Source organism: Syntrophaceae bacterium, assembly GCA_013177825.1.
Classification (GTDB): Bacteria; Desulfobacterota; Syntrophia; order Syntrophales; family PHBD01; genus PHBD01.
Genome location: JABLXX010000002.1, coordinates 1 through 115,343, shown reverse-complemented (window position 1 = coordinate 115,343; position 115,343 = coordinate 1). Strand labels below are relative to the sequence as shown.

Below are 115,343 nucleotides of genomic sequence, written 5' to 3'. Positions count from 1 at the left end.
TGGCGGGGTAGTTCGTGTACCAGTCGTCCGCCGTGAGGAACTTCGTGCTGTCCGCCGTGGCGAGGATCGTGACGTCCCGGCCCCGGATCTCAGCGCCCGTGGCGACGGTCACGTCCACGTCCGTCAGGTCGATGCTCAGGAAGGGCGTGAGAAGGGCGTCGTCGTCCACCGCCAGGAGGGAGATGTCGCCGCTGGTGTCCGTGGTGGAGCCCTGCGCCAGGAGCTGGGCGTTCGTGCCGATGTTGATGTGGTACCCGTCGAACTGAATGCTCCCCGCCTGCCCGGAGCCGTAGCTCGTAGAGACGGTCACGCCGCTGTTGACCGTGATCGTCTCGGCCTGGACCTTCAGGGTGTGTCCCGTGAGGTACAGGCTGCCCTCGATGACGACCTCGTCGGACCCGTCGAGGTTCTTGTTCAGGCTTCCGCCGTCCAGGGTCAGGTCGGCGCTGAAGTTCCCCAGTGCCTGCAGGTGGATGTACTCCGTCGTCGTGTAGGGGGCGTTGTAGTCGGTGTTGATCGTCAGGGACGACGTGGGATCCTTGATAACGACGGTCGTGATTCCAAGGTCCGAGTCATCGGTGATCGTGATCTTGCCGGCCTCGGGCCGGGAGACCGTGACCCGGTTGGCAGTGGCCGGCCGGGCGTTGAAGACGAAGTCGGCGATCGTGGCGGCATCGGCGGTGACCGTCTCGATGTCGGCGGCAAAGGCCACGTTGGCAAAGGTGCCCGATCCCAGCGTGAGCGAATCGGTCCCGTCGCCGCCCTCCACCCGGAGGCCCGCGGCGAAGGTGGTGATGCCCGCGGCGCTGATCGAGTCGTTCCCCGCCCCGCCCCGGATCGTGAGGGAGCCGCCCGTCCCCGGGTCGGCCAGGGTGATCGTGCCGAACGTCCCGGCGCTCACCGTGTAATTGGCCCCGGAGGAGGCGAGCGTGATCGTGTCCGCCCCGCTGGTGGCGTTGACGATGACGTTCCTGCCGCTCTCCATGTTGGCGTAGGCGAACTGGACGGCGCCGCCGAGCCGCACGTCACTGGCGCCGAAGGTGATGGACTTCGGCGTTCCCGCGACCGCGTCGACTTCGAGGGAAACGCTGTCCGTGCCGGTCCCGCCGTCGATGACCAGCTCGCCCGTCTCGGCGACCGCGCCGACGGTGATCGTGTCGTTGCCCGCCCCGGCGTTGAGGGTCAGCGTGCCCGTCGGGTCCTTGAAGGTGAAGTCGCCGAAGGTGCCGTAGAGGCTCGTGACGGTCCAGTTGGAGCCGTCCCAGTCGAGGTCGATGTGGTCGTCTCCCGTGGTCGCGAGGACGACGCTCTTGGTGACGCGGGCCGGCACCGTGACGGTCACGCCCGGCGTTGTCCCGTCGAGCCGCGAGATCGCGATGGCGCCGTCACCGTTCACATAGGCGGCGTAGCCATCGGCGGCATCGACCAGAGCGGCGAGCGCGGCGACGACCGACTCCAGGCTCTCCGTTTCCACGATGGTCGCGGAGCCGAGCGCGGGAAGGGACGTCGAGACATTCATTTCCACCCCGGCCAGCTTCGTGACGGCGATGACGCCGTTGTCCACGGAGGCCGTGAATCCGGCGACGGCGTTGATCTGGGCCGCCAGCGCGGCGGCGATTCCCGAGAGCGTGTCGCCGGCGGCAACCGTGTGGCTGTACCCGGCCCCGTCCACGATGAGCCACCAGACATCATTCAATGTCACCGTGCCGCTCAGGGCCACCGTCGAGGTCAGGGCCGTCGTTCCGTCGACGGCCGCCGCGGCGCCGGCCGTGTCCGTGACGTCGGCCGTCACGGTCATCGCGCCCCCGGCGAGCTTCACGACGGAAAGGACGCTCCCCTCCGCGACGGCCGCATAGCCGTCCGCCGCGTCGATCAGGGCGGCCAGGCCCGCCACGGCCTCATTCAGGCCTTCGCCGGACCCCAGCGTATACGTGTAATCCGTGGCTCCCACCCGGACCGTCCAGACGTCCCCTTCGACCGGCGCACCGCTGAAGGTCACCTTTGCCGTGGTGGCCCCCGTGACGACGTGGCTATAGGCGGTGCCGTCCACCGTGACCGTCCAGGTCTCGCCTGCGGCGGGCGTCGCGCCGAGGTTGACCGTCGCCCCGGCGGAGGTGAAGACGCGCGTCGTCGCCGTGGATGCATCCTCCACGGCCTCCATGTACCTGTATTTCAGGTTGTCGGTGTCGCGGGAGATCAGTCCCGCGTCCGATGAAAACACGCTGTAGGTCACCCGGGTGAAGGTGCCGCCGCTGAGGCGGACCGTGTCGGTACCGCTGGACACCCCGTAGACGTTGCCGCTGATCGTGCCGCTGATGCTCCCGGCGGCCGCAATGGCGAAGAGGTCGTCGAAGTCCGCCGCGCCGGTCAGGTTCTCGAAGGAGGTGAAACTGATCGTCCCGATGGAGTTGGAGAGGGTCCCCGCGTTCGCCCCGGTGATGGTCCAGGTGTTGGCCGCCATGGGCCCCGTCAGGGAGTCTTCCCCGGAGGTCCCGCCGATGATGGTGTCGATGTTCAGGATCCCGTTCGAGCCCGGGGCGTCGCCGGTGTTTTCCCGGAGCCCGTAAGCGGTGAGGTCGATCTCGACGGCCTCCGTCCAGGCGGAGTAGTCCAGGGTCGTCGTTCCGGTCCCGCCGTCGATGTACCCGTTGAAGACCGAATCGGCGGCGATGTCGAAATGGTTGACCCCCTGGCCGCCGATGATGTTGTCGATGCCGGTCCCGACGGTGAGCGTGTTGGCGCCGCTCGTCACCGTGAGGGACCCGTCGGCGAGGATGGAGAAGACCAGGTTCGTCGTCACCGCCGAGAAGTCGAGGGTGTCGTAGTCCATCACGCCGGCGTTGGTGATCGTGTCCGTGCCCCAGCCGTTGTGGAAGATGAAGGTGTTGTCGGTGGTCGACCCGCTCAGGATTTCGCTGCCGGAGCCCAGGTTCACGTTCTCGATCTCGCCGATCCCGTCGGTTCCCGTCGCCGTCCCCGCCGCGAGGTCCACCGCTACGGCGCCGGCATAGCCCGTATAGTCCAGGGTGTCGCTGCCGTCGTCGTAATCGCTCCCCTCCGTGATCGTGTCGGTCCCGCTCGTGGCGGTGATCACGTAGGTGTCGTCCCCGGTCCCGCCAGCCAGGGTGTCGTCTCCCAGGCCACCGGTCAGGACATTGTTGCCGGCGTCGCCGGTGATCGTGTCGTCCTCGGCACCGCCGGTTACGTTGTCCATGTGGACGACGCCGCTCGTCCCCGTGGCCGTTCCCGCGCCCAGGTTGACGGTCACCGCCGTCGTATAAGCGGAGTAGTCGAGGGTGCTCGTGCCCAGAAGGCCGCCGTCGAGGATTCCGGCAAAGGCGGCGCCGTCCTCGAAGACAAAGCGGTTGCTCCCCTGGCCGCCGACCAGCTTGTCGATGTTCCCAATACGGTTCAGGGCGTTCGTGCCGTCGGTCACCGAAACCGTGCCGTCGGTGTGAAGGGTGAAGGTCAGGTCCACCGTCACGGCGGAGAAATCGAGGGTGTTGCCCGTCGTGCCGGGATCGCTGATGGTGTCGGTCCCCCAGCCGTTGGTGAAGGAATAGACGTTGTTCCCGGCCGCCCCGGTCAGGGCGTCGTTGGCGGAGCTTCCAATGACGTTCTCGATGCCGCTGAAACCGCTCGTCACCCCCGTTGCGGTCCCCGCGGTCAGGTTCGCGGAAACGGATCCTCCCGTATAGCCGGAGTAGTCCAGGGTGTCGCTGCCGCCGGAATCGCCGATCGTGTCGGTCCCGCCAGCCGCCTTGATCACGTAGGTGTCGTTCCCGGCCCCGCCGGTGAGCACGTCGTTTCCGGCCCCGCCGGCCAGGATGTTGTCCTCCGCGTCGCCGGTCAGCGTGTCGGCCCCGGAGCCGCCGATCACGTTCTGAATGTTGCCGACGGTGGCGGTGACCGCGCCGGCCAGGGCCGTCCCGGCCCCCAGGTCGACGACGACCGCCGTCGTGTAGGAGGAGTAGTCGAGGGTGTTCGCCCCCGCCCCGCCGTCGAGGGTGCCGGAGAAGGTCGCCGCGTTGGCGAAGGCGAAGCGGTCGCTCCCCTGGCCGCCGGCGACGCTTTCCATCCCGGTGATCCCGCTCAGGGCATTCGTGCCGTCCGTCACCGATAAGGTGCCGCTCCCGGACAGGGTGTGTGTCAAGACGGCCGTCACGGCGGAGAAGTCGAGGGCGTCGGTGCCTGCGGAATCGGTGACCGTATCGGTCCCCCAGCCGTCTTCGAAGACATAGGTGTCGTCGCCGTCCCCGCCGGTCAGGGTGTCGTTCCCGGACCCGCCACTCAGAATATTCGCATTGGCGTCGCCTGTGATGGTGTCGTTCCCGGACCCGCCGGTCACGTTCTCGATGTTACCGACGCCCGCGGTGCCCGTTGCCGTCCCGGCGGTCAGGTTGACCGCCACGGCCGTCGTGTAGGCGGAGTAATCCAGGGTGTCGCTGCCGCTGTCCGCGGCCTCCACGATCGTGTCGGTCCCGCCGCCCGCCGCGAAGACATACGTGTCGTCGCCGGCTCCGCCGCTCAGCGTGTCGTTGCCCGCACCGCCGGCCAGGACGTTGGCGCTCGCATCGCCGGTCAGCGTGTCGGCCCCGGAGCCGCCGGTCACGTTCCGGATGTTGCTGAACTTGCCGGCCGCGCCGCCGCCGATGCCCGTCGCCGTCCCGGTGGACAGGTTCACCGATACCGCGGTCGTATAGGCCGAATAGTCGAGGGTGTTCGTCCCGCCCGTGCCGCCGTCGATGGTGCCCGCGAAGGTCGCACCGCTCTCAAAGGCGAAGGTGTTATTCCCGGAGCCGCCGACGATCCGCTCGATGTTGGAGGTGACGGTCAGGTCGTTCGTGCCGTCGGAGACGGAGACGGTCCCGTCGGCGTTGAAGGTCACCGTGAGGTCCGCCGAAACGGAGGAGAGGTCGAGGACATCGGTGTCGGCCGCGGAGGCGTCGCCGACGGTGACGGTCCCCCAGGTGTCGGCGATGGCGATCGTGTCGCTCGCGGTGCCGCCGACGACCTTGTTGATGCCGGTGACCCCGCTGGTTCCCGTCGCCGTCCCGGCCGGCAGGTTCACCGCCACGCCGGCGGTCCAGGCCGAGTAGTCGAGGGTGTTGGTGAGTCCGTCGCCGCCGTCGATGGTCCCGGCGAAGGCCGCGCCGTCCTCGAAGACAAAGGTGTTGTCCACCTTCCCGCCAATGAGCTTTTCGACATCGGCAATGCGGCTCAAGGTATTCGTGCCGTCCGTGACGGAGACCGTCCCGTCGGCGTGGATGGTGAAGGTCAGGTCATAGGTTACGGCCGAGAAGTCCAGGGTATCCGTTCCGGCGGAATCCGTGATCGTGTCGGTTCCCCAGCCGTCCTTGAAGATGTAGGTGTCGTTCCCGCCGCCGCCCGCCAGGATGTCGTTCCCCGCCCGGCCGGCGATGTAGTTCGCGTTGGTGTCGCCGGTGATCGTGTCCGCTTCGGTGCTGCCTACCACGTTCTCGATGTTGCTGAATCCGTTGACGACATCCGTCGCCATCCCGGTCGCCAGGTTCACCGTCACGGAGGCGCCGTATTCGGAGTAGTCCAGGGTGTCGCTGCCACTGCCCGCGGCCTCGACGATCGTGTCGGCCTCCCCGTCGACGAAGAAGTAGTAGTAATCGTCGCCCGCGCCGCCGGTAAATACGTTTGCGTTCGCGTCGCCGATGAACATGTCGGAGCCCGAGCCGCCGGCGGCGTTCCGGATGTTGCTGACGGCTCCGCCGATCCCCGTCGCCGCACCGCCGAAGAGGTTCACGATCACGTCGGTGGTCCAGGCGGAGTAGTCGAGGGTGTTCGTCCCACCGGTGCCGCCGTCGACGGATCCCGCGAAGTTCGCGCCGGCCGCCAGGGTGAAGGTGTTGTTCCCGCTCCCGCCGACGATCCGCTCCGCAACGGCCACGTTGTTCAGGGCATTGGTACCGCTTGTCACGGAGAGGGCGCCGCTCGCCAGGACCATAACGGCCAGGTTCGCCGAGACGGCTGAGAAGTCGAGCACGTCCGTATCCGTCACCGCGCTGGAATCGACGATGGTGTCCGTCCCCCAGCCGTTTCCGAAGGCGTAGGTGTCGTTCCCCGTTCCGCCGACGAGGATGTCGTTGCCGGCGCCGCCTTTCAGGATGTTGGCGTTGGCGTCGCCGGTGAGGACGTCGTTCCCGGCCCCGCCGGTCAGGTTCTCGATGTTGACGAGGCTTCCGGAGACGCCCGTCGCCGCACCGCCCAGTGTGGCGGTCACGGCTGCCGCATAGGAGGAGTAGTCGACGGTGTCGCTCCCCTCGGCGGCGTTCTCGGTAATGGTGTTCATCGAGCCGGACGTCAGCACATAGGTGTCGTCATCCGTGCCGCCGGACAGGGTGTTCGTCCCGGAACCGCCCGACAGCGTGTCGTTTCCCGCCCCGCCGGACAGCGTGTCGTCGCCCGCGCCGCCAGCCAGGACGTTGGCGTTCGCGTCCCCGGTGATCGTGTCGTTCCCCGTACTGCCGATGACGTTTTCGATGTTGCCGACGCCCGCCGTGGCCGTCGCCGTCCCGGCCCCCAGGTCCACCGTCACCGCCGACCCGTAGGCGGAGTAGTCCAGGGTGTCGCTCCCCTCGGCGGCACTCTCGAGAATCGTGTCGGTCCCGCCCCCCGCCGCAAATACGTAGGTGTCGTCTCCGGCCCCGCCCGCCAGCACATCGTCATCGGCCCCGCCGCTCAGCGTGTCGTTGCCTGCACCGCCGGAGAGGACATTGGCCTTGTCATCGCCGGTGAGGACGTCGTTCCCCGTACCGCCGGTCACGTTCTCGATGCTGGTCACGATCCCGGAGACGCCCGTCGCGGCCCCGCCGAGCGTCACGGTTACACCGGTGGAATAGGCCGAGTAGTCGAGGGTATCGCTCCCTTCGTCGGCGTATTCGACGATCGTGTCGGTTCCGCCGGCCAGCATGTACGTGTCGTCTTCGGTTCCGCCGGTCAGCGTGTTCACGCCCGTGCCGCCGCCCAGCACGTCCGCGCCGCCGCCGCCGGTGATCGTGTCGTTTCCGGCACCGCCGTACAGGACGTTGGCGTTGGCGTCCCCGACGATGACGTCGTTTCCCGCCCCGCCGGTCACGTTCTCGATGGAAGCGACGCCCGCCGTATCCGTCGCCGTCCCGGCCGTCAGGTTTGCCGTCACGGCCGACGTGTAGAGCGAGTAGTCGAGGGTGTCGCTGCCTTCGCCGGTCACTTCGACGATCGTGTCGGTCCCGCCGCCGTCGGTGATCCGGTACGTGTCGTCCCCGGCTCGGCCCGTCAGCGTGTCGTTCCCGGCGCCGCCGGTGAATGCGTTGGCCTGGCCGTCGCCCTTCAGGGTGTCGGCGGCCGAACCTCCCCGGACGTTCCGGATGTTGCTGACACCCGACGTCCCCGTGGCCAGCCCGCCGGCTAGGTCGACCGTGACGGACGTGGTCCAGGCCGCGTAGTCGAGGGTGTTCGTCCCGCCGGTCCCGCCGTCGATGGTCCCCGTGAAGACCACGCCGTTTTCGAAGACAAAGGTGTTGTCCCCCGACCCTCCGATGATCCGTTCGATGTTGGCGACTCCGCTCAGGGAGTTCGTGCCGTCCGTCACGGAGACGGTACCGTTCGCATGAATGGTGAAGGTGAGGTCCGCCGTGACGGCGGAGAAATTCAGGGTGTCCGTTCCGGTCGCGCCGGTCTCGCTGACGACGTCGGTACCCCAGCCGTCGGAGAAGATGTAGTTATCGCCCGAATTGGTGCCCGTCAGGGTCTCATTGGCCGTCGTGCCGACGAAGTCCTGCATCAGGTGTCGGTACCCGCCGTCTCCGGATGCAAAGAGGGCCGCCGCCTCAATTGCGCCGGTCCGATATTCCAGGTCCCAGTCGCCGCCCGCTTCAGCCGCTCCCGTCTTGTCCGTCGAGGCGGCCACGTCCGCGCCGGTCAGCGAGGACAGGGTCCGGACGAACTCAATGCCGGTCCCTCCTGCCGCCACATCGCAGCCGTACAGCAGGACATCGGCGCCGTCCTTCAGGGAATCGCCCCAGGCCGCAACTTCCGCCGCCCTCTCCTGCAGCACTCCCTGAAGCACCGCCGTCGTCCCGAGACTGATCTCGCCGGATGCGCCATGGGACAGGATATACACGGCGTCGAGGTTCGTGTACTGCTTAAGGATGTCCGTTACCTGCCGGACGCCGTCCTTGTCGGAATCGAGATAGTAAATAAAAATGCCGGATTTGTCGGTCGTGTCCGAAGCGGAGGAAGCGGAATCGCCTTGCCCGCCGGAGAGGGGCGCCACTGACGTCCCGTCTTGGCCGTCGTCCACGACGGACGCCACGGACCATTCCTGCCCGGACTCCTTGAGAAGGGTCTCGATGAGGGACTGGGCGTCGGGAATGGACGGATCGACGATGATGATCTCGCAGCGGCTGTCCTGGGCGGTCGGGACCGCGGCCGGAGAGGAATTGTCCGTGGCGGAGGCATCCGTCGTCGCGGTCGGAACCTTGACGCCAGCCTCCGCTGCCTTGTCACTGCCGGTGGTTTCCACCACCGCTGCCGGATCCAGGTTATCCGCGGCCTGAACGGCTTCTGTTTCGGCGGGGGCGGCCTCCTCGACGACCACCGGAAGGGTGCCTGCAATCGCGTTGAGATCGTCAACGGGAATTACGATATCCGCGGAAAGGAGCAGGCGCGGCTCCAGGGCCTCGAACTGGTACGGCCGGGGCTTTTTCCCATGACCGTTCCCGGATTTTCCTGCCGCAGCCGTTCCTTTTTTCCTGTTTTTCAGTCGCCACATCGGTATTGCCTCTCAGGGAGTCCGCAAAGTTCCCGGCACGGACCTCCGGGATGAAGGGGAACGGACTCACAATATCAAAAAAAGCGTCCCGGGACGGGATGCACATCCGCTCCCGGCCCGGCAGGATCAACGATGCCCTCTGCGAAGGCGGCGTCGATGCTCTTTTTTAATCTCGACGGCCTCACCGCTCCTTGACGAACCAATCGTTGATGGAGGCGATATCCCCGTCGTTCAGGGTTCCCACCGCCTTCTTCAGGCGGAGACTGTTCATGATGTAATCGTAACGCGCCACCGCGTAATCCCGGCGCGCCCTGTAGAGATCCCGCTCCGCATCCAGTACGGCCAGAACCGTGTAGAGACCGGACCGGTATCCTTCCCTCTTGGCCTCCAGGACCATTTGCTGCGCCTCCACGGCCTCCCGGAGGGCCTTCACCCGATCGATGGCGCTGACGACGCCGAGGTAGGCCGCCCTCGTTTCCTTCCTGGCGGCCCTCGTCTGGCGCTCCTCTTCCTGGACGGCAGCCTGGTGGAGGCTCCTGGCCTCCCGGGTGCGGGAATTCACGATGCCGCCCTCGAAGATCGGTACGCTGAGGCGAACAAGAGCATAGGCCGTTTCGACCTCGCTCCCGCCCCCGAAAAGAGTGCCTTCCGTCTTGGTCCGGTCGTATTCCGCTTCCAGGTTCAGGAAGGGGTAATGCCCGGCCTGCTGCCTCCGAATTTCATGCTGCGCCTCTTCCACGGCCTGGCGCTGCATCTCCAGGGAGGGATTCTGCTTCACCGTGGCATCGATCCAGGTATCGATATTGTTCGGATCCGGATGCACCAGCGGCAGGTCCTCACGGATAGGGGCCAACTTCACGATGTCCTGGCCGACAATTTCCCGGAGCGACTGAAATGCATCGTCCTGGTTGCTCTGGGCTGCGATCTTTCTGGCCTTCACATCCGACAGGCGTGCCTTGGCATCGAGAAAATCCGTCCTCGACGTCAGGCCGGAGCTGAATCTGCCGGTGACCAGGTCGTGATAACGGCTTACCGCTGCCTCTTCGACACTGATGAATTCCAGGTTGTCGCGGGTTGCCAGGGCGCTGAGGTAGGACCTGGCCAGACGGACCATCAGATCCTGCTTGGCCGTTTCCAGTTTCAAATCCGCGCCCTTGACCGTTGCCCGGGCACGCTTCAGGCTGGCCCAGGAAGCCATGTTGAACAGGGGCTGAACAAGCGTAATGGAATACTCCGTCGTGGGAAAGGTCGATGATCCCTGGCCGTAGACGGTGTTGTCGCTGCTGATGATATTCTGCCTCGTCTGGGTATACACGCCCTCGGCCGTCAGCTTCGGCAGGAGCCCCGCCCTGGCCTGGCTCAGTTTTTCAGCCGAGGCGTCGCGCTCATAGCGTGCGCCGACGAAGCGGGGATCGTTCTTGAGTGCCAGCCCGTACACCCCGAGCAGGTCTTCGGCAAAAGCGGTCGTAGAGCAGACAATCAATGCCAGGATCACGAGGGCGCCGGCTCCTCCCGGGCCAAGCCGGACGGTCCCTCTCCTGCGAATGCACCGAAAAATCATGCCGTTTTTCATGAATTTACCCTTTCCCATGTTATGTTCAGACAAGATGCCCTTCCCGTGACAGCTGATCCGCTACCGATACAAAGACACCGTCCTTATGCTGCTGTACCGACGTTCATTTTTCGATGCGGCCTAAACCGTTCATTTCATATCGCTTCTGAGAAGTGTCTTTCGTCTGTCTCTTTTACGTATCATTATACAAAATCGCGACCCACAGATGACTCACAGATTGACAAAGAATCACTGCCGACCGGACATTCGTTTCTCGGAGTGGCCGGACCTGCTGATTGCGATTCGCTTGTTACCAAAATGCTCCTGACCGCTCTGAAAACCCTTCCCGGTCTTGTCCGCCTCCGTTCCCGCCGGGTCTCGAACGCTCCCAGCCTCCGCTTCTTCCGGCATCGAGCCGGATCACGCAGCCTGTACCCCGGTTGCCATCATAGGGAAAACCCTGAACGTCACCCTCTTCGAGAAGATCACAACCATCCGGAGACTTTCAAATCCCTGGCACAACCTCAACCCTTCTGCGACAGCAACTCATTGATTTTGTACGACAAACATCAGAACGGCATTGCGTCCATGCATACCAGAATCAATGCAATATATTGGAACAAATCGATTTTGAGGTGCTATGGCAGAAGCGATTCTCCCAGTGATGGAGTGATTGCTGTACACGGGGATCCACAACACCCGTTGGCAGGCACAGCGATAATCATAGCAAACAGCTTGAAGAAGAAGTCCCGTTCAGCTGCCGGGTGGATGGACTTTGCCCGGCGGAGTGACAAATGTCAAGTTTCTTAAGATATGTTTACTTAAGCAAATGCTCATGGAAACACGATTCATGTCATTAATGTCATTACGTAAAAAATAGACACATACAATTCCCCTTGTCCTTTTGTACCAATTCAATCATAAGCGTATGCCAGGTATTAACGGGGTATAAAAAAGGAATGAATTGTGAAAAAAGCATACGCTTTTCTTATCGCTCTGATCTTGCTCACCGCCGCGAAGCACCCATCCGGAAGAACAACGAAAACCTGATGATGATCCGGCAATACGTATAAGGTCAAAATGAAGTCATTGTCATTCTTCGCGCGATGAGCCCTTCGCGGGATTACCCGCTTTACGAGAAAATGAGAAAACGGTCGCCTCGGGCCGCCGCCTGGTGGATCGTGGGCGACCGCCTTTATCATACGGGGCTTTTGATGACGATGCTCTGCATCCCGGCGCTATTTTTCGCCTATGCACAGAGTGACTCTGCGGGCGACTGGATCACCTGGCTCGTCATCGCCCTGGTTGCTTCCGTCGGCATCTTCGGCCTCGGCATCTATTGCAAGGGAAAATCCTACCGGCTTGCGATGCAGGTTGGAATCGACATCGACAAGTTCTAGGGGACGTGCTGTTGAAAAAGGATCGTCTGCGGCGTGCTCCTCATCCTTCGCTGTTCAGCGTACCTGGAGTGCACCTTGCAGCCCGGGACGTCGGGGGCCTTGCATCCGGCCATTTTTTTTAACAGCCCTCTGACAAACTTCATCGGACAGATTGAAAAGGGGACGGATTTGAAATCCGTCCCCTTTCTTACTCCATCCCGCTTCTGTCCACGGAAGCCCCCGTGACAGCCCCCGCGCCCCGGACAAGCCGATCATCCGCGGGAGCGCGGCCGTTATACTCTCTCGAAGATCGTCGCCGGAGCCATTCCGCCGCCCGTGCAGAGCGAGACCAGGGCGTATCGGGCCTGGCGCCGCCGAAGCTCATGGATCGCCGTGACGGACAGCCGGCATCCCGAGTTCCCCACCGGATGCCCCAGGGCGAGCGCTCCGCCGTTCACGTTGAGCTTCTCCGGATCCGCCTTCAGCTCCTTCACCCAGGCCAGCGGAATCGGCGCGAAGGCCTCGTTGATCTCGAAAATGTCGATGTCGTCCATCTTCATCCCCGCCTTCTCCAGCACCTTCGGCGTCGCGTAGATGGGGCCCGTCAGCATGATCTGCGGCTCCGACCCGATCACGGCGTTGGCCACGATCCGGGCCAGGGGCGTCAGCTTCAGCTCCTTCATCCGCTTTTCGCTCATCAGGACCACGGCGGAGGCCCCGTCGGTGATCGTGCTCGAGATTCCCACGGTGATCCATTTCGTGTTCGGCAGGACCTTCAGGGAATTGAGGGTCTCGTGATTCGTCGAGGGGCGGATGGGCTCGTCGGTGTCCTGGACGACCGCATTCCCGTCCTTGTCCAGGCCCTTCATCGGCAGGATCTCCTTCTTGAAATACCCGCCGACGGTCGCCTTGTGCGCCTTCTGGTGGCTCGCGATGGCGAAGTCGTGGCACTCCTCCCGGGTGATCTCCCATTTGTCGGCGATCATCTGGGCCGCTACGATCTGGTCCGCCCGGCCGTACTTCTCCGTGTACCATTTCCCGAAGGGGTTCCCCATGGGCTTGCCCGTGTACAGCGTCCCGTTCAGGTCCGAAAACATCGTGTACTTCGTCATGAACTCGCACCCGCTGGCGATCACGATGTCCATGGTCCCTGAAGCGATCATGCCGTGGGCGATCTGGATCGCACTGAGGCTGCTTCCGCACTGCCGGTTCACCGAAATGCCGGGGACGCTGAAGGGGAACTTCTTCGAGGCCAGGATCCCCGAGCGGGCCAGCGTGAAGCCCTGCTCCCCCACCTGGTAGACCGTCCCGCTGACGACGTCGTCCACCAGGACCGGATCGAGATCGATCCGGCGGGCCACCTCGTCCAGCACCGCCCCGAGCATCTCCGGGGCCGTCCACTCCCGCAGATAACCGCCCTGGCGCCCCACCGGCGTCCTTACCGCACTGACAACAAAGACATCTTCCATCCCCATTTGCTCCTTTCTCGGTCTGGATTCACAGAACGGTTGTATTGCACGCGCCATCCGGAATCAACGCTCCAGCTTCTCCGACAGGGGCTCCCCCACGGCCCCCGTGTAGAAGACGATGAGCCGGACCGGCTCTTTCCCGATGTTGACCCCGTTGTGGGCGGTGTTTTGGACCTCCAGGATCGCCTGCCCCTTTTCAAAGGTGAGCGCGGTTCCGTCGCCCATGAGGACCTTCAGGGTTCCCTCCAGCACATAGGCATAGACGGGAACCCGGTGGAGATGCCATCCAGTCTGCGCTCCGGGAGCGATCTCGACGACGGCTGCCGTGACCTCGGGCCGGTCCGTCCGCATGTATTCCAGCGGTTGACCGTTGCCGGCGGTGGTCGATTTCAGGACGGTCCGCACCTTGACGCCATTGTCGTAGGACCAGCCTGTGGAGATGGGCCCGCCAAGGACCAGCAGGCACAGAACGATGATCAGACCGCAGGACTTCCCGCTCATGGCTTCCTTTCCTCCTCCTTGCTGCTGCCGGCCCGATTGCGGTTCCGGGACAAAAGAACGGAACCCTTCGCAAAAGAAAACAGATCGGACCCTTTCATTTCTGCCAGTCAGCGAAAGCCCCCGGGAAATCCTTTGTAAAGCCGTGATGCCCCGTAAAGACCGCCTCCACGCCCTTAAGCGCTGCGATCTTCCCGATGGAGCCGATCTCGGTCGCCGTATCCATGTTGAACAGCTCCACGAAGGGACCCGCCTTGCCGTCCTTCAGGCTGATCGTGTCCCCCGTGAAGAGCCAACGGCCGTTGACGAGATAGCAGCGCGAGCCCGGCGTGTGTCCGGGCGTACGGAACACCTGCACGATCAAGCCGCCGCTGTCGACCGTCTCGCCGCCGGCGAGGAGCCTGCGCCGGTCCGGCAGCGAGTTTCGCATGAAATACATGCGGTACTGGGGACCCTTGATGATCCGTTCTTCCTCGGACCCGACGAAGAGCGGGACGTCTCCGAGTACCTTCAGGGCCGCACTGTGATCGCTGTCGGAATGGGTCAGAAAGACGGCGCTGATCCTGTCCTTCGGAATGCCGAGTTGACGGAGGCCTTCCTCGACGGCGGCGGCTTTATCGCCCCCGTCAATCATGACATAGCCGTCCTTTCCCTTGATCAGGTAAAGGTTCACGTAGTCGTCCTGAATGGCGAACACGCCCGGAACGACCTCGCCGGTGGGCACCGGCGTCATCTTCCGGACCTCGATCAGGAACCGTCCAAGCACGTAGCCGGCAACCAGGATGACAATCGCGGCCAAGATGCCGACAACCATCAGGATTTTCTTTTTCATAGGATTCTCCCGGGCGGTTTTCCGCACCTGTCAAAGGGGAAACGGGAATATGGCTCGGAACCTGACATCGCACAGGCTGAACGGCGCCGGATCGGCGATCTCGCCCTGCGGGCGGGAGTATAAGGGGGAAGGCTTCGCATGTCAATCGGACGGATTGATGTCGAGTGGCGAGGGACCAGGGATAAGAAGCAGACGGGTATTTTTCAACAGTCCGGCAGCGGTTGCATCCGGAGCGGCTTCTCCAGGTGGTTGACCTTGAGGAGAGCCTCGTCACGGAAGATCTCCGCGGTCGGACCGTCGGCGGCGACGCGCCCGCCGTTGAGGACGATCGTGCGTTCGCAGACGTCCAGAACGAGATCGAGATCGTGGGTGGCAATGATCTTTGTGTGCCGGAAGTTCATGAGGAGCCCGATGAGCTGCCTCCGGGAAAGGGGATCGAGCCCGGAGCTCGGCTCGTCCATGACCAGGATGTCCGGCGACATGGACAGCACCGTGGCGATGGCGGCGGCGCGCTTCTCTCCCCCGGAGATCTTGTAGGGCGGCCGGTCGGCCAGGTGGTCCGCGCCGACCTGCCGGAGCGCGTCATGGACGCGGATTTCCACCTCCTCCCGCGGCAGTCCCAGGTTCAGGGGGCCGAAGGCCACGTCGTCAAACACGCGGGGCATGAACAGCTGGTCGTCGGGATCCTGGAAGACCATGCCCACCCGGCGGCGCACGTCGTCCACGTTTTTCCGGGTCAGGGGATAATCGCCGACCTGCACGGTTCCGCCCGCCGGGAAGAGGCATCCGTTGAGATGAAGCAGCAGCGTCGATTTACCCGCCCCGTTGGCGCCGATCAGCCCGACGGACTCGCCGTGGACGATCCGGAAGGAAACCCTCCGGAGCGCCGGTGTTCCGTCCGGATACGCAAATTCAACGTCCCTCAATTCGACGATATGATGGCTCATGCGCTGCTCCCGAGAACGAACGTCCCGATCCACAGGGGGATGTTGTAAAGACGCACGAACAGGAAAAACGAGATCCAGAGAAGCGCGAAGAGGACGTCGCCGATCCCGAGGGATCGCTCCCGCAGAAGGCGGATCCGGCCGGAAAATCCTCTGGAGATCATGGCGTTGTAGATCCGCTGCGCCCGGTCGAGGGAGCGGAGCAGGAGCTGTCCCGCCAGGGAGCCGAAAACCCGGATGGACAGGCCCTCCCGGCGGAAGGACCGGAGCGCGTGAGCCCGCAGCATGCGTCCCGCTTCGTCCGCCGCCACGTGGATATACCGGTTCAGGAACAGGAGCTGGGAGACGAAGATCTTCGGCACCCCCATTTTTTCCAGTCCGAAACACACGGCGTCGAATCCGCAGACCGCCACCAGGATGAGCGCGGCGCTCACCGTCAGCAGAAACTTGACCAGGATGGAAGCGAAGGAAATCCACCCTCCCGAAACGGCGAAAGGACCGAGCTCTGCAACGATGCGGCTGTCGAAAACGGGATTGAAGATCCCGATCATGACGGCGAAGGGGGAGACGATGAGAAGCCGCAGGCCGATCCGCCGGAAGGAAACGCGCCCCAGGGCCATAAGGGACACGGGATAGAGGGTGAGCGGAAGGAGCCCGAGGAGGTCATACTTGCCGAAGGAGGAGACAACGGCAATGAAGAGAAACGTCGTGACGATCATGGCGCGGGGATCCACCCGAAGGGCGGAGGCATCCGCCCTGCCGAGGCCTTCCAGACCCCTCATGGAACCGAGGGCCTGACCGGCGCCGCTCATGGGAGCGCTGCTCCCGCCGGCATGTTTTTCTTCCGATATCCCGCTGGCATAACGCGATCCCTCATCGTTCGGACGTCGGCCTGCTCCTTCCGGGCTGGCTCGCCCGCCTCAGGACGATCCCGATCATGCCCGCCAAGAGCAGGGTCAAGCCGCCGCCGACGATTCCCGCCACGGAGCGGCCCGCACGGACGCCGGGCCACGATTCTCCCTCGCGGGCCCCCGTCTTGCCTTCCACGGGCGCTGCCCGGAATCCGTAGTCGGGCAGGATCGCGATTTTTTCCTGGATGCGTGCAAGAACCGAATGGGCGGAGCTTCCGGAAGCGGACAGCTCCTCCTTCCCCGCCGTGCGAAGCATGGACCACTCGAGTCCGTCGGGGTTTGTAGAGGCAAACCAGGACAGGACGCCGCCGGTGAGCACGGCGACCACCGCGAGGCCGACCAGGATTTTCTTCATGGGAAAACCGGCGGCATGGCTCCCCGAGGCAGCCTGCAGCACTTCGGGCCGGGCGTTCCAGACGAACGTAATGACTGCGGCGGTCGCCAGACCCTCCACGACTCCGATGGCCAGGTGAATCGGCTGCATGAGGAGGACAAACGTGGTGAAGGGCAGCTCGCTGATGCCCGAGGCGACCGTCTCGAGGACGACGGCGAAGGCCCCCAGCTGCAGGGCGATGATGGAGGACACGGTGGCGCCGGCCAGAATTTTCCCCGGCGTGGGGTTTTTCCCGAGAATCTTTCGGCACAGCAGGGGATAGGCGACGAAACAGGGGAAAAAACCCAGATTGAAGATGTTGCATCCCAGAGCGAGAAGGCCGCCGTCGGCGAAAAAGAGGGCCTGGACGGCCAGGACGGAGGCCATGGTGAGAAAGGCGGCATGGGGACCCAGCAGCATCGCCAGGATCATTCCCCCACCGAGATGACCGCTGGAGCCCGTGGCCGGGATCGTGAAATTGATCATCTGCGCCGCGAAGATGAAAGCCCCGAGTACGCCCATGAGAGGAATCGTCCGTTCGTCCATGTTCGTTTTGATCTTCCGCGCCGAGTAAGCCGTCAGGCCGGCCGTCGCCGCCCACATGGCCCCGCCGACGGCGGGGTTTATCAACGCATCGGCCATGTGCATGATCCGGGTGCTCCTTTTGTATTCCGTCTTTTTCTGCAGCTTCGTGTAACATGAACATGGATTTCGTGGCAACACAAATACATCCCCTCCGGGCTGCGGGGTCTCCCCCGAGGCGTGATGCGAAATTGCATCGTCATAACCGGCACATTCATGATGTCATCCCGTTTGACGGAGGGACGGAAATGTGGTAGGCGGTCATTCTCCTGTCCCCCCATACGAGGTTGCACCATTAACCGTAACTGCCCTGCAGGGGCAAGCTTCCGCCGGGAAGGTGGATGGCATGCGGCTTACGTTCCGGAGGTGGGGGTATCGCCAAGACTTCAAATCCTGAAAAGGAGGATTATCATGATGAAGCGCTTTCTTCTCGGAGTATCCGCACTTTGTCTCGTTTTTGCCCTGGCCGGCCCGGCCCCGGCCGCCGAGACGATCAAGATCGGCGTGGCAGGCGCCCACAGCGGAGACCTGGCTTCCTACGGCCTCCCGACGGTGAAGGCCGTCGAGCTCGTGGTCAATGACATCAACGCCAGGGGAGGCGTTCTGGGCAGGAAGATCGAACTCCTCATCGAGGATGACGTCTGCAAGCCCGAAGTGGCAACCAACACGGCCACGAAACTGGTCTCGAGAAAGGCCGACGTGGTCATCGGCCATATCTGCAGCGGAGCGACCAAAACGGCCCTGGGAATCTACAAGGACGCCAAACTGATCGCCGTCTCGCCCTCGGCGACCAACCCGGAGCTGACCCAGAGCGGAAGATATCCCAACTTTTTCCGCACCATCGCCTCCGATGACGCCCAGGCCAAACTGGGCGTCGAGTTCGCTGTGAACAGACTGAAGGTGACCAAAATCGCCGTTCTCCATGACAAGGGGGATTACGGCAAGGGCTTCGCCGAGTTCGCCAGGAAATTCATCGAGGACGGGAAAAAGGCCCGTGTGGTCCTCTTCGAGGGGGTCACCCCCGGTGCCGTGGATTACTCGGCCGTGGTCAACAAGATCAGGCAGTCCGGAGCGGAAGCGGTGATTTACGGAGGATATCATCCCGAAGCCTCTTCCATCGTCGCCCAGATGAGGAAGAAGAACATGAAGACCCTGTTCATCTCCGACGACGGCGTGAAGGACGACACCTTCATCAAGGTGGCCGGCAAATACGCCGAGGGCGTCTATGCCTCCGGACCGAAGGACACGAAGAAGAACCCCCTGGCCATCGCCGCCATCGCCGCCCACAAGAAGGCCTACAACTCCGACCCGGGCGCCTTTTTCCTGGAGGGGTACGCCGCCGCCCTGGCGGTCGTGAATGCAATCCAAAAGGCGAAATCCACGGAATACAATGCACTCGTGAAGGCTCTCCGGACGAACTATGTGAACACGCCCGTGGGCAAGATCCGGTTTGACAACAGGGGCGACGCCATCGGCGTCGGCTTTGCCATGTACGAGGTGAAAAAAGGGACTTACGTAGAAGTCCGATAAACGATCCGAAGGGGTTCTCCGCCGTCCGCGGGGAACCATGAACAGGGGCCTTCCGGCCTTGCGCGCCGGAAGGCCCTTCTTTCCGTGAGGACCATGGATTATTTTGTCGAACTGTTTGTCGGCGGTCTGACCCGGGGCAGCATTTATGCATTGATCGCCCTGGGCTATACGATGGTGTACGGTATCATCGAACTGATCAACTTCGCCCATGGCGAGATCTATATGATCGGGGCCTTTACGGCCCTCATCGTGGCCACTGTCCTGGCCATGAGCGGCATGAGCGGCATATCCGTGCTGGTCCTGGCGTTTCTCGTGGCGGTCCTGTATTCGGCCTGCCACGGCTTCACGGTGGAGAAGATCGCCTACAAGCCCCTCCGCGGGGCTTCCCGGCTCTCGCCCCTCATCAGCGCCATCGGCATGTCCATCTTTCTCCAGAACTATGTCATGCTGGCCCAGACCTCCGATTTCCTTCCTTTTCCGAACCTGCTTCCGGAACTTCCGTTCATGGAGCCATATGCGCACATCATGGGCTCGACGGAGTTCATCATCGTCGCCACCACGGCGGTCGTCATGATCCTGCTGACGATCCTCATCAAGTTCACGAGGATCGGCAAGGCCATGCGGGCCACCGCCCAAGACCGGAACATGGCGATGCTCGTAGGGGTCAATGTGAACCGCATCATCTCGATGACCTTCATCATCGGCTCCTCCCTGGCCGCCGTCGGCGGCGTCCTCATCGCCTCCCACATCGGCCGGATCAACTTCTACATCGGCTTCATCGCCGGCATCAAGGCCTTCACCGCCGCCGTTCTCGGCGGGATCGGGAGTATCCCCGGCGCGGTCCTCGGTTCGCTTGTCCTGGGGTGGACCGAGAGTTTCGCCACGGGCTACGTCTCCAGCGACTACGAAGACGTCTTCGCCTTCGCGCTCCTGGTCCTGATCCTCATCTTCCGGCCCTCGGGTCTCCTGGGCCGGTCCACCACGCAGAAGGTATAGGGGGGATTCATGAAACGGCTCGCCGAACTCCGTGAATCCATCGTCATCGCCTTCTGGTTCATGTTTCTCACCTTCCCCATCCTGGTCATCCAGGTGAACACCATCGAAAAAACCATCATCTGGCGCTGGCAAAACATGTTCTACGTGGGAATCGGGAGCTTCGTCCTGTCTTTCGTGTGGCGGTACTTCATCGGGAAGGCCGCGTCGGGCAAGCGGAATACCGGGGAGGGAACAGCGGAGAAAAAGAGCTTCCTGCTCAGGATCGCCCGGGACGCCCGATTCTCCCGGGGTGCACTGCTTTTCACGGCCGTTGTAGCCATCGCATTCCCCTTCCTCTCATCCACCTACCAGGTGAACATCATGACAACGGCCCTGATGTACGTCGTCCTCGGCCTGGGCCTCAACATCGTCGTGGGCCAGGCGGGGCTCCTCCACCTCGGTTACGCGGCCTTTTACGCTGTGGGCGCCTATACCTACGCCCTGCTCTACCAGCACTTCGGAATCGGCTTCTGGACGGCCCTGCCCCTGGGCGCGCTGATGGCGATGATCTTCGGCCTGCTGCTGGGCTTCCCGGTGCTGCGCCTCCGAGGCGACTATCTGGCCATTGTGACCCTGGGATTCGGCGAGATCACCCGGCTCGTCCTGGAGAACTGGAGCGAGTTTTCCTCCGGTCCCAGCGGAATTTCGGAAATCCCCCGTCCGGGGTTTTTCGGCTTGGAGCTGAATCTGGAAGAAGCCACGATCTACCTGTATTTCCTCATGATCGCCTTTGTACTGTTCACCATTTTCGTCACAAACCGTCTCCAGAACTCCCGGATCGGCAGGGCCTGGCTCGCCCTCCGGGAGGACGAAGTGGCCTGCGAGGCCATGGGAGTGAACAAGACCATGGCGAAGATGACGGCCTTCGCCCTCGGCTCCACCTGGGCGGGCATGATGGGGGTCGTCTTTGCCGCCAAGACGACCTTCGTGAATCCCGCAAGTTTCACGTTCCTGGAATCGGCCATGATCCTCTCGATCGTGGTCCTGGGAGGCATGGGCTCCACCCTGGGGGTGATTCTGGCCTCCTTCCTCCTGATCCTGATGCCGGAATACCTGCGGGCCTTCAGCGACTACCGGATGCTGCTGTTCGGAACGATCATGGTCGTCATGATGATCTTCCGTCCCCAGGGGATCATCACAAATATCCGCCGGACCTACGAATACCATTTCGACCGGAAGCAGAACGGCGCATCCGGCACGCCGGCTTGAGAAGGCCATGGAAACGATCCTGGAAACGAAAAACCTGACCATGAACTTCGGGGGCATCAAGGCCCTCGACCGGGTGGACCTGGAGGTCCGGCAGGGGGAAATCTGCGCCCTCATCGGTCCCAACGGCGCCGGCAAGACGACCTTTTTCAACTGCATAACAGGCATCTACCCGCCCAGTGAAGGAGACGTCTTCATCTCCCCGTCGGCGGGAAAGCGGAAGCGGATCAACGGTATGCCGGTCCACAAGGTGACGGCCCGCGGGCTTGCCCGGACGTTCCAGAACATCCGACTGTTCCCCGACATGACCGTCCTGGAAAACGTCATGGTGGGGCGCCACTGCCGGACGAAGGCGGGCGTCCTGGGTGCCGTTTTCCGGAACCGGGGCACCCGGAACGAGGAAAAGGCCGTCGTAACCCGGAGCTACGCCATCCTCGAACGGATGGGCCTGGCCGACTCGGCGAACGCCCTGGCCCGCAACCTCCCTTATGGAGACCAGCGGCGCCTGGAGATCGCCCGTGCCCTGGCGACGGAGCCCTTCCTTCTGCTCCTGGACGAACCGGCGGCGGGCATGAATCCCCGGGAGACGGCAGACCTGGAGGAGCTGATCCTGAAGATCAAAAACGAGGAAAGGATCGCCATTCTCATGATCGAGCACGACATGAGAATGGTCATGAGCATCTCCAACCGGATCTTTGTCCTGGACTACGGAAAGAAAATCGCCGAGGGAACCGCGGCGGAGATCTGGGAAAATCCGGTTGTGATCAAGGCATACCTCGGGGAAGAGTTCGATGCTTGACGGGATCGGCAATTGGTTTTATAGCATTTTCCTGCTATACGGATCGGCGGGTTGAATTCATGCTGGAATTGAGAAACGTCCAGACGTATTATGGCAACATTCAGGCCCTGAAGGACGTGAACATGATCCTCCGGGAAGGGGAGATCATCACCCTCATCGGGGCCAACGGGGCGGGAAAAACGACGACCCTGATGTCCATCTCGGGAATCGTGCCCCCGCGTTCCGGGGAGATTCTGTTCATGAACCGGCCGCTCACACAGCTGAGTCCCGACGCCATTGTCGCCCTGGGGCTCTCCCAGGTCCCCGAGGGGCGGAGGATCTTTCCGCACCTGACGGTCACGGAGAACCTGGACATGGGCGCCTTTCTGCGGAAAGACCGGGACGGCATCCGGAAGGACCTGGAGTACGTCTTCGACCTGTTCCCGATTCTCGCCCAGCGCCGCCACCAGCCCGGCGGGACCTTGAGCGGCGGGGAACAGCAGATGCTGGCCATCTCCCGGGCGCTCATGGCGAGGCCGCGCCTGCTCCTGATGGACGAACCTTCCCTGGGACTGGCGCCGATGTACGTGAAACTGATTTTCGAGATCATCCGGAAAATCAACCACGAGAACGGAACACCCATCTTCCTGGTGGAGCAGAATGCCCATATGGCCCTTCGGGTGGCCCACCGGGGTTATGTTATGGAAAACGGCCGGATTACGCTGGAAGGAACGGCGGACAACCTGCTCCACAACGAAGAGGTCAAACGGGCCTACATAGGAGCCTAAACCATGAATAAAAGAAGTTCAGCGGTACTGGAAAAGCAGTTTAAGGAATTGATCGCCATGGCCATGCGGGAGGGCTATTCGGATATTCACATCTGCGGCGGTTCCCCCCTGGTCTTCCGGAAGAATGGACGCATCCAGTTCGACCACCGTCTCAGCTGGACCCACGAGGACATGGACAACCTCATTGCCTGGCTGGTCAAGGGGGAACTTCTCCACCGGCTCAGAACACGCCTGTCCGTCGACTTTGCCCGGACCGTCAGCAATTCGCGTCTGCGGATGAACGCCTTCGTGACCCTCCGGGGCTTCAGCCTCGCCGTCCGCCTGCTGCCGGGAACGGTACCGCGGCTGAACAACCTGAACATCCATCCCACCATCCAGCAGTACTGCCACAACGAGGCGGGACTGATCCTTGTCTGCGGTCCCACCGGCAGCGGAAAATCCACAACGATCGCGGCCATGGTGGAAGAGGTCAACGAGACCCGCCCCGTCCACATCATCACCCTGGAGGATCCCATCGAGTACCGCTTCACCTCCAAGCGCTCCTTCGTGGAACAGCGGGAACTGGGGACCCACATGATTTCCTTCGAGCAGGGACTCCTGGACGTCCTGCGGGAGGACCCGGACGTCATCGTCGTCGGCGAGCTCCGGGAACGCCAGGTCATGCGCCTGACCCTCGACGCGGCCGAGTCGGGACACCTGGTCATCGCCTCGCTGCACTCCGCCACCCCCGAGGAGGCCATCTACCGCATCTGCAACGCCTTCCCCATCGAGGCCCAGACGGAGGTCCGCAACCAGCTCTCGACGAGCCTGCTCCTGATCGTCGTTCAGCACCTGCAGTTCCTGGAAAGCACCGGCTTCCAGGTCCCGCTGCTGACGATCATGCGGAGCAACCAGGCAATCCGTTCACTCATCCGGGACAACAAGGTCTCCCAGATCGAGAGCGCCATGCAGACCGCCAAGGGTGAAGGGATGTTCACCAGTGAAGCCTACCTGACGGATTATCTGAACTACCGGAACCAGTTTGTACCCCCCTCGTCGGTCTTCCGTCCCTCCGCACTGCCGCCGGAATCTCCCGACTACACGCCGCCGATCCTCCGTTCGGGAACAGCCCGACGGCAAACGCCCGCAGCGCCTGTACCCGGCGAAAATGAGCAGGAGACGCTCTTTCCCATCACGCCACTCAAGGAGACCGGTCAAGCGGCGGACGCAGAGGCGGGAGACTACCATCTCACCATCGAAGAGAATTCCTCCCTCGAGGACCTGATCGCCCAGATGCAAAAAACCAAGTAAGGCGGTCATCCATTTGATTTTCATACGGAACCTCCGCCTCTCCTTCGGAGCCAAGGTCCTCTTCGGCGGCATCGACTGGACCATCACCGAACGGAGCCGGATCGGGCTCGTAGGGGACAACGGAACCGGCAAAACCACGCTGCTTCGGGCCATCCTGGGCCAGGTCGAGCCGGACGAGGGTTCCATCGACGTGGCCGGCCGCCGGGACCGGGCCGTCGGATACCTTCCCCAGGACCTGGTGGAACTCGAAGCGGTTCCTCTGACGGACTACATCAAGGACCGCACGGGCATGGGGGACCTGGAACGTTCCATCCGTCTCTGCGAAGAGGAAATCTCCAGCCATTCTTCCCCCCCGACGGCCGTCCTGGAACGATACGAAAACCTGCTTACGGTGTTCCGCAACCGGGGCGGCTACGGCTTCGAGTCCCGGGCGCGGCAGGTTCTTCGCGGCCTCGGCTTCCGGGAGAACGATTTCGGCAAGGCCTGCTCCGATTTTTCCGGCGGCTGGAAGATGCGGATCCTCCTGTCGGTCATCCTTCTCTCCGATCCGGCCGTCATGCTTCTGGATGAGCCGACGAACCACCTGGACACGGAGAGCATGGAGTGGCTCGAGGGGTATCTCGGGAATTACCCGGGGACACTGATTACCGTCTCTCACGACCGGATTTTCCTGGACCGCATGGTCGACCAGATCGCAGAACTGGCAGGCGGCAGGATATCCGTCTTCAAGGGCGGCTACACGGCATTCCTGGCTGAACGGGAGCGCCGGAGGGAAGCCCTGGAGCAGGAGCGGCTGCGCCGGGAGGGCGAGATCCGGCGGACCTGGGAGTTCGTCGAGCGCTTCCGCTACAAGGCCACCAAGGCCAGGCAGGTCCAGAGCCGCATCAAGCGGCTGGAGCGCCTGGAGGTCTTCGAGGACCCTGGAGATGCGCGGACGGTCACGATCCGTTTCCCCGAAGCGCCCCGGAGCGGACGCGAGGTCCTGACCGTCCGCGATCTCTCGAAATCCTACGGCCCGCTGGAGGTTTTCCGCGGCCTCCGCTTCACCGTCGCGCGAGGCGACCGGATGGCCCTGGTCGGCGTCAACGGTTCCGGGAAATCCACCTTGACGAGAATCCTGAGCGGAGACGAGGAGCCTTCGTCGGGCGCCGTCGACCGCGGCCTGAACGTGCAGATCGGCTTCTTTTCCCAGGAGAGCGCGGAAAACCTGGACTACGGGCGGACCGCCTGGGAAGAGGTCCGCGACGCCGGGACCCGCGGCACCGACCAGGAACGAAGGAACCTCCTGGGGGCGTTTCTCTTTTCCGGAGACGACATCCACAAGCCCGTCCGGGTTCTCTCGGGCGGCGAAAAATCCCGCCTGGCCCTCCTGAAGCTGATCCTCCAGGACACGAACCTCCTCATTCTCGACGAGCCGACGAACCACCTGGATGTCAAGACAAAGGATTTGTTCCAGGACGCCCTCCTTCAATACTCGGGCTCTGTCATCATCGTCTCCCACGACCGCTTCTTCCTTGACCGCATGGTGAACCGGGTCCTCGAAATCCGGGACGGATGCCTCCACGAATATGCTGGAAACTACTCGTATTTCATCGAGAAGCGGGCGATCGAGCAAGCCGGGGAAAAGGATGGGGCGGGACCGACGGCGGAGGGAATCCGGGAGCTGCCGCAGAAGGAAGCACGCCGTCTCGCAGCGGAGGAGCGGAACCGCCTGTATCGCACCCGGAGCGCCCTGAAGAAGGAGTTCACGCAGACGGAGGAGCGAATCGGCACCCTGGAGGCGGACAGAACGTCCCGCGAGGAGATGCTGTGCGACCCCGCGGTCCTCCGGAACGGGGACCGGGCGAAGATTCTCCATGGCGAATTGCGGCGCCTCCAGGTCGACCTGGAGGCGCTTTACGAACGCTGGAGCGACCTCGGCCAGCGGATCGAGGCGCTGGAAACGGCTTCTCCGGCATCCGGGCCGGAGGAAGAAGGGCCGCGAAACCCGTGAAGACAGGGCCGCGTTGTGGTATAGGAACGGGCATCCGCACCCGCGGTCAGGAGGATGCATCCATGGCACGGCAGAATGAACACCCCGTCATGCACTGCGGATTGCTGAAGGCCGCCCGTCTCTGGGTCTGCGCCGTCCTGCTTGTCTTTTTCTGCTCCTCACCGGGAGCGCTTGCTGCGGCGGTCGCCCCGGCAGCGGACGGCGCCTTCAGCATCCACATTTCGTCGTTCCGGCAGGAAATCCATGCGATCAAGCACATCCGGCAGCTGGCCGCAAAAGGATGGCCGGCGTATTCCCGGAAAGTCGTCCTGCCCCGGAAGGGAACCTGGTGGAGGGTGTACGTGGGACCGTACGCCGACGAAGCGGCGGCCGGGAAGCAGGCGATTCGCCTGAAAGAGCAGGGAGTTTCCAAATATACGGCGGTTGAGCGGACCGGAGTGTCGACGGCGAAATCCCGGACGCCACCGGTGGCGGCGAAACCTCCGGCTCCCCCGCCTGCGGAGCGGGCGACCCCCGCCCCGAAGCCGGAAACCTCCGCAAAAGGCAAAATTTTCTTTCCCGATGTAACGAGCACGGAACCGGTGGGGCCGCCCAAAGCGGCCGAAGCGGTCCGGCAGCCCCCCGCCGCCGAACCCGTCAAGTCGGCCAAACCGGCCGAACCTTCACCGGCGGTCCCCTGCCGCAACGATGTCTGCAAGCCGAAGCCCGGACCGGCGGCGCTTCCCACGTGGACGGAACCGCCCGCGAACGCCTCGAAGGCGGCCCAGCCGGCGGCCCTCTCCGTCAGGAGAGCACCGGCGTCAGGCGAGGCAAAGAACGGACCGGTAAAAAAAACGGGCGGGATTACCTGGGGAGAGCTTCAGGAAGAACCTGATCCGGAAGAAGCCATCCGGACCGCGCCGCCTCCCGTTCGTCCGGACCCCCCGGCGCCGGCGGTCGAGCCGCCGCGCGTAAGCCCCGACACGGAATCCGCGCCGCGGCGGGAGCCGCTGACGACGGCCCCCGCGCTTCCCGGCGACCGGGTGGAGGCCCGGAAATACTTCGAGAAGGCCAACGAATATTTGGCAAAGGGAATGCTGGAGATTGCCGTGGCGAACTACAGCCGTTCCATCGAACTGGATCCTACATTCGCAGAGGCTTACAACGGACGCGGCCTGACGTATGAAGCGATCCAGCGCGCCGAACTGGCCATCTCCGACTACGACGCCGCCCTGCGGCTGAAACCCGACTACAGCGATGCCATTTACAACCGGGCCCTCGCTTGCCGGAAATCGGGCCGCTTCGATCAGGCTAGGCGGGACCTGGAGAGCGCCTGCGTTCTGAAGAACCGGCGCGCTTGTGAACTGTTGTCGGAGATGAAGGGAGCCCGGAAGTAACGGAACCGGCCATTCGAACTGCCGGGCCATCCTTCCTGGTCATCCCCCGTCGAGACCGCCCTTCTCCCTCATTCGGAACCAGCCGGCCGGATCGGCCAGGTATTCCTGCGTATCCTTCAGCGAGACGAAGTGTTCGTGCTCGATGTCGGCCAGGAGGTTGAAGAAGGCTTTCTCGCGGGGATCCGTCACCTGGTCCCGGAGCCGGGCGTAATAAAGCGCTCCGTTGGCCTCGAACTCGATCGCCGTCTCGAGGGCCTCCATGTCGCCTTTGTCGCCGGCAGGCCCCCGGCCGGCCTCCCGGACCATCTTCGCCAGGACGTCCTTCACCGCCGTGTCCTTCACGTTCAGGGGCACGGTCTCGGGCCACTTTTCTTCCTTCAGCCATTTCCCGTGCAGCTCCCTGAGCCGCGCATAGTGCTCCATTTCTTCTGCGGCGATCTGCTCGAACATCGCCCTTCCCACGGGATTCGTGCTTTTCCGGGCGTGTTCCAGGTAGAACCGGTGCTCCTGCATCTCGTTGTTCAGGGCCACTTCCAGTGCATTCAGACGCTCTTTCATCTCTGCCTCCTCTCCGCCGGCCGGTCCGGATAAAACGCGGGGCTAGTCCCCGCGGTCCTTTTCATACCGATCGTAGGTGTCGATGTCTGGCGTGTACAGGAGCACCGTTTTGTCATCCAGCATCCGGGCCCCCGTCCGGGCCGGAAGGATGGAATACCAGATCCCGATCCGCTCCCCCCGGTCGTTGAGGATCGAAAAGCCGTAAGGCATCTGGCCGACCTCCCGGGCCCTGTCCTGGACCCCGGTCACCAGTTCGCGGCACGTTTTGGGATTCATTTCCAGCCGCCGCCACAGCGTGTCGTCCACGAGCTTCAGGTCCTTCCGGATCCCGATGATCGCATTCGGATACGTGTGGGAGCCGCTTGCATACCAGGCATAATCGGCACGGCAGGAGTCCGCTTCGAACATGCGGGCCGCCTCCACGTCCGCCTTGATCTGGCCGGCCTTCCCGGCAAAGGCGGCACAGCCGCACAGAAGCGCCAGGACCATTGCAACCGCTGCCAGGCTTCCGATTCGTTTCATGTCGTTTCTCCTTTCATGCTCCATGGCCCATCCCGGTGCCGTCCACCGATCTTCTTCCGACCCGGTCCGCCGGAATCCGTCAATCCTGCGGGATCCCCTCCGGCCGCCTGGGAATGATGAGCCACATGGCGATATAGGCCAGGATCCCGAATCCGAAGGAAAACAGGGTCAGCAGAACAAAAAGGATCCGGATGAAGGTGGGATCCCGATCGAAATATTCCCCGACCCCTCCGCAGACACCGCCGATTTTCCGGTTCGTTTCCGACAGGTACAGCTGCTTCATGAACGAGTCTCTCCCTGTACAAAATAGTTGTTCAAAGGTACCCGAAAGGGCGGACGTTTTCAACCGTCTTTCGGAATCCCGGCTTTCGGGATCCTCACAGGTAGGTGCGGGAGAACGTCAGCTCCGCGTCCGGGGTACCGATCAGGATCAGCTCGGAGTTTTCCTCCACGAGCAGGAACGGATCCGGATTGATGGTCACATCGCCGCCTTCTTTCCGGATGCCGACAACGGTGCACCCCGTAAGCGGGCGCACCCGGGACTGGGCGAGGGTTTTCCCCACGAGGGAGGGGGGCGTGGGAAGCCGGAAAATATTGAGTCCCTCCGCGAGGAGGAACATGTCTTCCCTTCCCATGTAATGGAAGATGGCATCGGCCCCCAGGGAGGCATAGGACATGACGAAATCCGCTCCCGCGCGGTGCAGGGTCGAGATGTTCCTGTCGGCGTTGGCCCGGCAGATGATCTGCATGTCCGGACGCAGGCTCCGGAGATACTTCGTCAGGTAGATGTTCGTCGCGTCGTCATGGGTGGTGATCAGGGCGGCGGGAGCCTTTTCGATCCAGGCCTTTTTGAGGGTTCCGATGTCCGCGGCGTCTCCGGTGATGTAAAGGGCGTCTTCCTCGGTCCGCCGGGGGTTCTTTTCAATGATGAGAAAGTCCACGCCCCGCTCCTTGAACTGCTCGCCGATGGCTTTCCCGACACGCCCGCCGCCGATGATGATCACCGCATCGCCGGCATGGCGACTCAGTTGATAGAAAGAATACACCTCGTCATAATGGGCGATCTGCTCCTCCGTGCCGGCAAACAGCAGGGAGGTGGAGCGCTGGATCACCGTATCCGGTCCGGGCACCTCGATCCGGCCCCGCTCCCAGATGGCGACGACGGCCACTCCGATCTTCTCCCGAAGCCGGCTCTCGGCCAGGGTCTTTCCCACCAGGGGAGTGCTGACGGCGGGGGCCTGGGCGATCAGGAGGTTGTCGAAACGCCCCAGGATGTTGGACCGGAAGTCGCCGCCCAGGGTCCACCCCGCCAGGGAGCGTCCCAGAATCTCCGTCAGTTCGAGGACCCGCGAACACCCCGCGAGGTAAAGGATGTCCACGGAATGGGGGGAATCGGCGGTGGCGATGATGGGGACCGTCTCGTTCAGTTCCCGGACGGTGAAGGCAATGTTGGTATTCACCTCGTCGCGGTTGGTGGCGACAACGAGGGCGGCCCGGTCGGCCCGCATCTTCCGGTATGTCTCCGGGTCGTCGATGTGGCCGATGGCGACCCGCACGCCTGCGTCGTACAGGTCCTTGGACTTTTCGTACTCATCGACGACGACGACATATTCCCGCTTGTAGGTCTTCAGTTTCTCGATCAGCGCCGCGGTGACCGCATCGTGGGACGTGATGATGACGTGGTTCCTCGTTCCCGGCGGCAGCTCGCGGGGATAGCGCTTGCGGGTCTCCGCCTCGATCCAGGGTGCGAAGAAGAACTTGATGAACGTGAAGGGGAGCAGGACCAGGAGGAAGATGACCCCGGAGAAAAGGACCAGGATGGAGAAGAGGCGCCCCAGGTCCGAATGGAAGGTGATGTCGCCGAACCCGAGGGTGCTCATGACGACCAGGGTCCAGTAGAACCCGGTGATCCAGGAATGATCCTGTCCCTCCGCCGCCATGATCAGATGGAAGATCACGCTGTAGACGGTGACCATGGTGAACAGGACGAGGCAGTAGCGCAGGAGCATCCGGGTGTTTTGCCGGGTGCTCTCGCTGTCGAGAAAGGAGCTGAGGACGGAAGGAAGAAATTTCATGGGTGTTCCCTGCTGTGCCCCCGTTGACGGCCGTCTTCCCTCACGTCGCTGGAAGGGCGGCCGGCCCCCGGGCCGTCCGGGCGACAATGGCCATGAGAGCCGCCGAGGCCAGCCTCGTCCGCACGGAGTCGGCCCGGCTGGTGAGGATGATCGGGACCCGGGTTCCCAGCACGATCCCGGCGCCTTCCGCCCCCGCCAGGTAGGTGAGCTGCTTCAGGAGCATGTTGGCCGACTCGATGTCCGGTGCCAGGAGGATGTCCGCCTCGCCGCTGACGGGGGATTCGATTCCCTTGGTCTTCGCGGCCCGGGCGCTGATGGCATTGTCGTAAGCCAGCGGTCCGTCGAGGATGCCGCCCCGGATCTGGCCCCGGTCGGCCATCTTGCACAGGGCCGCCGCGTCGAGCGTGGAGGGGATCCGGGAGGTGACCGTCTCCACGGCGGAGAGGATGCCCACCCGCGGCGTCGCGATCCCCAGCACCACCGCCAGATCGATGGCGTTCTGGATGATGTCCCGCTTGTCCTCGAGTCCGGGAAAGAGGTTGACCGCCGCGTCGGTCATCATGAGCATCTTGGGGTAGGCGGGAACATCCAGGATAAAGGCGTGGCTGATCCGCCGTCCGGTCCGGAGTCCCGAGGCGGACGGCACGACGGCCCCCATCAGCTCGTCGGTGTGGAGGCTCCCCTTCATGATCGACTCCACCTCGCCCCGGCGGGCCATCTCGACGGCCTTCGCCGCCGCCGCGTGGCTGTGGGGCACCGCGACGATCCGCTGGCCCCCCAGGTCGATCCCCGTCTCCACGGCGGTGTGGCGAATTTTCTCCTCGGGGCCGACCAGAACCGGGATGATGATCCCCCGCTCGGCCGCCAGGAGGGCCCCCGCAAGGGAGTCGCGGTCGCAGGGGTGCGCAACGGCGCAGGTGACGGGTCCGCAGGCACTGCAGGCCCGGAAAAGGTTCACGAAGACGTCCCGCCTCCGCAGTTCCAGGTGGGCCGGCGCGACTTCGTTGTAGGCAAGCCTTTTCTCCGGCGCCTCCACGACCGTTGTGCCGGCAACCAGCTCCCGGCCCTCCTGGTTGACGACCCGGCAATCCAGGATGACGCGGCGGCCCGTGTCGTGCTTCGCCGTCACGGTGACCCGGGCCGTGAGCGAATCCCCCACCCGGACATCGCCGGCATATCTCATGTCCCGGCTCAGGATCTTCGTCCCGGGGCCGGGAAGGCGCGTTCCGATCAGATCGGACAGCAGGGCCTCGGAGCCGGCGGCCTCCGTCGTCTCGATCCGCTTTGGGTCTCCGCCGCCCGTCTCCGGGGCCAGATGAAAGGAATCCACATCCCCGGAGACGAGAGCCATCAGATCGACCTGCGTCCGGTTCAGGACGACCGTCCACTCCTCGGCTGCGCCGACCCGGATTTCCTCGAATGGCACGTTCGTGACGCTGCGATGGGACTCCATAGCTACCCCCTGTTCCGGATGGATGCTCCGCCCTCACGCCCGCCCCTCATCGGGAACGGAGACGTCCCGGACGGCTCCCGCCTGATCAGTTCTCGTAGAATACCTTGATCGTCTTCTTTTCCAGGCGCGACGCCAGCCAGCCGGCGATTTTTTCCGGTCCGCTTTTCTGAGTGAAGCCCTACTGATTTTGAATACGATCACGTCCTGCTTTTCCGGCGCTTCGGCACCGTGGCGATGGCGAACTCGGGAATGACGTTTCCCTTGGACTTGCTGCTGATGGCCACGATAATGGCGAAGGCCAGGATCCAGAGGTTGGTCCCTTGAAGATGACGTCTCTTTCGATGGTTGCGTGGATGACCTCGCAATCCTCGATGTCGCTGTCCAGTTTCAGGGAATGCATGATTTTCCGAACCATATTTCGACTCCTCACTCCCTAGGCATTTCCTTGATGTGGATGTCCCGCTGGGGAAACGGAATTTCGACACCCGCCTCCCGGAACCGCCGGGAGATCTCATAGTACAGATGGCTCTTCAGGACTCCGGGACGGTTGACATATTCGCTCGTCCAGACCCGCAGATTGAACATCAGCGCGCTGTCCCCGTACTCGGTGAACAGCACGTCCGGTCGGGGCTCTTTCAGGATGCCGGGATGATCGAGGGCGATTTCCAGCAGGAGTTCCCGGATCTTCAGGGGATCCTCCCGGTAGGATACCCCGACGGGGAAGTTGAAGCGGACGCTGCGGTCCGTGTGACTCCAGTTGATGACCGTCGAGGATATGAACTCCGAGTTCGGGACGATGATGGAGATGTTGTCGTTTGTGACGATGGTGGTGGCCCTCATGGAGATGTCCACAACGTCCCCGGCGATGCCGGACACCTCGATCCGGTCGCCCACCTTGATGGGCCGCTCGAACAGGATGATGAGCCCGCTGACGAAGTTGTTCGTGATGTTCTGCAGGCCGAAGCCGATGCCGACGCCGAGGGCCCCGAACAGGATGGTGATGCTGCTCAGGTCGATCCCCGCAGTCTGCAGGATGATGACGAAGCCGATCGTCAGGAGGGCATACTTCACGATGGACCCGATGGCGATCCGGACGCCCAGGTCGATCCGGCTGTTCGCCAGGATCCGGTACGCGACGATCCGGTTGATCCTCGACGCCGCGAAGACGAGGAGGACGGAAAAGAAGACCAGGTAGACGAGCATCCAGAGGGTGAACGTGGATCCGCCCAGGGAGAACAGGGGAATGCTCAGATGATCGACGATACGGTCCGCGATGTCGGAGATCGTGTTCATGGTCCCTCCTGAAAGGGGAAGAAAACGGGGATGAAGATCGTCGCCAGGATCCAGAAGATCAGGTTCAGCGGCGTCCCCACCTTCAGGAAATCGGCGAACCGGTACTGGCCCACGCCGTAGATCATCGTGTTCGTCTGGTAGCCCACGGGGGTCATGAAACTGGCGGAGGCGGCAAAGGTGACGGCCATCAGGAAAGGCTTCGGGCTGACCCCCATGGTGCCCGCCGCGGTGATGGCTATGGGTGCCAGAAGTACGGCGGTTGCGTTGTTGGACATGGCACTCGTAAGCAGCATGGACAGAAGATAGAGTGCGGAAACGATCGCCACGGGACCCAGGCCGGCGAGGAGATCGATCATCCGATTGGACAGGAACATGGCCGCCCCCGTCTTCTCCAGGGCGACCCCCAGGGAGATGATCCCTCCGAGAAGGAAGATCACCTTCCACTCGATGGCCTCGTAGGCCTCCTCCAGGGAAAGGCATCTGGCCCCGACGAGGAGGATGGCTCCGATGATCGCCCCGATCATGATGGGCAGAATTTCCAGGCTCGCCGTGATGACTACCGCGGCGATGATCGCCAGGGCGGGCAGGATCTTTTCCTTCCGGTACTGGGGCGTCTCGATCTCCGAGACGACGACGAAGTTCCGGTCGTTCCGGATCGCCCCGACATTTTCCCTCCGCGCCTCCACCAGGATCGCGTCACCGGCCCGGAGGCGGGTCTCGGAAAAGCCGGTGTTCATGAGTTGGCCGCGATGCCGCAGGGCCAGGGCCGTGGCCCGGAAAACGTTGCGGAACCGGGCCGACTTGACCGTTTTCCCCACGAGGCTCGAGTTCGGGGCGATGACGACCTCCGTCAGGATCAGGTCTTCGCACTGGAAATCGCCGTCATGAAGCTGGCAGTCCGAGATCATCCGGATCCCCAGCCGCTCCTTCAGCTTCTGGAGCTGCCGGATGTCGCACCGGACCCGGAGGAGGTCGTTCTCCTGGAGCACGACCTCCTCCAGGGGCGTCAACAGGCGCCTGCCGCCCCGGATCACTTCGATGATATCGATCTCCACCTCCCGGACGAGGGGGGATTCAGATACTTTTCTGCCGACGGACTTCGCCTCGGGAAGGAGAATGATGTCCGTCAGGTACTCATGCATCTGGAATTTTTCCGTCAGGTCGGCCGCGACGCTCCGTTCCGGGATCATCCTGACGCCGACGACGACCATGTAGACCATTCCGGCTGCGAAAAAGACGAGCCCCAGGGAGCTGAACTCGAACATGCCGAAGGCCGGCAGGCCATACTGAACGGCGATGGAGTTGACCAGGATGTTGGTCGATGTCCCGATGAGCGTGCAGACGCCGCCGAACATGGAGGCGAAGGAGATCGGCATCAGGAGCCGGGAGGGGCTGATCTTGTTCGCCGTTGAGAGCCCCAGCAGGATCGGGATGAACACGGCCACGATGGGCGTATTGTTGATGAAGGCGGACATGGCGCCGACGGCAAGCATGGTTCCGACGAGGCCGACCCAGAAGTTGAAGCGGAAGATCCTCGACGTCAGGTCCCCGAGGAAATTCACCGCCCCGGTCTTTGTCAGCGCGGCGCTGAGGATGAACATGGCGGCGACGGTGACCGTGGCGGAGTTGCTGAAACCCGAGAGCCCCTCCGCGGGCGTCACGATCCCCGTCACGAGGAGGATGCACATGACGAGAATCGCCGTGAGATCAACGGGCAGCTTCTCCGACGCGAAGAGAGCGACGGCCAGCGCGATCACTCCCAGTACGATCAGCATGTCGAGGGTCATGACAGCTCCCGGTGTTCCTTCTTATCTTTTCAATAATACGCTGTTTTTAGCATTGCTACTATACGGAGGCGGACCCTTCGTGTCAAGCAGGGAGGGAGCCTGCGCGGGGAGCAGGCCAAACCGCGATTCATCCGGCAGCACCGGCCGTCTTGACACCCCCCGTCGTTTTCCATACAGTCGGGCCAGACAGAAAACGGCTCCGGAAAGGACCCGCCATGACCGATCCGCACCTGGAAAAATTCCGGTTTTTCCTCAAGGACACGATCCGCCGGCACACCGACTTCTCCCGGACCGACCAGAACCGGGGCGTCCCTCCCCCGCCCGTCGAGAAGCCCTGGCCGCCGGATGCCGCCCGCATCACCCTGCCGTCCGTCCGGCCCGGCGATTCGACCCCCGCCTGCGACCTCGCGGGGGCCATGGCCCGCCGCCGGAGCCGCCGGGACTTTCTTCCGGAGCCGCTCTCCCTGGAGACGCTCTCGTTCCTTCTCTGGGCCACTCAGGGCGTCCGGAAGGTTCTCGACCGCGGCCACGCCCTCCGGACGGTCCCCTCGGCAGGCTGCCGCCACGCCCTGGAGACGTATCTGTGCGCCTTGAATGTGGCGGGCATCGATCCCGGGATCTACCGGTATCTTCCGCTGGAGCACGAACTCCTGCCGGTGTCCCGCGAGGAGAGCCTGTCATCGGAACTCGTTGCGGCGGCCTTCGGCCAACCCTGCCTCGGCCGGTCGGCGGTCACCTTCGTCTGGACCGCGATTCCCTACCGGATGGAGTGGCGCTACGGACGGGCGGCCCACAAGGTCATCGCCCTGGATGCCGGCCATGTCTGCCAGAACCTCTACCTGGCCTGCGAGGCCGCGGAACTCGGGACCTGTGCGGTGGCCGCCTACGACCAGGAGGCCATGGACCGCCTGCTGGGCGTCGACGGGGAGGAGGAGTTCACCATCTACCTCGCCCCGGTGGGGAAGGCGCGCGACTGAGGGGGGGCGGATACGTCGCCCTTCGGACTATTGATGAGGCCTCGAACACACGATTTGCGACATTCATGGCATAGCCCCTTGACATACCAAATCAATCTCCCTATGCTCCTCGGCGGAATCGAGGAATCCCTGATATTCTTCTAACAAGCTCAACTTCTCATTCCGTTTCGATTTCCACGTTCTTGAAACGGTTTACACTTCGGGACTCCGGGGAAGGATGCCGCGTGAATAAAAAAGACCTGAGCGAGCGGGACATCTGCACCAAGTTCATTACCCCGGCGATTGTCAAAGCAGGCTGGGACGTTCATTCCCAGATCCGCGAGGAAGTCGGCTTCACCAAGGGCAGGATCATCGTCCGCGGAAAGCTGGTAACCCGCGGCAAGGCCCGACGAGCCGACTACATCCTCTACTACCAGCCGAACATCCCCCTTGCCCTCATCGAAGCGAAGGACAACAACCACGCCGTCGGCGGCGGCATGCAGCAGGCGCTGGAATACGCCGCGGCCCTGGACATCCCCTTCGTCTTTTCCTCGAATGGCGACGCCTTCCTCTTCCATGACAGCACCGGCCTTTCCAGCCCGATCGAGACAGAACTTGCTCTCGATGCCTTCCCCACCCCGGAGCAGCTCTGGAGCCGCTACCGAACATGGAAAGGGCTGAGTGCGGAACAGGAAGAAACCTTCCTGCAGAGCTATTACGAAGACGGCGGCGGGAAAGAGCCGCGTTATTACCAGCGCATCGCCATCAACCGAACCATCGAGGCCATTGCCAAGGGCCGGGATCGAATTCTCCTGGTCATGGCCACCGGAACCGGCAAGACATACACGGCCTTCCAGATCATCTGGCGCCTGTGGAAGTCAGGACGGAAGAAGCGCATCCTCTTCCTTGCCGACCGCAACTTCCTGGTCGACCAGGCCATGGTCAACGACTTTCGGCCCTTTGGAAAGGCCATGGCAAAGCTCAGCACCCAGTCCAAAACCATCGAGCGCGAGGACGGCACAAAGGTGGACCTGCCGACCGCTGTGGATAAGAAATACCGGCGCATCGACACCTCCTATGAAATCTACCTGGCCCTCTACCAGGCCATCACCGGCCCGGAAGACCGGCAGAAGCTGTTTCGGGAACTGTCGCGGGATTTCTTCGACCTGATCGTCATCGATGAGTGCCACCGTGGTAGCGCCGCCGAGGACTCCGCCTGGCGTGAAATTCTCGATCATTTTTCCTCGGCCACACAGATCGGTCTCACCGCCACCCCAAAAGAAACCGAATACGTTTCGAACATCCATTACTTCGGGCCACCGGTTTATTTCTATTCTCTGAAGGACGGCATCCGCGACGGATTCCTCGCGCCATACAAGGTCGTGAAAATCCACATGGACGTCGATATCGAGGGCTACCGGCCGACCCGGGGGGAGGTCGACAAATACGGCAATGAGATCGAGGATCGCATTTACAACCAGAAGGATTTCGACCGCAGCCTGGTCATCGACGAGCGCACCAAGCGGGTGGCCGCCAGGATCTCTGATTTCCTGAAAGAGAGCGGAGACCGTTTTCAAAAGACCATCGTGTTCTGCGTCGATACGGAGCACGCTGCCCGGATGCGCCAAGCCCTGATCAATGAGAACGAAGACCTGGTCAAAAAGAACACCCGCTACGTCATGCGGATCACCGGCGACGATACGGAGGGAAACGCCCAGCTCGGCAATTTCACGGATCCCGAGGCAACCTTCCCGGTGCTGGTCACGACCTCCCGCCTCCTTGCCATCGGGATCGACGTGCAGACCTGCCGCCTCATCGCGCTCGACCGCGAGGTTGGCTCCATGACGGAGTTCAAGCAGATCATCGGCCGCGGGACTCGTGTCCATGAAGACACGGCGAAGTACTACTTCACCATCCTCGATTTCCGGAAGGCCACCAACCACTTCGCCGATCCCGATTTCGACGGCGAGCCGGTGCAGATTTACGAACCCGGTGAGGGTGATCCGGTGACTCCGCCGGACGATGTCCCGCACACGAGCGACGGGGAGGATCCGATCCCGCCCGAGCCCGGCAACGACGAGACGGTCATCGTCGATCCGGAACCGCCGGACATCACGATCCCGCCAGGAAGCGACAGGCGCTACAAGTTTTACATCGAAGGGAAACCCGTGGAAGTCGTCGCTGAGCGCATTCAGTACCTGGATGAGAACGGCAAGCTCGTCACCGAGTCCCTGCGGGACTATTCAAAGCGGACACTTCGCAAACGATATGCCAGCCTGGATGAATTCCTCCGCCGTTGGAAGGAATCCGAACGCAAGCAGGCGGTGATCGACGAACTGGCAGAGGAAGGCCTGCTCCTGGAGCCGTTGGCCGAAGAGGTGGGAAAAGACCTGGACCCCTTCGATCTCATCTGCCACGTAGCCTTCGACCGGCCGCCCCTCACCCGCCGTGAGCGGGCCGACAATGTCCGCAAGGGAGATGTCTTCGCCAGGTATGGCGATCAGGCCCGCGCCGTGCTGGAGGCCATCCTCCAGAAATACCAGGACGACGGCGTCACCGACCTGGACGATCCGCAGATCCTCCGGGTCGCCCCCTTCGCCTCCATGGGAACCCCCATGGAACTGATCAAACGGTTCGGCGGCCGCGCGGGATTCGAGCAGGCCGTCCATGAGCTCCAGAACGTTCTGTATCGGGAGGTTGCCTGATTCATGTCCGTCCGCAACACCGTCAAATCCATCCAGGACATCATGCGCCAAGACGTCGGCGTCGACGGCGATGCCCAGCGCATTTCCCAGCTCTGCTGGATGTTCTTTCTCAAGATCATCGACGACCAGGACGAGGAATTGGAGATGATGCGGAAGGGTTACCGCTCGCCGATTCCCGAAAAGCTCAAGTGGCGTTCCTGGGCCGCCGACCCGGAGGGCATGACCGGTGATGAGCTTCTGTCCTTCGTCAATGACAAGCTTTTTCCCACCCTGAAGGAACTCTCCGGTTCCGCCCAGGACGGCCGCCGCCGCGTTGTGCAGAGCGTTTTCGAAGACGCCTACAACTACATGAAATCCGGCCAGCTCATGCGGCAGGTGATCAACAAGATCAACGCCATCGACTTCAACAACCTCAAGGAGCGCCAGCACTTCGGCGACCTGTACGAACAGATCCTCAACGACCTCCAGAGCGCCGGGAACGCAGGGGAGTATTACACGCCCCGCGCCGTCACGGCCTTCATGGCCGACCGCATCGACCCGAAGCCCGGCGAGATCCTCTTCGATCCCGCCTGCGGCACCGGGGGCTTCCTCACCTGCGCCATCGGGCACATGCGCGATCGCTACGTGAAGACCCCGGAGGACGAGGAGCGGATGCAAAAGGCCCTGCGGGCCACGGAGAAGAAGCAGCTTCCCCACATGCTCTGTGTCACGAACATGCTGCTCCATGGCATTGATGACCCCTCCTTCGTCCGTCACGACAACACCCTGGCCCGGCCGTATGTCAGCTATTCCAAGGCGGACCGCGTGGACATCGTCCTCACCAATCCTCCCTTCGGCGGCCGCGAGGAGGACGGCATCGAGACCAACTTCCCGAAGCACTTTCAGACCCGCGAGACGGCGGATCTCTTCCTGGCCCTGATCGTCCGCCTGCTCAAGCCCACTGGCCGCGCGGCCGTGGTGCTCCCCGACGGCACCCTATTCGGCGAGGGCGTCAAGACCCGGCTGAAGGAGCACCTGCTGGAGGATTGCAACCTCCATACGATCGTCCGCCTTCCCAACAGCGTCTTCAAGCCCTACGCCTCCATCGGCACGAACCTGCTCTTCTTCGAAAAGGGAACGGAGACGAAGGAGGTCTGGTACTACGAGCACCGCGTGCCCGAGGGCCAGAAGGCCTACTCCATGACCCGGCCCATCCGCTTCGAGCACCTGAAACCCTGCATCGAGTGGTGGGACCGGCGGGAGGAAAACGAAGTTGCCTGGAAGGTGACGATCGATGAGATCCGAGCCCGTAACTTCAACCTGGACTTCAAGAACCCACACACCGTTGAGGAAAACCACGGCGACCCCGCAGAACTCCTCGCCAAACTGGAACAGAGCGAGACCGAAACCGCCCGCCTCCGCGACCGCCTGAAGGCCATCCTGGAAGAGGCCCTCCTGCGATGAGCCCCGAGAGCCTGCTGAAACACTTCCACCGGATTGCAGAAGACCCCGACGCCATACCCCGTCTGCGGCGCTTCATTCTGGATCTTGCTGTGAGGGGAAAGCTTGTGGAGCAGGATCCGAATGATGAATCGGCAGCGGAGTTATTGAAGCGGATTGAGACGGAAAAAGCTGGTTTGATTCAAATGGGCTTATATCGCCAGCAAGACACACCATCGTCAAACACAGAAGAGGTACCGTTTGACATTCCAACTGGGTGGCAATGGACACAGATGGCAAAAATTGGTGTAGTCAACCCAAGATGCAAAGCAGATGACACAACCGATGTGTCGTTCATCCCAATGTCGTTGATTACTGTTGAATATGGGAACCCAAGTGGTCATGAAATCCGACCGTGGGTAGAGATTAAGAAAGGTTTCACTCACTTTGCAGAAGGTGATGTAGGCTTGGCAAAGATCACTCCTTGCTTTGAAAACGGAAAATCAACTGTATTTCGTAACCTTACGGGGGGCCTCGGTGCGGGGACAACAGAGCTTCATGTATTAAGACCAATAGATGTCTCACCAGATTATGTCTTGATATTCTTGAAGTCACCTCATTTCATCGGAGGCGGAATACCTAAGATGACTGGAACTGCGGGACAGAAACGTGTCCCGAAAGAGTACTTTTCTTATTCGCCGTTTCCCCTTCCCCCGCTCGCGGAACAACACCGCATCGTGGCAAAGGTGGGTGAACTGATGGCACTCTGTGACGAGTTGGAGGCGGAACAAACGAAAAGGGAAAGGCGCCGCGACCGGCTGGTGGCGGCAACCCTTCATGGCATCAACAACGGCGACGCAAGTCCGGAACCCGGTGCCCACCCATCTTTTAAAGAAAGCGCCCGCTTCTATTTCAGACACCTCCCGCGCTTCACAACACGTCCCGAACACATCCAGCAACTCCGCCAGACAATCCTTAGCCTCGCAGTCCATGGGAAACTTGTACAACAAAACAAACATGATGAAACAGCCGAAGAACTGATAAACAATATCTTGTTCTCAAAAAAAGGGTTGGTAAATAAAAAAACATCTAAGAAATCAAATCTAGTAAATTCGGTTTGCACTGATAATACGAATTTTGATATTCCAAAACAATGGACATGGACCAAACTTGGAACCATATATGATGTGCGAGATGGCACACATGACACACCTAAATACGTAAATAATGGTTATCCACTTATTACAAGTAAAAACCTCTATTCTGGGAAACTCTCCTTTTATGACATCAAATTCATTAGTGAGCAGGACTATTTAAAGATAAACCAAAGGTCCGCTGTTGACAAAGGAGACATCTTGTTTGCTATGATTGGAAGCATTGGGAATCCAGTCATTGTTGATACAGATCGTCCTTTCAGTATAAAAAATGTTGCTCTATTCAAATATTTTAATAGGGACTTATCTAATCCCGGATTCCTTAAGCTGTTTCTTCAATTTGCTTCTAATCAAATGCGAAAGGTAGCAACTGGTGGACTTCAAGCATTTGTGTCACTTGCGTTCCTAAGAAACTATCCTTGCCCCCTCCCCCCCCTCGCCGAACAGAGCCGCATTGTGGCGAAGGTAGCTGAACTGATGGACGTTTGCGATGAATTGGAGGTCGGCCTTGAAGCGAAAGCCACAACCCAGCGCCAGTTTCTCGAAGCCAGCCTGCTGGAATCTCTGTTATAACCGTTTAATTTCATGGTATTAAAAATTTCAATGGAACCAAAAAGCCTTTCGGGCAAAATTCTTCTTGACGAAAAAAACACCAATTGGTATGAGACAAGCCAAGACGAATGGAGTCTTCATGAGCAGAACCCTTCGGGAACAATTAGCCGTACAAGTCGTCATTAAGGAAATTCAAGAAGCGTATCGGCAGAGAAAACTCATCAAGACAGGTGATTGTATTGATGACATGCTTCGGGATAGCCTTTTTGAGGCAGATGTCGAAAAAGTGATCCTGAATGCTACCTCCATCGAAAAGGTTATGCCCGCCACGAGTTCCAGAGCAAGCAGTCCTAAAAACACGCACTATGTAATACCCGGCGAAAGTACGAAATGCATTAAAATCTTTTGTAAAGTTTGCTCCAATTATCACCCGGAAACGGGTGAATTCATGATGTGGCGCCTAACATCCTTTTGCATCAGCAAATAAGAGGATTGATTGATGATTTGCGCAAACTGTTTCGAACACGATTATCAAACGACATTGGTTTCAAAGGAGGCCATGATCAACGGCCGGTTGCAGGTCATCCCGGATTTGGAATGTGAAAAGTGCCCGGGCTGCGGCGACACTGTCTTCACCCATGAGCAAAGTCTCGCAATGGACAAGAAGCGAATCAACATGGAATTCAGTTCCAAACCAACCTTGACGCCGCAGCAGTTGAAACTGCTTCGGCAGATACTGAAGATGAGTCTGGAAGAAATCTGCGATCTTCTCCACATCGGACGGAACAGTTACGGCCGTTGGGAGAGGGGAGAAGTTGATATCTCCCCGTCGATGAATCTCCTGATTCATCAGTTTATCGAACGGTTTCCAGAGGCAAGGGTCAACCTGATTGAGACGGAAATGCAGGCCGAGATTGAGAAAGCGAGGCCCCGTTTTTTATCGGATTCCGTGTCCCTGGGTGAGTTTGTCAGAAATATGATCGCGGCTACAAAGATCACGGCTGACGTTGTTGGTATAAAGCTGGGGATCGGCACGGGCGAACTTGAAAAGATTGAAAACAATGAAATCCCTCCCGAGAACATCCCAATAGGAATTGCCGCCAACATTGTGAGATTCTTTCGTATTACAATGGACAACCTCAAGCAGTTGCTTGAAAATACTTTGAAAATACAAGGTTTGAGAAGCCAGGTCTCCTTTATGCACGCCCGGACGCCCGCCCATGGGAAGCCGGCGGAATCTGTATATGCCCGAAGCATGAACAAAATTCTTGAGAAATATGTCGTGGAAGATGCGCCGGCATCTCGACGCACGGTTAATCCGGAATACCTGAAAAAAGTCGGCGACTGCCTGCGATAGAGAAGAGGTGCTCGGAGGACTTGGCGCATGGAACCGAACACAAGATTTGCCAGAGAGATGGCAAGAAAGGTCCTGAAGGATTACTCATTGTCTGATATTCCGACCGATCTTACCAAGATCTTCGAGGGACTAAACCTGAAATACGTCGAACTCAACGACGCCGACGAGATCGACGGGGCCATTCTGGCGATCGAAGGCAAGCCGGCAATTGCGGTTATAAACAAGGCGAGGCCACTCCACAGACAGCGATTTACGCTCGCTCATGAACTGGGCCATATCTTTCTTCAACACTCCAAACGAGATATTTATGACCCCGAAGAGGTAAGAGAGCAGGATCTTTTTCAGGGAAAGAAGAAACCACCGGCAGAAATCGAAGCGGATACGTTCGCATCCGAACTTCTCGTTCCTTATGATCAGCTCAAGAAATTTGAAGGCAATCTAAGTGATGTCGACAAGCTTGCGAGGACTTTCCAGGTCAGCAATCAGGCCATGACATTGGCTATCATGAACTATTGGAAATACGGCGTTAAAAAGAAAAAAAAAGCCTGAAGGAGATCCGGCTAAATTTCTTTTTTCTCAATATTCAACGATGTCCAGAGTTTCCAGCTTCTCGCGAACCGTCTCGCTCTCGTAATGTGACACCATCTCATTTGCCTGACGCGCCATGATCTTCCGGCGCTCCTTAATGGGCAGCTTCATGAAAGCGCGTCGATCAGCAAGTGACAGGACATTGCTCTCTTTTTCCGCTTTAATCGGCATATGTATTATCTCCTCCTTCTTTTGCAGATACTGAGGCAGCCTCGGTGTCCGCCTGCATAGCTTCTCCTCGGAACAGCCGTTTGATGTCCAGAAATCTCCGTTAGCGGCGGGCATCTGTAATGAATTCAAGCCCAAGAGCCGGAATCCATAGATGCCTTCCTTTCGTACACGATCCGATGACTTTGTCAACCAACAGAAACAACAAGTGCGTGTTGCGCTGGAAGCATAAGAAAATTCAATCGGACATTAAGATCCACTCTATACCGAATGGAATCATACGACAATCCCTTGTCGACTTGGCCTTGAAAGCGCGGCCAAGCCATGGCAGAGTGCAGGCCATGCTTATCCATCCCCAAAAACGGACCTTCCCATGCCCGGCCTGATCCTGCACACGAGCAACCGCCTGGAGATCCTGGCGGACCGGCTGGCGGAGGCGCTGGACGCCCCGTCGGCGGACCCGTTCCAGGCGGAGGTGATCCTGGTCCAGAGCCGGGGCATGGAGCGGTGGGTCTCCCTGGAGCTGGCGAAGCGCCACGGGGTGGCGGCCAACCTTCGCTTCCCCTTTCCGAACCACTTCGTCCAGGAGGTTTTCCGGGCAGTCCTCGGAGACGCCGCCGGCGGTGGCAAACCGGACAGCTCCCCCTTCGACCCGGCCGTGATGGCCTGGGAGATCATGGGGCTCCTGCCGGCCTGTCTCGACCGGCCGGGCTTCGGGGATCTCCGGGGCTACTTGGGCGAGGCGGAGCGGGATCTCCGGCTCTACCAACTCTCGGGCCGCATCGCCGACCTCTTCGACCTCTACCTCCTCTTCCGGCCCGACTGGATCCGCAACTGGGAGAAAGGGGACGACAACCACTGGCAGGCCGCCCTCTGGAGGGAGCTGGCGACGAGGAAAGGCTCGAACCACCGGGCGACGATGTTCACGGCGTTCCGAAAAGCCCTGGCGAATCCCGCTTTCCGGCCGGCCGGCCTGCCCCCGCGGGTCTCGGTCTTCGGCATCTCGGCCCTCCCGCCGTTCCACATCGAGGTCCTGGCGACCCTCTCGGCCCATGCGGACGTCCACCTCTTCGTCATGAACCCCTGCCGGGAGTACTGGGGCGACATCGTCCCGGGACGCCGGCTCGCCCGCGACGGCGGGGACGGGACAGAGCTCCACCTGGAGGAGGGCAATCCCCTCCTGGCCTCCCTGGGAACCCTCGGCCGGGACTTCTTCGACCTCCTCGAAACCCGGGAAGTGCCGAAAGACGAATCCTACGAGGACCCGGGCGAAGGGACGCTGCTTGCAACGCTGCAGTCGGACATCCTGAACCTCCGGGAGCGGGGAAAAGACGGGGAGCGGACTCTCATCCCGCCGGGCGACCGCTCCGTCGAGATCGTCTCCTGCCACAGCCCCATGCGGGAGGTGGAGGTCCTCCAGGACCGCCTGCTCGCCCTCTTCGAGGAAAACCCGGGACTGGAGCCGAGGGACATCCTGGTTATGACGCCCGACCTCGGCCTGTATGCACCCTATGTCCAGGCGGTCTTCTCGCTGCCCCCCGGCGATCCCCGGCGCATCCCCTTCAGCATCGCCGACCGCAGCCTCCCCCAGGACAGCCCGGCGGCGGAGGCCTTTTTCCGCCTCCTGGACCTGGCGGGGAGCCGCCTCGGCGCACCGGACGTCCTCGACCTCCTGGAGGCGGCCCCGGTCCGGTCCCGCTTCGGCCTCTCCGAAGAGGACCTGGAGCGCGTCGCCGTCTGGATCCGCGAGTCCGGCATCCGCTGGGGCAGGGACGCCGTCCACCGGGCTGCCCTGGGCCTGCCGGAGATAGCCGAAAACACCTGGCGGGCGGGCCTCGACCGGTTGCTCCTGGGGTACGCCCTGACGGCCCGGGACGATGACGCCCCATTCCTCGGCATCGTGCCCTACGACCGCATCGAGGGAGGGGAGGCGGAGATCCTGGCAAGGTTCCTCGGCTTCACCGACGCCCTCTTCCGCATCGCCGCGGAGATCGATCGTCCCCGTCCCCCCGCGGACTGGTCTCGCTTCCTCGCGGAGACGCTGGACGCCTTTCTCTCCCGGGACGACGACCCCCTGGGAGAAATCGAGACGCTGTACCGGACGATCACCGAGCTGGAAGACCTGGCGGCGGTGGCGGGGTTCGCCGAACCCGTCGGCCCTGCCGTGGTCCGCGACCACCTCCGGGAGCGCCTGGGGGGAAAAGGGTTCGGCTTCGGGTTCCTCGCCGGCGGGATCACCTTCTGCGCCATGCTCCCCATGCGGAGCATCCCCTTCCGGGTCCTCTGCCTCCTGGGCATGAACGACGGCGCCTATCCGCGGGTCTCGGTCCCCCTGGGGTTCGACCTGATGGCGCAAAGCCCCCGCCGGGGCGACCGCTCCCGCCGGCAGGACGACCGGTACCTGTTCCTCGAATCCCTCCTGTCAGCCCGGGAAAAGCTCTACATCAGCTACACGGGCCAGGGGATCCGGGACAATGCATCCCGCCCCCCGTCGGTCCTGGTGAGCGAGCTCCTCGACGTGGTGGAATCCGGTTTCGTCGGCCCGGAGGGAGGGGATCTCCGGGACCGTCTGGTGACGCGACACCCTCTCCAGGCCTTCAGCCCCCTGTATTTCGGGGGCGACGAGCGCTTCGTCAGCTATTCCCCGGAAAACGGCGCCGCCGCCCTGCGCGCCGCGGGGAGGCGGACGCCGCCGGAGGATTTCCTGCCGTCGGACCTGTCGGAGCCGGAACCGGAATGGCGGACCGTGGACCTCAACGCCCTGGCTTCCTTCTTCGCCAACCCGGCGCGGTTTCTCCTGTCCCGCCGCCTGGGGCTCCGGCTGGTGCGGGAAGAGGAGCCGCTGGAGGAGGCCGAGCCCTTCGCCCTGGGCAGCCGGGAGCGATACAGTGTCCTGCAGTACCTGCTCGGGGCCGCCCGGACCGGGACGGACCCCGGAAACGCCCGGGATGCCCTGCGGGCCGCCGGGCTCCTTCCCCATGGAGCACCCGGCTTCTGCCGGTTCGACGACCTGTGGGGCGAGGCGGCGGCGCTCCTGGCGGCCGTGCGACCCCATACGGAAGGGGGTCCGGCGGAGCCGCTGGTCCTGGATCTGGCCATCGGGGAATTTCGTCTGACCGGCCGGATCGGAAACGTCTTTGCCGGAGGACCCGTGTCTTTCCGGCCCGCGAAGATTACGGCCCGGGACCGCCTGCGGGCCTGGATCGCCCACCTGGCGGGCCACGCGGCGGGCCGCACCGCCTGGCGGTCCGTTTTGGTGGGCCGCGACGGGAAGACCCGGTTCTACGGCGAACCGGAAAATCCGGAGGCGGCCCTTGCAACGCTCCTGGAGCTGTACGGGAGGGGCCTCCTGAGACCCCTGCCCTTCTTCCCCGAATCGTCCCTGGAATATGCGGTCCGCTCTGCAAAGACCGGGGACTCCGCCGCGGCCCTGGCCGCCGCCTTCGGCAGGTGGAACGCCTTCAAATACCCCGAAAAAGACGATTCCTGGTACGGCATCTGCTTCCGCGGGGCGTCCCCGCTGGAGGACGAGACCTTCGGTCCCACGGCCCTCGCGGTCTACAATCCCCTGCTGGAAAGCGAGGAGGCGTGATGGCGGATCCGCGGCCCTTCAACCTCCTCACCAGTCCCCTCGAGGGGACGAACCTCATCGAGGCCAACGCCGGAACGGGGAAGACCTACGCCATCGAGGCCATCTTCCTCCGGCTCCTCCTGGAAAAGGAACTGGAGGCCCGCGGGATTCTCGTCGTCACGTTCACGGAGACCGCCACGGAGGAGCTCCGGGAACGGATCCGGAACCGCATCCGCGAGGCCATGAAGGCCTTCGAGGCGGCGGGCACGTCGGGAGACTCCTTCCTGGACGGCCTGGTGAAGAAGCATCCCCGGCCGCTCCGGGCCATGATCATTCTTCGGGAGGCCCTGCGGGACTTCGACGAGGTCCCCATCGCCACGATCCACGCCTTCTGCCAGCGGGCTCTCCGGGAAAACGTCTTCGAGAGCCACAGCCTCTTCGGAACGGAGATGACGCCCGACGTCGAGGATCTCCGCCTGGAGATCCTCCGGGACTTCTGGCGCCGGCACTTCTACGATGCCCCGCGGGAGTTCGCCGCCTTCGCCGTGGCGGACCTTGCCGGTCCCGACGCCTTCCTGGAGCTGACGAGGCGCCGCTCCCTGGACCCGGCCCTCAGGATCGTCCCCGAGACCCCGCCGACCGCCCCGGCCCTCGACGCCCTGGAGCCGTTCCGGGAGGCCTTCACCCACCTGAAGTCCGCCTGGACGACGAGCCGGGAAGACGTGGCGGCTCTCCTGATGGCCCCGGGCCTGAGCAGGAGCAAGTACCGCAGTCCGGAGGGCCTGGTGTCCGCTCTCGACGGGTATGCCGCCGCCGGATCCGGCATCCCGATCCCGGACACGCTGGCCAAGCTCACCCCGGAAGCCCTGCGGGCGGGAACCAACAAGGGGAAAACCACGCCGGAGCACCCGTTTTTCGGCCTCTGCGCGGAGCTCCTGGAGCGGCACGCCGTTCTGGAGGCGCAGATGGCGGACCGCCTCCTGTTCCTCAAGGCCGAGGCGATCCGCCGACTCCCGGAGGAGCTGGCCGCGCGGAAGCGAAGGAGGAATCTCCAATCCTTCGACGACCTCCTCCTGGACCTGCACGGGGCGCTGGAGAGACCCGCGGGGGATCGCCTGGTCCGCCGCCTCCGGACTCGCTACAATGCAGCCCTCATCGACGAGTTCCAGGACACGGACCCGGTGCAGTACGCCATCTTCCATGCCGTCTTCGGGGACGGCAGGCATCCGCTCTTCCTGATCGGCGACCCGAAGCAGGCGATCTACAGCTTCCGCGGCGCCGACCTGTTCGCCTACATCCGGGCCTCCCGCGACGTGGCACGACGGTACACCCTGACGGAGAACTGGCGGTCCGAGCCGGACCTCGTCGCCGCCGTGAACGCCTTTTTCCGGAACGTGAAAAACCCGTTCCTGTACGAAAAAATCGATTTTCACGAGGCCACGGCGGGAGACATGCCGGACCGGGAATTCCTGACGGAGGACGGAAACAGGGAGCCCCCCCTGACCATCCGGTTCTACGGACACAACCGCCTGGCCGCGGCCGGCGTTGCCGGAAACAAGTCCGGAACGAAAGCGCTGATCACGCAGGCCCTGGCGTCGGAAATCTCCCGCCTGATTCGCCTCGGCCTGGACGGCCGGGCGCTGATCGGGAACAGGCGGCTTGGGGAGGGAGACGTGGCGGTCCTCGTCCGCAGCCGCTTCGAGGCCCGCGACGTCCGGGAAGCCCTCAGGAACAGCGGGATCCCGGCGGTGATCCAGAGCGACGAAAACGTCTTCGACTCCGGCGAGGCGGGGGAGTTGGAGCAGGTCCTCGCCGCGGCGGCGGAGCCGGGCCGCGAGGGATACCTGAAGGCCGCCCTGGCGACGGAGATGTTCGGCCTGAACGGGATCGAGATCGAGGAGGAGTTCAAGGAGGAGCGTCTCTGGGAGGCCCGCGCCGCCCGGTTCCGCGAATACGGGGAGATCTGGGACCGGGCCGGCTTCATGCCCATGTTCCGGGAGCTGCTGCGGACGGAGGGCGTCCGGGAGCGTCTCCTCTCGTTCCCCGACGGCGAGCGGCGTCTGACGAACCTCCTCCACCTGGGGGAGCTGCTCCACGGCGAGGTCTCCGCCCGGAAGCTCGGCCCGCCGGGGCTCATGAAATGGCTGTCCCGGCAGCGCAGCGAAAAGACCCGTCCGGAGGGCATCCGGGCGGAGGAGCAGGAGTTGCGACTGGAACAGGACGCCGAGGCCGTGAAGATCGTCACGATCCACAAGAGCAAGGGACTCCAGTACCCCGTGGTCTTCTGTCCGTTCCTGTGGACCGGCTCCCGCCTTCGGAAGGAAAAGACCTGGCTGTACCACGATCCGGACGACGACTGGCGACCCCTCCTCGTCATCGACCCGGAGCGGGCCGGCAACCGCAAACAGGCCCTGCGGGAGGAGATGGCCGAGAACATCCGGCTCCTCTACGTGGCCCTGACCAGGGCAAAGCACCGCTGCTGCATCGCCTGGGGCCCCTTCAAGGATGCCGGCACCTCGGCACTGGCCCGGATCCTCCACCTTCGCGACCATGACCCGGAGGACGTCTGCGACGCCGCGGCGGCCCGGCTGGATTCCCTCGACGACAAGGCGCTGCGGGGCGATCTCCTGGACCTTGCGGCCGACGCCGACGGAACCATCGCCGTGACGGAGCCCCCGGACCCGGACCGGGCGTCCGCGACACCGCTGCCTCCCCGGGAGCCCCCGGCACCTGTCCGCTTACGTCTGTTCACCGGCTCGATCCCCCGGGACTGGCGGGTCGCCAGCTACTCGTGGCTTACGGCGGACCGGGCGGACCCCGGTTCCCCTGCGGCCTGGGCTCCGGACTTGCCGGACCGGGACGGCGCCGCCCCCGGCGTCGAGGCTGCGGAAGAGCCGGCAGGCATCTTCGCCTTCCCCCGGGGCGCCCGTGCGGGAACATTTTTCCACGATCTTCTGGAGCACCTGGACTTCACGGAGAGGGACCCGGAAATCCGCGGCCGGCTGATCGAGGAGAAACTCCGCCGCCACGGCTTCGGCGCCGAATGGCGGGACGCCGTTGGGGAGACGGTCGGAAAGGTCCTGGCGGCGCCCTTCGCCGCGAGCGGCGCGGGGATCTTTTCGGAGATCCCCATGCAGGACCGCCTGACGGAGCTGGAGTTTCACTTCCCCCTGAAACCGCTGAGTCCCGGGCGTCTCGCGGAGATCCTGGACGGCCTCGCCGACATCGCCCCTTCGGTCCCGGAGCGGATCGGGCGGCTGCGGTTCGACCCTGTCCGGGGCTTCCTCAAGGGCTACATGGACCTGGTCTTCCGGGCCGAGGGGCGGTTCTGGCTGGTGGACTGGAAGTCGAACCACCTCGGCGGCCGGGTCGATGACTATGGCCCGGAGCGCCTGGCGGAGGCCATGGAGGAGGATCTGTACGTCCTCCAGTACCACCTCTACGTCGCGGCGCTGGACCGGTGGCTGGCCCGGCGGGTGCCGGGCTACGAATACGAGACGCACTTCGGCGGCGTCTGCTATGTCTTCCTCCGGGGCGTCGATCCGCGGAAGGGACCGGACTACGGCCTGTACCGGACGAGGCCCGCCAGGGAGACCGTGGCGGCCCTGGTCCGGGGTCTCCTGGAATGACGGGGTGAACATGTCCTTCGAGCGGGATGGAAATCAGGATTTTTCGGAACTGGACATCCAGTTCGCCCGGCTGGCGGAGCGGCTCGGCGGCGGCGAGGCGCCGGAGATCGCCCTGGCCGCGGCCCTGGCCAGCCGCGCCCGCGTGGAAGGGCACATCTGCCTGGACCTGGCCGAAGCAGCCTCCGGCAACCCCGTGCGGCAGAAAGGGGGCGCATGCTCCCCACCGCCCCTGGATCGCTGGCTGGAGATCCTGGCGAAGAGCCCTGTCGTGGGCGGGCCCGGAGACTGGAAGCCCCTGGTCCTGGACGGGACGAGGCTCTACCTCTACCGCTACTGGGACTACGAGCGGAAACTGGCGGAGGGACTCCGGGGCCGCGCCGCCGACGATCCCGGGGAGATCGACGAGGCGTTGCTCCGGGACGGCCTGAACCGCCTCTTCCCGCTCAACGGCGGCGAAACGGACTGGCAGAAGGCCGCCGCCTTCACAGCGGTGACGAAGCGGCTCTGCGTCCTCTCCGGCGGCCCGGGAACGGGAAAGACCTACACCGTGGCCAAGATCCTGGCGCTCCTCCTCGAGCAGAGCGACACGGGATTCCGCATCGCCCTGGCCGCCCCGACGGGCAAGGCGGCGGCCCGCCTTCAGGAGTCCATCCGGGAAGTCGCCCGCATCCTGCCCTGCCCCGAGTCCGTCCGGGCGTGCATTCCCGACGAGGCCTCGACGGTCCATCGGCTCCTGGGAAGCATTCCCGGGACGGCCTCGTTCCGTCACGACGCCGCCCATCCCCTGGCGGCGGACGCGGTGGTGGTCGACGAGGCGTCCATGGTGGACCTGGCCCTCTTCTCCCGCCTCGTCCAGGCCCTCCCGGCACGGACCCGCCTCATCCTCCTGGGCGACCGGGACCAGCTTGCCTCCGTGGAGGCGGGGGCCGTCCTGGGGGACATCTGCGACACCGGCCGCGACCACGGCTACTCCTCCAGTCACCGAATACGATACGAGAAGATGACCGGAGAGACGCTTCCCGCAGCGGAGCCGGGGGAAGAGACCTCCGTCCTGGGAGACTGCATCGCGACCCTCCGGAAGAGCTGGCGGTTCGGAGAGGGCAGCGGCATCGGAGCGGTCGGCCGCGCCGTCAACGAAGGGGATGGGCGGCGGGCCCTCGAAGCGGCCCGCAGCGGGCGCTTCGCCGACCTCCGCTGGCTGGACCTGCCGCGGCCCGAAGTCCTTCCGCGTCTCCTGGAGGAGCGCCTCGGGGAAATGCCGGCGGATTTCCGGGACGCCGCCGATCCCGAGGCGGCCCTCAAGCTCCTGGACCGGTTCCGGGTCCTCTGCGCCCTTCGGGAGGGTCCCTACGGAGTGGCCGCCGTCAACGACCTCGCGGAGCGGATTCTCCGCCGGCGTGGGCTCATCCGGCCGGAAGGCCGATGGTATCAAGGCCGTCCCGTCATGATCACCCGAAACGACTATCCGCTCAGGCTTTTCAACGGAGACGTGGGCATGATCCTCCCGGACCGGGACGCCGGAGGGGAGTTGCGGGCCTTCTTCCGGAGCCCCGACGGGTCGCTCCGTTCCCTGCCGCCGTCCCGGCTTCCGGAGCACGAGACGGTCTGGGCCACGACGGTCCACAAGAGCCAGGGATCCGAGTTCGACCGGGTCCTCCTGGTCCTGCCGGACCGGGACACGCCGGTTCTGACGCGGGAGCTTCTCTACACCGCCGTTACCCGCGCCCGCAACCGGATCGAGATCTGCGGGCGACAGGACGTCTTCACCGCCGCCTGCGCCCGCCGGACGGCAAGATTCTCCGGCCTCCGGGGCGCCCTATGGGGACCCCGTCCCTGAGGGGTGCCGCCGGGCCTCTCTCCCATCCCCCCCGGACCGCACGGGTCCGCCGGAACACGCGGACAGCACACAAATGACAGAGGCCGCTGCTCTTTCTGAGCAGCGGCCCTGTAAGGCACAGCCAAGGTGATGAGCCGGCGGCGTCCCCGGCCGCCGGCCGGTGAATGCAACGCTACGCGTAAAAAGACGTCGAGAAGCCGGATGATGCAGCCGCGCTGAAACCCTGCTGCATCGTCTCGAACATCCTGGCCCGCCAATCCTGGCCGCCGATGCCGCCCGTGCCGCCGTCGGCAAGACCGTTCTTCTCCGTTGACGCCATGCTTTCCCGGAACGCCTCATCCTCGGCCTCGGAGATGAGTCCGTCGCCGTCCGTGTCGACCCGGCTGAACAGCTCGCTGATGTCCCCTCCACCGTCCCCCAGGACGGCGGTGAGTTCATCCTCGGTGACGTAACCGTCTCCATCCGCGTCGGCCGTGTCGAAAACCTCGCCGGGCGGAGGCGGCGGTGCCGACATGCCGCCACCCTTCATCTGCTGATCCATCTTTGCCAGACCCGAATCATTCTCCAGCATGCCGATCAGGCCGCTCTGGTCTGTTCCCAGGGAAGAAGAAAGCGCGCCCGCAGACATGGACGAACTCTCCCCGGCATAGCCGGCCATCCCGGATTTGCCGGACGACCCGCCTTCGTTGCTGCCAATCCTCCTGAACATCTGCTGCCTCAACTCGTAAATTGAGGAGCTGCCGCTGCTGCTGATTCCACTTACCATGGCAACCTCCTTTCTAGGGTTGAATGGGCTCTTGTATCGGCCGTGCCCGAACGCTCGAAAGAGCAACCGATATGCCGATTTTGGTCGCACCAGCAGCGGAACTCCTCAACTTTACAAATGTTCACGGACTCGCAGAAAAATGGGGAGGCACGGCAACCTGGATCGGCAGACCGGAGTCAGCGGCACCCTCCTTTTCGAAATCCGTAGTTTCGGTTTGTGGAGATAGGTTTAGATTTTGCTTTACAATTTTTAACAATCCGTAGTCTCAATCTGTGCCATGAGACGTTATCTCCGGAGCGTGGGAGGAGGGACACTGCTTCCGCAGCCGGAAAAAGAGGACGGCAATTCTTGCCGGGCAGGAGGAATTCCATGACACCCATGAAAAAGCTCATTCTGGTGATCGACGACGACAGGGACCTGTGCGAGCTGCTGGACGAATACCTCACCCGCGAGGGATTCCTCGTCGAGGCGGCATATGACGGGGAAACGGGACTGGCAAGGGTGCTGGCCGGATCATACGGCATCATCGTGCTCGATGTCATGCTCCCGGGCGCGCAGAACGGTTTCGACGTGCTCAAGCGGATCCGCACCCACACCGACACGCCGGTCCTGATGCTGACCGCAAGGGGCGACGACGTCGACCGGATCGTCGGCCTGGAAATGGGAGCGGATGACTATCTCCCCAAGCCGTTCAACCCGCGGGAACTGGTCGCCCGGCTCCGCGCCATTCTTCGACGCTCGGGCGATCCGCCGGGAAAGTCCTCGATGGTCGCGGCAACGATCCGGCACCATGTGGGAGACGTGGAAATGGAGACGGGAACGCGCACCGTGCTTCGTGACGGCGAGCCCGTCAACCTGACCGCCGCCGAGTTCAGCCTCCTTGAAATCCTGCTGGGCAGGGCGGGGCATATCGTGACGCGGGATGAGCTGACCCAGACGGTCCTGGGCCGTTCCCTGACTCCGTATGACCGGAGCATCGACGTTCATGTCAGCAAGCTCCGGAAAAAACTGGGGCGGGAAAACGGAAACCGGGACCGGATCAAATCCGTCCGTGGCTCAGGCTACATTTACGTCCTGCCGGCGCATTCCGGATCGAAGGGCTGAAAGATCATGGAGCTGCACGGATGAACAAGTTTAGAAACAGCCTGTTTATCAAGATCTGCCTGTCCTTCTGGGTGACGACGGTCATCATGGTCGGGGCGGTGCTGGCTGTGGACTGGATGACCGGTTCGGGTCCTTTCCGCAAGGACCACCCCCCCATGCCCGTCCCTCCCCTGGCCGTGCATGCCCAGGCGCTGGCCTGGATCCATGAGCGGGAAGGACTCAAGGCCCTTCGCGAATTCGCCGGCCGCCTCCGGGAAATCCCCGGCGCCCCGGTTCGGTTTCTCGACGGGAGAGGCCGCGACCTCCTGAAAGGGCTCGAAACAACCGGATCGGAATCGGCGGCGGCCCCGGGGCGGATAGACGGACGGGACACCCCGGTTGCCGCCGGCGGCGAACGGCGCGAATCCTTCACGCTGCGGGGATCGGACGGCAGGACGTACACCCTGGAATCCACCATGCCCGGTCGGCCGCACCGTCCCAACGGTCCCCTGTCCCGGTCGGAAATCGCGGTCCGGCTGCTGGTGGTCCTCCTGGTATCGGGCTTCATCTGTTATCTCCTGGCGCGTTACCTGACCGTGCCCATCCTGAAGATCGGCGTAGCAGCCCGGGAATTCGCCGCCGGCAACCTGGAGGTTCGCGTCGCCCCCGCCCTCGGGAAAAGAAGCGACGAGACCTCCCGGCTGGCCCGGGATTTCGACCTCATGGCGGAGCGCATCGCCTCCCTGCTGAACGCCCAGCGCACGCTCCTCCGGGACATATCCCACGAGCTTCGCTCCCCCCTGGCACGCCTCAATCTGGCCCTTGAACTCTGCCGAGAAAAGGCGGATCGGGAAGCGGACAAATGGCTCGACCGGATCGAGCTTGAAGCGGGCCGCCTGAACGAGATGATCGGCCACATCCTGACGCTGAACCAGGCCGAAACGGGGATTACGGAAGCGGACAGGGCGGACGTCGACATGGTAGAGATGGTCCGGGAGATCGCCGAAGACGCTGCGTTCGAGGCGGAGGGAATCAGGCGGGGCTTGAAGATTACAGCCCTTGAACCCTGTTTCGTGAACGGGCACCGGAACCTGCTCAGGCGGGCCATCGACAACGTCGTGAGAAATGCCGTTCGCTACAGCAGGGAAGGAACCGACGTGGAGATCTCTCTCCGCTGCACGGAGATTCCTTCCGGCACCGAGGCCGTCATCGTCATCCGGGACCACGGAAAGGGGGTGCCCGAGGAAGCGATCCCCAATCTCTTCCGGCCCTTCTACCGCGTCGGGGAGGGGCGGGAAAGGGAAAGCGGCGGGACCGGCCTGGGCCTCGCCATCACGGAGAAGGCCGTCCGCCTTCACGGCGGCACCGTTCGGGCCGCTAACGCCCCGGGAGGCGGCCTTCTTGTGGAAATCTCCCTTCCCGCCGGCAACGGCGCCGCCGATCCCGGAAGAAGCACCTCCTGAAGACGTTCCAGCCGACGGGATGAATCCAATCCTTCCCGGCCCCCTCACGGCCCGCCATCCTCCGGGCATGGGACAAATGCGGCATTCGGGCATCGATGCAGAAGAAATCGCTGGAAATGGACGCGCCCGCTGTTGACACGGGGAAAAAAAGGGCTCATATCGTTCCGAAAGTCGGTATCGTCCATCATCACCCGATGCGACCGGACCGGAACCGTATTCCACGGGCGGGGCGGCCATTCATGCCCCCGGCGGAAGATGCCCGCAGGTCCCGGCGGCCGAATCCATCGCACCGTTCAAGGAGGATTTCATGCGAACCATCGCGAAGGCGTTCCTCATCTGCGGACTGGCCCTGCTGACGGCCGCCCTGTCGGCCCCTCTCGCGGAAGCCTGTTCCGTTTTCCGCGTCACCGCGAAGGACGGGACGATCATGAGCGGCCGGACGATGGAGTTCGGCAGCGACCTGAAACCCGGACTCATCCTGGTTCCCCGCGGCCGGAAATTTGTCAGCCCGGCGCCGGACGCCAAAGCGGGACTGACCTGGACGTCGCGCTACGGGTACGTGGCGACGAACGTTTTCGGCATCGAGGAGGCCGTCACGGACGGCATGAACGAGGCGGGTCTCACCTTCAGCGCCCTGTGGTTCGAGGTCGACACCCGGTACCAGGATGTGGGTCCCCGGGAGCGGGACAAGGCCCTGGCCCACATGATGGTCGGCTCCTGGATTCTCGGCCGTTTCGCCACGGTGGGGGAAGCGACCGAAGCAATCCGAAGCGTCAGGGTCTTTGCCCTGGAGGTGCCGCAGATGGGAAAGGCGCCCCCGGGCCACTTCATCCTTTACGACGTGAAGGGGGGCTGCGTCGTGGTCGAATACGAGCGGGGCGAGCTCCGGATCTACGAAAACCCGCTGGGCTTCATGACCAACTCCCCGAACTTTCCCTGGATGGTGACCAACCTCCGGAACTATGTCGGCATGACCAGCGATCAGCGGACAACGCAGAATTTTGCCGGCATCGAGACCCGGCCTACCGGGGGCGGCTCCGGGATGCTGGGGCTCCCCGGCGACATCACGCCGCCGAGCCGCTTCGTGCGCATGGCCGTCATGACCCGTTTCGCCGATCCCCCGGAAAACGCGATGCAGGCCCTCAACCTCGCCGAGCACATCGTCAGCGCTCTCCATATCGTAAAAGGAATGTCCGTAACCAGGGGACCCGACAAAAGCATCACGGCAAGCTCGACGACACAGTGGGCATCCTTCCGGGACATCACGAACCGGATCTTCTACTTCCGGACCTACGACAGCTATACCCTCCGGAAGATCGACCTGAAGCAGCTCGATTTCAGCGGCGGCAGGACGAAGATGATCCCGCTCTACGGCGATGCCGAGGTCGTTCAGGACATAACGGGACGGCTGAAATAGGGTTGGGTTTCCGCACCGGCTGCTATCGCCCTGGTTCCAGGTATCTCTTGAAGGCCCTGTACGGGTCTGCAGCATATCCCAGCCCTCGATAGAAGCCGGAAGCGCTTTCCCGCTTTACCGAGGAGACGAGCACGACGTACCGGCAGCCGGCAGAAGCAGGGAAACGGCCCGTCACGCCCGGCCGAGGACGATGGAGCGAAAGCTGTTCAGCGGGAACAGCGGCCCCGGGTCCACCTTCCGGCCGGGGCTGACGTCCTCGTGGCCCAACACGTCCGTGAAGCGATAGGAAGCGTTCAGCAGGACGGCGACCCGGCGCGCGGCGTCCATCTGCGCCTCGGTGTATTCATGCCACCCCGCTTCGGCGTTCTCATGCCGGTGCATCGCCGTCGACACCTCATCGGCCGGAATCACGCGATTCGCCCAGTTCACCCATTGCCCGTCGGCCCGCTTCCTCAGTTTGCCCGCGTTCACCAGCTCCATCCCGATGGAATACTGATTCAGCCCCTCCAGGTTGCCCCAGGCGCTTCTTCCGGCATGCCACGCCCGCCGGTTGAAGGACACCATCTGTACGACGGCTCCGTCGCGGCCGACAACCAGGTGCGCGGACGCCTGGGCCTCCGGATTCAGAAACCAGGAGACCGCTCCGTCCAGCGTCGTGCCGGCGGTGAAGTGCAGAATCAGGTACAGTGGTGATATGCTGCCGGACTGATTCGGGCTCTTCCTGAAAGAGATCGCCTCCCCGCTCTCCCCCACCAGCCGATGATTGGTGATCTTCACGGGAACCTCCTTTCTTTCTATGGCTCGAAGGAACGGGGAGCCGGGCTTGCCAGATCCTGCACGGCCTCGGCGATATTTTCACAGTGATCGCTGATGCGCTCCAGCCGGATCAGCATCTCGATGTAGAGCGGCCCCGCCTCGGCCACGCAGACCCCCCGGTGGAAACGCTCCAGGTGGCGGAAGCGGGCCAGCTTGACCTTTTCGTCGATCTCATCCTCCCGCCGGCTCATGGCCTGAATCCGCGGGAGGTCGAAATGCTCGATCAGGGCCGCCGCATCCTGCAGGTTCTGCATGACCAGCCCCTCGATCCCGTCCAGCTCCTGCCGGGCGAATTCCGTGAAGGCGATCTCCCGCTCCCTCTTATCCCGGGAAAGGTCGGCGATGATGAGAACGTGATTCCCGATCCGCTCAATGTCGTCCGCCACGGAGGTGTAGACAAAAACCTTCCTCGACTGCCCGGGATCCAGGGCCCGGCCGGCGAGCCTCCGGAGATAGTCGACGATCTCGCGGCGCAGGTTGTCTACGACAACGTCCAGGTAAGCGATGTCCCGCCGGAGCCCTTCCCGGTAGTCGAATACGAGGCTGCTTACCTGCTCCACCATTCGTTCCGTCAGCAGGACCTCCCGGCCCAGTTCCCGGCGGACATTCTCCAGGGCCTTTTCATGATTGTCCAGATCCCGCTCGTCAAGGAATTCGGGCCACAGGGGCAGCGCATCCTCCTGGCCGGGAACGATCCGCTCCACCAGGGCGGCAAAGGGCTTCAGGAAAAAGATGAAGACCGCCACGATGAAAACGTTGAACAGGAGATGGCCGAAGACGATCTGCTGGCCCACCAGCGGCGTGACGGCCCTCAGCAGATCTGACACCCACGGAAGGGCGGCCATGCAGACCACGGCGCCGCAGAGCTTGAACAGGAAGTGGGCGGCGGCTGTCCGGCGTCCGCTTACGGAGGACACCCAGGCGGCCAGCAGGGCCGTGGCGGTGGTTCCCACGTTGGCACCGAAGACGATGGGCAGGGCGTTTTCCAGGATCACCAGGTCCTGCTGGGCAAGGATGACGAGAAGGCTGATGGGAATCAGGGAGGCGTGGACCAGGGCGGTGAAGACGAGGCCCACGGCAAATCCCAGGAACGGGTTTTCCGCCTCCCGGAGGAACCGGACCACATCCCCGTCCTGCTTCAGCGGCGCCGTCGCCATTCCGGCCAGGTAGAGCCCGAAGAAGATCAGGCCGAAATAGAGAATCGTCTCCCCTGCCGTTTTCCAACCGCCCCGCCCGGAAAACCAGAGCGTTCCTCCGATAATCACGAGGATCGGCGAAAGGTCCGTCACCTTCCAGACAACGAGCTGGACCGTCAGGACCGTCCCGATGTCGGCGCCGAGAATGATGGCCAGAGACTGGTAGAAGGTGATGAGGCCGGCGCTCACCATGCCGATGGTGAGAACCGTTACGGCGGAGCTGCTCTGGAAGAAAACCGTCGCAGTGATGCCCGTCAGCAGTCCCGTGAGGGGCCGGCGGACGGCGTAGCGGATCAGCTGGCGGATGCGAACCGTGAACAGCCGCTGCACCTGCTCCCCGAGGCGCAGCATCCCGTAAAGGAAGATCAGAAGGCCGGCAGCCAGGAAGAGGAGGTCTTTCATGGGAAACGGGTATGCACGGGAACAGCCTTCCCCCCGCCTCTGTCCGGGTCCGGAGGGGAAAAGGGAGAATGCAGCCCGGAAGCCGCCCTGACGGCGGCCTCCGGGCCGGGATTACAGATCGGGGCCGGATTCGCCCTCCCCGCCGGGGAAAAGGGTCAATACTTGCCGGGGAAATTCGGTTTGCGTTTCTCCCGCTGGGCCAGGATTCCCTCCCGGGCGTCCTGGCTGCCAAACACGGGGATACCGATGTCCAGCTCCTTCTTGAAGGCCTCGGCCCAGGAGATGTCCCGGCTCTCCCGCCAGCAGCGGATGATCCCCTGGACGGCCAGAGGGCCGTTTCCGGCGATGCGCTCCGCCAGCTCCATGGCGTCCTTCATCATGCCGTCGCGGTCCGGGGCGACGCGGTTCAGGAAACCCCATTCGTACAGGGTCCGGGCCTTGAAGTTGTTCGCCGTCAGCAGGATCTCCAGGCCGCGGCAGGGCGTCAGCATCCGGGGCAGGTAGACGTTCGAGCCGCCGGTCGGCATGATGCCCAGGCTCGCCTCCCGCATCTGGAAGATCGCGTCCTCCGAGGCGACGCGCAGGTCCGCCCCCATGATCATCTCGAATCCCCCGGTGAGGCAGTAGCCGTTGATGGCGGCGATGACAGGCTTCTTGACGATGCTGGGCTTCAGCATCGCCTCGCCGACATGGGGCCCGACCTGGACGAGCCATCGCTCCGCCTCGTTCTCCGGTTCCCGGGCCTTGGTGAGGACGGGGATGGCCGTCCTGAGGTCCATGCCCGAGCAGAAGATCTCGTCCAGGCAGGAATAGAGGATGACCGCCCGGATGGAGGCATCCTGGTTGATGTCCTCCCAGGTCCGGTGCAGATCCAGCAGGATTCCGGGGTCCAGGGCGTTCTTTTCCTTCGGCCGGTTCAGTCCGACCTTGGCAATGGCACCTACCTTTTCGTACACAAGCGACGACATGAGCACCTCCTTGAACGATCATGGAATGACGGCCTTCCCGGCGGGCGGGGAATCGAAGACGGGTGGTTCCGGAAACCCCGGAAGTGCCGGAACGGCGTGAACTTATTGCGTGATTCCTAACAGATCCGCAGGGGGGCCACAAGGAAAATCTCAGGACAGGCGGCTCGCAAGAAGCCCCATCCCGAAGCTGAAGACAGTCGTCATGACGACCAGAAGGTATGTGACCAGACGGCTCGAATGGAACCAGCCGTCGAACTGGGCGGTGACGACGGCCAAGAGGCCGGCGTGAGGAATCAGCAGAAGCCACCAGGATGGAACAACACGACTCGCGACGGAAACCGCGACGAGAGACGCCAAAGCGATCATGGCCGCCAGGACGATGGCCTTCGTCGCCCCCACGCCGGCCACGACGGGCAGAGTCGGCACCTCGGCCGCCCGGTCTCCCGCCGCGTCGCGCATGTCCCAGACGATCTCGTGGGCCATAACGGCCAGGAACATGTAGACAGAGGCAAGCCAGAAAGGCCCGTCCAGGGAATGGCCCGCCCGCAGGGCGGGGTACACCAGGAGCCCCAGGGTCCAGCCAACGCCGGAGCTCAGGTTTTTCAGGATGAACAGATTCTTGATGCGCAGGGTGGCGCGGCCCGGCCAGGGAGAGGTGCTGTAGAAGAATCCGACGGCGGCCCCGGCTACCACGATGGCCGCCACGGGCCACGTGGGATCGGTGGCCAGGGCAAGCACAATGGCCGTCACTCCGCCGGCATAGGAAAAGAAGCGGATGCGGGGTTCCCGCTTCAGGGCCTCCTCCAGTTCCTCCGGGCAGTTGACGGCGTCTTCCCGGAGGTCCGTCAGGCGGTTCCACTGGCAGATGCAGGCCACCGCGAGCGGCACGATGAAATAGTCCACGGGCCGGACGCCGATGGAAAGGATGCGGTCCCAGCACCACAGCAGGGCCAGCGAGCTCAGGACGATGTGGAGGCGCTCGTTGAAAAAGCTTTTCCAGAGATTCCGCATCCGCTTCCCCGCAATAAAACAAAGAAACGGAGCGGGAGGCTCACGGGCCTCCCGCCCGCTCGAAAGATAGGGACACTTCCCCTATTTTCCCTAGAAGTTCTCCGCCAGGACCTCGTAATAAGACTGGGGATGCAGGCAGGCGGGGCAGCTCTTCGGCGGTTCCTCGCCTTCATGGACATAGCCGCAGTTGATGCAGTGCCACTTCACGGACTGCTTTTTCTTGAAGACTTCCCCATTGGCCACGTTGTTGATGAGTTTCCGGTAGCGGGCTTCATGGAAGCGCTCCACCTTGGCGATCTGCTCGAAGGAACGGGATACTTCCGGGAATCCCTCCTCTTTGGCGGTTTTGGCGAAGTCCTGGTAGAGGGTGGTCCACTCCATGTTTTCACCGGCGGCGGAGGCCTCCAGGTTGGCTTTCGTATTGCCGATTGCACCGGCGGGGTACATGGCCGTGATCTCCACGTCGCCGCCTTCGAGGTGCTTGAAGAACACCTTGGCGTGCTCCTTCTCGTTCTCCGCCGTCTCCAGGAAGATGTTGGCGATCTGCTCGAAGCCCTCCTTCCTGGCCGCGCTGGCGAAGTAGGTATAGCGGTTCCTGGCCTGGGACTCGCCGGCGAATGCGGCCAGCAGGTTCTTCTCCGTTCTGGTTCCCTTCAGCGATTTGGACATTGATTCAGCCTCCTTGTGGATTTTTTTCCTGGGATGCCCTGCCCTGAGGGCAGGGTGAAACGATGACGGTCCGGGCGGGCCGGTGCATCACCCGCCGGCATTGCGCTCCTGCGTCGCCGAATCGAAGATGGGGGCGACTCCGGGGTACGTCTTCATGCAAAATTCCCGATTGTGAACCGAATGACACTGTGAAATGGGGGCAAAGATCGCGCCCCCGCCGCTTGCTGTCTCAGGAATTTGGCCATCCCGGCCGGGTTTGTCAAGAATGCGGGCGGCTCCGGGGGAGGTCTCATCGCTTTCCCGCTCCGCCCGTTGAACCGGAAGTCCGGAAATCCGTTTCGGGGTACAGCCCCGGAGCCTTTCCGCGATCCATGGATCTTCTCCCGGAAGGACGCGGCCTCCGGACTCTTTTCGGGACACCGTGCAGGGTTGAATGCTATCATAACCATCCCTGAAAAGAAAACATCGCCTCGCGGCGGGAGGGTCGTCGGCCATTGAACGTCCCGGAACTGTCCTGTGGAATCGGCAGCTTGACCGTTGCGGCACGTCCTTCAATTTTCGCCCACTGAAATCGTCCGGCTCCCGGACTTTCCCGGGGAGTTCCGCTGGCCCGAGGGAATGAGCCTTCGGAAATGCTGGCACCTGGCGGGCAACGGCATCTCCGTTTTCGCCCTCCGGGAGGTCCTGCGGGTCCTCCCCGCTTTTTTTCTTGACAATAGAACGCTCGTTCTATATGGTCGCCCCATGGCCGCCAAACGAACGATACAGAGCGTCGAACAGACCATCGGCTCCTTTTACCGCCAGCACCGGCGGATGCCCACCTATACCGAGATGATCGAGATCCTGGAGGTCCGCTCCAAGAGCGTCGTCCACTTCTGGGTGAACAAGCTCATCCAGAGCGGCTTTCTGGAAAAGGACGGGAAAGGTTTCCTGAAACCCACCCGGATAACCTTCGGCATCCCCATGGCCGGTTCCGTCCAGGCGGGCTTCCCCACCCCGGAAGAGGAAGGGCTCTGCGACATCCTGTCTCTCGACGAATTTCTGGTGGCGCGCCCGGAATCCTCGTTCCTGCTCCAGGTGAGCGGAGATTCGATGACCGGCGCCGGGATCATGGAGGGAGACATGGTCGTCGTCGAGAAAGGCCGGGAGCCCCGGAACGGGGACATCGTCGTCGCGGAAGTGGACGGGGACTGGACGCTCAAGCACTTCCGCCGGCAGGGAAAAGAGATCTTCCTGGAGGCCGCCAATCCGAAATACCCGCCGATTGCACCGCGGAACGAGCTCAGGCTGGGAGGTGTCGTGACGGCGGTGGTCAGGAAATACAGTTCATAGAATGTCCGTTTCAGGGAGAAGGAGATGTTCGAAATGCAGGCATATGTTCCCGATTATCTGAGGTCCGAGGAATTGTTCCGGCTTCGCGCATGCACCGATGGCGGAAGCCTTCTGAAAAGGGTCCGGCATCTCGTCGAGACGACCGGCTGGGAGAGGGAACTGTCACGTCTCGAACGAGCGGCGGGACCGGTCTGCTGGGGCGTCATCGGCCTTTCGCTTCTCTACTTCATCCCCTTCTGCCTCCACATCCTGCACATCTGATCCGGATCATCCCGAGGCCCTGTTCCCGGATACAGTGACGGAAGCCCTCACCTGTACGACACCCCGGAGGAGAACGGCCACCCGGATCAGGCCGGCCGAAACTAATATTTTCGGCAGACGGCCCGCCTCTCCCGGATCAACTGTTGAGCCGGCGCGCCGGAGTAGCCGTTCCCGACCGCTCGATTTCCAGAACCTTCTGCTTCAGCACCTCCGGAACGGGCACCTTCTTCCCTCCCCGGTAGTCGAAGGCCACGATCACGCCCTCCCCCTCTGCGGCCGGCTTCCGGTGCTTTTTGCTCACAACGATGTAGTTCATGACGAACCGGTCGTCTTCGACGGAAACGACCTTTGCCCCGATCAGGACGCTGTCCGGGTAGGTCAGGGGGATCCGGAAACGGCAGGACGTCGTGGCGAGAATCGGTCCGATGCCCGTCTCTTTCATGTAGTCGATCAAACCCATCTTCTCGAAGTAGGCAATCCGCGCGCTCTCGAAATAGCGGAAATAGACGATGTTGTTGACGTGCCCCATGGCATCCATCTCGCCCCAGGCAATGGGCACCTCCAGGCTGACCGGATAACCCTTGAGAATATCGGCCATGTACACTCCTTTCGCGCAGGATGATTGTTCTCGGACGTGAACGGATCGCGCCACCGGAATCCGTCCTTTCAGTGTGCCAGACCGACCGGTCCCGGGCAAGAAAAAAGCCGCCTCGCCGACAACCTGGTCAGCGGGTTCGAGTCTCACCGGCCATGCCGCCGCCGGCCACGGGTGAACGTCCCGGGAGTTCGTTTCGGTATATCTCACCCCTACAACCGCGGGGGCGCGGCCAGGGGGTTCCAGAGGAGCAATTGGGACGCCCCTGCCGGAAGTATGGGGCGGGCTGTTCAAAAATGCCCGGATGCAAGACCCCCGAAATCCTGAGCCATGAGTCGTACCCTTTTCGGTACGTCGAATGGCGAAGGATGAGGGAAACGCCGCAGACGGGTATTTTTCAACAGCACGTCCGGAAACGTTTCCGCGACGGCGGCACGCCCCCGTGACAGCCCCCGCACCCCGGAACGCAAAGGGGGACAGATTTTCGTCTGTCCCCCCGGCGATTCCCGAGGACGGCCCCAAGCCGCCCCCCTTTGCCCTGATATCGAAGCCTCGCCGGACTCACGCCTCTCCGTAGAGCGCCTCGATCTCGGGCATGTGTTTGTCCAGAATCACCTTCCGCTTCATCTTCATTGTCTGGGTGATCATGCCGTTGTCCACCGAGAAGGGTTCATGGATAAAGACGAATTTCTTCGGGATTTCATAGCCGCCGTATTTCCCCGCCAGGGAGCGGCTGATTTCCTTCCCGATCATCTCCTGCACCGCCCTGTTCCTGGAAAGTGTTCCGGGGTCACCGGACAGATTGTGCGCCTCGGCGTACTTCTTCAGGGCGATCGGATCGGGCACCACCAGGCACACGGTGTACGGCCGGTTGTCTCCGTAGATCAGGGCGTTCTGAATCAGGGGATTCAGGGTGATGTCTTCCTCCATGGCGGCGGGAAAGACGAACTTTGCGTTCTCCAGCTTGAATTGCTCCTTGATCCGGCCCGTGATGTAGAGGAAGCCGTCCTCATCGAGGCGGCCCCGGTCGCCTGTCCGGATGCCGCCGTCGGGCGTCATCGCCGCCTGTGTCAGCTCGGGCTTGTTGTGATATCCCCGCATGACGTTCGGCCCGTAAACGACAATCTCGCCGTCCCGGGCGCCTTCCTCGACAACGGATTTGTCGATGACCACCTTGACTCCCATGAGGGGGCGTCCCACGCTTCCCTTCTTGTTGGCCGTCGGGGCATTGGCCGTGATACCCGGCGACAGCTCCGTCATGCCGTATGACTCATAGAGATTGATGCCGATATCGTCAAAGAAATAGGAAATCTCCGGACTGATGGCCGCGGCCCCCGTGAGGGCCTCCCTCAGGCGGCCGCCGAAGCGGTCCCGGATCTTCTGGAAGACGATCCGGTCGGCGAGGGCATAGACGATCCCGTCCATGACCCCGGACCCGCCGTTGCGGCGGGCCTTGGCGCTTTTCAGTCCCGCGAAGAAAAGGGCCTTCGCCAGGCCTCCCTTTTCGTTCATGGCCGCATGCAGATTTTCGTAAATCTTGTTGAACACCCGTGGCACCGCCACGACGAACGTCGGCCGGATCTGGGCCATGTCCTGCACAATCGTCGCCGTGCTTCCCATGATGCCGATGGATCCCCCGTTGATGGTGAACACGTAGAGCTCGACGGTCTGGGCATAGGAGTGGGCCCAGGGAAGGATGTTGATGCACCGGTCGCTGCCGGACAGGTGGGGGTAGCGGTCCAGGCAGGCCATGACGTTGCTGCAGAAATTCCAGTGGGAGATGAGCACGCCCTTGGGGTCCCCGGTCGTTCCCGACGTGTAGATGAGGCCGGCGATTTCGTCCCGGTCGGGATGCACGGCGTCCACCGGGTTCGAGGCGCCGGTCTTCTCCAGTTCCGCCATGGAGTCTTTCCCCTGTCCTTCGATGAGGACAATCTTTTCGAGGCTTGGGATCCCGCTCGGGAAGTCCTTCACCTTTTCGAAAATCTCCCGCTTGGAGACGAACAGGACCTTTACGGATGAGTCGTTGACGATATACCGGCACGTCTGGATCAACTCCGACTCGTACATGGTCACGTAGCGGGCGCCCAGGCTGTAGGTGGCGAAGGCCGCAATGACCCATTCCAGGCGGTTGTTGGCGATGATTCCCACGGCGTCTCCCCGTTTGACTCCGATCTTGCTGAGACCGCCGCGGAGATTGCGGATCCGTGCGTCCACTTCCCTGAATGTTACCCAGTCATACGTGCCGGAAGGATTCCGCGTCCCGATATAGGGACGGTCTGCATGCCGCGAGGCGGCTTTTTCCCAAAGCACGACGAGGTTGTCGATCTGTTCCTGTTGAACCATGCTGCTGAAACCTCCTTACCGATCCGGCCGCCGGTCGCTCGACCCAGGCGGCATTCCATATCGGAAGGCTCCTCGAATCCCGTGTTCGGGGGTCTTCCCTGTCATTTCCAAGTCATCGGGAACCCCTCTCACCCGCAGCACGCAAGAGCCCTCTGGGCATACTCCCGGGCCTGTTTCGCCATCCCGTCCAGAAGCTCGGCACAAGTCGGCACATCGTTGATCAGGCCGATGGACTGGCCCACCATGAGGGGCGCATAATCGACCTTGCCCGTTTCCCAGGCCTCCTTCACCTTCTGACCCGACAGAAGCGGGATCAACTCCTCGAAGGCGCCCCCCCGCTCCTCGATGGCGAGCACTTCCTGGAGGATCTTGGTGTTCAAGCCCCGTCCCTGCAGGCCGATGGACTTCCCGTAGATGACCGTCTCGAACTCCTGGCGCCGCACCAGCTCCTGCTTGATGTTCTCGTGAACCTCGCATTCCTTCGTCGCCACGAAGCGGCTTGCCATCATCACGCCGGAGGCCCCGAGGGCCAGCGCCGCGGCCAGGCCGCGCCCGTCCGCAATCCCTCCCACCGTCACGACGGGAATCTTCACGCTCTCCGCAATCCGGGGCGTCAGCACCATCGTCGTCACGTCGTCGTTGAGGGGATGTCCGCCCTCCTCGATGCCGGCCGCATAGATCCCGTCGTAGCCGACCTTCTCCGCGTGGACCGCGTGGCGGACGGAGCCGACCTTGTGAAAGATCTTCACGCCGGCCTTCTTCAGCATCTCGATGTATTCCATACCCGCTGCCTTGTCGGCGGGCGTGCCGGAGAATTCGATACCGTCCACCTTCTCCTCCGCGCAGACGCGGATGTACATCTTGTGGTGGTCGGCGGTGATCCGGACGGACGGCAGCATCGTGATGTTCACCATGAACGGCTTGTCCGTCAGCTTCCGCGTCTCCCGGATGGCCTCCCGGAAGTCCGCATCCGTGTCGTAGTTGCCCGCCGTCAGGTTGCCCAGTCCGCCGGCGTTGGAAATGGCGGCGCAGAACTTCGGCTTGCAGAGCCACATCATTGCCCCGCAGATAATCGGATACTTCACCCCGAACATCTCCGTAATCGCTGTCTTGAACATCCTACACCTCCTGCTGTTTTTTTATTGTGCGGCGTCCTGAATTCACGCTCTTGCGCTTGGTGAGGCTTTTCCGGATATTCTCCTGGACCTGCTGTCTGAAGAGTCTCTGCATGACGTAGTCGCGGAGGAAGTCGCCCACTTTGGACAATTCCACGGTGATCCGGATGTTTTCCCGGGCGGTCTTGTCGGAGACGATCTGCCGGCGAAGTTCCATTTCCCGCGTCACGATGGACTTGCCCAGATCCACGTAAAAGGCCAGCGACTGAAGATCCAGGCCGAAATCGACAATTCTTTTCAGGACATCCCGGCAGAACCGGACGTCGTCTTCATTGTAAAGGGGCTTCCCTCCCTTGACGGCAAAAGGGATCAGAATCCCGATTTTTTCAGCCTGCTTCACCTCGGCGTCGGTCAATCCGGTCTCGGCCATGAGGATGCCCCGCTCCACGAGATTCCCGGCCTTGCCTTCCGCGGGACTGAAAACGGCGTTCTCGACGGCCTCGGCCTCCTGCAGGCTCAGGCCCTCGTCCATCCTGCGCAGGATATTCTTGATGAGATACAGGGGAAAGTATCGTCTTTCCTGGAGATACTGAATGACCTTCAGGCGTTCGACACAGACATCGTCATAATGGGACATCTTCTTGTTGATTTTAACCGGAGCGGGAAGCAGTCCTTCCCGGACGTAATAGCGGATGGTGGAGGCGGGAACACCGCTCTGTTTTGAGATGTCGCCGATTTTTACGTTCATGTGCTCCAAGTAAACATTGAAGTTATACTTTAATCTAGGCCGGAAAAAAAAATCTGTCAATCCTTTTTCCGGCGGCCGGTCCGGCAATGCCCTGCAATTCAATTTTCTTCAATGAAATCGGTTTCCGAAGCGACGTTGAAGCGGCGGATGACGCCCTTCGTTGCCGGAAACAGGGAACGAACAGACGGCATGACCACCCATATCAATGCCGGCGATGTGTTGCGGGATCCAGGAAAACCGCCTCTGGTGAAGTGGCGAGCGGGATGAAAGAAGCATGGAGGGAGGCATCGGGAGTTGTGAAGGATCGGGATTGTGTACGGAACCGGCCGCCGCCGGCAGCCGGCCAGATTGAATCAGACTCAGCGAATCAGCGGAAATCGAAGGAGGAGACCGGGGGATGGCGCTCCCCCGGTCTCTGAAAAGCCGGGGATGCACGTTATCCCCGGTGATCATTCACACCTGTTCAGCAAAATGCGGCTGTTTCGGTGATGCTCTTTCTCACGCGCTTACTTCACCAACGGTTTCGGCACAAAATAAACCGCCTTGCCGTATACGGTATTGCACACGACCGCCCCGGCCAGGTAAATGCCGATCCAGCCGGCGATGATCAGGCTCCATCCCACGATGGGCTTGGCGGTCGCCGGCGTTCCATACCAGCCGCTGTCGAGGCCGACGATCAACCATAAAGCGACATCGACCAGGAGAACGAGAATGAAAAGGAGCAGGTTGCTTTTGGCGTAACCCGGCGTCACAGCGGTCAGGAAACCCGCTCCCGCCATCCACATCCATCCCTCGACATGGACCGCCTTTCCCATCATCGCGCCGACGGCCTTGCCGATCCCGGCTTTGGCCGCAGCGAGCTGCTCCGGGGTGAGCATTTTGACGTCCGCCACTCCGGCCGCCGCCACGGCTGCATCCATGGCTTCCTTGGCGGCCTTGGGTCCGAATACGAAACTGATCAGATACCACTTCGAAAAGACGCTGATCGCCGCTGCGAGCATGAAGAATGCCGAGAAGAAAAGAAACACGTTGCCACCGAGGATGTTGTGGTCTTTCAGTTCCATCACCGCGGTGGTGTACTGAACGAGACAGCCGCCGACCAGCCAGGCGGCCAGCAGGGGAAATCCCGATATATCCACCTTGCCCAGAAATACCGCCCCGAAACCGAAACACGCAACGGCAAGGGCCGCCAGCCCACCGGGGCCGGGAGACGCAAATGTATGCTCGTGTGCCATAAAACCCTCCTCCTTTTCACTCGTTTTAGAATTAGTCCTGCATGAAAACCTGATAAACTCGCCGCGAAATTACCCCCGCTCGACATCCCCCCTTTCCCGTCGAATTGTCTTTCCTATTGTGTAATCGTGAGGAGCCAGCCGTACCGGCGGCATGGCAAGACAGACATGCGCATCCGGAAAAATTGATTAGCCGAAACCATGCCATACTTTATTCCTTGCAATATCAAAGGATTGCCGAACAAGGATGAAATATGGTGAAATATCGCGCTGATAATTGCGATATATCGTCATTTTTGATATAGATTGCCGGATTTTGAAGGTTGCACGATAAAAGTCAGGGGGGGTGACGCCATGAGAGGAGGCGGTCAGGACTTTTTCCGGCAGGCGACCGTACGGCTATGCAGCAGCCTTGACATCGAGAAAGCGATGTCAAGCTGTCTTTCCTACCTTCACCAGCATATTCCCGCCTGGGAAATGCTGCTGACCATCTTCGATCCGAACACGCACCTGATCCACAATATTGCCATGGTGGACCTGGAAGGCATCAAACAGCCCTTCCCCTCGAAACCTCTGTCGGAGGAGGCCATCGACCGGATCAACCGGGACGCCGGCGCCTGGCACGAGATCAAGATCCTGGAACGGGCCGAGCTGCATCCGGCGGCCTGGACACTTTCCAGCAACATCGATCTGTCAAAGACATCGATCATGTACATGAGCCTGGTCATCGAAGGAAAATTCCTGGGATCCGTCGTTTTCCTGGCCGAGGGGAAAGGAGTGTTCCGGAAAGAACACGCCGCTCTCGTCTCCCAGCTGAGGGAGCCTTTCAATATCGCCGTCTCGAACGCGCTGCGCTACCGGGAGGTGATGAGGCTCAAGGACATGGTGGATGCGGAGAACCGGAACCTCACCCGGGAGCTGCGATACACGACGGAGGACGAAATCGTCGGCTCCGACGGCGGTCTCAAAGAAGTGATGGAAATGGTGAGGAAGGTGGCGTCCCTCAACAGCCCCGTCCTTCTCCTGGGAGAGACCGGCGTCGGGAAGGAGGTCGTTGCCAATGCCATTCATTACGCATCTCCTCGGAAGGACAAGCCGTTTGTAACGGTCAACTGCGGAGCCATCCCGGAGAGCCTGATGGACAGCGAGCTTTTCGGGCATGAGCGGGGTGCGTTTACCGGTGCCATTGCCCAGAAGAAAGGCCGCTTCGAAAGGGCCGACAGGGGGAGCATCTTCCTCGACGAGGTGGCCGAGCTTCCGCCCTCCGCTCAGGTAAGGCTGCTCAGGGTCCTGCAGAACAAACAGATCGAACGGGTGGGCGGCGCGGAGACGATCTCCGTCGATATCCGCATCATTGCCGCCACGCACAGAAATCTGGAAGAAATGGTCCGCGTCGGGAAATTCCGGGAAGATCTCTGGTTCCGGCTCAATATCTTTCCCGTCATGATTCCTCCTCTGAGACATCGTAAAGACGACATTCCCGCACTGCTCCATCACTTTATCCAGAAAAAATCCAGGGAGCTGAAAATTCACACCCCGCCGCCCCTGTCCGCCGCCGTGATCGATCGCCTCCGGAGTTATCACTGGCCGGGCAACGTCCGGGAACTCGAGAATCTCGTGGAACGCGAGCTGATCCGAAGCAGGACTCCCGAAGGGAACCATGCACTGACCTTCGAGCAGTTCCGGTGGCCTGATCATCCGCAGGATACATGGAGGCCGGCGGAGGGAAGGAACACGCTCCTGACACTTGATGAAGCGATGTCCAGACACATCCAGGAAGCATTAGGCCTGACGAAAGGGAAAATTTACGGGCCCGACGGCGCGGCGAGACGATTGAAGGTAAATCCCAACACGCTGAGAAGCCGGATGAAGAAACTGGGCATCACGAAAAAGAACAGGGAACATGCCGATGACAGCCCCTGGGAAACATATCGATACCATAACCTGACCGTCTGAAGGCCGCGGGAAAAACGAAACCGCATGGTACGGGACATCGTCCCGTCGTCAGGCAGCCTGGGTTCCCGTCTCCGGGCCGCTCCGCTCAGTCGCCCCCCGGATGATCCGGTACATCCCCGCTCGTCCGGAACGTTTTCAGGGAAAAGACAACGGGAATGAGGACAAAGCACATGGGACTCCACTGGGCGGCAAAAAAAGACAGGGACAATGCCAGGAGCGACACCGTCAGAAAAAGGATGCTCCGCTTTGTCCCCTTGCGCAGGGAACCCATGGCCAGGTCATGATGGACAAGCCGATAATCCTTGATGGCATAAACCCAGTTCACATGAAACAGTGCGGCCAGGACGACCATGTTGGCGGAGAAGAAAACGTTGGCCGTCACCGTTCCGCTGTAATCGCCGATCAGCGAGGTTGAAAAGGGCACGAGAACGACGAACATGAGGATGAAGATGTTGATCCAGAGATGGACCCGGTTTGTCTTCATGATGTACCGGAACTGCTGGTGATGGATGGACCACAGGACGGACAGAAGCAAAAAGCTGATAAAGTAATTCAGGAACTTCCGCCATTGGTTCATCAGCAGCACATGCAGTTCGGTGTCCGAGAGTCTCAAGACCTCGGGGATCGTCAGATTGAACACCAGGAGGGTCATGGCGACCGAGAATACGTTGTCCGACAGCGATTCGACACGCCTGGTCGTCATCCCGAAATTCGATTCGTCCATGGCTGTTGCGTTTCTCCGTTGCACTCCGCTTCAGGCGGATTTCTTGAATAAAAACCAGATAATGCGAGTCGAGTGTATACTGCGGATGGTTTCGGGTGTCAACGGGCAATGAAAAGCGGCATGTTATCAATCCATTCACAAAGACAAGACCCTCGCAAGCGGGGATCCCGACTCTCGCGCAGTTCCCTCAGGCCGACGCCAGGGCCGTCCGGATCTCCCCGGCCGCGCGGACGCCGTTCTCATGCGGCAGGCTGGATTCAAGGGCTCGCCGCGCTTCCGCGCCTCCGATCCGCCCGAGCGCCCAGGCCGCATGCGCCCGCACCAGCTCCTCCGGATCCTCCAGGGCCCTCGCCAGATGAGGCACCATCTCCTGATCGCCGCTGTTGCCGAGCGCCACGGCAGCGTTCCGCTGGAAGAACCGGCGGTCCCGCATGTATGTGTAGAGGAACGGCGCAACAGCCTTCTTCTCGAACCCATCGTCCATTCTCAGAAGTCCCGTCAGGCTGAAGTGCTTCGCCGCCTCTTCCAGAAAAGCGTTCTCCGGCAGTTCCGCGCGGAGCTTCTCCCGGTTGCGCGGGCAGGCCTCCTGGCAGAGGTCGCAGCCGTGGATCCAGCTTCCCATCTTCGGCCGGATCTCCGGATCGATGTATGGGGAGGTGTTCTGGAAGCCGTGGACGTTGACGACGTGGCTGAAGGTGAGGCACCGGCGTGGATTCAGGCGAAAATCGGCGACGATGGCCCCCGTCGGGCAGGCATCGAGGCACAGCCGGCAGTCAGGTGGGCAGTGCGTCCCCTCGGTGGGCGAATCATATTCCAGCTCGGCGTCCACAATGAAGGTGTGGATGATCACGAAGGTTCCGATGCCCGGGGCAGAGAAGAAGGTGTTACGGCCGATCGTGCCGAGCCCGGCCCGGACGGCGGCGAGGCGGTCGGGAACACCGGAGGAGATCATGTACCAGCGCCCGACCTGCATCTCCTTCGATTCCAGGAAGCGGCGCATAAGTTCGACCCGGGCGCCGCCGAGGCGCGTCGTCGGCTCGATGTACGAGCGCGACTGGTAGAGGCGGCCGATCCTGCCCACCAGGTTCGCCGGGAAACGCTCGCGGAAATAGTCATACACCGCGACGACGATGGACCGCGCACCGGGCAGGCGGTCCTGGGGACGGACCGCGCGCCGAAGGCGAAGCCCGCTGTCGGCCGCCCAGTCATAGTCGGGCAAACGCTCTTCGATAGCTTGGGCGTATAGGGGAAACGGTTCCGCCGTCGTGATGCCCACACGGCTGTAGCCGAGGTCCAGGGCGTAGCTCCTGATTTCTTCCGTCAGCGACATGAAAACGCCTCCCTGTTTATGGTTTCCGGACCGGACTCGAACGCGGCCGCCTACGAATGTTCCAGCAGACGAAACCGGTTTGATTCGATCATCCGTTTCATGGACTCCACAAAGGCGCCCGGGGCCGCATAGTCCGGGTGATTCCGGATGACCCTGGCCGCCTTTGCCATCCGGCCCATCTCACGTACGAGGCCCTTCGCATCGCCTTCCCGCCGGGGACGGCAGGGGTGGTTGGCAAAGAGCGGATTTTCCGGATCGAGGTACCCCTTCCGCACGTGCCAGGCAGACAGCGTTTCGCACCGGCAGGGGTTGCCCTCGTTAGCCAGGCCGCACTGACTGGCCAGGAAACCCAGGACTTGCCTTTTCCCGCGGGAGACACGCTGGCGGTATGCCGCCGGTGTCAGCCCCAGGATATGGGCCCCCTCCGTGCTGCTGACACCGATGATCTCACCGAGGATGAAAGCCAGGCGGAGCTCCCGGTTGAGGCACAGGAGGAGATAATGGACGCAGGCCCGCTTCATCTCCTCACAGATGAGGCTCTGCTCGGCACCTGCGGACGGGTCATACAGACCCTCCGGTCCCGATTCCTCGATGGCCTGCCGGCAGACGTCGAAGGTCATGCGCCAGCGCTCGGCCCGCCCCCTGCACTCGGTCAGCAGGTGATTGGAGGCAATGCGGTAGACCCATGTCTCAAAGCGGCTCTCCCCTTTGAATGTGCTCAAGTGGGTGATGACCTTGACGAGGATCTCCTGGGTGGCGTCTTCCGCATCGGCGGGGATGTAGAGCATCCGGATCGCCAGCCCGTAAATCCCGTCCTGGATCCGCCGGACGATTTCTTCAAGGACCTCCCGGTCTCCCTTGCTGGCCCGCTCGACCAGATCCTCGATGGTCCCCTCTGCAATGTGCGTTTTCGCCGGCATCTGTTTCACCCTTTCCCTGTTAGACAATTCCGGGGCATGGTTTGTGACAAAAAAACAGGACGGTGAATTGGGACGGATTTCAGTCCGTCTCCATTCCCTTAAGGAGGATGGATCGGTTTGTAAAGTTCAGATAGGGTGATGTCATGACTCTGAATCAAATGCACGGAGGGGAAACAGATGGATCGGCCGCCGACAGGGCAGCCGCCGCAGGCTTTTCCGTTTAACACCGCGGCGGGCCGCCAGCAGTATTTTTTTCATCCCCCCCTCCCTCTCATGGATGCTCGGCCAGATGAATCTTCAGCCACAGATCGATCGACTTCGTCTTCTCCCGCCCTCCGCCGCCCATACCGCCGGGCGGCCCCTGGGGCGGTCCCGTCCCGCCCCCTCTTCCTCCCGGCTCTCCGCCGGATCCGCCCGGACCGGCACCGCCCGGGCCCCTTCCGCCCCCGCGGCCGCCGCCTTCGACTCCCCAACGCGGCGACGGTCCCGAATCCTCCCCGGTCAGCAGGCCGATGCCGACTATTTTCGGCTTTCTCGCCGCAATGCCCAGGGGTGATGCTTCATCCCGGATCAGGGGCACCCGAAGTTCATATACAAGAGAGCCCTGTACGTCCCTGATCCGGCACCGGATGCCGTTCGGATCGGAATTGTCCGCTAGAATCACGCTGTACTCGTTTCTGCCGGGGCGCGTGATTTCCATATCACCCCGCGATACGTCCCGGAACCGATCGGGCCCGCCGGAGGGATCCATCCGCCCTTCGCCGTCTCCTTCCAGGGCGGGCGGGCGTTCGGCCCCCGGCTCCTTCCCGCGGTTCGGAAGCGGAAATCGAATCCCGTAGGCCTCGTTCCGGCCGCCCGTCTCATCGAGCCATACCGTCAGGCCGACGGTCATAACCTGCCGCTGGATGGCCTTGTTCCGCGTAGAAAGGCGCAGGTACAGCATCCTGTCATCGTTCAGAAGCCCGATCGTGACCTCTTCCCCCGGTAGCCAGTGAAGCGCCCGATTCCATTCCAGCCATTCGTCTTCCGCGCCACCGGCGACCGGTCGATCATGCCACGCACTGTGCAGCTCTTTCATGACGCATCCGATGAAAACCGCCGAAAACAGCAGCACGGCAACGGTGGCCAGAAAGGGCATCCGCATGTTTTTCATCGCCTCTCCTTCCCTTGCCTGTTCCGATGTTCGGCCTGCCCCGGACGCGGCATGCGCAGGCGGGCATCCGGCCGGTATTATGGCCCCCATTCCCCGATCCTCAATCCATGAACCCCATGCGTCCGAAGCCCCTTTCACTCCAAGGCGGCGGGAAGGGGCACATGTCTTCCCATTCCCCGGGAATGGCCTCCGGCTCCTCTTCGCAGCAGGCCGACGGATGCGGGGCTTCGGCCAGTTCCGCGTCCTCCGGCGGATCAGGGATCAGCACGAGCCGGCCGTTTTCATCCCTCCGGCAGACACCCGTGATCGTCTCCCCCCACAGGGCCGTGAAGCCGGAGATGCTTCCGGATTCCGTACCCTTGCAGGCCTGATAAGCCTCCGGTGGAGGCCCGGCCGTGAAGTCGCAGGGCATTCCATCGTCCGCCTCATCGGGACAGGGGCCGTTCTCCCCGGCGAGACAGTCCGGTTCCCGCAGACCGGGGGTCTGCCCCCAGGCAATCTCGAACACGAACAGCAGAACCAGCGCGAGAATCACACCTACCAACGCGGCATCCTTCATGATTTCCTTTTTCATGGTACGTCCTCCGGCTTTTTCCGACCTCACCCGCACCTCGCAGGTCGTGTCGTTTCATACGCCCGCCGGATGACGAATTGCCGGGGGAAATCATGAAAAGAATGTCATGGCTGGAGGTTGCGGAAAGCGGACGGGAAGGAATCGTCCCCGGGTGCGGTCGGACAGGCGCCAGGCGGCGCCCCCCTGCTGCGATGGGACAGAAAAGGTTACGGTTTTTTAATCTCATGACCCGTTGCAATAAATCCGATTATGGGTACAGTAGCGCCATGCGGGTGCTTTTCGTCGAGGACGACAGGAAGATCATCTCCTTTGTGAAAAAGGGACTCAAGGAACAGGGCTTCGTCGTCGACGTCTGCGAAGACGGCGATGAAGGCTTTACCATGGCCACCGGGCAGGCCTACGACGTCATCCTGCTGGATATCATGCTCCCGGGACGCGACGGCCTGACGATCCTGCGGCAGCTCCGGGAAATGAAGAACACCGTCCCGGTGATCCTCCTGACGGCGCGGTCGGCGCTGAACGAGCGGGTCGAAGGCCTGAACCTGGGGGCGGACGACTACCTCAGCAAGCCGTTCTACATCGAAGAACTGTTCGCGCGAATCCATGCCGTCACCCGGAGGGGAACGGGCCAGCAGCTCAGCCTGCTCCAGGACGGGGACCTGGTCGTCAACCTGATCACGCGGGAGGTCATGACGGACAAGGGGATCGTCGAGCTGACGGCCCGTGAATTCAACCTGCTGTCGCTGCTGATGCGCTCTCCGGGACGCGTATATACCCGGATGCAGATCCTGGAACACGTCTGGGGCTATTTTTTCGACCCGCAGACCAATGTGGTGGACGTCTATATCCGCCGGCTTCGCAGCAAGATGGATGGGGCCCCCGACCGACAGCGCATCGAAACCGTCCGGGGGGTCGGATACCGGTTCAACAGGATCGGCGGGGAGTAGACGAGATTGTTTCGCATCAGGATCATCCTGCTTTCCATTCTGATCTCGGGTTCCGTTCTCATCGCCTTCGGCCTGTATTTTCTCAACGTGATCCATGACGTAAGCCTTGACCGGATCGATTTGGAGATCCGTTCGCTGGGACAGCGTCCCTTCCATGCCTGGCGGCTCGCGAGGCGCTGGGAGGAGATGGACCGGTCGCTCCAGTTCATCTACGGCGAAAAACGCTGGAAAGACATCATCGTTCAGGTCAGGACCGGAAAGAACGAGGTCCTGTACCGATCCCCCCACTGGCCCGAAGGGATTTCGGAGGACTCCTTCCCCGAATATGACCGAAGGATGGAAACACCGCCGCCCCTTCCCGCCCATTTCCCGGAAAGCAGGCAGCGCCTTGAACATTCCGGCCGCAATGCCGGCGCGGTCGATCCGGCGGGACAGGAACCCCCGGACGATCGCACGGGAACCGCGATGCCTCCCCCCTCCGGTATCCTGCCGGGCAGGCCGCCGGGTCCTTCTCACGCGGACATCATCCCCGACAGGCCGCCTCCCGGTCCACCCGTCCCGATCCGCGCAAAGCAGCCTTTCTTCAAGACCCTGAAGGCCGACGGGAAGACATGGCGGATCGGGATCATGGGCAATCCGTTCATCACGATCCTGATCGGCATGGACATGGCGGGGTTCCATTCGGAGGCCGCCCGCTTCAGGAAGACATTCTTCATCGCATTGCCGATTGCGCTGCTCCTGCTCGCCGCGGGAGGATGGCTCATCACCAGAAGGGCGCTCGGACCCGTCGCGGACATCACCCGGACGGCGGAATCCATCACGGCGCAGGGCCTGGACCGGAGGATTCCTCCGTCAACCGGAGCCCGGGACGAATTTTCCCGGCTGGTGGACGTGATCAACGACATGCTGGACCGGCTCGAAAACAGCTTCAAGCAGGCGGTGCGCTTCAGCGCCGACGCCGCCCATGAGCTGAAGACGCCGCTGACGATCCTCCAGGGGATGCTCGACGACGCCGTGCAGCACGCGCCCGACGGCTCGGATGAACAGCGCTCCTACGGCACGCTCATCGAAGAGGTGCAGAGGCTGAAGGCGATCGTTCAGAAGCTTCTGATCCTCGCCCACGCCGATGCGGGGCAGCTGGCCCTGAACCTGGAGCCCCTCGATATCAGCACCGTCATCGAGTCGGCCATCGAGGACGTCGGCGCCATCGCGCCCGGCCTGCGCCTGGAGCCGGAAATCGCTCCGCACGTTATGGTACAGGCCGATCCGGATCTCTTCCGGCAGGTGATCCAGAACCTCACCTCCAATGCCGTCAAGTTCAACACGGAAGGCGGCCTGATCCGGTTCCGGCTGGAGGAGCGCGTGGACCGGGTGCTCTTCACGATCTCCAACTCCGGCGCCCCGATCCCGGAGGCCGACCATGAAAAGATCTTCCACCGCTTCTACCGGGTCGACAAGTCGCGCAGCCGCACCGTCCCCGGGTCCGGCCTCGGCCTGAGCCTCGCCCGGGAAATCATCCACGCCCACGGGGGATCCCTCCGCCTCGACGCCGATTCCGGCGAACTGATCACCTTCATCCTCTCCCTGCCCAGGAAGCTCCCGCAAACCTGAGCGGACTCCCGAAAATCGAACTTTGTGCGTTGTTCCCGCTCCACCGAGTGTGATAACGGATGATCCGTCGACACATCAGGGAACGCACAAATCAGGGAGGGCTGCATCAATGCCGCGCGAAATCGGAGGACAGAAGGAGCTCCAGGAACAGGTCCAGGACGCCGGGCTCTGCACGGGATGCGGGGCCTGCGTCAACCTCTGCCCTTATCAGACCTTTTACCGCGACCGGACGATCGTCCTGAATCCATGCGACATCCAGGCGGGCCGCTGCTATGCCTTCTGTCCCCGGACGCCGGTGGATCTCGACCGGATGCGCCGGCTCCTCTCCCCGGAAGCCGACCTCACCCGGGAAATCGGACCCGTCCGATCCTTCCACATCGTCCGCGCCGCCGACGCCGGCCTCCGCCGACAGGCCCAGCACGGCGGGACGGTCTCGGCGCTGATGTCGCTGGCCCTCACGGAAGGCCTGATCGACGTCGCCGTCGTCGCCGAGGGCCGGGAGCGGTTCCTCCATTCCGGCACCACCGTCCAAGAACCCGCGGAGGTCTGGAAGCGGGGGAAGAGCAAGTTCATCGTCTCCCCGACGGTGGCCGAATTCAACCGGACGGCCGCCGGCAAAAGCGAAAAGATCGGCGTCGTCGCCACGCCCTGCCAGGCCTTCGCCCTGGCCAAAATGCGCCTCAAGCCGAAACTGGACAGCGGCGCAAACCCGATCGACAAGCTGAAGCTGACCATCGGCCTTTTCTGCGGCTTCACCCTTTCCTGGTCGAAGCTGACGGGCCTCCTGGAAGGAAGCGTCGGCCTCGACCGGGTGCGGGGGATGGAGATTCCCCCGGGGGAAGGCGTCCTCGAGGTCTATCTCGACGACGGCAAGCGGACGTTTCCGATAGAGGAAATCCGGGACTGCATCCGGGAGTCCTGCCGATACTGTGTCGATACAACCGCCGAATTCTCCGATCTTTCCGTCGGCTCGGCGCGCCTGGGCGGAAGCTGGGAGGAGACGCGGTCCTGGAATCAGGTCATCGTCCGGTCCAACGCCGGCGCGGCGCTCCTGGACCTGGCGAAAGCAAGGGGGGTCCTCGAATTTCACGACGTCCCCGCCGGGAGCCTGGAGATGCTGAAAGAGGCCGCACAGGCCAAGAAGAAGGAAGCGCTGAAAAACCTGGCGGAGAAAAGCGGCCGCGCCGGCGACCTGCTCTACCTCGACGCGCAGGATCGCATGCTGGCCGCGCTCCGGTCATAGGGGGATCGACATGACGGCATTGCTCCATACGGGAGAAGGAAGCAGCCATCTCATGATGGGAAACGAGGCCATCGCCCGGGGCGCCCTGGAAGCGGGGATGGCTGTGGCGGCGGGCTATCCCGGGACTCCGTCCTCGGAAATCCTGGAGAATCTGGCCCGGGTCGCCGAAGAGCGAAACCTGTACGTGGAGTGGTCCACCAACGAAAAGGTGGCCCTGGAGGTCGCCGCCGCCGCATCCTTCGCCGGCCTTCGAAGCCTCTGCGTCATGAAGCAAAACGGCGTGAACGTGGCCTCCGACTTTCTGCTCCACCTCGCCGGCTCCGGCACCCGGGGCGGGATGATCCTGGTCACCTGCGACGACCCGGGCGCCCTGTCCAGCGTGAACGAAGGGGAGTCGCGGCACTTCGCCCGCATGATCGAGATCCCCCTCCTGGAACCGGGAGACTTTCAGGAAGCCAAGGACATGACTCGCTGGGCCTTCGATCTCTCGGAGGACCTCGGGACCCTGGTCATGCTGCGCAGCGTCACCCGGATGTCCCACGCCAGCGGCAACGTCCGCCTGGGAGCCCTTTCGGACCGGACGGCCTGCGCCGCGTTCCGGTGCGACGGGGCCATGCTGGATCCGCTCGAGGGCCCGGTCCTGAGCATGCCCGTCGCCTACAGGCACGGCCTCCAGCAGGAGAGGATCCGGAAAGCCCGGGACCTTTTCGAGACAAGTCCCTTCAACACGTACGAAGGGCCGGAACGGCCGGAGGTCCTCATCATCACGAGCAGCGCCTGCACCCTCTACAGTCGCGAGGCCGTCCATGCGCTGGGCCTCCGCGACCGGGTCGCAATCCTGAAACTGGGAACGACCTGGCCCCTGCCGCCCAACCTGCTGAAGAAGTACCTTGTACGGTCGGACAGGATCCTGATCGTGGAGGAGGTGCTGCCCTTCCTGGAGGAGAACGTCAAGGTCATCGCCGCCGAAGAAGCAAAGGAAATCGGGATCAAGACCTTCTACGGGAAGAACGACGGGACGATCCCCATGCGGGGCGAGCTTTCGCCGGACCTGGTGACCGGTGCGCTTTGCCGGATCCTGGGCATCCCCTCCCCTGCCGTCGACCCGGAGTACGAGAAGAAAGCGCAGGCGGCGGCATTGGCCAATGCGCCCCAGCGGGGTCTCGCCTTCTGCCCCGGCTGCCCTCACCGGGCCTCCTACTGGAGCATCCGCACGGCCCTGAAGCTGGACGACCGCGGGGGGTTCGTCTGCGGCGACATCGGCTGCTACACCCTGGACGTTTTTCCCGGCGGCGCGGGCACGCTCAAGACCCTCCATTCCATGGGCTCCGGAACGGGCGTGGCCAGCGGCTTCGGAAAACTCGGCCCCTTCGGCATGGACAGGCCGGTGCTGTCGGTGTGCGGGGACTCCACCTTCTTCCACGCCGCCATGCCCGCCCTGGTCAACGCCGTTCACCACCAGTCCGACATCACCATGATCATCCTCAACAACAGCGGGACGGCCATGACGGGATTCCAGTCACACCCGGGCCTCTGCGTCAACGCCATGGGCCGGGAGGCGCCGGACGTGGACATCGCGAAAATCTGCACCGCCATCGGCGCCAGGGTCGAGATCTGCGATCCTTTCGATTTTGCCGAAACCCGGAAAACGCTCAACCGGCTGATGGAGGAAAAAGAGGGGGTCAAAGTCCTGATCCTGAAGCAGATATGCGCCCTCTCCCCGGAGAAGAGAGGGATCCGCAAATTCAACGTCCGGGTGGACGAAACCCTCTGCATCGGAGAAGACTGCGGCTGCAACCGCCTGTGCACCCGCATTTTCCGCTGCCCCGCCCTGGTGTGGGACAAGGAGAACCGTCGGGCCCGCGTGGACGAAGTCCTCTGCGCGGGCTGCGGCGTCTGCACGCAGGTCTGCCCCCGCTCGGCCATCACCAAGGAGGTGGCGTAACCATGGGAACTCCGCAACTGCCCAGGGATCCTTACAATATCATCATCACCGGCGTCGGCGGCCAGGGAAACGTCATGGCCTCGCGCGTCCTTTCAGGCATGCTGGTGAACAGGGGCCTGACGGTGACGATCGGTGAGACCTTCGGCGCCTCCCAGCGGGGCGGCTCCGTGATGAGCCATATCCGCGTCTCCGTGCAGGGAACGTGGAGCCCCCAGATCCCGAAGGGAAAAGCCGACGTCGTGGTCGCCCTGGAGCCGGCGGAGGCTGTCCGCGTACTGGCGGCCTACGGGCATCCCGGCGTGATCGTCCTCTCGAACACCCGGCCGGTCTATCCGGTGGGCGTCATCACCGGGGAACTGAACTACCCTTCCCTGGATGAGATCCGGACGTCCCTGGAGGGGCTCTCGGCGCGCCTGTGGCTGATCGACGCCACCGATGCGGCCGTCCGGCTGGGGAATCCCATTCTTGCGAATATTGTCATGATCGGTGCCCTGGCGGGCCTCGGCGATCTCGACCTGACCCCGGAGGATTTCAGGGCGGTCATGGAGCAGACCCTTTCGGGAGACAAGCTGGACGCCAACCTGAAGGCGTTTGCCTCGGGAACGGACGCAACGAGGGCATAGACGCACAGCCCGCCTCGACGACAAACGCAATGTGCACCTCTTCGGGGTTGCGTAAAAGAGGTCTTTTCCCCTATAAAGAAGGCGAGACTTCATTATTACCCTTTGCATTCTCAATAGCGGTGGTCTCCGGCCTCCTCAGCAGATCACGTCACCCTGTCCATCTCGTCCTGAATCGGCTGTTGACCCATTTAGCGATCGAACTCCGCGGCCTGGCTGCTCCCTGGATCATCGCTCCTGAAGCTCGCACGGAAAAAGGCCTTTGCCTTGGGAATATCCATCCTCATGGAAGGATGCCTTGGACGGTCCCGTTCCTCTTCCCCCGGAGGATCGGGACGGAGAAAGGAGGTTAAATCATGGGATTTCTTGACAGGCTTTTCGGGCAAAAAGACTGGGAAACGTATGTCAGCGGGAAACATGGCTTCCAGGTTTCCTATCCGAAGGAATGGTCCGTCCGGGAAAGGGAAGACGGCATCGATATCCATCCGCCCGACTTCCATATGGCCATGGAACCAGAACTGGGCGTCGAGATTCCGACCCCCGGCGTCCATATCGCCGTTCGGGATGCTTCAGGAAGAGACGGCGGAGAGGCGAAAGACGTTCTCCGCGCGAGGAGCAACATCTATGAAGATTACAGGGTGCTCAACCACATCGGCAACGACGTGCCGAAGGCCGAAAGCGCCGTCGTCTACGAGTTCGCATTCACCAGCCGTGGAACCGCATTGCACGCATGTTCCGTCATCGCCAGGAAGGGAAGCCGGATCTTCGACATAAAAGCATGCGAGAACGCAGGCACGTTCGAGGCTGTTCAAAAAACATTCCGGCAGATCGTCAAGGGCTTCAAGGTCGAGTGATTTTTGGGAAGCGGAGCGAAGGGGGTGATTCATCGGTTACAGGACGCCTTTGCGTTCCGAGCGCCCCACCGTCTGCCTTTCCATCGTTCAGACCGGTTCGGTGCCCGACTCACCGCCCATGACCTTCAGGGCGATCTCTTTTTCATACTTTGCATATTCCCGGATTTTCCGGACGGCCTCGTCCGCGTTGCCTTCTTCGGCCGTCTCCAGGATCTTCAGCAATTCCCTGTAACTGTCTGCGAGCTCCTTTTTCCGGAAAATCAGCGCCTCGTATTCGACCCACCGCTTGACCTGCCAGAGCTCCGTAATCGTGTGCTCCAGGAGGGAATCCCCGGCAATGCGAAGCAGGATCGAGATGATATCGAACATGGCCTCGCCGTATCCAAGACCGTCCTCCGTATTCGCGCAGGCCTTGATTCTTTCGATTCCCCCGAGAATTTCTTCCTTGTCGGCGGGAGTCATCCTGACGATGACCTTGCGGATCATCAGACCGTAAAGCTCCGCCAGGATGTCGTAGAGGGATTCGATGTAGTCGCTGTTGATCTGGGTGACGACGGTCCCCCGGCGCGGCTCGATCGCCACGAGCTTCTTCTTTTCCAGGATCCGGAAGGCCTCGCGGACCGTTCCCTGGCTGACCCCAAGCTCGCCGGCGATCCTGGTCTCGATCAGGCGCTCTCCCGGGAGAAACTCCTTGCGGATAATCCGTCCGCTGATGATTTCGGCCGCCTTCTGGGATAAATTTTCCGCTTTGATCTTGTACATGTACGCCTTACCCTCCCATCTTCCGGTACCGGCACGGTGCACTGAGGGGAATACCCCTTGACAGGATTATTTATTATTGATAATCGATAAGCGTTACCTAGCAGGCAATCCGTCGTCTGTCAAGAAGATGCTTTTGCAACGTGCAGGAATATAAGATCCCGGCGCTCTCCTGCAAGAAAAACGACGGATTCCGGCCGCCCCGGGGAGCTGGATCCCGGCCCGGGAACAGCCGTAATGTACAGACTGGAGGTCATCGATGGCAAGCAAATATAAGGGTTACATGGGCAGGATTCTGGATATCGACCTTTCCTCGGGAAAGATCGGCAGCTACGACCTGTCCGACCGGGACAGGGAGCGCTTCGTCGGCGGCCGGTTCATCTCCACAAAGATCCTCTGGGACGAGCTGAAGCCGGGCGTGGATCCCCTGTCTCCCGACAATATCCTGATCGTCATGACATCCCCCCTGACCGGGACGGGGGCGCCGTCCACCAGCCGGTACGACATCTCCGCCAAGAGCCCCCAGACCGGGACCATCGGCCATTCCAACAGCGGCGGTCATTTCGGGATCCACCTGAAGCGGGCGGGGTGGGACGGCATCATCGTCCGCGGCAGGGCCGAGAGCCCGGTCTATCTCGACATCGACGAAGACAGGGTGACGATCCAGGACGCATCGCATCTCTGGGGAATGGACACGGAAGAGACCAAGGAGAAGATGGGCGATCGGAGGGCCGGCAAGATGGTCATCGGTCCCGCCGGAGAAAATCTTGTCAAGTACGCCATCGTCATCTCCCAGGACCGCAGTCACGGCCGCTCGGGCATGGGCGCCGTCATGGGGTCGAAGAACCTCAAGGGAATCGTCGCCAGGGGGAACCGGAAGATCGAGCTCCATGACCCGGAGGCGTTCAAGGCGCTCATCAAGCAGTGGATCGACATGCTGAAGGGACATCCGGCGACGGGGGATTTCGCCCCCCGCTACGGAACTTCAGGCTTCCTGAAATCGATCTCCGATCACAACGCCCTCCCGACGAAGAACTTTTCCTCCGGGACCTTCAAGGATGCCCATATGCTCACGGGCCAGACGCTGGCGGAGACCCGGCTCGTGAAAAACGCCGGCTGCCAGTCGTGTCCGATCCGCTGCGCCCGGGTGGTCAATCTCGACGGCCGCGAGATCAAGGGGCCGGAGTACGAGGTCCTGTGCCTGCTGGGATCCAACCTGCTCATCAACGACATGGACGCCATCATCCGCTGGAACTATGAGCTGGACCTCCTCGGTCTCGACACGATCTCTTCAGGCACGGTCCTGGGATTCGCCGCGGAGCTGAACGAGAAGGGCCTGTGGAGGAACGGGATCGAGTTCGGGAAAAAGGACAACATTTCCCGGATCCTGCGGGATATCGCCTACCGAGAGGGCATCGGGAATGATCTGGCGGAAGGCGTCCGGTACCTGTCGCAGAAATACGGGGGGGAAGACTTCGCCCCCCACTCCAAGGGCATGGAGATGGCCGCCTACGAGCCCCGGGGCGCCGTGGGCCACGGTCTCGGCTATGCGACGGCGAACCGCGGCGCCTGCCATCTGGACGGCGGCTACATGATCTATTTCGAGGCCACCGGCCCCGCCATCCTCAATCCCTACGACTACCGCTCCAAGCCCGGATACACCATCCTCGATCAGAACCTCCTGGCATCCATCAGCGCCGGGGGTAACTGCCTGTTCACGAGCTGGACGATCCTTCCCGCCTTTCTCTTCAAGATTGCGAATTCCAGGGTCGTGAGCTGGCTGGTTACGCAGATCCTGACCTATTCCTGGGCCGCCATCGAGTTCACCCTGAAACTGCCTCCGTCCCTCATGCGCTACCACCTCCCCATGCTTCCCCACACGAAGGCCCTGGAACTGGCCACGGGCATGGAAATGGACTTCGGACGGTTCATCCGGATGGGGGAACGGGGCTTCACCATGGAGCGGCTCTACAACATCCGCGAGGGGTTCACCGCAAAGGACGACCGGCTGGCCAGGCGGTTCACCCACGAGGAGCAGATCCCCGGGAAGAAGAAGACCGTGGTCCCCCTGGCGAAGATGCTGCCCAGGTACTATCGTCTCCGGGGATGGGATGAAAACGGCATTCCGACTCCCCGGACGATCGAGAAGCTCGACCTGGATTTCATGAAAGCCCCCGGCAGGGAGCGCCGGGAGCGGGCCGAAGGGGAAACCGGCGGATTTCCGGTCGCGGACATCCATGCAGGTGGGAAGGCGAAAGCATAGGATCGTCATGCCGATGGAAACATCGACGCCTTTTCTGCGGCCGTAAAAGGGATCTCCGGACTTGCCGGGAGAAAATGTTCAAGGAGAAGAAATCGCCGTGAAGAGATTCGTTTTTGCAACCGGGTTGATGAACGTTCTGGGAGGAATCCTCTTTGCCGTGCCGGATGCCCTCCTGCTGGTCGGCATCGAGGCGCCGGCAAACAGGTTCTGGCTCCTGCTGCCGGCTCTGTTCCTCGCTTTTCTCGGGGTCATCCTGATCTTCTCTTCCAGGGACCTGGCGAACCGCGCGACGATCGTGTTCTGGGACGGATTCTCGCGCGTCACGGCCTTCTTCGTTTTCCTGTGGTTCGGCCTGTGCGCCGGCATGGGCAACATGGTGGCGCTCCTGGGGATTGTCGATCTGGCCGTTGCCCTCGTTTATTTCGTCGGTCTCCCGCGCGCCCTTGACCGGGGCTTTCTGAGCATTCTCCTGGACAGGCACGGTACGGCCGGATAACGGCGGACGTACGCGCTCGGATCATAAAAAACCGCCCCGGTTTTGTCCCGGGGCGGTTCGATTTCGAATGTTTTTGACAGGATCAAGGGCAGGACGAACCCGATCGGCCTTTTGCCCGACCGGGTTGACAGCGATACACCCCTTGCAAGCGGGCACGGAAGCGGTCGCCTGTTACCCGGCGGATCATGCCCTCTTTCTTTTTCAGCGATCCTTCTCCAGGATGAAGACGGAGCAGGCGGCCTCTTCCGTCCCGATCACACCGCCGCCGTTTTCCTGCAGGGCCAGCTTTGCGTCTTTTACCTGGCGGGGACCCGCCTCCCGGCGCAGCTGTGTCGCCAGCTCATAGAGCATGGAGATGCCCGTGGCGCCGACGGGATGCCCCTTGGAAACGAGGCCTCCGCTTGTATTCACGGGCGTTGTGCCTTCCAGCGTGGTTCCGCCGGACTCGACGAAACGGCCCCCTTCCCCGATCGGGCAGAATCCCATCATCTCGGACTGAAGAATGATGCTGAACGACGTGGCATCGTGGACTTCGGCCACATCGATATCGGAAGCGCCGATGCCGGCCATGGCATAGGCCTTGTCCGCGGCAACCTTGCTCAGGCTGGGTTCATCGAGCCCCTTGTACTTCCCGCCCGTCATGACGCTCGCCCGGATCTTGACGGCCCGGTCCCGGACCGCCGGGGGAAGGCCTTTCAGATAATCACCGGAGCACAGGACCGCCGCCGCCGCCCCGTCCCCGATGGGAGAGCACATGGAACGCGTCAGGGGATAGGTCACGATCCGGTCCTGGAGAACCTGATCCACGTCCAGCGAAAACTTGTACTGGGCCTTCGGGTTCTTGGCCCCGTAGTCGTGGGTAAAAGCCGCTGCGCAGGCGATCTGGCGCTGGGTCGTGCCGTACTTCCACATGTGATACAGGGCCTGCATCCCATACGTATCCATGAAGAGGCTGCGGTTGCCCCCGGTCTTGAACTCCCGGCCGACCAGCGCGCCGATCTGCCGATAGACGTCGATCGTCTCTTCGGTTGTAAAATTGTCGATGCCCGCCTCGAAAATCTTGAACATGGTCGTCGGGTCGTCGGGAATGAAAAGCTTCTCGACCCCCAAAGCCAGGATGACATCGTTCTGACCGCTCAGGATATCCTTCCAGGCGCAATGGGCCGCCATGGACCCCGTGGCGCACGCCCCTTCCACGTTGATGATCGGCACCCGTTCGGGAAAGAGCTTCTCCCTTACCAGGGGTACAAAGCAGATCTGCCCCCGGATGCTGGACTGGCCGAACAGGTGCATGGCGCAGTTGCCGAAATAGCCGAACTGGATCTCGTTTCCGTCGGACATCCCGGCGTCATTGATCGCACCGAGATAGGCCTCCCGGACCAGGTCCCGGAACGAACGGTCCGGATACTTTTTGAATTCCGTCGAATACGCCCCGATGATATAGACGTCCCTCATTTATTCCTCCTTTGAAGGTTGATTTCCATATGCCTGCCTGGCGTCCGGTCCTGCTCGAAAGCCGGTGTCACACGCGCCGCTCGGAGCCGGCCCAGTAACGTTCCCGCATCTTTTTCTTGTCGATCTTGCCCAGATTCGTCAGGGGGATCGCATCCCAGAATTCGACGCTTTTGGGGGTGACGAGGCTTCCCTTTTTGTCCTTCACGAAGCGGATCAGCTCCTCTTCCGAGGCTGCCTTTCCCTCGTGAAGAACAACGACCGCCTTGACCAGCTCACCCCACTTCTCATGCGGCACACCGATGACGGCGGCGCTCTTCACCGCCGGGTGTTCATGAAGCACGTCCTCGATCTCCCGGGGGAAGATGTTGAAGCCGCCACTGACGATCATGTCCTTGGAACGATCGACGATATAGAGATACCCCTCCTCGTCGAACTTGCCCACGTCTCCGGTCCACAGCCAGCCGTCCCGGATCGTCTCCGCCGTTTCTTCGGGCTTCTTGAGATAGCCCGTCATCATGTTGATCGTCCGGCAGACGATGTCGCCCGATTCTCCCAGAGGCACTTCCCTGCCGTCCTCCCCGATGATGCGCACGTCCGCCGTCATCACCGGCCGGCCGCAGGACTTGTAGACCCGCATGCGCTTCTCCGGGTCGGCGATGACGTGTTCCTGCCGGGACAGGCAGCTGATCATCATGGGCGTCTCCGTCTGTCCGAAGAGCTGGGTGAAGATCGGCCCCAGGGTGTCCACCGCCTGGGCGAGGCGCGCCGGGGCGATGGCGGACGCCCCGTAAATGATGTTGCGCAGGCTGCCCAGGTCGTATTGCTTGAGGTCCGGGGTATCCAGCAGGACATAGATCATCGTCGGTACGATGAAGGTTGACGTGACCTTCACCTTTTGCACTCGCTCCAGAAACAGTTTCGGGTCGAAATGGTCCTGGATCTCACAGGTCCCCCGCTTCAGCAGGACCGGCAGGATCAGACAGCCCCCCGCGTGGGTCAACGGCGTCGCGAAGGCGAACACCTCATCCCAGTCCAGTCCGAGGTGCAACATCTCGCTGATGAAGGTTCCCACCCAAGTGTTCTGGGAGAGCATCACCCCCTTGGGGAGACCCGTCGTTCCGCCGGTGTAGAAGATACCCACCAGGTCCTCGCAATCCAGGTCGACCTTCGGCACCTCCGGCGGACTGTTGTCGATGAGCCCCTGCAGGTGCTCGTGGCCCGGAGCCACCGAAGCCCCGTCCCCGGCCACGCAGATGCAGTGCCTGACCGTCTCCAGGGAGGGAATCATCTCCTTGACGCGCCCGGCCATCTTCTCATGATAGATCAGCGCTTTGCATTCGGACTGATTCATCATGTAGACGTGATCCTTGGAATTGAGAAGCACGGCCAGCGGAACGCGGACCAGCCCGAGCTTTCCCAGGGCATACTCGCAGAAGATGTATTCGGGGCAGTTCGCCATGAGGAACGCCACCCGGTCGCCCTTCTTCAGTCCCAGTTTGTTCAGGGCATGGGCCAGCGAATAGGCCTTCTTCTGCATCTCGTCGTAGGTGTACCGTTCGTCGTTGAAGAGAATGGCGGTGTTCTGCCGAAAAGCCGCAACCGACCGGTCGTACAGATCCGCACAGGTAATGCCGTGAAACATCGTTGCCATGACTGTCCTCCCTATCTGCAAATTAATGAGTCTTTTCTCTTTTGAGCCCGGCCCTGTCGATCGCGCTTGCCGGCTTCCTGGCCGCCCTGCAGTGATCCACCTTGACGGGATCGTCGTCTCGATGATGATTACGCCGCTTTCCCGGCTCTCTGAATGCTGACGGCCTTTTCCTGCCGGAGGAGGATCAGGGCCAGGAAACCGCCGACCAGGGTGAGGGCGGCAAAGGCATAATAGGCGTAATTGAACGAATTGGTTGCCTTGAGGATGAATCCGACCACCATGGGGGCCAGGATGCCCGAGAACGATCCGCTGCCGAGCATGAAGCCGGTGACCTTGGGAACATCGGCCCGGTTGAAGACCCCCATGACCAGGGAGAACATGATGTTCATCGTGCCGTACGCGAAGAACGAGGCCATGAAGAAACAGGCCAGGCTCACCTCGATGGATGGCGTGATGACCGCGTAGACGATCAGCGGCACGGAGCAGAACATGTTGAAAGAGACCCAGCTGGACCGGTGCTTGAAGGGGAACCCCCGATCCGAAAGCCAGCCCAGAATGAGGGCGCCGAGAGCAGCGCCCACAAACGGAAGCGAGGACAGGAAGCCGCTCTTCACGAGGGAAAGCCCCCTGGCCTTCAGAAAATACGTCGGGATCCAGTTGATGTTGGCCCAGACGAACATCAGGTCGGAGAAGTAGACAAAGCAGAGCATCCAGACGATCGGGTTCTTGAGGTATTCGGACAGGGTCGCTCCGGGTGCCGTCAGCGCCGCAGCACCGTCCGCCTTGGCAATGGCCGATTCGATCTTTTCACGTTCGTCTTTCGAGATATGCGGATGGGAAGCCGGATTGTCCCGCAGGCGCAGCAGAACCAGGCCGACCAGGGCAAAGCCCAGGACACCGAAGATATAGAAAACCGAGTGCCAGCCGTAAGACGCCACGATGAGGCCCGCCAGCGGGATCCCGATGATGGCGCCCACGTTCATGGCGGAAGACATGACCCCGATGGAGAAGGCCCTTTCATTGGGAAGCATCCAGTGGTTCAGGAGCTTCGTACAGATCAGGAACATCGGCCCCTCGCACATCCCGAACAGGATCCGGATCACCAGAAGACTGATAAACGACCATCCAAAACCGGTGAATATTGTCATGATGGACCAGAGGACTATAATTACCGCCAGGAATTTACGTGCTGAATATTTCTGGGCGAGATATCCACCCGAAAAATTCATGATTGTGTATCCGATATTGAAGCCGCTCATGATAATTCCCATGAGAGCGACATCGATCGTTAATTCTTTAATAATGAGAGGTGCTGCAACGGAGAAATTAAAACGATCAAAATAGGAGAGCATTGTTACAACGAACACCCAGAATACAACTTCCCAGCGATAACTCATCATTTTCATAAATTTACCTCCTTGTTATAATATTTATTTACAGATGAAATACCTATTTGATTCTATCGACCATGACATAATTGGTTGTTGTTTTCTTTAAATTATAAAAAATCCGGCTCTCCTTCGCTTATTAACGTAACTTAAACAAAATCAACAAAATGGATTTGACAACTTCTGAAACATCCGATAATGAGAAACGGAAAATGTTGGAGAGTCTTAGATAACAACTGAGTAAATTTGGCAATCCGCAAAATATGGGAATTATAATCCTTAAAAATAGGGATTTTCGTATCACTAATTTAGGGGAGCTCCATGCCGTCCTTAAATAATTTCCTGAAGCAGAGGAAAGAAGATTTGCTGAAAGGCATCATCGAAAGCCTGGATGAGCTGCCGCCCACGCCTTACCTAGACCATCTCATCCGCTCTTCCGAAGGACAGCGCCGGATCAGTCTTTGGCTGGACTTGCTTGTTCAGGCTTTGGAGGGAAATGAGCAGGCTTTGTTCGACGATCAGAAAAACATTGGTTACATTCGAGCCACCCAGGGGTACGAGTTTTCCCAAACGTCCCCATTCTATCCGACTGCCCTGAAAACATTGAATAAATCATTGATAGAGGCTGACAGGAGGGTAACGCGGAATTACTTTTGCGACTACGGCAGGCTGATGGAGTATTATCTCCACGGCTATCAAATGATCTCCGAATCGTACATCCATACCCGTGAGGATATCATTCATGAAAAGATTTTTCATCTGGAAGAACTATACGACTTCACAAAGGAAATCATCATCACGCAGGACATAGAAAGCATCATCGAAATCCTGCTTAAAAAGATCCACCGATTAATGGAAAGAGGAACATGCTATTTTCTGGTTTCCCAAAACGGAAAGGGCCATTATGTTTATAATCAGCCGTCGGGACGCCCGTTAAAAAACGTAATCAAACTCATGGAGAAATCCTACAGCAACCGCTCCATTTTATTTGAAAGCAAATCAGGGTGGATCACGAATCAAATCCAGAAGATAAAAAGAAAGACGTTTGTAGCCATACCCGTTTACCTCCGCGGCCAGTCTTATGGCGTGATTTCGCTTGTGAACAGGAAAACGCCCTTTGAATTCACAGCCAGGGAGCTCCATCTTCTCAACCAGTTTCTTTATATCGCCGTCATCGCGCTGGACAATGCCCTGATGTTCAGGCAGATCGAACAAAACCATCAGCAATTGAGGTTTCTTACGGAAAAGATCATCACCATCCAGGAAGAAGAACGAAAACAGATCGCGGTTGACATCCACGACAGCCTGGCCCAGACACTGGCCTCGATCGGCTACAAGATCGAATTCTGCAAAGAGCACATCCATCATCCCGAACAGCTGTCAAGCCAGCTCGATCTCCTGACGGGGATCGTCAAGAATGCAATCTTCCAGTCGCGCAGCCTCATGTCGGAGCTGCGGCCCGAGCTGATCGACACCATCGGCCTGATGGCGGCGATTCGCCGTCTCCTCGACGATTTCGAGACGAAAACAGGTATTCGCGTCCATTCCGACCTGCCCACCCGGGTTGACGTGCAGGCGTCCGCCAGCATCTGCATATACCGCGTGCTGCAGGAAGCGTTGACGAATATCAGCAAGCATTCTCTGGCAACAACCGCCCACGTTACCCTGAGGAAAAAAGGCAGGAGCATCTCTCTGGTCGTGTCGGACAACGGCAGGGGTTTCGACCTTTCCTCGGGACTCCTGAAAATGGCCAGCCAGAACAAGCTCGGCCTGGTGTTCATGAAGGAGCGGGTCGAGGCCTGCGGCGGGAAATGCGCCATTGAAACCATGCACAACAAGGGGTGCCGAATCGAAATATCGGTCCCCCTGGAGAAGAGAAAAGCATCATGAGCATCAAGGTTATGGTTGTTGACGACCACGATGTCGTCAGGGAAGGCCTGAGGCAGATTCTGGAAATCTCGGATGATGTGAAGGTGATCGGCGAAGCCAGAAACGGACTGGAATGCCTGGAACAGCTCGACCGACTCTCCCCCGACATCATTTTCATGGACATCCAGATGCCGGGCATCAGCGGAATAGAAACCACCAGGCTTGCACGCAAGAAGAAGCCCGGCGTGCGGGTTATCATCCTGACCATTTATCAGGATGCCGAATTTGTGACGGAGGCGATCCAGGCGGGTGCCATCGGGTACGTGCTGAAGACGGTCGGAAAGGACGAACTGCACAAGATCATCCGCCATGTCATGGACAACCATGCGTTCATCGACCCCCTGGTAACCTCCTCCGTGATCGACGAGATCAAGAGAGATGGAAAGGTGGTGGAGAAAGCCGAAAAGCCGGTATTCACAAAACGGGAACTGGAGGTCATGAGCGGACTTGTCGCCGGCCAGAAGGACCGAGACATTGCCGAATCATTGAACATCTCGGCACATACGGTCCGATCCCACATCAAGAATATCTTTCAGAAGCTGGGCGTCAGCACAAAACCGCAGGCCGTCGCGGCCATCATGCGGGAAAAAATCATAACGGGATAATTCCCGCCAATATCCTAAAACTTTTCTGAATGTCACCTGGCTGGAGCGTTGCAGAACGACTCAGCAGAACGACTCAGTTGTGCGCGGGCTGGTTTCATTCCCACTTCGTGCCCTTGCAGCCTGTTTGGAAATTGCTCCACATGACCTGCCCCAAGATGTACCATGTCCGGAGTTCGTTTTCTGATACCTTGAGTGTACGCCAGAGTCTGGATATGTTCTTGGGGGGCAGGTCACCTCCGCGACAGGAACAAGGGCGAAATGGCTGTGATTGATCTAGCAAACTCCATGTTGGTTCGTATCATTGGTGGCCTCCGAATAAGTGCCATGTGATACTGTTCAAGACCAATCTCCTTCGCCTGGACTATTTCGAGCATTTTGCCGGAAATTGGAGTGGCGTCAAGGTACTCGACATGTGGGTTGTGGTGGTAACTACTTGTGAGCACCTTGCCCGCTTTTGGGCTGTTGTATCGGCCACAGTGGCGAAAAGACCTCGGCGTGGGCGGAATCCGCAGACGGGCGGGGCTATAACGACCACAGGTCGGAAGGTGGTTATGTTCAAAGTGTCTCCGATGCTGAAGAAGACACTTCGAGAGTCAATTGAAGCAAAGGAGCATGAAAATTCAGGGGTTTCACCAATCCAGGGAAGCCGACGGACAATGCCTTTGAGGAATCATTCATCGGGCAGCTTCCGGGACGAGTGTTTGAATGTAAACCGGTTCTTATCCCTGGAGGATGCCCGTGACAAGATCGAGGCATGGCGGACGGATTATAATGAGTACCGCCCTCACAGTTCCCCTGGAAACAGAACGCCCCGAGATTATGCCGGATCGGGGATTTTTGTCAGCGGTCATGCAATAATGACCCCCTACGGTCACTGAAAAATGACCCCCCAACCGAAAGGGGGATCGCAAATGAGCATTGCCGAAGTCATAATCCTCCCGATGGCAGCATCGGGAGGGGACGAGATGATCAAGGGGGACCAGTGGCACGAGATCCACACGCGGCACAGGCTTCATGAGTCCAAGAAGTCGATTGCCCGGGCGCTGGGTCTGGACGTGCGTACGGTGCGGAAGATTCTCAGCCAGAAGGAACCCCGGTTGCCTACACAAGAACGACCATGATGAGCAGCATCCTGAACCCCTGGAAGGAGCACATCTTCGTCCTGACCCTGAGCTACAGCCGCGGGATGTTTGTCCAAGCCGCCACGGACGAGAAGCTTCCCTTGTTCATCCGCTGTCACCTTGCCGCATTCGATCACTTCGTCGGTATTCCCCACGAGATCCTTTACGACAACCCGAAGACAGTCGTTGTTTCCCGGGATTTCGAGGGCCGTTCCATCCGCTGGAATGCCGCCTTCTGGGATTTTGCCCGGTATTACGGGTTCCGTCCCCGGCTTCATCGGCCCTATCGTCCCCAGACCAAGGGCAAGGTGGAGTCGGGCGTCAAGTACGTCAAACGGTTCCTCAGGGGGAAAGCCTTCGCTTCCCTCGATCACCTCAACGAGTCGCTCCTGAACTGGATTACAACCGCAGCGGATCAGCGGATTCACGGGACCACCCATCGGAAACCGGCGGAACTGTTCCTGGAAGAGCGGGACCTGCTGCTCGACCACCAGGGAAAGCCGCCCTACACGATCCAGGAACGGGTCGTCCGGCAAGTCTCCCGGGACTGTATGGTCGCCTTCGAGACGAACCGCTACTCCGTCCCCTTCCGATTTGCCGGCAAGCAGGTGGATGTTCAGGCTGTCGATGATCGGATCCATGTCTACCATGACGGTCAACTCGTCGTTTCCCACACCCGCTGTGAAGGCACCTATCAGAACCGGATCAACAAGGAGCACTACTGGGGTCTCTTCCGGCGGGATCGTCTGCCGGCCACGCCGGCCTGGCACCCTTTCCGCCCTTCTCCCAAAGAAGACGTGGAGATCCGGGACCTGGCCTTCTATGAGGCCGTTGCCGAAGGAGGTGCCCGATGACTCCGCTTGCCCGCATTCAGGAGAACCTGCGGCACCTGAGGCTTCACCGGATCCAGAACCTCCTGGAGAACAGCCTGGAGGAGGCCTCCCGAAACAATCTCTCCTACACGGACTTCCTGGATCAGATGCTGTCCCAGGAGGTCGCCGCCAAGATGGAGAAGAACGTGTCCATGCGCACCACCATGGCCCGGTTCCCCTTCGTCAAGACCTTGGAGAGCTTCGACTTTGCCTTTCAGCCCTCGATCGACAAGAAGAAGATCAAAGAGCTGGCTTCCTGCCGCTTCATCGCCAACGGCGAGAACATCATCCTGCTGGGACCGCCGGGCGTCGGGAAAACCCATCTGGCCGTTGCCCTGGGTCTCAAGGCCGTCTCGGAAGGATACCGGACCTACTTTACCCAGGCGACGCCCCTGGTGGCCTCCTTGACCAAGGCCTACGCCGAGAACCGCTTCGAGGAGAAGCTCAAACTCTACTGCCAGTCCAAGCTCCTGATCATCGACGAGATCGGCTACATCCCCATCGACCGCCATGGTGCTCACCTCTTCTTCCAGCTCATCTCTCGCCGTTATGAGAAGGGGGCCCTGATCCTGACCTCCAACCGGAGCTTCAGCCAGTGGAACGAGATCTTCGGGGATTCCGTCATCGCTACGGCCATCCTGGACCGGATCCTCCATCACTCCACCACCGTCAACATCAAGGGGAACTCCTACCGCCTGAAGGAAAAGGTCAAGGCGGGGCTCATCCAACAGTCTCCGCACAACGAGGAACCATCATAAACCAAGGGGTCATTTTTCGATGACCACAAAGGGTCATTTTTCGGTGACCATTAACAATTTTTGAGGCCGGAAAACTAACCGCCTGACTGGATCACTTGTTGGGGGACCGTCATTCTCATGATGGTGCAGGTTATCAATAGGTGAAGGAAAGGGTAATCGATGCAAATTTCTGTGCCCCTTGCTGGTCATGAAACTCTCTGGTTCGTATCACTTCGGCTATCGAGAGTTTAAACCGGTAAATGATTATACCGACGCCGATAGCCACATTGCCGACGAAGTATTCCTTGTCGACACTGTGACTGCGGGCAAAGGTATTGCCATCAAGGAAGATATCCCTGAGCACGGCCCGGCCATTTGCGGTTGCATAAAGATAAAGGCTATAGCCTTCAAAGCCGGAAAGGCGGGAATATTCTGCCGTGACAGGGGCATTGGCGCTGCTTGCCGGCTGGATTTGCGATTCTCCGAAGTCCAGCGGAACGTTCAAACCGAAGCGGGCTTCTATCCCGGCATTGGCATAAGTGTATATGTTTCCCAACGCGCCTCCCAGCAGAGTGAGCACATCGCCCCCCAGGCCGTTCCCGAGGTCGATATCGAATGCACGCCATTTTCGCGCATAAATGAAGTTCAATCCCGGCTCATTCTTCAACTGATGGTCCCATCCTTCGGGACTCTCGAAACCCCTGAGATCATGAACAGCTTTTTGTGTGAATTGGGCGTAGGATTGCGGTCCAACAAGGCCCACCTGAATTTCCATGGAATCCAGACGTCGTTCATTCTTGCTGTGAAAGGCGACGGCAGAATAGAGCCATCCCGCATATGGTCTGTCATTTGCGATAAGATCCGCCCTCTTGGTGTCCGCCGGCGTGTACATTGCCTGGCCGACAGAAAAGGCCACATTGCGTTTCATCCCTGGTTCATTGATGAAGGGCAGCATCTGGATATAGCGGTGGCTCCAGGCCGGCAGCTTCTTGCTTTCCGCATAACTCGTCAGGTCGGGTGAGATCCAGGTCAGCTTGACCCCATTCGTGTAATGTTGATCCGTGTTGAAGAAAAGATCGTTTTCAAAATAGAGACTGAACGTCCACGGATTTTCCTGCTGCAGGTCGGGTGTCGCGCCGTAAACAATGGAAACGTTCGACAGAAGGATGAGCATGATGCATCCCAGGCATCTTGGGAATCGGGAAATCACAAATCTGATCATCTTATAGAACGGGCCGGCACTATCAGCTTGATTCGACATTGACCATTCCATACCGTAGCCTTTTCCGGGCGATTTCGTTCCAAAATAAAGGTCCGGATCGATGGATAACACCTTTCCGGACCTTTCATCTGATGTTCCTACTGCACAATTATTTCAAAGAGAACCCTCATGTTTGCCTTTGCCGCTTTAGAGTAAAGCTCTTTGGGCGCGGCTTCGTACATAGCCGGGTTTGCCTCGCCGTAACCGATCGTGGAAAGCTTGGCCGGTGTAATGAGGCCTTCGTTAATGAGGTATTCCTGGACAGCGTTGGCCCTTCTTTCGCTTAACCTCTGGTTGTAAGCATCCGTGCCGGAAGCAGAGGTATACCCCGCAATGCGGACTTTGGCTTTCGGGTTATCTTTCAGAAGCTTGATGTTCCTTTTCAGGATCTCCTGTGCTTCCGGCTTCAGGGTCGACTTATCGAAATCGAAATGGACGTCTTCAAACGCAAGGACAATGATCTTCGGCTCAGCTGCGGCAGCCTTGACCTTCTCCTCGACGATCGGTTCAGCCGCAGCAATAACGACCTTCTCCTCCGTCTTTGCAATCAGCTCCTGATAGCGCAGACAATCTCCAGTGATAACTTTTTCGACAAAGGCGGCCATAGCTTCCGGAGTTGCCAGTTTATCGGCATTTACGGTGTATCCGCCTTTCACGTTTTGAACAATCTGCTCTGAAAGCTCTTTCCCATCACGAGCGTATCCTACCTGAATGGCATAAACGCAGAGCTTGTCGCCATACTCTCCGTTGACTCTCGTTATGGCGCTCATAACAGCTTCGGGCCTGATGTCATCAATGCCCGGAGTTTCGGAGAAATCACTGACAATGAGCATGGCCGAATTGCCCCGTGCTCCTCGGAGATCAGCGCCTGCTCCTGTTATAGCGTCAGCCAAAGGAGTTCTACCGGTGACAAATTCGATAGAGTTTATTGCTTTCGTATAATCTTCCTTAACAAGGGGCTTCATTCCATAAATCAGAGCCGTTTCGTTGGACCAGAAGGTCCTGAGCCCTGCATTCAGCTTGATTTCTGGAATTGTTGCGATCATGTTTTTTGCAGCATTTTTTCCATGTATCAAGCGAGTGGCCTCATTGACCATCGGCTTACCGTGCAGCTTGCCCATGGAGGAGGATTTGTCAAAGAGGACAACCATATTATCCGCTTTCTGAACCAATTTACCCGATCGAATCTGCGGGTTAAGATCAACCGGTTTAAATGACGCACAACCGGCAAACAGTATGCAAAACATCAACAATAATGTTGATCCATAGCCGAATCTTTTCATTTCACGATCTCCTTTAGCTTTTGTTGTTCAGATTCAGTTTTCCCTTCTGCATATACTTAATCTTGCACGAAGTTTTCATGTGCCAAGGATCCTCCTTTCTAAACGGGCCTCCGCCCCTGAATGACTCTGACCAGCACAATGATGATGGCAACAACCAGCAGGATATGAATAAAATTGCCAATCGTATAGCCACTCACCAGCCCCAGCAGCCACAAAATTACAAGTACAACAGCAATCGTCCACAACATCGGTTCCTCCTTCCTGATCACTCTTTCCCGCTGCCGGCTATTGCGCTGCCATACCAACCGGAAGTGATCATACTGTCCCTCTGGTCTTGGAATCGGTCTACTCGATGGTCATCTGGTTTTTTACAGCCTTCACGCCGTTCACATCGTTGGCGAATCTGGTGGCCAAGTTCAATTCTGCTGCGTTGCTGGCTTTGCCACTCAATGTAACCACACCCCTCTTCGTGGTGACCGAGGTATGCAGTGCACTTGTCGAGCGGTGATATAACAACGTCATCTTGACCTGGGCTGTAATTGAAGCGTCATCAATCTTTTCGCCGACAGTTCGCGTCTTTGTAGAAGTCCTTATCACGGTCATCTCATTACTTACGTCTTTCACCCCTTCGACATCCTTGACGTATTCGGTTGTCAGATCCTTTTGCGCCTGGCTGGTCGCTTCACCCCCCAAGGTAACAATTCCATCTTTCACGTTAATTTCCGTTTTAGAGCCGATCACACTGCGATGAAACAAGAGCGTGGCCTTCACTTTATCCCGGATCCACGCATCCGAGTTTGCGGTGGGGGCGGCACCCTTGACCTCCAGCCTGTTGTCCACGCTTTTGACGCCGGGCAGCCCCGCAATGGTCTCCTGGGCCAATGATTTGTGGGATTCTTCAGAGACAGTTCCCGTTAAGGCAACAATACCATCCATGGACTTGACTTTGATATCATCAGCCTGAAGGTAGGTCCTGAACACATACGACCTTCTGGCGGTTGATTCGATTCGGTTATCCATCTCGGATGCGAACGCAGGCACACTGAGTGCCAGCATAGCCACCGTCACCAACATTAGAAACATTGAAGATATTACTCTCATGATATGTTTCCTTTTTTTCGAGTTTGCAGAAGCCGCCCCGCCGGCAGGGCGGCTTCAGGGGAAATCCACTTCTGGACGATGTACTCAACCACGGCTTCCACCCGACGGGTCTGCTGCCGGCCTTTCTCGGTCTTGTTGCTCGCGATAGGTTTCCTCAGGTCGAAACCGTTGGCGGAGAGGCGCTCCTTACTTCCCCCAAACCTTCTTAACCTGACCGATCTTTTCCTGGACCTGGCCGGCGATCTTTTCACCGGTTCCTTCAGCTTCCAACTTTTGATTATCGCTCAGTTCCCCGGCGATTTCCTTGAACTGACCCTTTATTTTGTGAAACTTGCCTTCTAGTTGGTCCTCTGTGCTGGCTTTCATGGAATTCCCCTTTGCCTATTTCACGATGAGATCATTTCTGACGGAATTGACCCCTTCAACGCTGCGTGCGATTTGGCCCGCCTTATCGACAGCCTTTTGAGAATCAACGAAGCCGCTCAACTGGACGATGCCTTTGCGTGATTCCACACTGATCTGAAATGATTTGAGAAAATCATCACTTGCGAGCAGAGATTTTACCTTGGTCGTGATGACCGTATCATCAATGTAGTTGCCTGCACTTTCGCTCGTCCCCGCCAACGAATAGGTAGCAAAGGTGGCCATCAGCATAAGAATCACGAGTACGTGGATAACGACGTTTCTCTTTTTCATGGTGTTACTCCTCTCTGTAAGGTTGTAGTGAAATGGTCGGTTGATAGAACTTATCGCCTGAACGTATGTTAAATTTTACGGAATTTACCTGAATCTGCCAAGCACCCTCCTTTCCGGATACATCACCTCCTCCGGAAGAGTTTCAACTTGCTGCAATTAAGGCGTCCGTATGTCACCTCATTACCTCCTCGCATTTTGAACGCTTGCGCTTTGACCAACTCTCATCATTTTCCGATTCTCCAGTATCACCGGGTCAATAATCTCTCCGCAGATTAAACATTTCCATCCCCAAAACTGCTCATAGGGACCGTAAAATCTGTCATGGATCATGGCACCCCCGCAGCGAAGACACTTTCTAAGAAGCAATTCGTCCACTAATTGTCCTCCATTCCCACTGGATGAATAAGGTTGTGGAATGTCATCGTATAGGGTTCCGCGAGGAGGTTCTCTGCCCCCCTGAGTACTTGAAAATTATCCGATTTCAGGTGGTTCTTAAGGTTCTCCTGAGTGTCCCATTCTTCTAGAAGAAAGAGCCCATTTTCATCCGTAATATGCTGGCAGAAGTCGCAGCGCTGACATCCCTTCTCCATCCTGATGGAATCGGACAGTGATGGAAATGTCTGTGACAACTCCATACGCTTATTAGGAAGCACCTTCATTCGTATGATTACGAGGATCATGGAAGATATAACAGCAAGTAGCCTGCCAATAGCCGGAGGAACGGCAGAAACTTTGATTTTTCCTTTATTGTCGGTGGATTAGATTGATGAGAGAATGGCTTAGAAGTATGAAAGGATTCTTTTGGCCTCAATATGCGGCGGAACTTCAGTATATTGAGGGAGTTCTTGAGGAAGGACAAATCTTATTTGCTGCCCAAAACGACCTTTTTTTCTACCAGTGATGACTTGCCAAGGGCCATCTTGAGATATTCCAGCATCAATTCTCCAACGATTTGCTCTTTGGGGATTTGAGCATAGGAGCGCTGTTTATTTGCTTCAGTTGTGCCGATTTTACCGGTCTGGATGGCCAAGGATTGTTGTGACCTCTGCAGTGCGTTATACTTTTCAATCAGATCTGGCTTTGGCAATGCGGAAAGTCGATGATAAGTGGAAATCATCTGGTTTGGAGTGGGCAAGTTAGGCGATTCGAGGATTGTCTTAAAATTTCGGGCAAATCGTTTCATGCCATTCGTTATATGAGTCGTTTGGACAAAGTTGATCCCAGACCATCCAGCCCGAATCCATTGAAAAGTACCGGTTCTCACCATAGCGCCTGATTCAACATAGACTCCCACGGAAATAAAGTCATAGATGTAGGACTTAGCCCAACCTATACCTTCCTTGAATGAGCCGGGTTCGCCAGAATAATAGTAATTCCAATCGTCATCATTCCCCAGGATGATCCCCTTTTTACCGACGCCGGAGTTATTGATCTGTTTGGAAACGGAAATAAGAACCTGTCTACCCTTATGGTTGAGAAGGATGAGAGTTCTTTTCAGATCGTATTCATAGTAAACGCCCGTGGTCACGTCCGGAGTGTTCGAGTCGCGTTGTAATCCGCGAATGATGACAGGCTCACCGGCTGGAGAGGCTGATCTCCAGTGAATCGGCATATTATGTAATTTCCCCTGGGGGGCAATCCATAAAGAGTACCGCATGGAAGATGGTCTTGTGAGGGCCGCTGGAATTTGGGGGCTATAGGCGTAGTTCAGAAAACGGGGGAAGGTGATCTTTGTATCGAATTCATAATATGCCCCGGGAGACTCCTGATGTTTTGGGAGATCCGCTTCTTTCTTCGACTTAGGCTCAAGGACGTAATCTACGAGGGTGGCAACGGCCTGGTTATCGAGCCCAACTTTGGGATCAGCGCAGAACTGAACAAGCTTCACTGCTGCGGCGGGGGGGATAGGGCTGGAAATGTCCGAGGGAGAAAGAGCCAAGGCTGGTTGATGCTGAAATAGTGCTATCAGTAAAAGCATCACTACCGTAGCCAAACATCGACCGCCGGAAGAGAAGATCATTGGCCAGATTTTCATTATGTGTTTTTGATGTGTGATTTAGCTGTTTTTACGGCGAGATCTCTATTTCTTGTAAAAAATTTCCATTCTATTCCTGACGGATGAATGCTGTCTTCCTTGTTTCGACCTCTGCAAAAATACCAGCGACCAAAGCGCTCGACTGTAGAAAATGGATGTTTATTTGGACAGAGAATTCCGCAGGGATTAATTTCCTTGAAAAAAATAGTTTCGTCTGGGACTTCGTCATAAGACATGTCATCAGGCAACGTGATTTGAGATACATCAACGCCTTTTGTTTCCTCTTTATCAAGCCAGTCAGAAATATGCATTGATTCTTTTCTCCAGGATCGTTTTCTGTCTGTACTCTCACTTGATGGTTTCCATGTCCTCATCAATGACCTTCTTCAGCCCCCCCTTTTTCGTCGCGAATTTATCCTTTCCCTCATCCACCAGTTTCTCTATTTTCTGAATTGCCCACTCATACTTCTCCTTGCTCTTATAGCACAATTCCTCGGCGGATTTCGATATATCTTCCCGTGTCTCTTTCCCGCTTTTCGGGGCGTAGAGAATCCCGAGAACCGCCCCGATTATGCCACCTACCAACAATCCTTTGAGCCAATCGTTTGCTGCCATTTTTCTTCTCTCCTTTTTGTTGTGCTCCTTTGCTGATGATGTACGGAGTCGTTGCAGCGGTCCTTAACCGAAGGCATATTCCCGAACTAGCCTGGAGGGGAGGCTTTAGGAGGAGTCAGGCTCCCCTCCAGTGGCGATCCTCCCCTCTGCCCGGTAAGGAGAGAGATCGATGATCCTCTGCAACACCTCTGGTCGCTTGTCCGGCGGTTCATATTCGTTTCCAGCTTATGCATCATTGCACCGGCCATTTGGAACCTGACATTCCATCCTTGTTCAAATTCAGTCTAGGGATGGATAAAGATGGGTGGGAAAAATATGCTGATGCCCGGCGGAGGAGGCGGTGCATAGACAACCGGCGGCGGGGCATAAACTCGTTCCCTGTAGTAATAAACACGCTTTCCTTTCACATAGCGGTAGTCACGGTCGTGCTCGCGTCCTCTCTCTTCGTAACGTCTATTGTCATGTCTTCCCTGACGTTTATGGTCATCTCTGCCGAAGGCCGGCAATACATCTACACTGCTGATCATTGCAGCCAGAACAAGCCCTATCAACATCTTGCCCGCCACGGAGCTGATATTCCATGTCCCTGATGTTTTCATAAAGTCACTCCTTTCCTTGATCGATTCCAATCTCCTGTCTGGCATCAATCTTCATTTTTATTACAACCGATCATTTCCTCTTGCTTCTTCCATGTTTCCCTGTCCGGAATATTGTGTCGGTACTCTCTTTCTGTTCATCCGACATACTGGCATAGAGCGCCTCAAAAGGAGGGATAAGCTTGTTCTGTTGATCTAAATGGGTTTGTGTAATTTGTTTGTGAAATTTCATCCGCTCAACAGCGTTCATGGTGCTGGTTTGTTCTCTCCTGTCCTTGGTCAGGGCGTCCATGTCTTTCGCGTTTTCCCGCATCACCTGAGTAAGGTTCTTCCACAATTCTTCCTGGGCTGCGGTGATCTTTAATGCGCCTTGAAGCTGTTTGATCTGCGCCTCCGTATACTCGACAGCAGAGGTTCTACCCAATGCTGACGATTTCTTCTTCACAGAGGCCGCAAAAGAAGAATTTGCATTGACGAAAAAAATCGTGGATAGAAACGCCACCATTGCAACAACGAGCGTAGCTGAAAAAGCAACCCGATAAACTTTTCGTTTCATGATCTGTCTCCCTTTCATTGAATGGTTTCCACTACCAACGATAACAGCACAATACTGTGCCGGTAGTGAGCACAATTTCTTTCCTAACGCCGTTCATCTTGCCTGTCTTGTCTGTCTTGTCTGTCTTGCCCGCCATGCCCTTCATATCCTCCACCCCTGCCATCTCTATCCCACCTCATCCAACATCCTCCCATAGAAACAAGCAGCATCACGAAAACCATGGTCAGTATCATGATTCTCTTCATTGCCTCCTCCTTTGATATGAACTTATCCTAGGGTGATATGATGTCGATGATTGATAGGTAGTTGCAAATCACCGGCCATTAGCCGAAGGAAAACCAAAGTCTTTGATTAATCCTTTAAATACAGATAGTTAGATCGACTGGAGTGGACGGGAAAACGGATGAAATGATTCGTTTAGCCTCAATATGCTGTGGAGCCTGAATATATTGAGGAATAGGTTGTGGAGAGTTACACAACATAATAGCATCATCGCTGGTTATTCTTCAAGCGAGCCAGTTTTGTGATGAAGCCCTGTGCTTTTTCCCAAATCGAAACAATTTGCGAGTCCGCAAGCTTCTAAAGCCTCTTCTGCGAAGTTACAGCAATTGTGGATCGTCGGATTATAGTCGAATACTTTTGTTTGATTACCGGCTTTTCGCGCATTTTCGGGATTGTAACTTCTGGCATAGTGACTCAGGCAAGCTCTATACCATTGAGATCTTTTCCTAGTCGCTTTTTTGCCAATACATATTGGCATGGTTGCATAATGGGGTTCAAAATTATCCAATTTTGTTCGTTCATCCTTGTCGGTAAATTCTACAACATCAAACTGATTTTCAGTCGCACCGAATAAACTTATCGCCGCCCCAATTTTTCGAAAATCTGTCATGCCGGCTTTTTTTAAATCTGGCAAAGATTGCAACTCAAGCTGATAAAATGAATCTGGATTTGTTTTGATTCGAATGGCACAGTGAGAAAAGATCCCTCCCCACATTGCATAAATTTCCAGTGCCGTCCCTTTAACTGCCTTTGAAGAATAAGATGCATCCCCCTGTAATTCCTTGAATGATTTGATTTTCTCATCAATATATTCTTGATTAACTATAGGAAAACCTCCTTTTGGTAGATCTGAATCTTCAAAAAAAGAGTATACTTTATTCTGGATTCCATCCGCTACAATATGCGCTTCACCTCTACGGTTTTTTTGTCTTCCTTCCACCGTCTTGTTGCTTGCAATGGGTTTTTGGTAATCATAACCAACCACTTTGATGCGAGAACTGACGATACCAAACTTGTCAACAAGATATGCTTTTATTGTAGTGGCACGAAGCAGGGATAGTTCAACATTGACCACTTTTTTGCCAATATTGTCTGTATGTCCTTCTATGACCGCCGACGTTGAGGAATATTTATTCATAAAATCGGCAATTCTCCTGATGTCATTGTGAAATTTTGGTTTGATGTTTGCTCTACCGGTGTCAAATTCTACATTCAGTGAAATGGAAACCATTTCTGGCATAGGTTCCGCTATGGAAACGGGTGTCTGCTCTGTTGCTGAGCCAGTTTCTTTTGCAGGTTTCACTTCTTTTTCAACCTCATCAGGTTGGGATAGGGGAACAACTGCCGGTTTTTCGGCTATGGTGATCTTCTGGGCAGGCTGGCCTGAATTCAATTCTGAATTCAACGTTGTGACGTTCGAGGAGGTTATGGATTTCTGTGCAGCACAACCGGCAAGTAATAAAATTACCATTAAAAAAGAAGAAATTTTTAAGAACAGGCTTAACATGATTTATCCCTTGGCAAGTGCCTCCAATCCTTTGGGCTGATGGTTCGCACAGACGGGGAAGCATTGATAAGAAGCTCTTTTTCAGGGTGGAAGTGTATAAATAATTTCTAGTTTCATTATTTCTTGATGTCCTCTACTACCTTATCGACTTTCTTGCCGGCGCGCTCCATCGGGCCTTCTTTCGAGCAGCCCGCTACCCCGACAATTAAAGCGAACATCATCAACACAGCGATGACACCCTTACAATTTTTCATGATTCATGCCTCCTCAGGGAAATCCTTCATTTGCATACACAAAGTCGTTCCATTCTCACTCTGTTTGGATCATGTTCAAACTCTTCACTTCCCAATACGAATCATTGAGTGTCCTTCTCCCCGAGAGGCTTATTCAACGCACCCGTTTCCGTAGAGAAAGTAGGGACTTACCGGAATGTCATCTTCAACTCCCAGATCCCGGCGGCACTACTCTTTTTCAGATCGAAGCCGCCCTTTTCGAAGACGTGCATCATGGGCTGGTTATCCGAAAGGACTTCGGCGTTGAAACCCAGCAAGCCCTGACGTTTGGCAAGGTACGTCAGATAGGAAAGCAGCTCTGAGCCGATGCCTTTGTTGTGGTAGGCATCCTTCACGGCAAAGGCCACCTCTGCCGAGTGTTTCACATCATCCATGTAATATCTGCCGACACCGACAATTTCCTCTTCTTCTTCCCTGGGGACAATGGCAAGGATGGCCATCTCCACAGTGTAGTCGATGATGACCATGTCCTGCAGGACTTCGTGGGGGACATCCTTCCGTACGGACATGAAACGCCGGTAGAGACTCTGATCGGACAAGGAATAGACGAAATCCTTTAGCCTTGGTTCATCACTGATCTTAATGGGACGGAAGAGGATGTTGAAGCCTTTGGCGGTCACCCGATACGATTCGAACTGCTCGGGATACTCGCCCCGGATGCCGGGGATAAAAGCTTGATCCCGGTAGATGAGTCCCAGTTTCTTTGCCTTCTCGATGAGTGACAACTGGAATTTCGGGTGGGCGATGCCAATGAGTTCCATGGCTCTCTCCCGGAGACTTTTCCCATGAAGATATGCGATGCCGTGCTCCGTCACCACATAATGGACATCACCCCTGGTCAGGGTTACGCCAGCTCCTTCCTGGAGTGTCGGGACGATTCTGGAAACGCTCTCCCCGGCTGCAGTGGATTGCATAGCCAGGATTGACTTTCCTCCCCTGGAGAGGACCGCGCCCCGCATGAAGTCTGCCTGCCCTCCAACTCCGCTGTGAGAGATCCTCCCGATCGATTCTGCCGTCGCCTGGCCCGTCAGATCGATTTCCAGCGCACTGTTGATGGCGACCATGTTATCCTGGCGGGCAATATTCATAGGGTTGTTGGTATAATCGATGGTCCGGAATTCAAAGGCCGGATTGTCGTGAAGATATTTGTAGGTCGACTTTTGGCCCATGCAGAAGGTTGTTACGGTTTTCCCGGGGTCGAGTGTTTTGCGGGAATTGTCGATTACGCCCTGCCTCATGAGTTCTACAATACCGTCGCTGATAAGTTCCGTGTGGATCCCGAGATGCTTCTTGCCGGAAAGATTCCCCAGGACGGCATTCGGGATTTTGCCGTAACCCACCTGAAGGGTATCCCCGTCTTCAATCAGACGTGACACATACCGGCCGATCTGCTGGCTTGTTTCTTCAGGGGCGTTCGGACTGTACTCCAGGAGGTCTTCATCATGGGGGACGATATAGTCCACGTCGTCGATATGGATGAAAGCATCGCCGAGAACTCGAGGCATGGAGCGGTTGACCTGGACAATAACAACCGTTGCCTGCTGAACGGCCGCCTTGACGACATCTACGCTGATACCCAGACTCATAAACCCGTATTCATCCGGCGGTGTTGCCTGGACCAATGCAATATCGATAAGCGCGAGGCCGCTTATGAAGAGCCCCGGGGCCTCCGAGAGAAAGATGGGCGTGTAGTCGGCGACACCGCTGTTGACGGCGTCACGGGTACTGTCACCAACAAAAAAAGAGTTATGACGGAAATTTTGCTTGAACTTTTCCGTCGCATAAGGGGCAACACCAAGGGATCGGATATGGAGAACCTCGGCATCGACAAATGCCTTGGGGTGAGACTCCACATAGTGAATCAGATTCCGGACCAGATGCTGCGGTTCTGCACAAGCCGAGCCGATGAATATCGTATCTCCTCGGTGGATTCGGCCGAAGACAACGTCTTCCGGGGCATATTTATCGGGGTGCTTTTGTTGCCATTTTTCCTGATACATGGGGATGCTCTTTACCGTTTTGTTATTGAATAACCGTACGAGGAACCTGTGTTGAACGCTTCTTTGAAAATCTTGCCGGCTGTCTCAACACTGTATCGGGCTGTGTTGAGGGTCGGATCGTAATTGACCGGATCGGTCCGGTCCGCATGGAAGCGCTTCTTAATCAAGGCCCTGCGATCCTATGGGATTGATCCAGAAGCAAATAGGCGTCTCTAAATAATAGCGCCAAGACTCTTGCTGATATATCTTGTCAACCCAAGTACCCGGTTCTTGATGATACCGGGCAACTTCCAGAGAAAATCCATCTCTGCCGGGACGCTGTAAGGATCTTTTACCGGTTGGCCCGGCCTCGGTTGTCCTCTCACGGGATACGTCTTGAAAATATCCATCGGATTGACATTCAGATATGAATTGCACTCAGGGCACTGATAGTGCATGGCACCCGTAAAAGCGTTATGTCCCAAGTATCTGAAAGAGTTTGGCTTCGCTTTTTCAACAGATACTTCCTGTATATCGAACAAACCCTGATATCCGCATTCCATGCAGATTATCTGAGATGCCAGCATTTCATTCACCTCTCCGAATTGCCATGAATATCAAATGATGCCTTCATGACGGTTCGACGATCGAAACAGTCTTTGTGCAGCGCCATAGGCGATATCGCATTCGGAGCTCTACTTGGCTCAGAATGCCTACGGATAGTCCTTCCTGTCATCCCTTGATGTTTCCAGCAGATAGATTGCCTGACGGGGTTTGTATTCAAGCAGGTCCTGACTGTTCCTGAGATATCTGCCAAACATATGATCGATATAGGCCTCTAGTCTGCTCCACTCTTGATCTGCGTGATTATGATCCATTTCCATTCCCCCAATTTATCGTTAGGGCAGGTTCAGACAGCAATTTGCTCGCCTCCCAGCCACAATACTTTGAGAGGAGTCGCAGTGCTGTTATCCCCTCTTCATTCTGATGGAGCCGGACAGTGAAGCAATCCTCTGTGATAAGTCCATGCGCTTCTCAGAAGGACCTTCATCCATCTGATTACCAGAACCTTGAAAATGTCATAGCAAATGGCCGGCCAATAACCGGCGGGAAGACAGCCATTATGATTCATCCTGTAATGTCAATGGATTAGATTAATGAAAGAAAAGTGGAGAAGGATGAATTGATTCGTTAGGCCTCAATATGCTGTGGAACCTGAATATATTGAGGCCTAACGAATCATTTCGTACTTTTCTGCTGTTCCCTCCTACGAATCTAATCCATTGACATTAAGGGATAAATCAAATCTTCTGGCCTTCCTCCGGTTATTGGCAGGGCATTTGCTGTTGCACGTATTATGATTCTGCTCATCTCGCCCCAATGCGAGTTCTTGTCCTTGATTGCATGGTAAGACATTTGAAATGATGCACCAGTCTCTCTTCATGGATGAGAGCAGATCGGTATATAACAATTACGAAGCGCAAGGAGGTAACAAGGCCGTATATCGAAGGCGTTCTTGCTGCAACTTGCATCCTTGCTGGAAAAGTGGAGGCCGTTTATCGGGAGGGTAGTCGGCAGCTTAAGAAAGACCTTTTAATCAATACAATACGTTCAGGAGAAAAGATCTCGCAACCAGTTATTTTTACAGCTCACTGCAAACTTACAGAGAGGAGTAACTGCTATGAAAAAGAGAAATATCATTATCAGCTTTTTAGTGCTGCTTATGCTGATTGTTACCTTTGCGGCCTGTGCATCGACACCCATAAAGGAAAGTACTGGTGAATATATTGACGATTCGGTCATCACAACCAAGGTAAAATCTCTTCTTTCCGAGGACGATTTTCTCAAGTCGTTTCAGATCAGTGTTGAAACCTACAAAGGCACCGTTCAACTGAGCGGCTTCGTTGATTCAGAAAAAGCCGTTAACATAGCAGGTCAAATCGCACATAGCGTTAGGGGGGTCAAATCTGTAAATAATAATTTGATTGTGAAATAGGTTATTCATATTTCGGCATCCATCTGAACCGTAGCGGGTAACACGCCACAACTTCTTAATATTTGGGCCCTGAGTACCGGATTTTTTAGAGTTTCGTTGGGGAGGTGCACAAGGGAGATATGGAATCAATCTGAAGGAGCTCTTTCATCGGGAGATCTGCATGAAAAAGATCGTTCTTGTTTTACTTTTTGTTACGCTATCCTGTCCGGTCATGGCCCAGGAGATGTTCGTCAACGTTGGGGGCACATATGATACGAATACGCGCAATGCGAGAAACCAGTGGTCAGTCACTTACAGGCAGGACTTGGGAGATCATGCAGCATTCAGCTTTTCTTATATCAACGAGGGGCATCAGATAAACCACTATCGCGACGGACTTGCCGCCCAGATCTGGGGGCACACAGATCTAATCGATTCGCGGTTGTCCCTGGCTCTCGGCATCGGGCCTTTTGCATATGCGGATACGCAGGTTGTCCCCATTACAGAAACATTCCAAGACAGGCACGGTTTCGGCGTTATATCCAGTGCGACTGCGACCTGGTACGGGCTGCGCCCGCTGCTGTTACAAGTGCGCTTCAACTACATTGCGACCGAGAGAAGTTTTGATACCTTGTCGGGAACCTTCGGGATCGGCTACCTGCTGGGAGCCTCTGCATCGCCGGAATCGTCCTGCAAACCGGCTGATCGCGAACGGACGACGAAATCACACTTTTTCTCGGTCAATCCGTCCTGAACAGCGCCAAATCGGAGAAGGATACCGCGTTGAGTGCCGAGTACCGGCGCGGTCTCCTGCGCTATGTCGATTGGACGATTGCGTGGCTCAATGAAGGCGATACCAACCCCTTCGGCCGTTACGGCATTATTACTGAGCTCTGGGCCGTCCGAGCATTCTTCGAGGATCATTTGGCCCTTGGGATCGGGGCCGGTCCCTATCTTGCTCGCGACAAATATAGTGGTGACAATGAGGAGAAAACAAAGGTCGCGGGCGCTGTCAGCTTCACGGCCTCCTGGCGATTTCATCCACAGTTCGCAGTCCGCGGCTCCTTTCACCGGATTGTCACCAATTACAACCGAGACACGGATATCTTTCTTGGCGGATTGACCTACCGTTTTTAATGGAAGGGGGTAACGTCAAAGAAGACTGCAATGCGGTTATCATGACAGCCCTGTAGGTGCATGCGCTGCCGGCAGTTGTCTAATCTGAGCGGGGTTGCAACGATCTTATGCCTCAACCCGAACACCCTGAGAGCAAGCACACATTCGTTCAGGGCCGCCCGGCAGCGTGATAAAAAAGAAAGGCAGGTTAACAAAGTGACTAACTCTTCTCAGTATATCCCTAAATATATTCCGGTTCCATAGCATATTGAGGCTAAACGAATCATTTCATGCTTTTCTGCTATTCTCTCTTATTGACCTAATCCCCTGTTGTTAAAGCATCAATCCAAATATCTCACTCCCTTCGGCTGTTGGCCAGCCTTTTGCAATTGTTATCCTCATGATCCTGCTCATCCCACCCAAGATCAACTTGAAGATTGAGGAGAAGACATAAAGCAAGAGAACTTCCGAATCAGAAAAAGGGGAATGGGTAGTAAGCTAAGAAACAAGATCGTCAAATAAAGGGAAAGGAGGAAAAACATGGGAACGATACTGATCGTTATTTTGATTCTCATCTTAGTCGGCGCACTGCCCACCTGGCCTCACAGTAAAAGCTGGGGATACTATCCCAGCGGTGGACTTGGATTGGTTCTTCTGATTGTGATCATTCTGGTGCTGATGGGCCGGCTCTGAAGTGTGCGTGTAACTCTTCAAGGCATTCTTGGGAGAGATAAACCTCCTTCTCAGAGAGCCCTATGAAGTGATGTTCCGCACCATCTCCATCGGGTGTGGACAGAGAAGATTTGGAAGGTGGTCGGCATGTCCGGGAAGAGCTTATAAAAGCTTGCTATCACATCGTGAGAAAAGGTCTCGCAACTCACAACCGATCATTTCACCAAAAACAAGCAAGGAGGAGTAAACGCTATGAAATAGAGAAATATTGTTATTCACTTTTTAGTGCTTCTGATGTTGTTCACCACCTTTGCAACCTATTCGTTGGCAGGGACAAGTGAAAGTGTGGGCAACTACGTTGACGATACGGTCATCACGACCAAGGTAAAATCTCTGCTCGCAAGTGATGATTTTCTCAAATCATTTGAGATCGGCGTCGAATCACGCAAAGGCATCGTTCAACTGAGCGGTTTCGTTGATTCCGCGAATGCCGTCGATAAGGCAGGGCATATCGCTCGCAGCGTTGAAGGGGTCAAATCCGTCAGGAATGATCTCATCGTAAAATAGGCGAAGGAGGAATACCATGAAATCGAGCATTAGGGACAAGGCGGAAGGCACGTTTCATCAAGTAAAAGGTAAAATCAAGGAGGTTACGGGAGAACTAACAGATAATCAAAAGTTGGAAACTGAAGGCACCGGTGAAAAGATAGCCGGCCAGGTTCAGGAGAAAATCGGGCAGGTCAAGTCGGTTCTAGGAAAGTAGGAAGAGTGGCATATCATGCACCGCAGCATGCTTGAGTTTCAGGCTGCGGTTGCATGAAACCACAATCAGGACCTCGAAAGGCATGATGCCCGAAACAACAAACGAACTCGTCATCACGCATGTTTTTGACACGCCGCGATTGCGACATGCTGAAAGAGCGACGCCCAGAGTTTTCACGGACTGATGCAGGACTGAACGATATGAGTTGGTTAGGATGGCTCGGTCTCGCAGTAATCATCACAGGCATTTTGGCCGTAACCGGCATCAAACCGACTGGTACGCGACACGTAGCCCACACGAGCTTGATGTGGATGGCACGGCTCGCTCTTCTGGCGGTCCTCATCATCTTCGGGTACCTGGCGTTTCGAGCCCGATCCGGCGGCTGATGTTGAGTGATCTTCTCCCTGTGTTAATGGGATCTAGCGTGACGATGATCCACCTAAAAGAAAATATATTATCGGATCGAAGGAGAACGTGATGGTTGACGACAATCATGTATTCACCGCCAGTCGGTTGACTTCGGGCAATCTACTTTTCCCGGCGCGTATAGAAGTAAATCAAAACCAGGTTACTCGGATTAAGCCGCGACTCTTCGGTTCCAATGAAGAGAGCATTGCGATCTCTAAAGTGGCTTCGGTCAATATCCATACGGGTTTAATCTGGTCCGACATTAGAATGGATTCGGCGGGAGGAAGCAACCCCATTGCGAGCCACGGACATCACAAAAACGAAGCGCGAGCCATTCGTGATCTGATCGAACGTGGAGTTGCCCCTAATTGACCGGACACGTCTCTAACTTAGCCGCAAGTCTCCGATATTCGCGGGGAGACTTCATCTTCAGGCCCTTGTGGGGGTGGAACTCGTTGTAATCCTCAAACCATTTCGGCAACTGCGCCAGGACGAACCGGGCATCGTGCAGAGGGTTGACGTGAACATAATCGCGTTTAAATGTCTTGACGAAAGCCTCCGCCATCCCGTTGGATTCGGGGCTGTAAAACGGTGTCGTACAGACGATGAATCCGACGGATTCGGCAAACGCAACGGTCTCTCTGGCAATATAGGCAGGTCCATTGTCACTGAGCCATTCGATGGGCT

99 protein-coding genes and 3 pseudogenes (1 of these 102 running past the window's edge) are annotated in these 115,343 nt (G+C 59.6%); 48 read left to right on the top strand and 54 right to left on the bottom strand.

The window, feature by feature from the left end; genetic code table 11:
* Together HPY65_05475 and HPY65_05470 are read right to left on the bottom strand one after the other, a co-directional pair.
* Nucleotides 1-8,785, bottom strand: partial view of a DUF4347 domain-containing protein gene (locus tag HPY65_05475; GenBank protein ID NPU83919.1) — the start only. The gene continues 23,588 nt to the left of window position 1, outside the view; only the first 8,785 of its 32,373 coding nucleotides appear in the window; the start codon lies at nucleotides 8,783-8,785; its stop codon lies off the left edge, out of view.
* A gap of 181 nt (nucleotides 8,786-8,966) precedes the next feature.
* Nucleotides 8,967-10,358, bottom strand: coding sequence for a TolC family outer membrane protein (locus tag HPY65_05470; protein NPU83918.1), 1,392 nt, complete (start codon nucleotides 10,356-10,358; stop codon nucleotides 8,967-8,969).
* Between the two features lie 1,121 nt (nucleotides 10,359-11,479).
* Between HPY65_05470 and HPY65_05465 the strand changes: the two genes are divergently transcribed.
* Nucleotides 11,480-11,737, top strand: coding sequence for a hypothetical protein (locus HPY65_05465; GenBank protein ID NPU83917.1), 258 nt, complete (start codon nucleotides 11,480-11,482; stop codon nucleotides 11,735-11,737).
* A 272-nt stretch (nucleotides 11,738-12,009) separates the two neighbouring features.
* Here the strand turns inward: HPY65_05465 and HPY65_05460 are convergent, their stop codons facing one another.
* The 6 genes from HPY65_05460 to HPY65_05435 form a co-directional block, all read right to left on the bottom strand.
* Nucleotides 12,010-13,185: a thiolase family protein gene (locus HPY65_05460; protein NPU83916.1), complete on the bottom strand. Its 1,176-nt coding sequence runs from the start codon at nucleotides 13,183-13,185 to the stop codon at nucleotides 12,010-12,012.
* A 63-nt stretch (nucleotides 13,186-13,248) separates the two neighbouring features.
* The gene (locus tag HPY65_05455) at nucleotides 13,249-13,686 is read right to left on the bottom strand and encodes a cupin domain-containing protein (protein NPU83915.1); all 438 of its coding nucleotides are present in this window, start codon (nucleotides 13,684-13,686) and stop codon (nucleotides 13,249-13,251) included.
* A gap of 94 nt (nucleotides 13,687-13,780) precedes the next feature.
* Complete coding sequence (locus HPY65_05450) at nucleotides 13,781-14,515, bottom strand: MBL fold metallo-hydrolase (protein NPU83914.1); 735 nt, start codon at nucleotides 14,513-14,515, stop codon at nucleotides 13,781-13,783.
* Between the two features lie 203 nt (nucleotides 14,516-14,718).
* Nucleotides 14,719-15,462: an ABC transporter ATP-binding protein gene (locus HPY65_05445; protein ID NPU83913.1), complete on the bottom strand. Its 744-nt coding sequence runs from the start codon at nucleotides 15,460-15,462 to the stop codon at nucleotides 14,719-14,721.
* Complete coding sequence (cbiQ, locus tag HPY65_05440) at nucleotides 15,459-16,271, bottom strand: cobalt ECF transporter T component CbiQ (protein NPU83912.1); 813 nt, start codon at nucleotides 16,269-16,271, stop codon at nucleotides 15,459-15,461. The genes HPY65_05445 and cbiQ overlap by 4 nt, the downstream gene beginning before the upstream one ends.
* A 61-nt stretch (nucleotides 16,272-16,332) precedes the next feature.
* Nucleotides 16,333-17,391 (bottom strand): cobalamin biosynthesis protein CbiM, encoded by a 1,059-nt coding sequence (locus HPY65_05435; protein NPU83911.1) that lies wholly within the window; start codon nucleotides 17,389-17,391, stop codon nucleotides 16,333-16,335.
* Between the two features lie 345 nt (nucleotides 17,392-17,736).
* Here HPY65_05435 and HPY65_05430 point away from each other — a divergent pair, with 345 nt between their 5' ends.
* The 8 genes from HPY65_05430 (at nucleotide 17,737) to HPY65_05395 (ending at nucleotide 27,321) form a co-directional block, all read left to right on the top strand.
* Entirely contained in the window at nucleotides 17,737-18,855 is a 1,119-nt protein-coding gene (locus HPY65_05430) for a branched-chain amino acid ABC transporter substrate-binding protein (protein NPU83910.1), read from the top strand.
* Between the two features lie 93 nt (nucleotides 18,856-18,948).
* A complete protein-coding gene (locus HPY65_05425) occupies nucleotides 18,949-19,851 on the top strand; it encodes a branched-chain amino acid ABC transporter permease LivH (GenBank protein ID NPU83909.1) in 903 nt (300 codons plus the stop codon).
* Nucleotides 19,852-19,860: 9 nt separating this feature from the next.
* Complete coding sequence (locus HPY65_05420; protein NPU83908.1) at nucleotides 19,861-21,099, top strand: branched-chain amino acid ABC transporter permease; 1,239 nt, start codon at nucleotides 19,861-19,863, stop codon at nucleotides 21,097-21,099.
* A gap of 7 nt (nucleotides 21,100-21,106) precedes the next feature.
* A complete protein-coding gene (locus tag HPY65_05415) occupies nucleotides 21,107-21,895 on the top strand; it encodes an ABC transporter ATP-binding protein (protein NPU83907.1) in 789 nt (262 codons plus the stop codon).
* 59 nt (nucleotides 21,896-21,954) lie between these two features.
* A complete protein-coding gene (locus tag HPY65_05410) occupies nucleotides 21,955-22,662 on the top strand; it encodes an ABC transporter ATP-binding protein (GenBank protein NPU83906.1) in 708 nt (235 codons plus the stop codon).
* A gap of 3 nt (nucleotides 22,663-22,665) precedes the next feature.
* A complete protein-coding gene (locus HPY65_05405) occupies nucleotides 22,666-23,952 on the top strand; it encodes a PilT/PilU family type 4a pilus ATPase (GenBank protein NPU83905.1) in 1,287 nt (428 codons plus the stop codon).
* A 13-nt stretch (nucleotides 23,953-23,965) separates the two neighbouring features.
* Nucleotides 23,966-25,945 carry an ABC-F family ATP-binding cassette domain-containing protein gene (locus tag HPY65_05400; GenBank protein NPU83904.1) on the top strand — a complete coding sequence of 660 codons (1,980 nt, stop codon included), beginning with the start codon at nucleotides 23,966-23,968 and terminating at the stop codon, nucleotides 25,943-25,945.
* A gap of 62 nt (nucleotides 25,946-26,007) precedes the next feature.
* Nucleotides 26,008-27,321 (top strand): tetratricopeptide repeat protein, encoded by a 1,314-nt coding sequence (locus HPY65_05395; GenBank protein ID NPU83903.1) that lies wholly within the window; start codon nucleotides 26,008-26,010, stop codon nucleotides 27,319-27,321.
* A 39-nt stretch (nucleotides 27,322-27,360) separates the two neighbouring features.
* Here HPY65_05395 and HPY65_05390 read toward each other — a convergent pair whose 3' ends face one another.
* The 8 genes from HPY65_05390 to HPY65_05355 form a co-directional block, all read right to left on the bottom strand.
* A complete protein-coding gene (locus HPY65_05390; protein NPU83902.1) occupies nucleotides 27,361-27,879 on the bottom strand; it encodes a ferritin family protein in 519 nt (172 codons plus the stop codon).
* Between the two features lie 42 nt (nucleotides 27,880-27,921).
* Entirely contained in the window at nucleotides 27,922-28,401 is a 480-nt protein-coding gene (locus HPY65_05385) for a hypothetical protein (protein ID NPU83901.1), read from the bottom strand.
* A 79-nt stretch (nucleotides 28,402-28,480) separates the two neighbouring features.
* The gene (locus HPY65_05380; protein NPU83900.1) at nucleotides 28,481-28,684 is read right to left on the bottom strand and encodes a PspC domain-containing protein; all 204 of its coding nucleotides are present in this window, start codon (nucleotides 28,682-28,684) and stop codon (nucleotides 28,481-28,483) included.
* 94 nt (nucleotides 28,685-28,778) lie between these two features.
* The gene (locus tag HPY65_05375) at nucleotides 28,779-30,476 is read right to left on the bottom strand and encodes a potassium channel protein (protein NPU83899.1); all 1,698 of its coding nucleotides are present in this window, start codon (nucleotides 30,474-30,476) and stop codon (nucleotides 28,779-28,781) included.
* A 40-nt stretch (nucleotides 30,477-30,516) separates the two neighbouring features.
* The gene (locus tag HPY65_05370; protein NPU83898.1) at nucleotides 30,517-31,929 is read right to left on the bottom strand and encodes a bifunctional enoyl-CoA hydratase/phosphate acetyltransferase; all 1,413 of its coding nucleotides are present in this window, start codon (nucleotides 31,927-31,929) and stop codon (nucleotides 30,517-30,519) included.
* 197 nt (nucleotides 31,930-32,126) lie between these two features.
* A complete protein-coding gene (locus HPY65_05365; GenBank protein NPU83897.1) occupies nucleotides 32,127-32,294 on the bottom strand; it encodes a hypothetical protein in 168 nt (55 codons plus the stop codon).
* 61 nt (nucleotides 32,295-32,355) lie between these two features.
* The gene (locus HPY65_05360; protein NPU83896.1) at nucleotides 32,356-33,222 is read right to left on the bottom strand and encodes a mechanosensitive ion channel family protein; all 867 of its coding nucleotides are present in this window, start codon (nucleotides 33,220-33,222) and stop codon (nucleotides 32,356-32,358) included.
* Nucleotides 33,219-35,009: an SLC13 family permease gene (locus tag HPY65_05355; GenBank protein ID NPU83895.1), complete on the bottom strand. Its 1,791-nt coding sequence runs from the start codon at nucleotides 35,007-35,009 to the stop codon at nucleotides 33,219-33,221. Before HPY65_05355 ends, HPY65_05360 begins: the two co-directional genes overlap by 4 nt.
* Nucleotides 35,010-35,224: 215 nt before the next feature.
* Here HPY65_05355 and HPY65_05350 point away from each other — a divergent pair, with 215 nt between their 5' ends.
* From HPY65_05350 to HPY65_05320, 7 genes are all read left to right on the top strand, one after another.
* A complete protein-coding gene (locus tag HPY65_05350; GenBank protein NPU83894.1) occupies nucleotides 35,225-35,986 on the top strand; it encodes a SagB/ThcOx family dehydrogenase in 762 nt (253 codons plus the stop codon).
* Between the two features lie 224 nt (nucleotides 35,987-36,210).
* Nucleotides 36,211-38,670: a DEAD/DEAH box helicase family protein gene (locus HPY65_05345; GenBank protein ID NPU83893.1), complete on the top strand. Its 2,460-nt coding sequence runs from the start codon at nucleotides 36,211-36,213 to the stop codon at nucleotides 38,668-38,670.
* 3 nt (nucleotides 38,671-38,673) lie between these two features.
* Nucleotides 38,674-40,113 (top strand): SAM-dependent DNA methyltransferase, encoded by a 1,440-nt coding sequence (locus HPY65_05340; protein ID NPU83892.1) that lies wholly within the window; start codon nucleotides 38,674-38,676, stop codon nucleotides 40,111-40,113.
* The gene (locus HPY65_05335; GenBank protein ID NPU83891.1) at nucleotides 40,110-41,816 is read left to right on the top strand and encodes a restriction endonuclease subunit S; all 1,707 of its coding nucleotides are present in this window, start codon (nucleotides 40,110-40,112) and stop codon (nucleotides 41,814-41,816) included. Before HPY65_05340 ends, HPY65_05335 begins: the two co-directional genes overlap by 4 nt.
* Nucleotides 41,817-41,934: 118 nt before the next feature.
* Nucleotides 41,935-42,282: a hypothetical protein gene (locus HPY65_05330; GenBank protein ID NPU83890.1), complete on the top strand. Its 348-nt coding sequence runs from the start codon at nucleotides 41,935-41,937 to the stop codon at nucleotides 42,280-42,282.
* A gap of 12 nt (nucleotides 42,283-42,294) precedes the next feature.
* Nucleotides 42,295-43,152, top strand: coding sequence for a type II toxin-antitoxin system MqsA family antitoxin (locus HPY65_05325; protein ID NPU83889.1), 858 nt, complete (start codon nucleotides 42,295-42,297; stop codon nucleotides 43,150-43,152).
* Between the two features lie 27 nt (nucleotides 43,153-43,179).
* Nucleotides 43,180-43,701, top strand: coding sequence for an ImmA/IrrE family metallo-endopeptidase (locus tag HPY65_05320; protein ID NPU83888.1), 522 nt, complete (start codon nucleotides 43,180-43,182; stop codon nucleotides 43,699-43,701).
* Between the two features lie 27 nt (nucleotides 43,702-43,728).
* Here the strand turns inward: HPY65_05320 and HPY65_05315 are convergent, their stop codons facing one another.
* Complete coding sequence (locus HPY65_05315; GenBank protein ID NPU83887.1) at nucleotides 43,729-43,911, bottom strand: hypothetical protein; 183 nt, start codon at nucleotides 43,909-43,911, stop codon at nucleotides 43,729-43,731.
* Between the two features lie 370 nt (nucleotides 43,912-44,281).
* Between HPY65_05315 and recC the strand changes: the two genes are divergently transcribed.
* From recC to recD, 3 genes are read left to right on the top strand one after another with little or no spacing between them, the layout of a single operon-like run.
* Entirely contained in the window at nucleotides 44,282-47,500 is a 3,219-nt protein-coding gene (gene recC, locus HPY65_05310) for an exodeoxyribonuclease V subunit gamma (protein NPU83886.1), read from the top strand.
* Nucleotides 47,500-51,108 carry an exodeoxyribonuclease V subunit beta gene (gene recB, locus HPY65_05305; GenBank protein NPU83885.1) on the top strand — a complete coding sequence of 1,203 codons (3,609 nt, stop codon included), beginning with the start codon at nucleotides 47,500-47,502 and terminating at the stop codon, nucleotides 51,106-51,108. The genes recC and recB overlap by 1 nt, the downstream gene beginning before the upstream one ends.
* 10 nt (nucleotides 51,109-51,118) lie before the next feature.
* Nucleotides 51,119-52,945, top strand: a complete 1,827-nt coding sequence (gene recD / locus HPY65_05300; protein ID NPU83884.1) for an exodeoxyribonuclease V subunit alpha — start codon at nucleotides 51,119-51,121, stop codon at nucleotides 52,943-52,945.
* 172 nt (nucleotides 52,946-53,117) lie between these two features.
* On the opposite strand, the gene HPY65_05295 is transcribed toward recD, so the two are convergent.
* Nucleotides 53,118-53,711, bottom strand: coding sequence for an EF-hand domain-containing protein (locus HPY65_05295; protein ID NPU83883.1), 594 nt, complete (start codon nucleotides 53,709-53,711; stop codon nucleotides 53,118-53,120).
* Nucleotides 53,712-54,089: 378 nt separating this feature from the next.
* Here HPY65_05295 and HPY65_05290 point away from each other — a divergent pair, with 378 nt between their 5' ends.
* From HPY65_05290 to HPY65_05280, 3 genes are all read left to right on the top strand, one after another.
* A complete protein-coding gene (locus HPY65_05290) occupies nucleotides 54,090-54,815 on the top strand; it encodes a response regulator transcription factor (protein ID NPU83882.1) in 726 nt (241 codons plus the stop codon).
* 20 nt (nucleotides 54,816-54,835) lie between these two features.
* Nucleotides 54,836-56,257, top strand: coding sequence for a HAMP domain-containing protein (locus HPY65_05285; protein ID NPU83881.1), 1,422 nt, complete (start codon nucleotides 54,836-54,838; stop codon nucleotides 56,255-56,257).
* A 307-nt stretch (nucleotides 56,258-56,564) separates the two neighbouring features.
* A complete protein-coding gene (locus tag HPY65_05280) occupies nucleotides 56,565-57,674 on the top strand; it encodes a choloylglycine hydrolase family protein (GenBank protein ID NPU83880.1) in 1,110 nt (369 codons plus the stop codon).
* A gap of 171 nt (nucleotides 57,675-57,845) precedes the next feature.
* On the opposite strand, the gene HPY65_05275 is transcribed toward HPY65_05280, so the two are convergent.
* From HPY65_05275 to HPY65_05255, 5 genes are all read right to left on the bottom strand, one after another.
* Entirely contained in the window at nucleotides 57,846-58,451 is a 606-nt protein-coding gene (locus tag HPY65_05275) for an N-acetylmuramoyl-L-alanine amidase (protein NPU83879.1), read from the bottom strand.
* A gap of 17 nt (nucleotides 58,452-58,468) precedes the next feature.
* Entirely contained in the window at nucleotides 58,469-60,088 is a 1,620-nt protein-coding gene (locus tag HPY65_05270) for a Na/Pi cotransporter family protein (GenBank protein NPU83878.1), read from the bottom strand.
* A 155-nt stretch (nucleotides 60,089-60,243) separates the two neighbouring features.
* A complete protein-coding gene (locus HPY65_05265; GenBank protein ID NPU83877.1) occupies nucleotides 60,244-61,056 on the bottom strand; it encodes a crotonase/enoyl-CoA hydratase family protein in 813 nt (270 codons plus the stop codon).
* Between the two features lie 150 nt (nucleotides 61,057-61,206).
* Entirely contained in the window at nucleotides 61,207-62,067 is an 861-nt protein-coding gene (locus HPY65_05260; GenBank protein ID NPU83876.1) for a UbiA family prenyltransferase, read from the bottom strand.
* Nucleotides 62,068-62,157: 90 nt separating this feature from the next.
* Complete coding sequence (locus HPY65_05255; protein ID NPU83875.1) at nucleotides 62,158-62,736, bottom strand: rubrerythrin family protein; 579 nt, start codon at nucleotides 62,734-62,736, stop codon at nucleotides 62,158-62,160.
* A 618-nt stretch (nucleotides 62,737-63,354) separates the two neighbouring features.
* Between HPY65_05255 and lexA the strand changes: the two genes are divergently transcribed.
* Together lexA and HPY65_05245 are read left to right on the top strand one after the other, a co-directional pair.
* Nucleotides 63,355-64,068, top strand: coding sequence for a repressor LexA (lexA, locus tag HPY65_05250; GenBank protein NPU83874.1), 714 nt, complete (start codon nucleotides 63,355-63,357; stop codon nucleotides 64,066-64,068).
* Between the two features lie 33 nt (nucleotides 64,069-64,101).
* The gene (locus HPY65_05245) at nucleotides 64,102-64,329 is read left to right on the top strand and encodes a hypothetical protein (GenBank protein ID NPU83873.1); all 228 of its coding nucleotides are present in this window, start codon (nucleotides 64,102-64,104) and stop codon (nucleotides 64,327-64,329) included.
* 136 nt (nucleotides 64,330-64,465) lie between these two features.
* On the opposite strand, the gene HPY65_05240 is transcribed toward HPY65_05245, so the two are convergent.
* From HPY65_05240 to HPY65_05220, 5 genes are all read right to left on the bottom strand, one after another.
* Nucleotides 64,466-64,927 carry an acyl-CoA thioesterase gene (locus HPY65_05240; protein ID NPU83872.1) on the bottom strand — a complete coding sequence of 154 codons (462 nt, stop codon included), beginning with the start codon at nucleotides 64,925-64,927 and terminating at the stop codon, nucleotides 64,466-64,468.
* Nucleotides 64,928-65,485: 558 nt separating this feature from the next.
* Nucleotides 65,486-67,270, bottom strand: coding sequence for a long-chain fatty acid--CoA ligase (locus tag HPY65_05235; GenBank protein ID NPU83871.1), 1,785 nt, complete (start codon nucleotides 67,268-67,270; stop codon nucleotides 65,486-65,488).
* 128 nt (nucleotides 67,271-67,398) lie between these two features.
* A complete protein-coding gene (locus tag HPY65_05230; protein ID NPU83870.1) occupies nucleotides 67,399-68,388 on the bottom strand; it encodes a nitronate monooxygenase in 990 nt (329 codons plus the stop codon).
* A 1-nt stretch (nucleotide 68,389) separates the two neighbouring features.
* Entirely contained in the window at nucleotides 68,390-69,133 is a 744-nt protein-coding gene (locus HPY65_05225; GenBank protein ID NPU83869.1) for a MerR family transcriptional regulator, read from the bottom strand.
* Between the two features lie 506 nt (nucleotides 69,134-69,639).
* A complete protein-coding gene (locus HPY65_05220) occupies nucleotides 69,640-70,368 on the bottom strand; it encodes a hypothetical protein (GenBank protein NPU83868.1) in 729 nt (242 codons plus the stop codon).
* Between the two features lie 351 nt (nucleotides 70,369-70,719).
* Between HPY65_05220 and HPY65_05215 the strand changes: the two genes are divergently transcribed.
* The gene (locus HPY65_05215) at nucleotides 70,720-72,321 is read left to right on the top strand and encodes a sigma 54-interacting transcriptional regulator (GenBank protein NPU83867.1); all 1,602 of its coding nucleotides are present in this window, start codon (nucleotides 70,720-70,722) and stop codon (nucleotides 72,319-72,321) included.
* 85 nt (nucleotides 72,322-72,406) lie between these two features.
* On the opposite strand, the gene HPY65_05210 is transcribed toward HPY65_05215, so the two are convergent.
* From HPY65_05210 to HPY65_05190, 5 genes and pseudogenes are all read right to left on the bottom strand, one after another.
* A complete protein-coding gene (locus HPY65_05210) occupies nucleotides 72,407-73,045 on the bottom strand; it encodes a DUF1211 domain-containing protein (GenBank protein ID NPU83866.1) in 639 nt (212 codons plus the stop codon).
* A gap of 187 nt (nucleotides 73,046-73,232) precedes the next feature.
* The gene (locus tag HPY65_05205) at nucleotides 73,233-74,375 is read right to left on the bottom strand and encodes an epoxyqueuosine reductase (GenBank protein ID NPU83865.1); all 1,143 of its coding nucleotides are present in this window, start codon (nucleotides 74,373-74,375) and stop codon (nucleotides 73,233-73,235) included.
* A gap of 50 nt (nucleotides 74,376-74,425) precedes the next feature.
* Nucleotides 74,426-75,295: an RNA polymerase sigma factor gene (locus HPY65_05200; GenBank protein NPU83864.1), complete on the bottom strand. Its 870-nt coding sequence runs from the start codon at nucleotides 75,293-75,295 to the stop codon at nucleotides 74,426-74,428.
* Between the two features lie 331 nt (nucleotides 75,296-75,626).
* Nucleotides 75,627-75,800: pseudogene (locus HPY65_05195) on the bottom strand (30S ribosomal protein S3).
* A gap of 748 nt (nucleotides 75,801-76,548) precedes the next feature.
* Nucleotides 76,549-77,022 carry a hypothetical protein gene (locus HPY65_05190; protein NPU83863.1) on the bottom strand — a complete coding sequence of 158 codons (474 nt, stop codon included), beginning with the start codon at nucleotides 77,020-77,022 and terminating at the stop codon, nucleotides 76,549-76,551.
* Between the two features lie 266 nt (nucleotides 77,023-77,288).
* On the opposite strand from HPY65_05190, the gene HPY65_05185 reads away from it, so the two are divergent.
* The 6 genes from HPY65_05185 to HPY65_05160 all read left to right on the top strand — a co-directional run bounded on the left by HPY65_05185 (nucleotide 77,289) and on the right by HPY65_05160 (nucleotide 84,242).
* Nucleotides 77,289-77,969, top strand: coding sequence for a response regulator transcription factor (locus HPY65_05185; GenBank protein ID NPU83862.1), 681 nt, complete (start codon nucleotides 77,289-77,291; stop codon nucleotides 77,967-77,969).
* 6 nt (nucleotides 77,970-77,975) lie between these two features.
* Complete coding sequence (locus HPY65_05180) at nucleotides 77,976-79,580, top strand: HAMP domain-containing protein (GenBank protein NPU83861.1); 1,605 nt, start codon at nucleotides 77,976-77,978, stop codon at nucleotides 79,578-79,580.
* A gap of 109 nt (nucleotides 79,581-79,689) precedes the next feature.
* Nucleotides 79,690-80,823, top strand: coding sequence for a 4Fe-4S binding protein (locus HPY65_05175; GenBank protein ID NPU83860.1), 1,134 nt, complete (start codon nucleotides 79,690-79,692; stop codon nucleotides 80,821-80,823).
* Between the two features lie 10 nt (nucleotides 80,824-80,833).
* Complete coding sequence (locus tag HPY65_05170) at nucleotides 80,834-82,768, top strand: 4Fe-4S binding protein (protein ID NPU83859.1); 1,935 nt, start codon at nucleotides 80,834-80,836, stop codon at nucleotides 82,766-82,768.
* 2 nt (nucleotides 82,769-82,770) lie between these two features.
* The gene (locus HPY65_05165) at nucleotides 82,771-83,391 is read left to right on the top strand and encodes an indolepyruvate oxidoreductase subunit beta (protein NPU83858.1); all 621 of its coding nucleotides are present in this window, start codon (nucleotides 82,771-82,773) and stop codon (nucleotides 83,389-83,391) included.
* Between the two features lie 353 nt (nucleotides 83,392-83,744).
* Nucleotides 83,745-84,242: a hypothetical protein gene (locus HPY65_05160; GenBank protein ID NPU83857.1), complete on the top strand. Its 498-nt coding sequence runs from the start codon at nucleotides 83,745-83,747 to the stop codon at nucleotides 84,240-84,242.
* Between the two features lie 87 nt (nucleotides 84,243-84,329).
* Here the strand turns inward: HPY65_05160 and HPY65_05155 are convergent, their stop codons facing one another.
* The gene (locus tag HPY65_05155; GenBank protein NPU83856.1) at nucleotides 84,330-85,004 is read right to left on the bottom strand and encodes a GntR family transcriptional regulator; all 675 of its coding nucleotides are present in this window, start codon (nucleotides 85,002-85,004) and stop codon (nucleotides 84,330-84,332) included.
* Nucleotides 85,005-85,260: 256 nt separating this feature from the next.
* Here HPY65_05155 and HPY65_05150 point away from each other — a divergent pair, with 256 nt between their 5' ends.
* Nucleotides 85,261-87,264: an aldehyde ferredoxin oxidoreductase family protein gene (locus HPY65_05150; protein ID NPU83855.1), complete on the top strand. Its 2,004-nt coding sequence runs from the start codon at nucleotides 85,261-85,263 to the stop codon at nucleotides 87,262-87,264.
* Between the two features lie 97 nt (nucleotides 87,265-87,361).
* The gene (locus HPY65_05145) at nucleotides 87,362-87,760 is read left to right on the top strand and encodes a hypothetical protein (GenBank protein NPU83854.1); all 399 of its coding nucleotides are present in this window, start codon (nucleotides 87,362-87,364) and stop codon (nucleotides 87,758-87,760) included.
* 201 nt (nucleotides 87,761-87,961) lie between these two features.
* On the opposite strand, the gene HPY65_05140 is transcribed toward HPY65_05145, so the two are convergent.
* From HPY65_05140 to HPY65_05130, 3 genes are all read right to left on the bottom strand, one after another.
* Nucleotides 87,962-89,215, bottom strand: a complete 1,254-nt coding sequence (locus HPY65_05140) for a thiolase family protein (protein ID NPU83853.1) — start codon at nucleotides 89,213-89,215, stop codon at nucleotides 87,962-87,964.
* Between the two features lie 67 nt (nucleotides 89,216-89,282).
* A complete protein-coding gene (locus tag HPY65_05135; protein ID NPU83852.1) occupies nucleotides 89,283-90,866 on the bottom strand; it encodes an AMP-binding protein in 1,584 nt (527 codons plus the stop codon).
* Between the two features lie 128 nt (nucleotides 90,867-90,994).
* Nucleotides 90,995-92,272 carry an MFS transporter gene (locus tag HPY65_05130; GenBank protein ID NPU83851.1) on the bottom strand — a complete coding sequence of 426 codons (1,278 nt, stop codon included), beginning with the start codon at nucleotides 92,270-92,272 and terminating at the stop codon, nucleotides 90,995-90,997.
* Nucleotides 92,273-92,575: 303 nt separating this feature from the next.
* Between HPY65_05130 and HPY65_05125 the strand changes: the two genes are divergently transcribed.
* The 7 genes and pseudogenes from HPY65_05125 to HPY65_05095 all read left to right on the top strand — a co-directional run bounded on the left by HPY65_05125 (nucleotide 92,576) and on the right by HPY65_05095 (nucleotide 97,539).
* Nucleotides 92,576-94,144, top strand: coding sequence for a GAF domain-containing sensor histidine kinase (locus tag HPY65_05125; protein NPU83850.1), 1,569 nt, complete (start codon nucleotides 92,576-92,578; stop codon nucleotides 94,142-94,144).
* Complete coding sequence (locus tag HPY65_05120) at nucleotides 94,141-94,788, top strand: response regulator transcription factor (GenBank protein NPU83849.1); 648 nt, start codon at nucleotides 94,141-94,143, stop codon at nucleotides 94,786-94,788. The genes HPY65_05125 and HPY65_05120 overlap by 4 nt, the downstream gene beginning before the upstream one ends.
* A 410-nt stretch (nucleotides 94,789-95,198) precedes the next feature.
* Nucleotides 95,199-95,375: pseudogene (locus HPY65_05115) on the top strand (hypothetical protein).
* A gap of 41 nt (nucleotides 95,376-95,416) precedes the next feature.
* Nucleotides 95,417-95,582: pseudogene (locus tag HPY65_05110) on the top strand (transposase).
* 117 nt (nucleotides 95,583-95,699) lie between these two features.
* Nucleotides 95,700-95,909: a hypothetical protein gene (locus tag HPY65_05105; protein ID NPU83848.1), complete on the top strand. Its 210-nt coding sequence runs from the start codon at nucleotides 95,700-95,702 to the stop codon at nucleotides 95,907-95,909.
* Nucleotides 95,906-96,763 carry an IS21 family transposase gene (locus HPY65_05100; GenBank protein ID NPU83847.1) on the top strand — a complete coding sequence of 286 codons (858 nt, stop codon included), beginning with the start codon at nucleotides 95,906-95,908 and terminating at the stop codon, nucleotides 96,761-96,763. Before HPY65_05105 ends, HPY65_05100 begins: the two co-directional genes overlap by 4 nt.
* On the top strand, nucleotides 96,760-97,539 hold the full coding sequence (locus tag HPY65_05095) for an ATP-binding protein (GenBank protein ID NPU83846.1): 780 nt from the start codon (nucleotides 96,760-96,762) through the stop codon (nucleotides 97,537-97,539). Before HPY65_05100 ends, HPY65_05095 begins: the two co-directional genes overlap by 4 nt.
* 133 nt (nucleotides 97,540-97,672) lie before the next feature.
* On the opposite strand, the gene HPY65_05090 is transcribed toward HPY65_05095, so the two are convergent.
* From HPY65_05090 to HPY65_05015, 16 genes are all read right to left on the bottom strand, one after another.
* Complete coding sequence (locus HPY65_05090) at nucleotides 97,673-98,692, bottom strand: lipid A deacylase LpxR family protein (GenBank protein ID NPU83845.1); 1,020 nt, start codon at nucleotides 98,690-98,692, stop codon at nucleotides 97,673-97,675.
* 185 nt (nucleotides 98,693-98,877) lie between these two features.
* Nucleotides 98,878-100,062 carry an OmpA family protein gene (locus tag HPY65_05085; protein ID NPU83844.1) on the bottom strand — a complete coding sequence of 395 codons (1,185 nt, stop codon included), beginning with the start codon at nucleotides 100,060-100,062 and terminating at the stop codon, nucleotides 98,878-98,880.
* Nucleotides 100,063-100,160: 98 nt separating this feature from the next.
* Entirely contained in the window at nucleotides 100,161-100,310 is a 150-nt protein-coding gene (locus HPY65_05080; GenBank protein ID NPU83843.1) for a lmo0937 family membrane protein, read from the bottom strand.
* A gap of 97 nt (nucleotides 100,311-100,407) precedes the next feature.
* Nucleotides 100,408-101,163, bottom strand: a complete 756-nt coding sequence (locus tag HPY65_05075) for a BON domain-containing protein (protein NPU83842.1) — start codon at nucleotides 101,161-101,163, stop codon at nucleotides 100,408-100,410.
* Between the two features lie 186 nt (nucleotides 101,164-101,349).
* Entirely contained in the window at nucleotides 101,350-101,529 is a 180-nt protein-coding gene (locus HPY65_05070; protein ID NPU83841.1) for a CsbD family protein, read from the bottom strand.
* A 15-nt stretch (nucleotides 101,530-101,544) separates the two neighbouring features.
* On the bottom strand, nucleotides 101,545-101,859 hold the full coding sequence (locus HPY65_05065) for a BON domain-containing protein (GenBank protein NPU83840.1): 315 nt from the start codon (nucleotides 101,857-101,859) through the stop codon (nucleotides 101,545-101,547).
* Nucleotides 101,860-102,233: 374 nt separating this feature from the next.
* Nucleotides 102,234-102,539 carry an antibiotic biosynthesis monooxygenase gene (locus HPY65_05060; protein NPU83839.1) on the bottom strand — a complete coding sequence of 102 codons (306 nt, stop codon included), beginning with the start codon at nucleotides 102,537-102,539 and terminating at the stop codon, nucleotides 102,234-102,236.
* A 182-nt stretch (nucleotides 102,540-102,721) separates the two neighbouring features.
* A complete protein-coding gene (locus HPY65_05055; protein NPU83838.1) occupies nucleotides 102,722-103,852 on the bottom strand; it encodes a hypothetical protein in 1,131 nt (376 codons plus the stop codon).
* A 41-nt stretch (nucleotides 103,853-103,893) separates the two neighbouring features.
* Nucleotides 103,894-104,205: a hypothetical protein gene (locus HPY65_05050; protein ID NPU83837.1), complete on the bottom strand. Its 312-nt coding sequence runs from the start codon at nucleotides 104,203-104,205 to the stop codon at nucleotides 103,894-103,896.
* A 37-nt stretch (nucleotides 104,206-104,242) separates the two neighbouring features.
* Nucleotides 104,243-104,509 (bottom strand): YtxH domain-containing protein, encoded by a 267-nt coding sequence (locus HPY65_05045; GenBank protein NPU83836.1) that lies wholly within the window; start codon nucleotides 104,507-104,509, stop codon nucleotides 104,243-104,245.
* A gap of 284 nt (nucleotides 104,510-104,793) precedes the next feature.
* Nucleotides 104,794-105,108, bottom strand: coding sequence for a hypothetical protein (locus tag HPY65_05040; protein ID NPU83835.1), 315 nt, complete (start codon nucleotides 105,106-105,108; stop codon nucleotides 104,794-104,796).
* Nucleotides 105,109-105,178: 70 nt separating this feature from the next.
* On the bottom strand, nucleotides 105,179-105,661 hold the full coding sequence (locus tag HPY65_05035) for a Spy/CpxP family protein refolding chaperone (GenBank protein NPU83834.1): 483 nt from the start codon (nucleotides 105,659-105,661) through the stop codon (nucleotides 105,179-105,181).
* Nucleotides 105,662-106,160: 499 nt separating this feature from the next.
* Nucleotides 106,161-107,450, bottom strand: coding sequence for an OmpA family protein (locus tag HPY65_05030; GenBank protein ID NPU83833.1), 1,290 nt, complete (start codon nucleotides 107,448-107,450; stop codon nucleotides 106,161-106,163).
* 116 nt (nucleotides 107,451-107,566) lie between these two features.
* Entirely contained in the window at nucleotides 107,567-107,704 is a 138-nt protein-coding gene (locus HPY65_05025; GenBank protein ID NPU83832.1) for a hypothetical protein, read from the bottom strand.
* Nucleotides 107,705-107,871: 167 nt separating this feature from the next.
* Nucleotides 107,872-109,743: a GNAT family N-acetyltransferase gene (locus tag HPY65_05020; protein NPU83831.1), complete on the bottom strand. Its 1,872-nt coding sequence runs from the start codon at nucleotides 109,741-109,743 to the stop codon at nucleotides 107,872-107,874.
* A gap of 212 nt (nucleotides 109,744-109,955) precedes the next feature.
* Nucleotides 109,956-110,309: a hypothetical protein gene (locus HPY65_05015; protein ID NPU83830.1), complete on the bottom strand. Its 354-nt coding sequence runs from the start codon at nucleotides 110,307-110,309 to the stop codon at nucleotides 109,956-109,958.
* Nucleotides 110,310-111,403: 1,094 nt separating this feature from the next.
* Here HPY65_05015 and HPY65_05010 point away from each other — a divergent pair.
* From HPY65_05010 to HPY65_04975, 8 genes are all read left to right on the top strand, one after another.
* The gene (locus tag HPY65_05010) at nucleotides 111,404-111,718 is read left to right on the top strand and encodes a BON domain-containing protein (GenBank protein ID NPU83829.1); all 315 of its coding nucleotides are present in this window, start codon (nucleotides 111,404-111,406) and stop codon (nucleotides 111,716-111,718) included.
* 160 nt (nucleotides 111,719-111,878) lie between these two features.
* Nucleotides 111,879-112,451: a hypothetical protein gene (locus HPY65_05005; GenBank protein NPU83828.1), complete on the top strand. Its 573-nt coding sequence runs from the start codon at nucleotides 111,879-111,881 to the stop codon at nucleotides 112,449-112,451.
* Nucleotides 112,452-112,480: 29 nt separating this feature from the next.
* The gene (locus HPY65_05000; protein ID NPU83827.1) at nucleotides 112,481-112,834 is read left to right on the top strand and encodes a hypothetical protein; all 354 of its coding nucleotides are present in this window, start codon (nucleotides 112,481-112,483) and stop codon (nucleotides 112,832-112,834) included.
* 519 nt (nucleotides 112,835-113,353) lie between these two features.
* On the top strand, nucleotides 113,354-113,506 hold the full coding sequence (locus HPY65_04995; protein NPU83826.1) for a DUF3309 domain-containing protein: 153 nt from the start codon (nucleotides 113,354-113,356) through the stop codon (nucleotides 113,504-113,506).
* Between the two features lie 273 nt (nucleotides 113,507-113,779).
* Nucleotides 113,780-114,052: a BON domain-containing protein gene (locus tag HPY65_04990; GenBank protein ID NPU83825.1), complete on the top strand. Its 273-nt coding sequence runs from the start codon at nucleotides 113,780-113,782 to the stop codon at nucleotides 114,050-114,052.
* A gap of 16 nt (nucleotides 114,053-114,068) precedes the next feature.
* On the top strand, nucleotides 114,069-114,248 hold the full coding sequence (locus tag HPY65_04985; GenBank protein NPU83824.1) for a CsbD family protein: 180 nt from the start codon (nucleotides 114,069-114,071) through the stop codon (nucleotides 114,246-114,248).
* Nucleotides 114,249-114,448: 200 nt separating this feature from the next.
* On the top strand, nucleotides 114,449-114,634 hold the full coding sequence (locus HPY65_04980) for a hypothetical protein (GenBank protein ID NPU83823.1): 186 nt from the start codon (nucleotides 114,449-114,451) through the stop codon (nucleotides 114,632-114,634).
* Between the two features lie 91 nt (nucleotides 114,635-114,725).
* Nucleotides 114,726-115,028 carry a hypothetical protein gene (locus HPY65_04975; GenBank protein NPU83822.1) on the top strand — a complete coding sequence of 101 codons (303 nt, stop codon included), beginning with the start codon at nucleotides 114,726-114,728 and terminating at the stop codon, nucleotides 115,026-115,028.
* Here HPY65_04975 and HPY65_04970 read toward each other — a convergent pair.
* Nucleotides 115,021-115,343, bottom strand: a 323-nt coding sequence (locus HPY65_04970) for a transposase (protein NPU83821.1), incomplete at its 5' end; no start/stop codon positions are given. The two genes, HPY65_04975 and HPY65_04970, sit on opposite strands and share 8 nt — an antisense overlap.

What these genes read in the sequence shown, in the direction of transcription:
- HPY65_05395 (NPU83903.1), top strand. Translation starts at nt 26,008, where the DNA reads ATGGCACGGCAGAATGAACACCCCGTCATGCACTGCGGATTGCTGAAG.
- recC (NPU83886.1), top strand. Translation starts at nt 44,282, where the DNA reads ATGCCCGGCCTGATCCTGCACACGAGCAACCGCCTGGAGATCCTGGCG.
- HPY65_05075 (NPU83842.1), bottom strand. Translation starts at nt 101,163, where the DNA reads ATGAGAGTAATATCTTCAATGTTTCTAATGTTGGTGACGGTGGCTATG.
- HPY65_05450 (NPU83914.1), bottom strand. Translation starts at nt 14,515, where the DNA reads ATGAAAAAGAAAATCCTGATGGTTGTCGGCATCTTGGCCGCGATTGTC.
- HPY65_05270 (NPU83878.1), bottom strand. Translation starts at nt 60,088, where the DNA reads ATGAAAGACCTCCTCTTCCTGGCTGCCGGCCTTCTGATCTTCCTTTAC.
- HPY65_05445 (NPU83913.1), bottom strand. Translation starts at nt 15,462, where the DNA reads ATGAGCCATCATATCGTCGAATTGAGGGACGTTGAATTTGCGTATCCG.
- HPY65_05350 (NPU83894.1), top strand. Translation starts at nt 35,225, where the DNA reads ATGACCGATCCGCACCTGGAAAAATTCCGGTTTTTCCTCAAGGACACG.
- HPY65_04990 (NPU83825.1), top strand. Translation starts at nt 113,780, where the DNA reads ATGTTGTTCACCACCTTTGCAACCTATTCGTTGGCAGGGACAAGTGAA.
- HPY65_05105 (NPU83848.1), top strand. Translation starts at nt 95,700, where the DNA reads ATGAGCATTGCCGAAGTCATAATCCTCCCGATGGCAGCATCGGGAGGG.
- HPY65_05050 (NPU83837.1), bottom strand. Translation starts at nt 104,205, where the DNA reads ATGCATATTTCTGACTGGCTTGATAAAGAGGAAACAAAAGGCGTTGAT.
- cbiQ (NPU83912.1), bottom strand. Translation starts at nt 16,271, where the DNA reads ATGAGCGGCGCCGGTCAGGCCCTCGGTTCCATGAGGGGTCTGGAAGGC.
- HPY65_05205 (NPU83865.1), bottom strand. Translation starts at nt 74,375, where the DNA reads ATGTCGCTGACGGAAGAAATCAGGAGCTACGCCCTGGACCTCGGCTAC.
- HPY65_05135 (NPU83852.1), bottom strand. Translation starts at nt 90,866, where the DNA reads ATGGCAACGATGTTTCACGGCATTACCTGTGCGGATCTGTACGACCGG.
- HPY65_05165 (NPU83858.1), top strand. Translation starts at nt 82,771, where the DNA reads ATGGGAACTCCGCAACTGCCCAGGGATCCTTACAATATCATCATCACC.
- recD (NPU83884.1), top strand. Translation starts at nt 51,119, where the DNA reads ATGTCCTTCGAGCGGGATGGAAATCAGGATTTTTCGGAACTGGACATC.
- HPY65_05160 (NPU83857.1), top strand. Translation starts at nt 83,745, where the DNA reads ATGGGATTTCTTGACAGGCTTTTCGGGCAAAAAGACTGGGAAACGTAT.
- HPY65_05285 (NPU83881.1), top strand. Translation starts at nt 54,836, where the DNA reads ATGAACAAGTTTAGAAACAGCCTGTTTATCAAGATCTGCCTGTCCTTC.
- HPY65_05130 (NPU83851.1), bottom strand. Translation starts at nt 92,272, where the DNA reads ATGAAAATGATGAGTTATCGCTGGGAAGTTGTATTCTGGGTGTTCGTT.
- HPY65_05430 (NPU83910.1), top strand. Translation starts at nt 17,737, where the DNA reads ATGATGAAGCGCTTTCTTCTCGGAGTATCCGCACTTTGTCTCGTTTTT.
- HPY65_05330 (NPU83890.1), top strand. Translation starts at nt 41,935, where the DNA reads ATGAGCAGAACCCTTCGGGAACAATTAGCCGTACAAGTCGTCATTAAG.
- HPY65_05010 (NPU83829.1), top strand. Translation starts at nt 111,404, where the DNA reads ATGAAAAAGAGAAATATCATTATCAGCTTTTTAGTGCTGCTTATGCTG.
- HPY65_05120 (NPU83849.1), top strand. Translation starts at nt 94,141, where the DNA reads ATGAGCATCAAGGTTATGGTTGTTGACGACCACGATGTCGTCAGGGAA.
- HPY65_05370 (NPU83898.1), bottom strand. Translation starts at nt 31,929, where the DNA reads ATGGAGTCCCATCGCAGCGTCACGAACGTGCCATTCGAGGAAATCCGG.
- HPY65_05455 (NPU83915.1), bottom strand. Translation starts at nt 13,686, where the DNA reads ATGAGCGGGAAGTCCTGCGGTCTGATCATCGTTCTGTGCCTGCTGGTC.
- HPY65_05425 (NPU83909.1), top strand. Translation starts at nt 18,949, where the DNA reads ATGGATTATTTTGTCGAACTGTTTGTCGGCGGTCTGACCCGGGGCAGC.
- HPY65_05360 (NPU83896.1), bottom strand. Translation starts at nt 33,222, where the DNA reads ATGAACACGATCTCCGACATCGCGGACCGTATCGTCGATCATCTGAGC.
- HPY65_05265 (NPU83877.1), bottom strand. Translation starts at nt 61,056, where the DNA reads ATGTCGTCGCTTGTGTACGAAAAGGTAGGTGCCATTGCCAAGGTCGGA.
- HPY65_05295 (NPU83883.1), bottom strand. Translation starts at nt 53,711, where the DNA reads ATGGTAAGTGGAATCAGCAGCAGCGGCAGCTCCTCAATTTACGAGTTG.
- HPY65_05025 (NPU83832.1), bottom strand. Translation starts at nt 107,704, where the DNA reads ATGAAAAATTGTAAGGGTGTCATCGCTGTGTTGATGATGTTCGCTTTA.
- HPY65_04985 (NPU83824.1), top strand. Translation starts at nt 114,069, where the DNA reads ATGAAATCGAGCATTAGGGACAAGGCGGAAGGCACGTTTCATCAAGTA.
- HPY65_04995 (NPU83826.1), top strand. Translation starts at nt 113,354, where the DNA reads ATGGGAACGATACTGATCGTTATTTTGATTCTCATCTTAGTCGGCGCA.
- HPY65_05080 (NPU83843.1), bottom strand. Translation starts at nt 100,310, where the DNA reads ATGTTGTGGACGATTGCTGTTGTACTTGTAATTTTGTGGCTGCTGGGG.
- HPY65_05335 (NPU83891.1), top strand. Translation starts at nt 40,110, where the DNA reads ATGAGCCCCGAGAGCCTGCTGAAACACTTCCACCGGATTGCAGAAGAC.
- HPY65_05415 (NPU83907.1), top strand. Translation starts at nt 21,107, where the DNA reads ATGGAAACGATCCTGGAAACGAAAAACCTGACCATGAACTTCGGGGGC.
- HPY65_05190 (NPU83863.1), bottom strand. Translation starts at nt 77,022, where the DNA reads ATGAAAAAGGAAATCATGAAGGATGCCGCGTTGGTAGGTGTGATTCTC.
- HPY65_05355 (NPU83895.1), bottom strand. Translation starts at nt 35,009, where the DNA reads ATGACCCTCGACATGCTGATCGTACTGGGAGTGATCGCGCTGGCCGTC.
- HPY65_05170 (NPU83859.1), top strand. Translation starts at nt 80,834, where the DNA reads ATGACGGCATTGCTCCATACGGGAGAAGGAAGCAGCCATCTCATGATG.
- HPY65_05320 (NPU83888.1), top strand. Translation starts at nt 43,180, where the DNA reads ATGGAACCGAACACAAGATTTGCCAGAGAGATGGCAAGAAAGGTCCTG.
- HPY65_05090 (NPU83845.1), bottom strand. Translation starts at nt 98,692, where the DNA reads ATGCTCATCCTTCTGTCGAACGTTTCCATTGTTTACGGCGCGACACCC.
- HPY65_05385 (NPU83901.1), bottom strand. Translation starts at nt 28,401, where the DNA reads ATGAAACGAATCGGAAGCCTGGCAGCGGTTGCAATGGTCCTGGCGCTT.
- HPY65_05470 (NPU83918.1), bottom strand. Translation starts at nt 10,358, where the DNA reads ATGAAAAACGGCATGATTTTTCGGTGCATTCGCAGGAGAGGGACCGTC.
- HPY65_05155 (NPU83856.1), bottom strand. Translation starts at nt 85,004, where the DNA reads ATGTACAAGATCAAAGCGGAAAATTTATCCCAGAAGGCGGCCGAAATC.
- HPY65_05245 (NPU83873.1), top strand. Translation starts at nt 64,102, where the DNA reads ATGCAGGCATATGTTCCCGATTATCTGAGGTCCGAGGAATTGTTCCGG.
- HPY65_05200 (NPU83864.1), bottom strand. Translation starts at nt 75,295, where the DNA reads ATGCCGGCGAAAACGCACATTGCAGAGGGGACCATCGAGGATCTGGTC.
- HPY65_05460 (NPU83916.1), bottom strand. Translation starts at nt 13,185, where the DNA reads ATGGAAGATGTCTTTGTTGTCAGTGCGGTAAGGACGCCGGTGGGGCGC.
- HPY65_05220 (NPU83868.1), bottom strand. Translation starts at nt 70,368, where the DNA reads ATGGCACACGAGCATACATTTGCGTCTCCCGGCCCCGGTGGGCTGGCG.
- recB (NPU83885.1), top strand. Translation starts at nt 47,500, where the DNA reads ATGGCGGATCCGCGGCCCTTCAACCTCCTCACCAGTCCCCTCGAGGGG.
- HPY65_05240 (NPU83872.1), bottom strand. Translation starts at nt 64,927, where the DNA reads ATGGCCGATATTCTCAAGGGTTATCCGGTCAGCCTGGAGGTGCCCATT.
- HPY65_05435 (NPU83911.1), bottom strand. Translation starts at nt 17,391, where the DNA reads ATGCACATGGCCGATGCGTTGATAAACCCCGCCGTCGGCGGGGCCATG.
- HPY65_05420 (NPU83908.1), top strand. Translation starts at nt 19,861, where the DNA reads ATGAAACGGCTCGCCGAACTCCGTGAATCCATCGTCATCGCCTTCTGG.
- HPY65_05210 (NPU83866.1), bottom strand. Translation starts at nt 73,045, where the DNA reads ATGGACGAATCGAATTTCGGGATGACGACCAGGCGTGTCGAATCGCTG.
- HPY65_05095 (NPU83846.1), top strand. Translation starts at nt 96,760, where the DNA reads ATGACTCCGCTTGCCCGCATTCAGGAGAACCTGCGGCACCTGAGGCTT.
- HPY65_05020 (NPU83831.1), bottom strand. Translation starts at nt 109,743, where the DNA reads ATGTATCAGGAAAAATGGCAACAAAAGCACCCCGATAAATATGCCCCG.
- HPY65_05085 (NPU83844.1), bottom strand. Translation starts at nt 100,062, where the DNA reads ATGAAAAGATTCGGCTATGGATCAACATTATTGTTGATGTTTTGCATA.
- HPY65_05140 (NPU83853.1), bottom strand. Translation starts at nt 89,215, where the DNA reads ATGAGGGACGTCTATATCATCGGGGCGTATTCGACGGAATTCAAAAAG.
- HPY65_04975 (NPU83822.1), top strand. Translation starts at nt 114,726, where the DNA reads ATGGTTGACGACAATCATGTATTCACCGCCAGTCGGTTGACTTCGGGC.
- HPY65_05150 (NPU83855.1), top strand. Translation starts at nt 85,261, where the DNA reads ATGGCAAGCAAATATAAGGGTTACATGGGCAGGATTCTGGATATCGAC.
- HPY65_05005 (NPU83828.1), top strand. Translation starts at nt 111,879, where the DNA reads ATGAAAAAGATCGTTCTTGTTTTACTTTTTGTTACGCTATCCTGTCCG.
- HPY65_05230 (NPU83870.1), bottom strand. Translation starts at nt 68,388, where the DNA reads ATGTTCAAGACAGCGATTACGGAGATGTTCGGGGTGAAGTATCCGATT.
- HPY65_05340 (NPU83892.1), top strand. Translation starts at nt 38,674, where the DNA reads ATGTCCGTCCGCAACACCGTCAAATCCATCCAGGACATCATGCGCCAA.
- HPY65_05030 (NPU83833.1), bottom strand. Translation starts at nt 107,450, where the DNA reads ATGTTAAGCCTGTTCTTAAAAATTTCTTCTTTTTTAATGGTAATTTTA.
- HPY65_05070 (NPU83841.1), bottom strand. Translation starts at nt 101,529, where the DNA reads ATGAAAGCCAGCACAGAGGACCAACTAGAAGGCAAGTTTCACAAAATA.
- HPY65_05280 (NPU83880.1), top strand. Translation starts at nt 56,565, where the DNA reads ATGCGAACCATCGCGAAGGCGTTCCTCATCTGCGGACTGGCCCTGCTG.
- HPY65_05405 (NPU83905.1), top strand. Translation starts at nt 22,666, where the DNA reads ATGAATAAAAGAAGTTCAGCGGTACTGGAAAAGCAGTTTAAGGAATTG.
- HPY65_05255 (NPU83875.1), bottom strand. Translation starts at nt 62,736, where the DNA reads ATGTCCAAATCGCTGAAGGGAACCAGAACGGAGAAGAACCTGCTGGCC.
- HPY65_05045 (NPU83836.1), bottom strand. Translation starts at nt 104,509, where the DNA reads ATGGCAGCAAACGATTGGCTCAAAGGATTGTTGGTAGGTGGCATAATC.
- HPY65_05215 (NPU83867.1), top strand. Translation starts at nt 70,720, where the DNA reads ATGAGAGGAGGCGGTCAGGACTTTTTCCGGCAGGCGACCGTACGGCTA.
- HPY65_05175 (NPU83860.1), top strand. Translation starts at nt 79,690, where the DNA reads ATGCCGCGCGAAATCGGAGGACAGAAGGAGCTCCAGGAACAGGTCCAG.
- HPY65_05015 (NPU83830.1), bottom strand. Translation starts at nt 110,309, where the DNA reads ATGCTGGCATCTCAGATAATCTGCATGGAATGCGGATATCAGGGTTTG.
- lexA (NPU83874.1), top strand. Translation starts at nt 63,355, where the DNA reads ATGAGCCTTCGGAAATGCTGGCACCTGGCGGGCAACGGCATCTCCGTT.
- HPY65_05225 (NPU83869.1), bottom strand. Translation starts at nt 69,133, where the DNA reads ATGAACGTAAAAATCGGCGACATCTCAAAACAGAGCGGTGTTCCCGCC.
- HPY65_05380 (NPU83900.1), bottom strand. Translation starts at nt 28,684, where the DNA reads ATGAAGCAGCTGTACCTGTCGGAAACGAACCGGAAAATCGGCGGTGTC.
- HPY65_05290 (NPU83882.1), top strand. Translation starts at nt 54,090, where the DNA reads ATGAAAAAGCTCATTCTGGTGATCGACGACGACAGGGACCTGTGCGAG.
- HPY65_04980 (NPU83823.1), top strand. Translation starts at nt 114,449, where the DNA reads ATGAGTTGGTTAGGATGGCTCGGTCTCGCAGTAATCATCACAGGCATT.
- HPY65_05060 (NPU83839.1), bottom strand. Translation starts at nt 102,539, where the DNA reads ATGATCCTCGTAATCATACGAATGAAGGTGCTTCCTAATAAGCGTATG.
- HPY65_05390 (NPU83902.1), bottom strand. Translation starts at nt 27,879, where the DNA reads ATGAAAGAGCGTCTGAATGCACTGGAAGTGGCCCTGAACAACGAGATG.
- HPY65_05235 (NPU83871.1), bottom strand. Translation starts at nt 67,270, where the DNA reads ATGGTTCAACAGGAACAGATCGACAACCTCGTCGTGCTTTGGGAAAAA.
- HPY65_05260 (NPU83876.1), bottom strand. Translation starts at nt 62,067, where the DNA reads ATGCGGAATCTCTGGAAAAGCTTTTTCAACGAGCGCCTCCACATCGTC.
- HPY65_05125 (NPU83850.1), top strand. Translation starts at nt 92,576, where the DNA reads ATGCCGTCCTTAAATAATTTCCTGAAGCAGAGGAAAGAAGATTTGCTG.
- HPY65_05375 (NPU83899.1), bottom strand. Translation starts at nt 30,476, where the DNA reads ATGAAATTTCTTCCTTCCGTCCTCAGCTCCTTTCTCGACAGCGAGAGC.
- HPY65_05065 (NPU83840.1), bottom strand. Translation starts at nt 101,859, where the DNA reads ATGAAAAAGAGAAACGTCGTTATCCACGTACTCGTGATTCTTATGCTG.
- HPY65_05315 (NPU83887.1), bottom strand. Translation starts at nt 43,911, where the DNA reads ATGCCGATTAAAGCGGAAAAAGAGAGCAATGTCCTGTCACTTGCTGAT.
- HPY65_05185 (NPU83862.1), top strand. Translation starts at nt 77,289, where the DNA reads ATGCGGGTGCTTTTCGTCGAGGACGACAGGAAGATCATCTCCTTTGTG.
- HPY65_05465 (NPU83917.1), top strand. Translation starts at nt 11,480, where the DNA reads ATGAGAAAACGGTCGCCTCGGGCCGCCGCCTGGTGGATCGTGGGCGAC.
- HPY65_05040 (NPU83835.1), bottom strand. Translation starts at nt 105,108, where the DNA reads ATGAAAACATCAGGGACATGGAATATCAGCTCCGTGGCGGGCAAGATG.
- HPY65_05035 (NPU83834.1), bottom strand. Translation starts at nt 105,661, where the DNA reads ATGAAACGAAAAGTTTATCGGGTTGCTTTTTCAGCTACGCTCGTTGTT.
- HPY65_05410 (NPU83906.1), top strand. Translation starts at nt 21,955, where the DNA reads ATGCTGGAATTGAGAAACGTCCAGACGTATTATGGCAACATTCAGGCC.
- HPY65_05100 (NPU83847.1), top strand. Translation starts at nt 95,906, where the DNA reads ATGATGAGCAGCATCCTGAACCCCTGGAAGGAGCACATCTTCGTCCTG.
- HPY65_05325 (NPU83889.1), top strand. Translation starts at nt 42,295, where the DNA reads ATGATTTGCGCAAACTGTTTCGAACACGATTATCAAACGACATTGGTT.